Source organism: Pseudomonas sp. MF6776, assembly GCF_016613125.1.
Taxonomy (GTDB): domain Bacteria; phylum Pseudomonadota; class Gammaproteobacteria; order Pseudomonadales; family Pseudomonadaceae; genus Aquipseudomonas; species Aquipseudomonas iridis.
This window is the reverse complement of record NZ_JAENSQ010000008.1, coordinates 1-115,343: the sequence shown is the minus strand read 5'-3', so window position 1 is coordinate 115,343 and position 115,343 is coordinate 1. Positions and strand designations below refer to the sequence as shown.

Sequence of the window (115,343 nt, the reverse complement as noted above, 5' to 3'; positions counted from 1 at the left end):
CGCCGAGATGCAGGACCAGTTGCTGGAGCTGCAAAAGACCCTGCACAAGACCATCGTCTTCATCACCCACGACCTCGACGAGGCGGTGCGTATCGGCAATCGCATTGCGATCCTCAAGGACGGCAAGCTGATTCAGGTTGGTACGCCGCGCGAGATCCTGCATTCGCCGGCGGATGAATATGTTGACCGGTTCGTGCAGCGGCGGGCGGCGGTGGTTTAGCAGACTTTTGTTGGCTGGGCTGGCCTCTTCGCGAGCAGGCTCGCTCCCACATTGGAATGCAGTTCTCTGTGGGAGCGAGCCTGCTCGCGAAGGCGTCGGTGAAACTGCATCAAAATTACGGTTGAGGTTAAAGATGTCCGAGGCTGAAAAAATCGTGATCACCGGCGCCCAACTGCGCTGGCAAGACGTAGTCGCCGTCGCCCGTCACGGCGCGCCGCTCGAGCTGTCGAGCGACACGTGGGCGCGCATCGAAAACGCGCAAGGCATCGTCCAGCGCATTGTTGCCAGCGGCGAGCGTGCTTATGGCGTCAACACCGGCCTGGGCGGGCTCTCCAACGTCTCACTGAAAGACGAACAGCTCAGCCAGTTGTCACGCAACACTTTGCTCAGTCATGCCTGCGGCGTCGGCCCGGTACTCGCTGACGAACAAACCCGCGCGATCATCTGTGCCGCGATCCACAACTACAGCCACGGCAAATCCGGCATCCATCGCCGGGTGGTCGAAGCGCTGCTGGCGTTGCTCAATCGTGGCATCACGCCGCAGGTGCCGTCGCAAGGCTCGGTGGGTTATCTGACCCACATGGCGCACATCGGCATCGCGCTGCTAGGCGTCGGCAACGTCAGCTATCGCGGGCAAATCACCTCTGCTCAACAAGCGCTGGCCGAAGAGGGCCTGCAACCGGTGCAGCTCGGTGCGAAGGACGGTTTGTGTCTGGTCAACGGCACGCCGTGCATGACCGGCCTCAGCTGCCTGGCCATCGCCGATGCCACGCGTCTGCTGCAATGGGCCGACGTGATCGGCGCCATGAGTTTCGAAGCGCAGCGCGGGCAGATCGCCGCGTTCGATGCCGAGATCATCGCGTTGAAACCGCATCCGGGGATGCAGCAGGTTGGCGTCAATCTGCGTGCATTGCTCGACGGCAGTGAAGTGATCGCATCGAGCAAAGGCATTCGCACTCAGGACGCGCTGAGCATCCGTTCGATTCCGCAGGTGCACGGTGCCGCGCGCGATCAACTGGAGCATGCGATCAAACAGATCGAAAGCGAACTCAATGGCTGCACCGATAACCCGCTGCTGCTGGGCACACCGGACGAATTCCGCGTCATGTCGCAAGCCAACCCGCACGGTCAGTCGGTGGCAATGGCGGCAGATCTGCTGGCGATTGCCATGGCGGAAATCGGCTCGATTGCCGAGCGTCGTCTCGATCGCCTGGTGAATCCGCACGTCAGCGGTCTGCCGGCATTTCTGGTGGCCAATCCGGGGGTTAACTCCGGGATGATGATCGTGCAATACGTCGCCGCGTCGCTGTGTGCGGAAAACCGCCAATTGGCGCAACCGGCGGTGCTCGACAACTACATCACTTCAGGTTTGCAGGAAGACCACTTGAGCATGGGCACCAACGCCGCGCTCAAGCTGCATCGCGCCCTGGAAAACTGCACGCAGATCCTCGCCATCGAATATCTGCTGGCGGCGCAGGCGTTTGAATTCCTCAAGGAACAACGTTTCGGCGCGGGCACCGATGTTGCGTGGCGACTGCTGCGCGAAAAGGTCCCGGCTTATGATCAGGATCGCTGGCTGGCGCCGGATATCGCCGCCGCCGCGAGTGTTTTGAAAGACTCGAACTTGCTGCACCGCGTATTACCGAATCTGCACTGAAAATCTATCTACGCCAGCGTACCAAGGCGCGGCTCCCCAAAAGGGCAGACGCGACGGACAACGGACATCTCCGGAGCGTCTGGCGAGTTAACAATAAACTCTCAAAAGGAGCACAAAATGACTGCGCTGAACCTGATTCCCGGCCAACTGAGCCTGGCCCAACTGCGTGACGTGTATCAGAACCCGGTCAAGCTGACCCTCGACGACAGCGCCTCGCAACAGATTGAAGCCAGCGTCGCCTGCGTCGAGCAGATCCTCGCCGAAAATCGTACCGCCTACGGCATCAATACCGGTTTCGGCCTGCTGGCCTCGACCCGCATCGCCAGCGAAGATCTGGAAAACCTCCAGCGCTCGCTGGTGTTGTCCCACGCTGCCGGGGTCGGCGCGCCGATCAGCGATGCGCTGGTGCGGCTGGTGATGGTGCTAAAGGTCAACAGCCTCAGCCGTGGTTTTTCTGGCATCCGTCGCGTTGTGATCGATGCGCTCATTGCACTGATCAATGCCGAGGTCTATCCGCACATTCCGTTGAAAGGTTCGGTCGGTGCTTCCGGCGACCTGGCTCCATTGGCGCACATGTCGCTGGTGCTGCTTGGCGAAGGCAAGGCGCGATACAAGGGCGAGTGGATGGAAGCGACCGAAGCGCTGAAAGTCGCCGGCCTGACGCCGCTGACGCTGGCGGCGAAGGAAGGTCTGGCGCTGCTCAACGGTACTCAGGTTTCTACTGCTTTTGCGTTGCGTGGTCTGTTTGAAGGTGAGGATTTGTTTGCGGGCGCCATCGCGCTGGGCGGTCTGACGGTTGAAGCGGTGCTCGGTTCGCGCTCGCCGTTCGATGCGCGCATCCACGCGGCGCGCGGGCAGAAAGGCCAGATCGATGCGGCCGCTGCTTACCGCGATTTGCTGGGTGAGCGCAGCGAAGTTTCCGACTCGCACCAGAACTGCGACAAGGTCCAGGATCCGTACTCCCTGCGCTGCCAGCCGCAAGTCATGGGCGCCTGCCTGACCCAGTTCCGCCAGGCTGCTGAAGTGCTGGCGGTTGAAGCCAACGCCGTCTCCGATAATCCGCTGGTGTTTGCCGCTGAAGGCGATGTGATTTCCGGCGGTAACTTCCACGCCGAACCAGTGGCCATGGCCGCTGACAACATGGCGCTGGCGATCGCTGAAATCGGCTCGCTGAGCGAACGCCGCATCTCGCTGATGATGGACAAGCACATGTCGCAACTGCCGCCGTTTCTCGTGGCCAATGGCGGTGTGAACTCCGGTTTCATGATTGCTCAGGTGACGGCTGCCGCGCTGGCCAGTGAGAACAAGGCGTTGTCCCACCCGCATTCGGTGGACAGCCTGCCAACGTCAGCCAACCAGGAAGACCACGTTTCAATGGCTCCAGCGGCCGGCAAGCGTCTGTGGGAAATGGCCGAGAACACTCGCGGGATTCTCGCCGTGGAATGGTTGGCGGCGGTGCAGGGGCTGGATCTGCGCAATGGCCTGAAGACCTCGGCGAAGCTGGAACAGGCTCGGGCCATTCTGCGCAAGGAAGTGCCGTTCTATGAGAAGGACCGGTTCTTTGCACCGGACATCAATGCGGCGACTGAGCTGCTGGCTTCGCGGTGTTTGAACGAGCTGGTTCCGGCGAAATTGCTGCCTAGCCTTTGATGACCTCTTCGCGAGCAGGCTCGCTCCCACAGTCGGAATGCGTACCCCTGTGGGAGCGAGCCTGCTCGCGAAATCGATTTTGAATACTGTGGAGACTAAGGGATGAAAACCCTCTGGCAACACTGCCACGTCGCAACCATGGCGCAGGGCGTCTACTCGATCATCGAGGATGCCGCCATCGTGACGTCCGGTGCGCTCATCGAGTGGATCGGCCCGCGCAATCAATTGCCGTCCGGCGAATACCCGGCGGTCTGCGACCTGCACGGCGCGTGGGTCACCCCCGGCCTGATCGACTGCCACACCCACACGGTGTTCGGCGGCAATCGCAGCGGCGAATTCGAGAAACGTCTGCAAGGCGTCAGCTACGCGGAAATCGCCGCGGCCGGCGGCGGCATCGCCAGCACCGTGCGCGCGACTCGCGAAGCTACTGAAGATGAACTGTTCGCCAGCGCCGCCAAACGCCTGAAAAGCCTGATGCGCGACGGCGTGACCACGGTAGAGATGAAGTCCGGCTATGGTCTCGATCTGGCCAACGAACGCAAGATCCTGCGGGTCATCCGTCGTCTGGCAAAAGAGCTGCCGATCAGCGTGCGCAGCACCTGCCTGGCCGCTCACGCGTTGCCGCCGGAGTACAAGGATCGCGCCGACGATTACATCGATCACATCTGCACCGACATGCTGCCTGCGCTGGCCGCCGAAGGTCTGGTCGATGCGGTGGACGCGTTCTGCGAATACCTGGCGTTCTCGCCGGAGCAGGTCGAGCGCGTTTTCATCGCCGCGCAAACACTCGGTCTGCCGGTGAAGTTGCACGCCGAGCAACTGTCGTCGCTGCACGGTTCCAGCCTCGCCGCGCGTTATAAGGCGTTGTCCGCCGATCACCTGGAGTTCATGGACGAAGCCGATGCCATCGCCATGGCCGCGTCCGACACCGTCGCGGTGCTGCTGCCGGGCGCGTTCTACTTCCTGCGCGAAACCCAGTTGCCGCCGATGGACGACTTGCGCAAACACAAGGTGAAAATCGCCATCGCCAGCGACCTCAATCCGGGCACCTCGCCTGCGTTGTCGCTGCGTTTGATGTTGAACATGGCCTGCACCTGTTTCCGCATGACCCCGGAAGAGGCTTTGGCTGGCGCGACTATTCATGCCGCGCAAGCGCTGGGCATGGCCGCCACACATGGTTCGCTGGAAGTTGGCAAGGTCGCGGATTTCGTCGCCTGGCAGATCGATCGCCCGGCGGATCTGACGTATTGGCTCGGTGGCGATCTGGACAAACGCGTCGTGCGTCACGGCGTTGAATCAAGTCTGTAGGAGAGCGGTTGTGGATAAGGTTCTGAATTTCAAACAAGGTCGCGTGCCGCTGCTGATCAGCATGCCGCATGCCGGTTTACGTCTGACCCCGGTGGTCGAGGCCGGCCTGATCGGCGACGCGAAAAGCCTGCCGGACACTGACTGGCATATTCCGCAACTGTACGACTTTGCCGAAGCGCTGGGCGCCAGTACTCTGGCGGCCGAGTACTCGCGCTTCGTCATCGACCTGAACCGGCCGTCCGACGACAAACCGTTGTATGCCGGGGCGACCACCGGCCTGTATCCGGCAACGCTGTTTGATGGCATCCCGTTGTTCAAGGAAGGGCTGGAGCCGTCGAAAGAAGAGCGCGCGACGTATCTGGAGCAAATCTGGACGCCGTATCACCGCACTTTGCAGCAAGAGCTGGCACGGCTGAAGGCCGAGTTCGGCTATGCGCTGCTGTTTGATGCGCACTCGATTCGCTCGATCATCCCGCACCTGTTCGACGGGAAGCTGCCGGACTTCAACCTCGGTACCTTCAACGGCGCCAGTTGCGATCCGCAGTTGGCGACTCAACTGGAGGCGATCTGCGCGCGCCACAGCGACTACAGCCATGTGCTGAACGGGCGCTTCAAGGGCGGCCACATCACCCGTTATTACGGCAACCCGGCCGAGAATATTCACGCGGTGCAACTGGAACTGGGGCAGTGCACCTATATGGAAGAATTCGAACCGTTCCGCTATCGCGCCGATCTGGCCGAGCCGACGCAGGTGGTGCTCAAGGAATTGCTGCAGGGCTTGCTGAAGTGGGGCGAATCCCGCTACCGCACGTAATCACACAATTCGTTGTGGGAGCTAGCCTGCTCGCGAAGGCGTCCGGTCAGGCAACATCTATGTTGCATGACCCACCACTTTCGCGAGCAGGCTCGCTCCCACAGGTTTTATGTGCGGCTCAAAACCGCTTTGGTTTATGGCTGACAGACGGCGACAGCGCACAGGCATGCTCATTGACGTAAATCGGGTTTATGATGCCAAACGGCAGAATAATAGAAGTCCCCCCAGGGATGACCTCGACCCCTTACGGAGCGCGCAATGCAGACTTTGTTTCCGCAGATCAAACCTCACGCCCGGCACGATCTGGCTGTCGATGACACCCATACGCTTTACGTCGACGAAAGCGGCTCACCGGAAGGCTTGCCGGTCGTGTTCATCCATGGTGGCCCGGGCGCCGGTTGCGACGCCCAGAGCCGTCGCTATTTCGATCCGAATCTTTACCGCATTGTCACCTTCGACCAGCGTGGCTGCGGACGCTCGACCCCGCACGCCAGCCTCGAAAACAACACCACCTGGGATCTGGTCGCCGACCTTGAGCGCATCCGCAAGCACCTGGGCATCGACAAATGGGTGCTGTTCGGCGGTTCGTGGGGTTCGACCCTGGCGCTGGCCTACGCGCAAACCCATCCGGAGCGTGTTCACGGTCTGATCCTGCGTGGGATCTTTCTTTGCCGTCCGCAGGAAATCGAGTGGTTCTATCAGGCCGGCGCCAGCCGCCTGTTCCCCGATTACTGGCAGGACTACATCGCGCCTATCCCACTGGACGAGCGCGATGACTTGCTCAGTGCCTTCCACAAACGCCTGACCGGTAACGACCAGATCGCCCAGATGCATGCAGCCAAGGCCTGGTCGACCTGGGAAGGGCGCACCGCGACGCTGCGGCCGAATCCACTGGTAGTCGATCGCTTCTCCGAGCCGCAGCGTGCGCTGTCGATTGCGCGGATCGAATGCCATTACTTCACCAATAATGCTTTCCTTGAACCGAACCAGTTGATTCGTGACATGGGCAAGATCGCTCATCTGCCGGGCGTGATCATCCACGGTCGCTACGACGTGATCTGCCCGCTCGACAACGCCTGGGAATTGCACCAGGCCTGGCCAAACAGCGAATTGCAGGTGATCCGCGACGCCGGCCACGCAGCATCCGAACCGGGTATTACTGATGCACTGGTGCGCGCGGCGGGCAACATGGCGCGTCGCCTGCTCGATCTGCCGCCCGAAGAAGCATGAAGGGGCTTTTACAGCGCGTGCGGGGTGCGCGAGTGGAAGTGGCGGGCGAGGTGGTTGGCGCGGTCGATCAGGGTTTGCTGGTGCTGGTAGCGGTAGAACCCGACGACACGCGTGCCAGCGCCGACAAACTTCTGCATAAGCTGCTTAACTATCGGGTATTCAGCGACGACGAGGGCAAGATGAATTTGTCTCTCGCCGATATCGGCGGTGGGTTGCTGCTGGTCTCTCAGTTCACCCTGGCTGCCGATACCAAAAGCGGGTTGCGCCCGGGCTTCTCGACCGCGGCGCCTCCGGCGTTGGGCGAGGAATTATTCGACTATCTATTAGGCAAAGCGAAACAGGTGCATGGCACTGTGGCATCAGGTAGATTCGGCGCGGATATGCAGGTGCATTTGGTCAACGACGGCCCTGTTACCTTTTTGTTACAAACCTGACAACACTTGAAACGCCTTTTTAGGAGAATTCGACGTTTTTAGGGCGTTTTGGCGATAAATACTTTGTTACCCCTGATGCGTTGTCATGCGGGCTACTAGATAATCGCGCGCTACGGTGATCAGCGTTCGTTGGTCCATTTTCACTTAGGTAGAGACTTGTCTGGATCCGATTGGGGAATCATTTTGCCCCAGCGGAGTCGGAACAATGCTCGCCAACCTGGCATATAGATAGCTGGCCGTTGGTTTTTTGATCTGTTTTCGGCGAGGGTTGCTCGTGATTGTTAGTCCCTGTAATGCAGCAAAAATGTCTGCCAAACGCATGCGAAGTGCCCTGGTAGCGGGTTCGGCGCTCCTGTGCCTGCTCAGCGCCGGTCAGCTTTGGGCGTTCAATCTTGACGATGTGTCGGCCAAGGCCAAAGAGCTGGCCGGGCAGAAGTTCGAAGCCCCGCGCAGCAACCTGCCGAACGAATTCCGCGATATGAAGTTCGCGGACTATCAGAAAATCCGCTTCCTCACCGAAAAGGCTGAGTGGGCTGATAAGAAGACGCCGTTCAAGCTCTCCTTCTATCACCAGGGTATGCACTTCGATACACCGGTGAAAATCAACGAAATTACTGCCAACAGCGTCGATGAGATCAAATACGATCCGACTCGCTTCGATTTTGGCGACCTGAAGTTTGATCCAAAAGCCACCGAGCAACTGGGTTATGCCGGTTTCCGTGTGCTGTACCCGATCAACAAGGCCGATAAGCAAGACGAAATCATGACCATGCTCGGCGCGAGCTACTTCCGCGTCGTCGGCAAGGGTCACACCTATGGTCTGTCGGCCCGCGGCCTGGCGATCGATACCGCGTTGCCGTCGGGTGAAGAATTCCCGCGTTTTCGCGAGTTCTGGATTCAGCAGCCGAAACCGGGCGACAAGCATCTGGTGATCTTCGCCCTGCTTGATTCGCCGCGCGCTACCGGTGCCTACCGTCTGATCCTGCGCCCTGGCAGCGACACCATTGTCGACGTCAAAGCGCAGATGTTCCTGCGTGACAAGGTCGGCAAACTGGGCATCGCACCGCTGACCAGCATGTTCCTGTTCGGCGCCAACCAGCCGTCGAAAGTCCTCAACTACCGTCGTGAACTGCACGACTCCAGCGGTCTGTCGATCCATGCCGGCAACGGCGAGTGGATCTGGCGTCCGCTGAACAACCCGAAACACCTGGCCGTGAGCAACTTCAGCGTCGAAAACCTGCGTGGTTTTGGCTTGCTGCAACGTGGCCGTGACTTCAGCCATTACGAAGACCTCGACGACCGCTACGACAAGCGCCCAAGCGCCTGGATCGAGCCGAAGGGCGACTGGGGCAAAGGCACCGTCGATCTGGTCGAGATTCCAACCGCCGACGAAACCAACGACAACATCGTTGCGTTCTGGAGCCCGGAAAAACTGCCGGAGCCAGGTCAGCCACTCGACTTCGCCTATCGCATGCACTGGACCATGGACGAAGCGTCGATTCATGCGCCGGACAGCGCCTGGGTTGCGCAGACTCTGCGTTCCACCGGTGACGTCAAGCAATCGAACCTGATCCGTCAGCCGGATGGCAGCGTTGCCTATCTGGTCGACTTCGAAGGTCCATCGCTGGCGGCTCTGGCCCCGGATGCGGACGTTCGCAGCCAGGTCAGCGTTGGCGACAATGCCGAACTGGTCGAGAACAACGTGCGCTACAACCCTGAAACCAAGGGCTGGCGTTTGACCCTGCGCATGAAGATCAAGGACGCGAGCAAGGCGACCGAGATGCGTGCCGCTCTGGTGCAGCCAATCGTTACGGCGGATCTGGCCAAGTCTTCGGTACCGGCGTCCAACTCGTCCGTTGCCAAGGCCGACAAGGTTGCCGCCAAGCAACAAGAGAAACTAGACAAGGAAGCCAAGGCAGCCGAGGCCAAACTGGCTGACGCCAAGCCAGCCGCAGATGCCAAGGACAAGGCCAACAAAGACGCCAAGCAGCCAGTCGCTGCGGACGCGGCCACAGCCACACCGGAATCGGCACCGACTGAAGAAGTCCTGACCGAGACCTGGAGCTATCAGTTGCCTGCCGATGAGTAACTCTCAAGTACAGCCAGAGACTCTGTCGGAGTACCTGGCGCATCTGCCGATGACCGACGAGCAGCGCGCGGAACTCGCGGGCTGCCAGTCGTTCAGCGAGTTGCATGAACGCCTGTCGTCCTCGACGTTCGACGCCCCTGCCGAAGCCGCCCAGGCTTCGGTGGGCAAGCGCCTGACACTGAGCACCGCTGAAGAGCTTGAAGAAGCGGAAATGCTGGTGCTCGACGCCAGCGGTCGGGTCAGCCTCAAGGCAACGCCACCGATCCGGCGGACCAAAGTCGTGCCGGAGCCGTGGCGCACCAATATTCTGGTGCGCGGCTGGCGCCGCTTGACTGGCCGCACCAACCCGCCGCAACCGCCCAAGGACGAGAACGTCCTGCCGGCGGCGCGCTGGCGCACAGTCGGTTCGATCCGTCGCTACATCTTGCTGGTGCTGATGCTCGGTCAGACCATCGTCGCCGGCTGGTACATGAAAGGCATCATGCCGTACCAGGGCTGGTCGTTCGTTGATCTGGAAGAAGTCCTGCATCAGCCACTGCTGCAAACCGCCACGCAAGTGCTGCCGTATGCGCTGCAAACCAGCATCCTGATTCTGTTCGGGATTCTGTTCTGCTGGGTTTCGGCCGGTTTCTGGACCGCGCTGATGGGCTTCCTCGAGTTGCTCACCGGTCACGATAAATACCGCATCTCCGGTAAAAGTGCTGGCAACGAGCCGATTGCCAAAGAAGCGCGTACCGCACTGGTAATGCCGATCTGCAACGAAGACGTGCCGCGTGTATTCGCCGGTCTGCGTGCAACGTTCGAATCGGTCGCCGCTACCGGTGATCTGGATCGCTTCGACTTCTTCGTGCTCAGCGACAGTAACGACTCCGACATCTGCGTAGCCGAGCAACAGGCCTGGCTGGACGTCTGCCGCGAAGCCAAGGGCTTCGGCAAGATCTTCTACCGCCGTCGTCGTCGCCGTGTGAAACGCAAGAGCGGTAACCTTGACGACTTCTGCCGTCGTTGGGGTGGTGACTACAAGTACATGGTCGTCCTCGACGCCGACTCGGTCATGAGCGGCGAATGCCTGACCAGTCTGGTGCGCTTGATGGAAGCCACGCCGGACGCCGGGATCATCCAGACCGCGCCGCGTGCGTCGGGGATGGACACTCTGTATGCGCGCATGCAGCAGTTCGCGACCCGCGTGTACGGCCCGCTGTTTACTGCCGGTCTGCACTTCTGGCAGTTGGGTGAATCCCACTACTGGGGTCACAACGCGATCATCCGCATGAAGCCGTTTATCGACCACTGCGCCCTGGCGCCGTTGCCGGGTAAAGGGGCGTTCTCCGGTGCGATCCTGTCTCACGACTTTGTTGAAGCCGCACTGATGCGTCGTGCCGGTTGGGGCGTGTGGATTGCCTACGACCTGCCGGGCAGTTACGAAGAGTTGCCGCCCAACCTGCTCGACGAACTCAAGCGTGACCGTCGCTGGTGCCACGGCAACCTGATGAACTTCCGTCTGTTCCTGGTAAAAGGCATGCACCCGGTACACCGTGCGGTATTCCTGACGGGCGTGATGTCGTACCTGTCGGCGCCGTTGTGGTTCTTCTTCCTGGTGTTGTCGACTGCGCTACTGGCGGTGAACACCTTGATGGAGCCGCAGTATTTCCTTGAACCGCGTCAGCTCTATCCACTGTGGCCACAATGGCACCCGGAGAAGGCGATCGCGCTGTTCTCGACAACCATCGTGCTGCTGTTCCTGCCGAAACTGTTGAGCATCATCCTGATCTGGGCCAAGGGCGCGAAAGAGTTCGGTGGCAAGTTCAAGGTGACGCTGTCGATGCTGCTGGAGATGTTGTTCTCCATGCTGCTGGCGCCGGTGCGGATGATTTTCCACACCCGTTTCGTCCTGGCCGCGTTCCTCGGCTGGGCCGCCACCTGGAACTCGCCGCAGCGTGACGACGACTCCACTCCATGGAGCGAGGCGGTCAAACGCCACGGTCCGCAGACCCTGTTGGGCTTCTTCTGGGCCTTGCTGGTGATCTGGCTGAACCCGAGCTTCCTCTGGTGGCTGGTGCCGATCGTGGGTTCGTTGATGCTGTCGATTCCGGTGTCGGTGATTTCCAGCCGTGTCGGTCTGGGCCTCAAATCCCGTGACGAGAGCCTGTTCCTCATCCCTGAGGAATACAATCCGCCACAGGCGCTGCTGGCCACCGATCAGTACACCCACGAAAATCGCTGGCACGCACTGAACGACGGCTTCGTCCGCGCGGTGGTCGATCCGCAGCAGAACGCCTTGGCGTGCTCGCTGGCGACCTCCCGTCACGGTCAGGCCGAGCCGATTGAATGGCTGCGTCAGGAGCGTGTGCGTCACGCGATCAAGGTCGGTCCTGCCGGGCTGAACAACCATGATCGCCTGCAACTGTTGAGCGATCCGGTGGCCTTGGCTCGCCTGCACGAGCAGGTCTGGGCCGAAGGTCACGCCGAGTGGCTGGACGCATGGCGGGCCTCGGTGAAAGCCGATCCGCATGCGCCGTTGCTGCCGCTGCGACCGGTGGCATTGCAGGCTCAGCCGGCTTGATGAAGAAACCCCGCTAATGTAGCGGGGTTTTTTTTGACTGCTGAACAGTCCCTCACCCTAACTCTCTCCCGGGGTGAGGGTAGCCCTTGATTGTCAAACAAATCACCCATTAACCCTTGTGCAAAAGAACGAGTGCGTTAGCATCCGTCCCCGAATTGGCGCGCCCGGGCTTTTTTGCCCGTCACTGTTGGTTTTCGCGCCGCAAACGCAATGGTTTTGGGGACTTGAAGATGAAGAAGTATCTGTCGATGCTGCTGGTCGGCGTCACGGCACTGGTTGCAGTCAATGCGGCACACGCGGGCGCAATCGATGACGCGGTCAAGCGCGGCACCTTGAAAGTCGGCATGGATCCGACCTACATGCCGTTCGAGATGACCAACAAGCGCGGTGAAATCATCGGCTTCGAAGTCGATATCCTCAAAGCCATGACCAAGGCCATGGGCGTCAAACTGGAGCTGGTCTCCACCGGTTACGACGGCATCATCCCGGCGTTGATGACCGACAAGTTCGACATGATCGGCAGCGGCATGACCCTGACTCAGGAACGCAACCTGCGCCTGAACTTCAGCGACCCGTTCATCGTGGTTGGCCAGACCCTGCTGATCCGCAAGGAGCTGGAAGGCACCATCAAGTCCTATAAAGACCTGAACACCGCCGACTACCGCATCACCTCCAAGCTCGGCACCACCGGTGAGATGGTTGCCAAGAAGCTGATCTCCAAAGCCAAGTACCACGGCTACGACAACGAGCAGGAAGCCGTGCTCGACGTGGTCAACGGCAAGGCCGACGCCTTCATCTACGACGCGCCATACAACGTCGTGGCGGTGACCAAGGTCGGTGCAGGCAAACTGGTGTTCCTCGACAAGCCGTTCACCTACGAGCCGCTGGCCTTCGGCCTGAAGAAGGGCGACTACGACAGCCTTAACTTCATCAACAACTTCCTGCACCAGATCCACGAAGACGGCACCTACGATCGCATCCATGACAAGTGGTTCAAGAGCACCGAGTGGCTCAAGGACATGGAATAAGCCCGGTCAGATAGACCGCGTCGCTCCAATCGCGGGCAAGCCCGCTCCCACAGGGTTCGCGTTGAACACAAAATTTGTGCTCACCCTGGCTCATTGTGGGAGCGGGCTTGCCCGCGATGGCGGACTCTCAAGCGACACAGAAATCGGAACCTGCAAATCCAATGAAACATAAAAAAGCCCAATGGCCCTGGCACGTCTTGACCGTGCTGGTGCTGATCGGTCTGGCGGGCGCGTTGTATTACGCCACGTCGCTGATGTCCTACGAATGGCGTTGGAACCGTGTGCCGCAGTACTTCGCCTATCAGGCGGAAGAAACCCAGCGCGCCACGGACATTTCCACCGTCACTGAACTGGTGCGCAAAGGCAGCAGCGCTGAAGTCACCCTGCGCAACGATGCAGGCGACGAACAGCACCTGACCGTCGACGAGAACAGCCTGCAATTCGCTCAGGGCGACGATGTGGCTGAAGGCGACGTCGTGGGTGTTACTCGGCATTGGGCGGCAGGGCCGCTGTTATGGGGGCTGTGGACGACGCTTTGGCTGTCGGTGGTCTCCGGCGTTCTCGGTTTGCTGATCGGTCTGGTTACCGGGCTGTGCCGCTTGTCGAGCAACCCGACCCTGCGCGACCTGTCGAGCATCTACGTCGAACTGGTGCGCGGAACACCGCTGCTGGTACAGATTTTCATTTTCTACTTCTTCATCGGCACGGTGATGAACCTGTCCCGGGAGTTTGCCGGGATCGCCGCGTTGTCGCTGTTCACAGGCGCGTACGTGGCCGAGATCATCCGTTCCGGCGTGCAGTCGATTGCCCGGGGCCAGAACGAAGCCGCGCGTTCGCTCGGCCTGAGTTCCGGTCAGTCGATGCGCCACGTCGTGCTGCCGCAAGCGTTCAAACGAGTGCTGCCGCCGCTGGCCGGGCAGTTCATCAGTCTGGTCAAGGACACCTCGCTGGTGTCGGTGATCGCCATCACCGAGCTGCTCAAAAGCGGCCGTGAAGTCATCACCACGTCGTTTTCGCCGTTCGAGATTCTGTTCTGTGTTGCCGGTCTGTACCTGTTGATCAACCTGCCGCTGTCGAAAATCGCCAGTCGGCTTGAGCGGAGGCTCGCGCAAAGTGATTGAAGTCCGCGATCTGGTAAAAGTCTTCGACACCCGCGGGCAAGTGGTGCGCGCGGTGGATAACGTCAGCACCTCGGTCGCCAAAGGCGAAGTGCTGGTAGTGATCGGCCCGTCCGGTTCCGGCAAGTCGACCTTCCTGCGTTGTCTCAATGGCCTGGAAGAGTTCGATTCCGGCTCGGTGAGCATCGACGGTCTGCAACTGGCCGACCCGAAAACCGACGTCAACGCCTACCGCCGCGAAGTCGGCATGGTGTTCCAGCATTTCAATCTGTTCCCGCACATGACCGTGCTGGAAAACCTCTGTCTGGCACAGAAAGTCGTGCGCAAGCGCGGCAAGAAAGAGCGCGAAGCCAAGGCTATGGCATTGCTGGAAAAGGTCGGGATCGCGCAAAAGGCCAACGAGTTTCCGTCACGTCTGTCCGGCGGTCAGCAGCAACGCGTGGCGATTGCCCGGGCGTTGGCGATGGAACCGAAGGTGATGTTGTTCGATGAGCCGACATCGGCCCTCGACCCGGAAATGGTCGGCGAAGTGCTGGATGTGATGAAGAACCTGGCCGTGGAAGGCATGACCATGGTGTGCGTCACCCACGAAATGGGTTTCGCCCGGGAAGTGGCGGATCGGGTGCTGTTCTTCGATCACGGCAAGTTGCTGGAGGATGCCTCGCCAGCGGAGTTCTTTGATGCGCCGAAGGATCCGCGAGCTCAGGCTTTTCTACGCCAGGTCCTGTAACTTCGGCGTCCTCTCGGACGCCATCGCTGGCAAGCCAGCTTCCACTGTGAATCGGCTGAACACACAGCTTGTGATCGACTACAAACCTGTGGGAGCTGGCTTGCCAGCGATAGCATCACCTCGGTCCTCAGCGAACCGAGGCAACTGAATCACCTCAAACCTTGAAGCGTCCCACCAGCGTCTGCAAGTGCGTCCCCAACCGCGCCAACTCAACGCTGGACGCCGCTGTCTCCTCACTCGCCGCCGACGTTTGATCCGACACGTCCCGCACATTCAGCACGCTACGGTTGATCTCTTCCGCCACCGCGCTCTGCTGTTCAGCCGCCGCAGCAATCTGCTGGTTCATCGCCTGAATCGCCGACACCGTGCGCGTGATGCTTTCCAGCGAACCACCGGCCCGGCGGGTCAGCTCGACGCTACTGTCGGTGAGGGTGCGGCTGTTGTCCATGATCGTCGCCACTTGCTGGGTGCCGTTTTGCAGGCCGACGATCAGCTCTTCGATCTCTTCGGTGGACTTCTGAGTGCGCTGCGCGAGGCTGCGCACTTCATCGGCTACCACCGCGAAACCACGTCCGGCTTCACCGGCACGCGCCGCTTCAATTGCGGCGTTGAGTGCCAGCAGGTTGGTTTGCTGGGCCACGGATTTGATCACGTCGAGCACGCTGCCGATTTTGTCGCTTTCGCGCTTGAGCTCGCCCATGGCTGTGGTGGAGTTGCCGACTTCAACGGCCAGACGTTCGATCTGGACGATTGCTTCGCCAACCACCTTGTCGCCTTCGCGGGCCTGTTGGTCGGCGGCGACGGCGGCTTCTGAGGCCTCTTCGGCGTTACGCGCGACTTCTTGCACGGTGGCGGTCATTTCGTTCATGGCCGTGGCAACCTGATCGGTCTCGATCTTCTGATTGTTGACCCCGGCGCTGGTCTGCTCGGTCACCGCCGACAGTTCTTCAGCGGCGCTGGCGATCTGGGTCACGCCCTCGCTGATCCCGCCGATCAGCTCACGCAGGCCTTGGGTCATGCTCTGCATGGAGCGTTGCAGCTGGCCGAGTTCGTCGCGGCGCAGCAAGACCAGATTGTGGGTCAGATCGCCGGCAGCTACACGTTCCGCGACTTTCAGGGTCTGGTTCAGCGGAATGATGATCTGCCGGGTGATCGCCCAAGCGGCCAGCAAGCCGAAGGCCAAGGCCAGCAGGGTGGCGATCAACAGCATGTTTTTGGCGTGGGCGGCATCGGTGTCGCGCACGACAGTTTGCGAAGCCGTCAGCTTCTTGCTGAGGTCGATCAGAATGTCGCCCTGAGCAGACATGCGCGCCTGTGACGTGGCGCTGGTGACCTGCGAATCGCGGAACTGAGCGACCGCCGCGCGATAGGCCTTGATCGAGTCGGTGGCCTGTTGCAGGTTGGCGATGTGCTGTTCCGGCAGTTGCGAAGGCAGGCTTTCGAGCTTTTTCAGGGCATTGTCGATGGCATCCAAGGCCGGTTGCTCCGCCTCGGCCTTGCCGCTGTAGGTGTAGCCGCGCACTTGATAACGCGCCTGCTGGAGCAGTTTGCTCAGCTCGATCACGTTGTTGAACTGCGCAACACTGTCACCCTGCAGCATTGTTTTTTCGACTTCGGATACTTTGGCTACAGCGTTGTCAGCGTTGGCGCCCAGCTTGCTGCGGGCGTCTTCGCGGTGGACGGTGGCTTGGGTCATGTCGGCAAAGGCACGTTTGTATTCAGCGACGGCGGCCAGTTGCTTATCGACCATGGCGGCATCGGACGGTTGTTCGATCAGGCTGCGAGCGGTTTGCAGACCGCTGTCGAGTTTGCTCAGCAGTTCGTTGACCGTGCCCGGGCCTTGTTCGCCACGGCGCGCTTCATAGTCCAGCCGTGCCAGTCGAAGGTCCTTGGTCAGCTCGTTAAGGCTGGAGATGAACCCGAGCTTGTCGCCGCGGCTGATGATGCCGCTCATGCCGGTCCAGCCGGTAAAGGTGATCAATAACGTCAGCAACAGCACCAGGCCGAAACCGATTCCCAGTTTGCGCTTGACGCTGACGTTTCCAAGACTCTCGGCTAACCAACGGTACATGCGACGACTCCCCGACCCACTAATTGGACTTATGGGGAGGGTATCGGCCAAGTGATGGCAATCTGTAACACCACTTATCCGACGGCCCCGCACGGTGCAAATGTAGGAGCTGCCGAAGGCTGCGATCTTTTGATCTTGCTTCTAAAACAACATCAAAAGATCGCAGCCTTCGGCAGCTCCTACAGGGGATCGGTGTTGCGCTTAGAAGAGGCGGGCGAGGAGGGCGGTCACGGCGGTTTCGACGCGCAGGATACGGTCGCCGAGCTGCACCGGTTGCAGGCCGGATTTGGCCAGTAAATCGATTTCGTAGGGAATCCAGCCACCCTCCGGGCCAATGGCCAGGGTCACCGGTTCGCTCAAGGCGCGAGGGCACGGCGGATAGTTGCCGGGATGGCCAACCAGGCCGAGGGTACCTTCGGTGATCATCGGCAGTCGATCTTCGACAAAAGGCTTGAAGCGTTTCTCGACGACGATCTCTGGCAGTACGGTGTCGCGCGCTTGTTCAAGGCCCAGGATCAATTGCTCGCGAATCGCTGCAGGTTCAAGAAACGGCGTCTGCCAGAAGCTTTTCTCGACGCGGTAGCTGTTGACCAGAATCACCTTCGACACGCCCATGGTCGCCACGGTCTGAAACACGCGTCGCAACATCTTCGGGCGCGGCAGGGCCAGCACCAAAGTCAGCGGCAGCTTGGCCGGCGGCGGCTGATCGAGGGTGACGCGCAGTTCCGCTTCACCCGCCTCCAGCCGCAACAGCTCAGCCGAACCCATCAGCCCATTGATGCGCCCGACCCGCAGGCTGTCACCGACTTCCGAGCGATGGACTTCCTGCATGTGTGTCAGGCGTCGATCACGCAGCACTACACGGTCGGCCGCAATGAAGTCGGCCTCCTCGAGCAACAACAGGTTCATGCCTGGGTCGCTGGCGGCTGGTCGTTGTGATCGTCGGCCGGATGCTCGTCCGGGCGTTCGCGTTTGCTGATCAGGCCCCCGAACAGAATGCCGATCTCAAACAGCATCCACATCGGCACGGCCAGCAGGGTCTGCGAGAAGATGTCCGGCGGCGTCAGGATCATGCCGACCACAAAGCAGCCGATGATCACGTACGGGCGGATCTTCCTCAGGTAGGCGACGTCGACTACACCGATCCACACCAGCAGCACCACGGCCACGGGGATTTCGAATGCCACGCCGAACGCAAAGAACAGCGTCATGACGAAATCGAGATAGCTGGCGATGTCGGTCATCATTTCCACGCCGGCCGGGGTGGCTGCAGCGAAGAACTTGAAGATCAGCGGGAACACGAAGTAATAGGCGAACGCCATGCCGGTGTAGAACAGCATGATGCTCGACACCAGCAACGGCACCGCGATGCGCTTCTCATGCTTGTACAGGCCTGGCGCAATAAACCCCCAGATCTGATGCAGGATCACCGGGATCGCCAGGAACAGCGAGACCATCATCGTCAGCTTCAGTGGCGTCAGGAATGGCGACGACACGTCGGTGGCGATCATCGTCGCGCCGACCGGCAGGTACTGGCGCAGCGGCGTCGACACGAAGGTGTAGATCTGCTGGGTGAAGGCAAACAGCCCGGCGAAGATGATGAAAATCGCCGCCACACAACGCAGCAGGCGGGTGCGCAACTCGGTGAGGTGCGATACCAGCGGCATGTGCTGGTCGTTTTCGGGGAGATCGCTCATGGGGCTCGCGGCGGCAGAGTGGGGTCGTGAGGCGCAGGTGTGATCGGCGCGGCGGTTGGAGATACATGTTCAACCGAAGTTTCTGCAGTAGCGGGCACGGTTTCTGTCGGCGCTACAGCGGTGGCAGTTGCCGGTGTCGGAGCGGGTACAGGTGCAGTGGGCGCGGTTGGCGCATGAATCGTCTGTTGGCCCACGTGCTCAACCGGCGTCGGTTCTTGCTGAACCGGCTGGAAGATTTTCCGCGCCTCCTGCTCCAGCGACAGAATATGTTCGTTGTGCAGTTGCCGACGAATCTCGTCGGCACCGATTTCACGTTCAACTTCCTGTTTGATCGCGTTGAAGCTGCGCTTCAGCCGGCCGACCCACAGGCCCGCGGTGCGCGCAGCACCCGGCAGGCGCTCGGGGCCCAGCACCAGCAAGGCGATGAGGCCGACGAGCAGCAGTTCAGAGAAGCTGATACCAAACATTAGTCAGTGCTCACACGTCTTTGCGGATCGGCTCTTCGACTTTCTGCGCCTGCACATCGATGGTGTGCGGCGGGTTGGCCTGAGCGGTGGCTTGCGGCTGCACCGGTGGTACCGGTTGCGCAGGCGTCACGGTCGGATCGACGTTTGGCTTCTCGTCGTCGTTCATGGCTTTGCGAAAGCCCTTGATCGACTCACCGACGTCGGTGCCGAGGTTTTTCAGTTTCTTGGTGCCGAAGACCAGTACCACGACAACCAGAATGACGATCCAGTGTTTCCAGTCAAAAATGCCCATGTTGCTGTTCCTCTCTAAAAATTGTTCAGGCGGACGGACGCGAGGCTTTCTCGACGTGTCCGGACAGGCCGAAGCGGCGATCCAGTTCATCCAGTACAGCCTGCGGATGCTGCCCCAGTTGGGCGAGCATGACCATGCTGTGAAACCACAGGTCAGCCGTCTCGTAGATCACATCGCTGCAGTCGCCGCTGATGGCGGCGTCCTTGGCAGCAATAATGGTTTCGACCGACTCTTCGCCGACTTTCTCCAGAATCTTGTTCAGGCCCTTGTGATACAGGCTGGCCACATAGGAGCTGTCGGCCGCTGCGCCTTTGCGCTCTTCGAGTACCTGAGCGAGGCGCGTCAGAGTGTCACTCATGTTTGTGTCCTGCGGAATAGATAGCGTGCGGGTCTTTCAGCACCGGGTCGACCGTTTTCCAGTCACCGTTTTCGAAGACGCGGTAAAAGCAGCTTTGACGGCCGGTATGGCAAGCGATGTCGCCGATCTGTTCGACCATCAGGATGATCACGTCGGCGTCACAGTCCAGACGCATTTCATGCAAGGTCTGTACATGGCCGGACTCTTCGCCCTTGCGCCACAGCTTGCCACGGGAACGTGACCAGTAGATTGCACGGTTTTCCGCGGCGGTCAGCTCAAGCGCTTCGCGGTTCATCCACGCCATCATCAGCACGCGTCCGGTCTTGTGATCCTGGGCAATCGCCGGCACCAGGCCATCAGCGTCCCATTTGATCTCGTCCAGCCAGTTTTTCATCTTCAATTCCCGAAACGCAGGTAAAAGCTTTGAGCTTCAAGCTGCAAGTAAAAGCAGATTGCGGTGTTTCAGTATCGTCAGGCTTGCAGCTCGCAGCTTATAACTTGCAGCTGATTCGTGCTATCGGCGAACGACCAGATACAAACCGACAGCCACCATGATGCCCGCTGGCCAATGCGCCAATTCGAGCATCGGGCCACCGGCGGCGAGAATCGCACCGCCCGCCAGATGGGCACAACCGAGCAGTCGCAGGAACCAGTCGTCCTTGCGTTTGTGCCACGGCGGCGGTGGGTCGTAGGCGTGTGGCTGGGACATGCGCTCGAGCAGATCGCGGGCCATGTTGGCCAGGTGCGGCAGTTGTTCGAACTGGCTCTGGACGTTGCCGAGCAAGGTTTTCGGGCTGACGCGCTCGCGCATCCAGCGCTCAAGGAACGGCTGCGCAGTGTTCCACAGATCCAGATCGGGATAGAGCTGACGGCCGAGGCCTTCGATGTTCAGCAAGGTCTTTTGCAGCAAAACCAACTGCGGCTGCACTTCCATGTTGAAGCGCCGCGCCGTCTGGAACAGGCGCATAAGCACCTGGCCGAATGAAATATCTTTTAACGGTTTTTCGAAGATCGGTTCGCACACGGTACGGATCGCCGCTTCGAATTCGTTGAGCTTGGTTTCTGCCGGCACCCAGCCCGAATCGATGTGCAACTGCGCCACGCGGCGGTAGTCGCGCTTGAAGAACGCGAACAGGTTGCGTGCCAGATAATCCTGGTCTTCCGGGGTCAGGCTGCCGACGATGCCGCAGTCGATCGCGATGTACTGCGGGCTCCACGGGTTAACGGTGCTGACGAAGATGTTGCCCGGGTGCATGTCGGCGTGGAAGAAACTGTCGCGGAACACCTGGGTGAAGAAGATCTCCACGCCGCGTTCGGCGAGCATTTTCATGTCGGTGCGCTGATCGGCGAGGGTCGCCAGATCGGTCACCTGAATGCCGTAGATGCGCTCCATCACCAGCACTTTCGGCCGGCACCAGTCCCAATAGACTTGCGGCACGTAGAGCAGCGGCGAACCTTCGAAGTTGCGCTTCAACTGGCTGGCGTTGGCCGCCTCGCGCAGCAGGTCGAGTTCGTCGTAGATGGTTTTTTCGTAGTCCTGCACCACGTCCACCGGGTGCAACAGACGCGCGTCGGCTGACAGTTTTTCAGCCGCGCGGGCGAGGATGAACAGCCATGCGAGATCCTGCGCGATGATTGGCTTCAGACCCGGGCGGATCACCTTGACCACCACTTCTTCGCCGGTTTTCAGCTGCGCGGCATGCACCTGTGCCACCGAAGCCGAAGCCAGCGGCTGGACGTCGAAACGGCTGAACACTTCGCTGATCTTCTTGCCGAGCTGCTCTTCGATCAACTTGATCGACAGCTGCGAGTCGAACGGCGGCACGCGATCCTGTAGCAGCATCAGCTCATCGGCGATGTCTTCGGGCAAGAGGTCGCGGCGGGTCGAGAGAATCTGCCCGAACTTGATGAAAATCGGCCCCAGATCCTGCAACGCCAGACGCAATCGCGCGCCTCGGCTCAGCTCCAGCGTCTTGCGCGGGAACCAGCGCCACGGCAGCACGTAACGCAGCGCCAGGAGAAACCAGGGCAGCGGCAGATCGAACAGCAGGTCATCGAGGCGGTAGCGGATCACGACGGACTGGATGCGCAGCAGACGGCGGACGGCGAGCAGCTTCATGCGTTATCGCTTGGGTCGAGGGATCGGGAAAGGCGCTCGAAACGCGCCTCGAGACGTTCCAGATCAAGTTTGATCCGGTCCAGTTCGCTGAACCGCGCTTCGGCTTCGCGCTGCCCGACGAGGGTGCGCGATTCTTCGGCGAGGTATTCGGCGAGGTTCTGGTTGAGGCTGGCAAATCCTTGTTGATACCAGCGCGCGCGGCTGCGCAGATGACCGCCAACCAGTTGCGTGGCAACCGGCCCGAGCCAGCGCGAGAGTTCGTACTCCCAGTCCAGCTCAAGATCCTGCAACACGCCGGCCAGCTCCAGCAGCACGCCGCTGTCGCCATCGAGTTCGACTTCCGGGGCATGCAGCACCGCGGTCTTGTCTTTGCTCAGGGCCAGTTTCAGCAGGCTGGACGCCGGCGCACGCAGGGTGCAATCGACGCCGGTTTCCCAGTGCGAGGCCAGCATCAGGCCTTCATCGCTGGGTAAAATGAACAGCTGCAGCGCCGGACTGCGGCAATCGACGGCAATCACCTTGCCGGTCAAATGCGCCAGCCGCGGCAGCGCCGTGCTGTCGAGACGCAGCACCCGGTTCAGGCCGAGTTCAACGCTGGCGAGCAGCCCGGTGAGCAGCATCAGGGCTTGATGCCGCGGTGCAGGGCGACGATGCCTGCGGTCATGTTGTGATAGGTCACACGGTCGAAACCGGCATCAACCATCATCGACTTCAGGGTTTCCTGATTCGGGTGCATGCGGATCGATTCAGCCAGGTAACGATAGCTTTCCGAGTCGTTGGTGATCAGCTTGCCCATCAGCGGCATGAAAGCGAACGAGTAAGCGTCGTAGGCTTTGGACATCAGCGCGTTGGTCGGCTTGGAGAATTCCAGCACCAGCAGACGACCGCCGGGCTTGAGTACGCGCAGCATCGAACGCAGGGCGTCTTCCTTGTGCGTCACGTTGCGCAGGCCGAAAGCGATCGTGACGCAGTCGAAATGATTGTCCGGGAAAGGCAGTTTTTCTGCGTCGGCCTGGACGAATTCGACGTTGCCCGCCACACCCAGGTCCAGCAGGCGGTCACGGCCGACCTTGAGCATGGATTCGTTGATGTCGGCCAATACCACCTGGCCGGTCGGGCCAACGAGGTGCGAAAACTTTTTGGTCAGGTCACCGGTGCCGCCGGCGATGTCGAGCACGCGATTACCGCTGCGCACGCCCGACAGCTCAATCGCGAAACGCTTCCACAAACGGTGCATGCCGCCCGACAGAAGGTCGTTCATCAAGTCGTACTTGGCGGCTACGGAGTGGAACACCTCAGCGACTTTTTCCGCTTTCTGGCTTTCCGGAACGTTTTTGAAGCCGAAGTGAGTGGTGGGTTCGGCATCGCTGCCTTTGCGCTGATCAGTCATATCGCTGTCACCAAAAGAGAATGCGCGACATTCTAATCCCCAGGGCATGCTTTGTCTTGGAATGGCTAAAGGTAAGATGAGCAACCTTCGGGACGATTTGCCGCAGACGCGGTCAAGATTTACCGACAAGCATTCGTAGCTGTATTCAAAAAGAAGGAGCCACCCAATGGCCAAAATCAGTGTTGAGCGTGCCCACAGCCTGGGCAAGGAAGCCGCCCGCGAGAAGGCCGACAAGCTGGCCAAAAAGCTTAATGAACAATACGGCCTGGAGCCGCAATGGTCAGGCGACGTATTGAATCTCAAGCGCTCGGGTGTGAAAGGCGCGGTGCATGTTGGCGATGACTCGATCCGCGTCGACGTGGAACTGGGCCTGATGATGTCGGCCATGAGCGGCATGATCAAAGCCGAGATTGAGAAAGCCCTCGATAAAGCGCTGGTCTGATCGCGATTTTTCGATAAACCGAGATCTCCTGTGGGAGCGAGCCTGCTCGCGAAAGCGGTGTGTCAGTCGACTCAACTATTGACTGATACGTCGTATTCGCGAGCAGGTTCGCTCCCACATTTGTTTTGGGGTGCCCCTGCTGTTTATGTCAGTTGTTAGGGTGCCGTTTCTAATTTTTCTACTTACTTTGTGCCTGAGCCCGACACTTTCGCGGGCAGTTCCTCAAACCTTCTGCGCGTGAGGTGCACCATGGCCAAAGTAATTTTGAAGAAAAAAATCGACGCTTCGACTTCTGCTCTGAGCGACGTCAAATCCTATGCCCGCAAGATCTGGCTGGCAGGCCTGGGTGCCTACGCCAAGGTTGGCCAGGAGGGCGGCGAGTACTTTCAAGAGTTGATCAAGGCTGGTCAAACTGTTGAAAAGAAAGGCAAAAAGGTCGTCACCGAAAAACTCGAAGCGGCCAATGCCGAAATCGACGAAGCCCGGGATGAAGTCAGTTCTTTCAAAGGTCGCGTCGAAGTTCAGCTCGACAAGGTCGAGAAGGCATTCGACACCCGTGTAGCAAGCGCCTTGAATCGTATCGGCATTCCGTCTAAACATGACGTTGAGACACTCTCTGCTAAGCTCGATGAGCTGACGGCATTGCTCGAACGCGTCGCGCGTAAATCTTAAGGAGAACGGGATGGCTGGTAAAAAGAACACCGATAAAGAAGGCAGCTCGTGGATTGGGAAAGTCGAAGACTACTCCCGCAAAATCTGGCTGGCTGGTTTAGGCGTGTACTCGAAGATCGACACTGACGGCAGCAAGCTCTTCGATACATTGGTCAAAGACGGCGAGAAAGCCGAGAAGCTCACCAAGTCTGCAGTCGGCAAAAAAGTCGATGCCGCCAAGGATTCTGCTTCTTCTGCCAAGTCGCGCATCAGCGGCGTGAAAGATCGCGCGCTGGGCAAGTGGGACGAGCTCGAAGGGGCTTTCGACAAGCGCCTGAACAGCGCGATTTCGCGCCTGGGCGTACCGAGCCGCAATGAGGTCAAGGCCCTGCACAGCAAGGTTGAAACCTTGACCAAGCAGATCGAAAAACTCACCGGCGAGAAGGCACGTCCTGTGGCGGCGAAAACCGCTGCGGCAAAACCGGCAGCTAAAACTGCAGCGGCCAAGCCAGCAGCCAAAACCGCGGCCAAGCCATTGGCCAAAGCGGCTGCCAAACCTGTAGCGAAAGCCAAGGCTGCGGTTAAATCCGTAGCGAAAACGGCGGCCGCCAAACCTGCTGCAAAAGCCGCGGCCAAACCGGTCGCTGCTGCCAAGACCGCTGCCAAGTCGGTTGCCAAACCTGCAGCAAAAGCAGCCGCCAAGCCAGCCGCGAAAACCGCTGCTGCCAAGCCCGCAGCCAAACCGGCTGCAGCGAAGAAGCCGGCAGTGAAAAAACCGGCCGCGCCGAAAGCCGCTGCGCCAAAACCGGCCGCTCCAGCAGCCAAGCCTGCGACCCCGGCAACCCCGGCCAGCGCGTCGAACTCCGCCGCTGCACCGACCCCGGCCGCAACCCCGACTGCTGCATCGACCCCGTCGACGCCAACCAGTCAGTCCTGATTTTCCAGGGCAAAACAAAACGCCCGGCCTGTGAAGGTCGGGCGTTTTTGTTTGTGCGTTTTTAAAGCTTACCCTCATCCCGGCCCTCTCTCAGAGGGAGAGGGCTGGGGTGAGGGGCTTTTGATGTCAGTCATGATCTTCCAGATACTGAAGAGCCATCCGCTCAGTCGCCACCTTCACCGGCGGCAGCAAATGCGGCGCCACCAGCATCATGATCTGGTACACGACCAGGCGAACCTCGCCTTCGCGATCCAGAATCCGCTGATAATCCAGCGAAAACAGCAACGTCATGGTGATCTGCTCCACCAGTTGCCCCAGCGCCTGGGTATCACTGACCAACTGCCCCGAAGCCTTCAACCGCGCCAGCAACGACGCCAGCGTGCGCTTCAACGCATTGAGCAGATGACGAATGCCCTTCGCCAGTTTCGGCAATCGCCCCGCCAGGTTCGACAGGTCCTGAAACAGGAACCGGTACTGCGCCAGCCGCTCGACGATCAAATGCAAAAACAGCCAGTAATCCTCCGGCGCCAGTTCCACGTCCGGCGGTGGATCCAGCAGCGGTGCCAGTTCATTCTGGAAGCGATCGAACAGACCGAGTATCAACGGTTCCTTGCCGTGAAAGTGGTAGTAGAGGTTGCCAGGGCTGATCCCCATTTCGTTGGCAACTTCCATGGTGGAAACGTTCGGCTCGCCCTTTTCGTTGAACAATTGCAGAGCACATTCGAGAATCCGGTCGCGGGTTTTCATCCAGTCTTCTTAGAAAAGTTCGGTTAAGCGTCAGCGCACACGCACGTAAGTACCGGGTGCTGCCTCCATCGGTGGGTAGTTCGGGTTGCCGAGGGTCATCTGGGTTTCGTGCTGGGCGCCCGAGCGCTGCTGAATCCATTCCAGCCACTTCGGCCACCAACTGCCGTCGACGTGTTTGGCGTCGTAGTACCAGGCGCGTGGATCACTGCTCATCTTGCCGTTCTCGACATACGCGGCTTTCGGGTTGCTGGGCGGGTTGAGAATGCTCTGCACATGGCCGCTGTTGGACAGCACGAAACGGCGGTCGCCACCCAGTAACAGGGTCGAGCGATACACCGCATCCCATGGCGTGATGTGGTCGTTCATGCCGGCGACGCTGAAACTGTCGACCGTGACTTTCTGTAGGTCAATCGGCGTGCCGCACACTTCCAGCCCGCCCGGGTGGGTCAGCGGGTTGTGCTTGAAGAAATCCAGCAGGTCGCCGTGCAAGGCTGCCGGCAGACGGGTGTTGTCGTTGTTCCAGTAGAGAATGTCGAAGGCTGGCGGCTCCTTGCCCAACAGGTAATTGTTGACGAAGTAGCTCCAGATCAAATCATTCGGGCGCATCCAGGCGAACACCTTGGCCATGTCGCGACCATCCAGCACGCCTTTTTGATAGGAGCGACGCTTGGCGGCTTCGAGGGTCTGCTCATCGGCAAACAGCGTGGCCGGGGTTTCGATCTGGCTGTCGAGCAGGCTGACCAGGTAGGTGGCGCTGGAGATACGGCGCAATTGCCTCTTGGCCTGCAAATGACCTTGCAGTGCGGCGATGGTCAGGCCGCCGGCACAGGCACCCATCAGGTTGACCTCGCGGGCGCCGGTGATCGCCCGGCACACGTTCATCGCTTCTTCCACGGCCTCGACATAAGTCGACAAGCCCCACTCGCGGTGGCGCACATCCGGGTTGCGCCAGCTGATCATGAAAGTCTGCAGGCCGTTCTTCAGGGCGTACTGCACGAAGCTGTTCTGCGGGCTGAGGTCGAAAATGTAGTATTTGTTGATTTGCGGAGGTACCACCAGCAGCGGCTTGGCGTACTGTTTTTCGCTCATCGGCTTGTACTGGATAAGCTCGAGCATCTCGTTGCGAAACACCACCGAGCCTGGTGTGGTGGCAACCGTTTTACCGACTTCGAAAGCCTGACGGGTCACCTGCCGTGGCAGGCCATCGTTGTGCAGCAGATCATCGAACAAATGACTGAGGCCGCGCACCAGACTGTTGCCGCCGGAGTTGAACAGCTCCTTGATCGCCAGCGGGTTGAGCAGGGTATTGGACGGCGCCACGGCGTCGTTGAGCAGGGTGAAGGCGAAGTGGGCGCGGGCGCGGTCCTCCGGGTTCATGTTGCTGTCGTCGATCCAGCTCTTGACCTGCTTCTGCCAGGCCAGATACGCCTGCAGACTGCGTCGATAAAACGGATTGAGGCTCCACGCCGGATCGGCAAAACGGCTGTCATGCGGATTGGTGGGATGCAGGGTCTCGCCGAGCAGCACGCGACCGAGTTGGCCACCCAGTTTCAGGGCGTGCCTGGCGCTGTGGACCGGGTTGCGCAGACCATGGGCGGCGACGCTGCGCAGCGTCGAGATCAGATCCCGACCGCGCAAACCGGTGATCGCACTTTGTGCGTTGATGAACACGGCCGGGCTTGGCACTACGCCCGTCGCTGGTTTGTCGCGCATGACTCAACACTCCTTCGTCTTCAGGCCAAAAACAAACTCACCGAACCAGAACACCATAGACGCTGTTATGGATTGCTGCCTGCGCGGCGTCCTGCTGCGCACTCTGTGTAAAGCCCTGCATAAAGCCTGCCGCAGCGATCAGCCGCCCAACGGTGACGGGTGCGGGTGCATCACCGCTCGCTGACGTTCCTCCTGGAGGAATTTCATGATGATCGGTGCCACAGCTTCGGCACGGGTAATCAGGAACAGATGGCCGTCATCGATGATGTGCAACTGGGCGTTGGGAATTCGCCAGGCGAGCATGCGCATATTGACCAACGGGATCAGTGGATCGTCGTCGCCGGCCAGCACCAGCGTCGGTTGATTGATCTTGTGCAGCCAGTGAATGCTGGTCCAGCCAAGGCCGGCGAACAGTTGCCAGTAGTAACCGAGCTTGCCCGCCGAACGCACTTTCGCGGCATGGCTGGCAGCCAGCGTTGGGTCGCGGCGAAACGAGCCGCCGTAGATCATCGGCGCGATGCGGATCACATGCGACGGCTGGATGTAGCGCCTGGGGCTGGCCATCATCCACAGCACCTTCGGTTTGCCCGGCACCATCACGGCACCGGCAGCGGTCGCCGCGAGCACCAGCTTCTTGCAGCGCTCGGGGTAGTCGTAGGCGAATTGCTGCGCGAGCGCGCCGCCCCACGACACGCCGATCACATTGACCTGACCGTAGTCGAGGTAATCGAGCATCCGCGACGTCAGTTTGGCCAGGCCAGGAAAACGGTATGGCCGATTGGGCGTCGAGGAGCCGCCGACACCGGGCACGTCGAAGGCGATCACTTCCAGATCCGGGTCCAGCGCCGCGACAAATGGAAACACCAGCTCCAGGTTGGCGCCGATGCCGTTGAAAATCAGCAAGGGCGTCAAGTGAGGCTTGCCGGGGCGTACCGCCGTGCGGAGGGTCTGGCCATCCAGCTCGACGGTACGGAATATGAACGGTTGCGGCATGCGTCAGGCCCTTCGGGTTAGAGTGGAGCAGCTACAAGCCGCAAGCTTCAAGCAGAACTTGCTCAGCTTGCGGCTTGTAGCCTGTGGCTTGCCGCTATCTTTCATGTACGTAAGTGCCCGGCGATGCTTCGCCCGCCGGGTAAGCCTTGTTGCCCAGTTTGGTCGGGGCCTTTTTCAGGTTGCCCGCCCGCTCGGCCTGCCACGCCTGCCAATGCAGCCACCAGGAATCCGTGTGCTTGGTCGAGTTCTCTTGCCAGTCTTCGGCATTCGCGGCCATCTCTTCGCCGGTCATGTATCGGGACTTCGGGTTGCCCGGCGGGTTCAGAATGCTTTGGATATGGCCGCTGCTCGACAACACGAACTCCACTTTGCCACCAAACAATTGCGCCGACTTGTAGCAAGACTTCCACGGGGTGATGTGGTCATTGGTGCCGGCCAGCGAATAGATATCGGCGGTGACCTGCTTGAGGTCGATCGGTGTGCCGCACACTTCCAGTGCATTGGCACGAATCAGTGGATTGTTTTTGAACATCTCGATCAGGTCGCCGTGGAACGCTGCCGGCAACCGTGTGGTGTCGTTGTTCCAGAACAGGATGTCGAACACCGGCGGCTCGTTGCCGAGCAGGTAGTTATTGACCCAGTAGTTCCAGATCAGGTCGTTGGGGCGCATCCACGCGAAGACCTTGGCCATGTCTTTGCCCTCAAGCACACCGGCCTGATACGAATGGCGCTTGGCGGTCTCCAGGGTCTGTTCGTCGACGAACAGGGCGACGTCACTGTCCAGCGTGGTGTCGAGCACGCTGACCAGCAGGGTCAGGGCATTGACCTTGTTCTGGCCGAGCGCCGCATAGTGGCCGAGCAGGGCGGTGCAGGTGATGCCGCCGGAGCAGGCGCCGAGCATGTTGATGTCTTTGCTGCCGGTGATCGCGGTGACCACGTCGACCGCCTCTTTCAGCGCATCGATGTACGTCGACAGGCCCCACTCGCGCTGCGCCTTGGTCGGGTTACGCCAGCTGACAATGAAGGTCTGCACGTTGTTGCGCAGGCAGAAACGCGCCAGGCTCTTGTCCGGGCTCAGGTCGAATACGTAAAACTTGTTGATCTGTGGCGGCACCACCAACAGTGGGCGCTCGTGGACTTGCTCGGTGATCGGCCGGTACTGGATCAGCTCCAGCACGTCGTTGCGAAACACCACGGCGCCTTCAGTCACGCCCAGGCTTTTGCCGACCTCGAACGCGCCCATGTTGACCTGGCTCGGCATGCCGCCGTTGTGCACCAGATCCTTGGCCAGATGGGAGAGGCCGTCGAGCAGGCTTTTGCCACCGGTTTCGAAGAAGCGCTTGACCGCTGCGGGGTTGGCTGCGGTGTTGGTCGGGGCCATGGCCTCGGTCATCAGGTTGATGACGAAGTGGCCACGCGCGATGTCTTTGGGCGACAGGCTGCTGTCGTCGATCCAGGCATGGAGTTCCTTGCGCCACGCCAGATAGGTTTGCAGATAACGTTTGTAGAGCGGGTTCTGGCTCCACGCAGGATCAGCGAAGCGGCGGTCATCGCCTGCCGGTTGCAGTTCGGATTTACCAAACAGCACGTTTTTCAGTTCGAGGCCGAAATGGGTGACGTGCCTGACGCTATGGATCGGTTGTTTGATGGCCTGTTTGAGCACCATACGAGCAGAGGCCAGCAGATCCTTTCCGCGCAGCCCAACGACGGGATTAAGCCCCAAGGTGTTTTCCGAGGCTTGATACTTCAGGTCATCGTTATTCTTGTTACTCATCTACGACGCTCCATTGTCCTGAGACGAGTACCCGGCTATCTGCTGTGCAGTTCCACAGCGATTGCCAGGTACTACTGCTCGGGTGACCGTTAATTCTGCATAGCTGCTTTACAGTCGTAGAGCACTGCAGGGAACTTGCCAGCTCCATTGGTTACCCGAGTTTAATTTTTTTCGCAAGCGGGCCGATCCTCGACGCCACAGCGGAGCATTCAAACAGATGAAGTTAGAAAATGCCCTCTAAAGAGCAGGACCCTCGGACTAGAGCATCAGCTTGACGATTGACTCGTCCGGATCACGGGTTTTACCAGCGGCTTTGAGCTCGGCCAGATAATCGGCCCAGAGTGCGTCATGACGTCGCCCCAGCTCATAGAGATATTCCCAAGTGAACAAGCCACTGTCGTGGCCGTCATCGAAGGTCAGTTTCAGTGCGTAGTGACCGGCCGGTTCCAGCTTGCTCAGACCGACGTTGAGCTTGCCGAATTGCAGGATCGGTTTGCCGTGGCCCTGGACCTCGGCGGAGGGAGAGTGCACACGCAGAAATTCCGCGGGCAGGGTGAACTCCTCGCCGGACGCGTAGGTGAGCGTCAGGGTTTTCGAGGCTTTGTGAAGTTTGATGTCGCTAGGAATCATAGGAAAAGCCTTCAGATGCAAGCTACAAGCGGCAAGCTTAACTCAGCTTGCCGCTCGCGGCTTGCAGCTTGCAGCTTGCAGCTCTACAGAATGTAGCGGGACAGGTCTTCGTTCTGCGCCAATTCGCCGAGGTGGCTGTTGACGTATTCAGCGTCAATCAGGATCACCTTGTCATCGTGACTGCTGGCCAGATCGCCGGCACTGAACGACACCTCTTCCAGCAGGCGCTCGAGCAGCGTGTGCAGGCGACGAGCACCGATGTTCTCGGTCTTCTCGTTGACCTGCCAGGCGATCTCGGCGATGCGCTTGATGCCTTCGGGCTGGAACTCGATGTTCAGGCCTTCGGTTTTCAGCAGCGCGCAATATTGCTCGGTGAGCGAGGCATGCGGTTCGCTGAGGATGCGTTCGAAGTCTTCCGGGCTCAGGGCCTTGAGTTCGACGCGGATCGGCAGACGGCCTTGCAGCTCCGGTACCAGATCGCTCGGCTTGCTCAGGTGGAATGCGCCAGACGCGATGAACAGGATGTGGTCAGTCTTGACCATGCCCAGTTTGGTGTTGACGGTGCAGCCTTCAATCAGTGGCAGCAGGTCGCGCTGCACACCCTCGCGGGACACGTCGACGCCGCCGGAATTACCGCGCTTGGCCACTTTGTCGATCTCGTCGATGAACACGATACCGTGCTGCTCGACCGCTTCGAGGGCCTTGGCCTTCAACTCTTCTTCGTTGACCAGACGCCCGGCTTCTTCGTCGCGCACCAGTTTCAACGCTTCTTTGACCTTGAGCTTGCGCGACTTCTTCTTGCCCTTGCCCATGTTGGCAAACAGGCTTTGCAACTGGTTGGTCATCTCTTCCATGCCCGGGGGCGTGGCGATCTCGATGCCGGCCACTTCGGCGACTTCGATCTCGATTTCCTTGTCGTCCAGCTGACCTTCGCGCAGACGCTTGCGGAACAGCTGACGCGTGTTGGAATCCTGACTCGTCGACTCATCGCTGTTCAAGCCCATGCGGGCCGGCGGCAGCAGTGCGTCGAGGATGCGATCTTCGGCGGCGTCCTCGGCGCGATGGCGAACGCGGGACATTTCCTGTTCGCGCAGCATCTTGATCGCAGCATCGGCCAGATCACGGATGATCGACTCGACGTCACGGCCGACATAGCCGACTTCGGTGAACTTGGTCGCTTCGACCTTGATGAACGGCGCGTTGGCCAGCTTCGCCAGACGACGGGCGATCTCGGTTTTACCGACACCGGTCGGGCCGATCATCAGGATGTTCTTCGGGGTCACTTCAACGCGCAGCTCTTCAGGCAGCTGCATGCGGCGCCAGCGGTTGCGCAGGGCAATCGCGACGGCGCGCTTGGCATCGTCCTGGCCGATGATGTGGCGGTTGAGTTCGTGGACGATTTCGCGGGGAGTCATGGACATAATTTTTGGCGGTCCTCAAGCAGAAAAAAGCCGTGGCACGGGGCCGAGTCAGGCTTCTTCAGCGAGATCCTGCTCCTCAATGGTCTGAGTGTGGTTGGTGAATACACAGATGTCGGCGGCGATACCAAGTGCGGTTTCGACGATTTCGCGAGCCGACAGATCGGTCTTTTTCAGCAGCGCGCTGGCCGCAGCCTGGGCGTAACCGCCACCGGAGCCCATGGCGATCAGGCCGTTTTCCGGTTCGACCACGTCACCGTTGCCGGTGATGATCAGGGATGCATCCTTGTTGGCGACCGCGAGCATGGCTTCGAGGCGGCTGAGGGAACGGTCGGTGCGCCATTCTTTGGCGAGTTCGACAGCGGCGCGGATCAGGTGGCCCTGATGTTTCTCGAGCTGGCCTTCGAAGCGTTCAAACAAGGTGAAGGCGTCGGCGGTGGCACCGGCAAAGCCCGCAATGACCTGGCCGTGGTACAGGCGACGAACTTTCTTTGCGTTGCCTTTCATCACGGTGTTGCCGAGAGAAACCTGGCCGTCGCCGCCCATGACGACTTTGCCGTGGCGGCGGACTGAAACGATGGTGGTCAAGGGAAGAGTCTCCACGCAGCGGGGCGAAAATGCCTATGCCCATTCATATGGGGGTGGCGCGGAGGATTTCAACTGCGGGGCGGGAGAGGGGACGAGCGGTGGTGTGCCTGTTGCAGGCTTTAGTGTTTGTCGGTGCGCCTTCGCGAACAGGCTCGCTCCCACAGGATTTACCCTGGCCCTGTGGGAGCGAGCCTGCTCGCGAAGAACGATGACGCGGTGCTACTGGCGAAATCAGCGGCTCTGGCGTTGTTGTAACAACAGGTTGCTGAAGCCGCTGCCGGCCAGTTGTTTTTGCGCCGTGGTCAGCTGTTCACGGTTGCTGAACGGGCCGACCAGTACGCGATACCAGGTCTCATCTTTCACCGTACCCGACTCAACCGCCACCGCCTGGCCGAGCAAAATGATCTGCGCCCGAACCTTGTCCGCATCCGCCTCTTTGCGGAACGAACCGGCCTGGAGGAAGAATTTGGTCACCGGCGCTGCTTTCACCGGAGGTGCCGGCGGCGGGGTAATGCCTGCCAGTGCGGCCTGAGCCCGCGCAGTGTCGATTTTTGCTGCTTCCGCCGGGGTGACCGGTGTTGTCGGCACTTGCGGCGTCGGCAGGGTTTTCTCCGGTACGGCGTCCGCCGGCACGATCACTTCCGATTCCGGCAGCAGGGTGTAGAAGTCGTACTTCGGCTTCACCGGTTGCGTCGGGCTCGGCGGGGTCTTGTTGGCTTCGGCGATTTTCGCTTTCTGCTGTTGCTCGACCTTCTCGCGCTTGACCGTGTCGCTGCCTTTGCCAGGCTCCAGCTTCATCAGGAACACGATGAACGCACCGACCGTCAGGCCGATGGCCATCCACAGCCAACCCGGGATCGGCTGCTTCGCAGGCGCCTGGTAACGGCTGGCGCCACGTTTGGGGGCAGGTTTTTTCTTGGCAGCCAACTTACATACGCTCCAGAGTTTCCAGACCCAACAGCTCCAGGCCTTGCTTGAGGGTGCGACCGGTCAACGCGGCCAGACGCAGACGGCTCTGCATCTGGGCCGGGGTTTCGGCGGTGAGGATCGGGCAGTTCTCGTAGAAGCTCGAGAACAGGCCGGCGACGTCGTACAGGTAGGTGCAAAGAATGTGCGGCGTGCCTTTATCGGACACGTTGTTCAGCACTTCGCCGAACTGCGCCAGCTTGGCTGCGAGCTCATGTTCATGTGCCGCTTCGAGGACGATCTGGCCGTCGACTTCGCTGAAATCCTTGCCCAGTTTGCGGAATACACCGGCCACACGGGTGTAGGCGTACAGCAGATACGGCGCGGTGTTGCCTTCGAAGTTGAGCATCAAATCGAAGTTGAAGCTGTAGTCGCTGGTGCGGTGTTTGGACAGGTCGGCGTATTTCACCGCACCGATGCCGACGACCTTGGCGATGTTGCGCAGCTCGTCTTCGGCAAGCTCCGGGTTCTTCTCCTTCACCAGGTTGTAGGCGCGGTCCTGAGCTTCGGTCAGCAGATCGATCAGCTTCACGGTGCCGCCGTCACGGGTCTTGAACGGACGGCCATCGGCGCCGTTCATGGTGCCGAAGCCCATGTGCTCCATTTCCATCGGATGGGTCACGAAACCGGCCTTGCGTGCCACGGCAAACACTTGCTGGAAGTGCAGCGCCTGACGCTGATCGACGAAGTACAGCGCGCGGTCGGCTTTCAGTTTGCCGCTGCGATAGCGCACGGCTGCCAGGTCAGTGGTGGCGTACAGGTAGCCGCCGTCAGCCTTGACGATGATCACCGGCAGCGGGTCGCCGTCGGCGTTCTTGAACTCGTCGAGGAACACGCACTGGGCGCCGTTGCTCTCGACCAGAATGCCGGCCGCTTTCAGGTCGTTGACCACATTGATCAGGTCGTCGTTGTAGGCGCTTTCGCCCATCACGTCGGCCATGGTCAGTTTGACGTTGAGCAGTTCGTAGATCTTCTGGCAGTGCGACAGCGAGATGTCCTTGAACTTGGTCCACAGCGCCAGGCACTCGGCGTCGCCGGCCTGCAACTTGACCACCAGGCCACGGGCGCGGTCGGCGAATTCGGCGGACTCGTCGAAACGCTGCTTGGCGGCGCGGTAGAAGTTTTCCAGGTCCGACAGTTCGTCGCTGGTGATCGGGTTCTCTTGCAGATAGGCCATCAGCATGCCGAACTGGGTGCCCCAGTCGCCAACGTGGTTCTGACGGATCACTTCGTCGCCGAGGAATTCAAGTACGCGCGCCACGCCATCGCCAATGATGGTCGAGCGCAAGTGGCCGACGTGCATCTCTTTGGCCAGGTTCGGCGCAGACAGGTCGACCACGGTGCGCTGCGCAGGACCTGCCTTGCGCACGCCGACATGGGCGTCGGCCAGGGCAGCGTCGAGTCGCGAAGCCAGCGCCTGAGTGTTCTGGAAGAAGTTGATGAAGCCCGGACCGGCGATTTCGGCCTTGGTGACGTTCTCGTCAGCCGGCAACGCAGCGATGATTTTTTCCGCCAGATCGCGCGGCTTCATGCCTGCAGGCTTGGCCAGCATCATGGCGATGTTGCTGGCGAAGTCGCCGTGAGTCTTGTCACGCGCGTTCTCCACCTGAATCGCCGGCGTCAGGCCTTCAGGCAACACACCTTCGTTGACGAGTTGGGTGAGGGCTTGTTGGATCAGCTGGCGAATGGTGTCTTTCATGGTCTTCTCTTTCGACCGCAAGCGCGGCGGCGCATCGATGCGCGGGTGGAAAAACTGGGCATTATCCGTTGCGAAGACGGGCTTGCCAACCTTAGCAGGCAGCTTATGGATATGTGGTGACAAATAGACCGCTTTCGCGAGCAGGCTCGCTCCCACATTGGATCTGCGGCGTTTATACATTATGTGTCTGGCATCAATCCCTTGTAGGAGCGAGCCTGCTCGCGAAGGTGATCTTCAGGTCAATACAAATCGACCGGATCGACATCTAAAGACCAACGCACCGCCCGCCCGCTCGGCATCTGCTCCAGGACCAGCAACCAACTGGCCAGCAGCCGATGCAGCGGTGCCCGCGCTGTCGCCTGCAGCAGCAACTGCGCGCGATAACGCCCGGCACGCCGCTCCATCGGCGCCGGCACCGGCCCAAGCAGTTCAATCCCGTTCAGCCCCTGCTCGACCAGTAAACGCTCCGCCTCGCTGCACGCCTCATCGAGAAAACCTTCGGCCTGCCCCGGCTTGTGCGCTTCGGCACGCAGCAGCGCCAAATGCGCGAACGGCGGCAGGCCGGCGGCGCGGCGCTCGCTCAAGGCCTGTTCGGCAAAGGCGAAATAGCCCTGTTCGGTCAGTTGCACCAATAAAGGATGGTCGGCGAGGTGGGTCTGAATGATCACCTTGCCAGGCTCTTCGGCCCGGCCGGCCCGTCCGGCGACCTGCACGATCAGCTGCGCCATGCGCTCGCTGGCGCGGAAGTCGCCGGAGAACAAACCACCGTCGGCATCGAGAATCGACACCAGCGTCACCCGCGGGAAATGGTGCCCCTTGGCCAACATCTGCGTGCCGACCAGAATGCAGGGCTGGCCCTTCTGGATCGTCGCGAACAGCTGATTCATCGCGTCCTTGCGCGACGTGCTGTCGCGGTCGACCCGCAGCACCGGGTAATCCGGAAACAGAATCGCCAGGCGTTCCTCTGCGCGCTCGGTACCGGCGCCGACCGGGCGCAGATCGACCTTGTTGCACTTCGGGCATTGGCGCGGCGTGCGCTCGACGTAGCCGCAATGGTGGCAGCGCAATTCGCCGTGGCGCTGGTGCACCGTCATCCGCGCATCGCAGCGTGAACATTCGGACATCCAGCCGCAATCGTGACAAAGCAGCGTTGGTGCAAAACCGCGACGGTTGAGGAATACCAGCACCTGTTGCCCATTTGCCAGGGTCTGGCCAATGGCTTGCTGCATCGGCCCGGAAATCCCGCTGTCCAGTGGGCGGCTTTTCACATCCAGGCGCAGGAAGCGCGGTTGCTTGGCACCGCCGGCGCGTTCGTTCAGGCGTAGCAGGCCATAACGGCCGGTGTAGGCGTTGTGCAGGCTTTCCAGCGAAGGCGTGGCGGAGCCGAGGACAATCGGGATGTTTTCCTGCCGCGCGCGCACCAGCGCCAGATCACGGGCGTGGTAGCGCAAGCCTTCCTGCTGCTTATAGGAGCCGTCGTGCTCTTCGTCGATGATGATCAGCCCCGGATTCTTCATCGGGGTGAACAGCGCCGAGCGGGTGCCGATAATAATGTCGGCCTCGCCGTCGCGGGCGGCGAGCCAGGCTTCGAGGCGCTCGCGATCATTTACGGCCGAGTGGATCAGGGCGATCCGCGCGTTGAAACGTTGTTCGAAGCGCGCCAGCGTCTGCGGACCGAGGTTGATCTCCGGGATCAGCACCAGCGCCTGTTTGCCGGCCTCGAGGGTTTCGCGGATCAGCTGCAAATAGACTTCGGTCTTGCCGCTACCCGTGACGCCGGCCAACAGGAACGCGTGATAACTGTCGAAGCCTGCGCGAATCGCCTCATACGCGGCGCGCTGCTCGGGGTTGAGCGGCAGCTCCGGTTGCGCCAGCCAATGTTCATGGCGTGCGCCGGGTGCATGGCGGCGGATCTCGACTTGCACCAGATTTTTCGCCAGCAGCAGATCGAGGCTGTCCTTGCTCAGCATCAGTTTGCTCAGCAACTGATGGGCGACGCCGTGAGGGTGTTGGGCCAGCGTGGTCAAGGCTTCACGCTGACGCGGCGCCCGGGCGATGCGCGGATCATCGACGCTGGCGCCCGGCATTACCGACCAGAAGCGCTCCTGTCGGGCTTCGGCCAGTTCACCCTGACGCAATAGCACCGGCAGCGCCCAGCTCAAGGTGTCGCCGAGGCTGTGCTGATAATACTGGGATGTCCAAAGGCACAGCTTGAACAGCGCTGGCGGCAGTGGCGGGGTGGCGTCGAGCAGGGCCAGCGCCGGTTTGAGTTTCTCCACCGGCACTTCGCTGGTGTCGGTCACCTCCACCAGAATCCCGATCATCTCGCGTCGGCCAAACGGCACCCGCAGGCGCATGCCCGGCTGCAACTGCGCGCGCAGTACGCCGGCCGGCGCCCGATAGTCGAACAGGCGGCGCAAAGGCGAAGGCAGGGCGAGGCGCAGAATGGCGTCGGGCACGCGGGGGGATCTCGATCAGCAGACGATTAAAAGGACTGGGCACATAACCTGTGGAGCGAGCTTGCTCGCGAAAGCGGTGTGTCAGGCGGCGAAAATGCTGGCTGATAGATCGTCTTCGCGAGCAGGCTCGCTCCCACAGGGACAGCGCAATGGGTCGGGAGCCTAGCAGACGGTCGGTTCTGTGTCCTCCATCAGGAAAGCGTTCAATGCTGACGAGCGGTAACGCAGCATGATGTCAACGGCCGCCGTCAGCATTGAACAGCTTTTCTGATGGAGGGCACCCGGGACAGCTTGCGTGATTGCAAAGGTCTGGTAGAATCCGCGGCCTAATTACGTGCGGTATTCAACAATAGTGTTGGATGGCGGCACGCTAGCTGAGGAAGACACCATGAAAGCTGATATCCACCCGAATTACCCAGTCATCGCTGTTACCTGCAGCTGTGGCAACAAGTTTGAAACCCGTTCGACCTTCGGCAAAGCTCTGCCAATCGACGTGTGCAACGAATGCCACCCGTTCTACACCGGTAAGCAAAAGACTCTGGACACTGGCGGCCGCGTTCAGCGCTTCGCAGACCGTTTCGGTGCTTTCGGCAAGAAACCTGCTGCTGCAGAGTAAGGTTGAAGAGCCCGGTGGGCTTTTCCTCGCTGCTGAAAAAGGCGTCCCTCGCGGGCGCCTTTTTTATGCCTGCGATTTGGCTTTCCACCGCGCTTGCGTACTGCCCGACACCCTCCGGACTGACGCAAGTCGCCGTGCAGCGCGTGGTCGATGGCGACACCTTGCGCCTGAGCGACGGCCGCAGCGTACGGATGATCGGCCTCAATACGCCTGAACTCGGCAAGCAGGGTCGCAGCGACGAGCCATTCGCCATTGCTGCGCGTAAACGCCTGGAAGCGCTGGTGGCTGACAGCGGCGGGCGCGTCGGCGTGCTTCCCGGCAAAGAGTCAAAAGACCATTACGGCCGTACGCTGGCCCACCTCTACAGTGCCAGCGGCGCCAACCTCGAAGCGCAAATGCTCGCCGATGGCCTGGGTTTCCAGGTCGCGGTGGCGCCGAATGTCGATCTTGTTGCCTGTCAGCAAGCGGCTGAACGCGAAGCGCGACAGGCGGGTCGAGGCCTCTGGCGGCAATCACCTGTACTGAAAGCAGAGCAGATCCAGCGCTCGGGTTTCGCCGTGGTCAGTGGCCGTGTGAGCAAAGTGCAGCGCAATCGCGGTGGAATCTGGATCGAGTTGCAGGACTCGCTTGTATTGCGTGTTGCACCCAATCTGGTCAGACAATTCGACAATGCCCGCTTGCAGGCGCTGAAGGGCAAGCAAATCGAGGCGCGTGGCTGGGTGGTCAATCGTTCGCGGCGCGGTGGGTTGAAACCGGGTCAGCCGCGTTGGCTGCTGCCACTGACCGATCCTGCCATGCTGCAGAGCGCACGCTGAATAAAAATTGTAGACATTTTTTCTGTCGATTGTGAACAGTCAAGCCCTTGTGCGCCGTGGCTCTTGGCCCAAAGTCGTAGGGCAGGGCGCTTGACAGGGGTGACCGCTCAGTCTTGTGGGGACTTTGCGAGGCGCGTATCCTCGCTGACCAGTCTGTCCAACAGTAAAAAAGCGGAATGCCAAAATGTCTGATCTGAAAACTGCCGCTCTCGAATACCATGCTCATCCTCGTCCAGGGAAGCTGAGTGTCGAGCTCACCAAGGCCACTGCTACCGCCCGCGACCTGTCGCTGGCCTACAGCCCCGGCGTAGCTGAACCAGTGCGCGAGATCGCTCGCGATCCTGAACTGGCCTACAAGTACACCGGCAAGGGCAACCTGGTTGCAGTCATTTCCGATGGCACCGCGATTCTCGGCCTGGGTAACCTCGGCCCATTGGCATCCAAGCCCGTCATGGAAGGTAAAGGCGTGCTGTTCAAGCGCTTCGCCGGCATCGACGTTTTCGACATCGAAGTCGACTCCGAAAGCCCGCAAGCCTTCATCGACACCGTCAAGCGTATCTCCATCACCTTCGGTGGCATCAACCTGGAAGACATCAAGGCCCCTGAGTGCTTTGAGATCGAACGTGCTCTGATCGAGCAGTGCGACATTCCGGTATTCCACGATGACCAGCACGGCACCGCGATCGTGACCGCTGCGGGCATGATCAACGCCCTGGAAATTGCTGGCAAAACCCTGCCGGAAGCGAAGATCGTCTGCCTGGGCGCCGGCGCTGCCGCCATCTCCTGCATGAAGTTGCTGGTGAGCATGGGCGCAAGCATCGAAAACATCTTCATGGTTGACCGTACCGGCGTGATCCACTCCGGCCGTGACGACCTGAACCAGTACAAAGCCGTGTTCGCCCACGCTACTGACAAGCGCAGCCTGGCTGACGCGCTGCAAGGCGCTGACGTATTCGTCGGTCTGTCCGGCCCGAACCTGCTGAGCGCTGAAGGCCTGCTGTCGATGGCGGCAAATCCGATCGTGTTCGCGTGCTCGAACCCGGATCCGGAAATCTCCCCGGAACTGGCTCACGCTACCCGTAGCGACGTGATCATGGCGACCGGCCGTTCGGACTACCCGAACCAGGTCAACAACGTTCTGGGCTTCCCGTTCATCTTCCGTGGTGCCCTGGACGTTCGCGCCAAGCGCATCAACGAAGAAATGAAAGTGGCTGCCGCCAACGCCCTGCGCGAACTGGCCAAACTGCCAGTGCCTCAGGACGTGTGCGATGCCTACGGTGGTGCTCCGCTGGCATTCGGTCGTGAGTACATCATTCCGAAGCCAATGGACAAGCGCCTGATCACCCTGATCTCCGACGCTGTGGCCAAAGCCGCAATCGAGACCGGTGTGGCAACCCTGCCGTATCCGAAGAACTACCCGCTGAAAAGCGTGGATGACGTGTTCAACGGCTAAGCTGTTGTAGCGCTTCAAGCAAAAGCCCCGGTTCGTTATGAGTCGGGGCTTTTTTGTGGCTGGGGGGTTTGTGTTCCATATCTGGAGCAGCCCTCTCCCAGAGGTAGAGGGGACCGACCGTGGGATTTTTGAAAGCTACGCCGACCTGGAAGCACTGTGTTGAATCCATAATCGACTCGGTCGTTCAGGTCGATGTATGAAGCCAGACACCTCGGTCGGCTCCCTCTACCTCCGGGAGAGGGCTGGGGTGAGGGGGTGGATTTCTGTAGAGCCCCAATGTCCAGCCAGCAAGTATAAAAAAGCCCCGCACTTCTGACGAAGGCGGGGCTTTTCAATGTGCACCGGGATCAGAACAGATCGATCGGCGCCTGCTCATCCGCTGGCAGCGGACTGCCCGGTACTGAGCCATTCCCCAGCTCATTCACCGATGGCGGCGTGTCTTCTGCCTTGAACAGCTCGAAGTAAGCACCCGGCGTGCTCGGCGTCGCCGCGCGACCACTGGCCGGGTCCACCCGCAGGCTCAGCAGACCTTCCGGCTCAGGCTGCACGTGGGGCGGCTTGTCCTTGAGGGCGGCCGCCATATAGTTCATCCAGATCGGCAGTGACACAGTGCCGCCGAACTCGCGGCGACCGAGGCTTTCCGGCTGATCGAAACCGGTCCAGACCGTGGTCACGTAGTCGGCGTTGTAGCCGGAGAACCACGCATCTTTCGATTCGTTGGTCGTACCGGTTTTACCGGCGATGTCGCTGCGGCCCAAGGCTAGCGCACGACGCCCCGTGCCGCGCTTGATGACGTCCTGCAGCATGCTGTTGAGGATGTATGTCGTGCGAGCGTCGACGATACGCTCAGCGACTGCCGGCGTTTGCGGCACTGCAGCGCTGCCCGGTGCTTCGCCCGGCACCGGCGCGGCGTTGACGGTAAACGATTCAGTGGCCGGCGCCGCGAGGCCATCAGTGGTTGAGGTGCCCTGCGGAACGGTCGGCGGATTGGCGACGAACAGCGTGTCGCCATTGCGGCTTTCGATCTTGTCGATGATGAACGGCGTGATCTTGTAGCCGCCGTTGGCGAACGTGGCCCAACCGGTGGCGATCTCCATCGGCGTCAGCGTTGCGGTACCCAGCGCCAGCGACAGGTTCGGCGGCAGGTCCTGCTTGTTGAAGCCGAAGCGGGTGATGTAGTCGATGGTCTTGCCTACGCCCATTGCTTGCAGCAGGCGGATCGAAACCAGGTTACGCGACTTGTACAGCGCTTCACGCAAGCGGATCGGCCCGAGGAAGGTGTTGGTGTCGTTCTTCGGGCGCCAGACCTTGTCCAGGTACTCGTCGACGAACACGATGGGGGCGTCGTTGACCAGCGTGGCGGCGGTGTAACCGTTGTCCAGCGCAGCGCTGTAGACGAACGGCTTGAAGCTCGAGCCCGGCTGACGCTTGGCCTGCATGGCGCGGTTGTAATTGCTCTGCTCGAAAGCAAAACCGCCGACCAGCGAGCGGATCGCGCCGTTCTGTGGATCCAGCGACACCAGCGCGCCTTGCGCCTGGGGAAGCTGGCTGAACTTCAGCGAATTGTCTTTCTGGCGCTGCACACGAACCAGATCACCGATCTGTGCAACGTCCGACGGTTGGCGCGGGTTGGCGCCCATGCTGTTGGTATTAAGGAACGGCCGCGCCCATTTCATGGTGTCCCACGCGACATGTTCTTCGCCAGTGCGGGTCAGCACTTGCAGGCCATTCTTGTCGACCTGAGTGACGATGGCCGGCTCAAGGCTGCTGATGGTGCGTTGTTTGGTCAGCTCGGTGGCCCATGCTTCGCGGGTCTTGCCCGGCAGGCGCGATTCGGGGCCACGGTAGCCGTGACGCTGATCGTAGGTCATCAAGCCTTCATGCAGCGCGGTGTTGGCCATTTCCTGCAGGTTGCTCGGCACCGTGGTGGTGACCCGAAAACCCTCGGTATAGGCGTCGCTGCCATAGCGGCCGACCATTTCGGCACGGGCCATTTCGGCAATGTACGGTGCGTTCACTTCCGGGGTGGGCACGTGATAGCTGGCGTTCAGAGGCTCGTTGATCGCCGCTGTGTACTCAGGCTCGGTAATCTTGCCGAGCTTGTACATGCGCCCCAGGATCCAGTCGCGACGCTCTTTGCTGCGCGCCGGGTTGGCAAGCGGATTGAAGCGTGAAGGGGCTTTCGGCAGGCCGGCGATCATCGCCATCTGCGCCAGGCTGACGTCGCGGATCGACTTGCCGTAATACACCTGCGCCGCCGCCTCGATGCCGTAAGCGCGGTTGCCCAGATAGATCTTGTTCACGTACAGCTCAAGGATCTCGTCCTTGGTCAGTTGCCGTTCGATCTGCAAGGCCAGAAGAATTTCAGTGGCTTTGCGCGAGAAGCTGCGTTCGCTGGAGAGGAAGAAGTTCTTCGCCACCTGCATGGTGATGGTGCTGCCGCCGGACTGAATGTGACCGCTCTTGACCAGTTGGGTCGCGGCACGCATCAGGCTGCTCGGATCGACGCCGTAGTGGTTGGCGAAGTTGTCGTCTTCAGCACTTAGTAACGCATTAATGAAATTGGGGGGAATGTCGGCGAAACGGATCGGAGTACGGCGCATTTCGCCAAACTCTGCGATCAACTTGTCGTCGCTGCTGTAGACCCGCAGGGGAATCTGCAACTGAATGCTTCGCAGAGCCTCCACAGACGGCAAACCCGGACTAAGGTAAAGATAAGCGCCGCTGAGACCTAAAAGCAGTCCGCAGAAAACGGCGACGATGGACCAACCGAAAAATTTCAGCAGACGAATCAAGGCTTTTGGATATCCAGGGCAAAAAATGAATTTGGCGACGGGGTTCCGGCTACACACAGAACTGTCCGCGCAGGCAGTAAAAAGCGGAAAAAATCGCTGGGCATTATAAGCACTTTTCTGCTGGGGGCGTCATTTGCGCTTCTGTCAAGACGGGGTGAAGGAACGCAATGTGTATTACAGAGTCCGTAACTCACGGAAAGTCATAGGGAATTGGTAGTGCTGGGACTCTTCAATAAAAAGACCAATGCGTTACTGGGGATCGACATCAGCTCCACGTCCGTGAAGCTGCTGGAACTTAGTCGTCATGGTGATCGCTACCGGGTCGAGGCTTATGCGGTTGAGCCGCTGCCACCGAACGCCGTGGTCGAGAAAAACATCGCCGAACTCGAGGGTGTGGGCCAGGCCTTGACCCGGGTGCTGGGCAAGGCACGCACCGGGCTGAGAAGCGTGGCGGTGGCAGTGGCCGGTTCAGCGGTGATTACCAAGATCATCGAGATGGACGCCGGGCTTTCCGACGACGAACTGGAAAACCAGCTCAAGATTGAAGCCGACCAATACATTCCCTATCCGCTGGACGAAGTCGCCATCGACTTCGAGGTTCAGGGTGTGTCGCCGCGCAACCCCGAGCGGGTCAACGTGTTGCTGGCTGCCTGTCGCAAGGAAAACGTCGAAGTCCGTGAAGCGGCACTGGCGCTGGCCGGGTTGACCGCGCGCGTGGTGGACGTCGAAGCGTACGCGCTGGAGCGCTCGTTCGGCTTGCTCGCCACGCAGCTGGCGGCTTCTCAAGAGCGCTTGACCGTGGCTGTGGTCGACATCGGCGCCACCATGACCACCCTCAGCGTCCTGCACAACGGCAAGATCATCTACACCCGTGAGCAGTTGTTCGGCGGCCGGCAACTGACCGAGGAGATCCAGCGTCGCTATGGCCTGACCGTCGAGCAGGCGGGGCTGGCAAAGAAGCAGGGCGGTCTGCCCGACGATTACGTCAGCGAGGTGTTGCAGCCGTTTCGCGAGGCGCTGGTGCAGCAGGTATCGCGTTCGTTGCAGTTTTTCTTCGCTTCCGGCCAGTACAACGCGGTCGACCATATTCTGCTCGCTGGCGGCACGGCATCGGTGCCGGGGCTGGATCGGCTGATCGAACAGCGCCTGGATACTCCGACCCAAGTGGCCAATCCGTTTGCCAATATGGCCCTGAGCAGCAAGGTCAACGCCGGGGCGCTGGCCAGTGACGCGCCGGCCTTGATGATCGCCTGCGGGCTCGCGCTCAGGAGTTTCGACTGATGGCGCGGATCAACCTTTTACCCTGGCGCGAGGAGCGCCGCGAAGAGCGGCGCAAACGCTTCTTGCTGGCGCTGACCGGCGTGGTGGTCGGTTCGATCGGCGCGGTGTTCATTGCCGATCAGATCATCAGCGCGGCCATCGCCCGGCAAGCGGCGCGCAACGACTACATCGGCAAGCAGATTGCCGTGGTCGACGAACGCATCAAGCAGATCAGCGAACTCAAGGCCCATCGCCAGCAGCTGGTCGAGCGTATGCGCATCATTCAGGACTTGCAGGGCAACCGGCAGGTCAGCGGACGAATCTTCGATCAACTGGCGCGCACATTGCCCGACGGTGTGTATTTCACTGACGTGAAGATGGTCGGTAAAACCTTGTCGATCAGCGGTGCGGCGGAGTCGAACAACCGCGTCTCCGAGCTGATGCGCAATCTGGATGCGTCCGACTGGTTTGATGCGGCGAGCCTCACTGAAGTCAAAGCGACCAGTGCCGATCAGGTGGAGCAAACCAACGTCTTTCAGCTGACCGTTCGTCAGACCCAGCCGAAGATTGTGGAGGGCGAGCAATGAAGCCTTCCGAGTGGCTGGAGAGTCTGCGCAACATCGACTTCAACGATCTGGACACCAGCAACATCGGGTCGTGGCCGGGCGCGGTCAAAGCCATCGCCGGAGCGCTGTTGATGGTGCTGGTATTGGCGTTTGGCTATAACTTTTTCATCAGTGACACGCAAAACCAGCTGCAGCTCAAGCGCGAAGAAGAGGCCACGCTGAAGGAACAGTTCGCCAGCAAAGCGCGCATATCCGCCAACCTGGATCTGTACACCCAGCAGATGAAGGAGATGGAAAACTCCTTCGGCGTACTGCTGCGTCAGTTGCCCAGTGACACCGAAGTACCGGGCTTGCTGGAAGACATCACGCGAACGGGTTTGGGCAGTGGTCTTGAGTTCGAGGAAATCAAACTGCTGCCGGAGATTACCCAGCCGTTTTACATCGAGCTACCGATCCAGATTACCGTCACGGGTGCCTATCACGACCTCGCCACATTCGTCAGTGGTGTGGCCGGGTTGCCTCGCATCGTGACCCTGCATGACTTCGAACTGGCCCCTGCCAGCAAAGAAGGTGGGTCGAAGTTGCGCATGAGCATCCTCGCCAAGACCTACCGCTACAACGACAAGGGGCTGCAAAAATGACCCCGATACGTTGTTGCGCCGGGTTGATGGCACTGCTGGCATTGAGCGGTTGTGGTGCCAGCAATGACTTCAGCGACCTCGACGCCTACATGAATGAAGTGCGCTTGCGTCCGGCAGGCAAGATTGAACCAACACCCACATTCCGGTCTTACCCTGCATTCAGTTACAGCGCTGCCAACCTGCGCAGTCCGTTCTCGCGTCAGGTGCGCGTCGATCTGGCCGGGCAGAGGCGTGGTTCGCGCAACGTCAAGCCCGACCCTGGTCGGGTCAAGCAATACCTCGAAGGTTTCAACATCGAGCAGTTCGAGATGGTCGGCACGATTGCCAATGCTTCCGGTTCCTTCGCGCTATTGCGTGGCGCCGGCGGGGTGCATCGCCTGAAGGTCGGCGATTACCTGGGGCGCAACGATGGGCGCATCGTGGCCATCAATGCGACCCAGGTCGATGTGGTCGAAATTGTGCCCGACGGTGAAGGCGCCTGGCTGGAACGTCCGCGCACCATTCCTTTGAAAGAGCATTCATAGTGGAAGTCGAATAATGAACAGGATTTTCTCCACCCTCGGTTTTTCGCTATGGATAGCGCTGTTGTCACCGATGGTACAGGCGGCCAACTTGAAGGCGCTGGATGTGGCAGCGTTGCCCGGTGATCGCGTCGAACTGAAGCTGTCGTTCGACGGCCCGCCGCCGCAGCCCAAGGGTTACACCACTGAGTCACCGGCGCGAATTGCGCTGGACTTGCCCGGTGTGGCCAGTCAGTTGGCGAGCAAAAATCTCGATCTGGGCAGTGGCAATGCGCGCACGGCCACGGTGGTTGAAGCCAAGGACCGCACGCGGCTGATTGTCAGCCTCACGCAATTGGCGCCTTACGACACACGGGTTGAAGGCAACTATCTGTTCGTGGTGGTTGGTCAGGGCGCGCCGGCCAGGGCGCCGCGACCGGCAGTGGCGGCACCACGCGCGGCGACTACTGCTGCGCCCGCCAAGGCGTTCGTGGCGAAATCCCGGGTCATTCGTGGTGTGGATTTTCAGCGCGGCACTGCGGGCGAGGGCAATGTCGTCATCGACCTGTCCGACCCGACCATCGCCCCGGATATCCAGGAGCATGACGGCAAGATCATCCTCAGCTTCGCCCGTACGCAATTGCCGGAAAAGCTGCGGGTGCGTCTCGACGTGAAGGATTTCGCCACGCCAGTGCAATTCGTCAACGCCGGCGTAACCGGTGATCGCACGGTCATTACCGTCGAGCCCAGCGGCACCTTTGACTATTCCACGTTCCAGACCGATAACAAACTGACCGTCAGCATCCGTCCGATGACCGTCGACGACCTGCAAAAACGCAACGCCGATCGTCAGGCCTATGTCGGTGAAAAGCTCTCGCTGAATTTCCAGGACATTGACGTGCGCTCGGTGCTGCAACTGATCGCCGACTTCACCAACCTCAATCTGGTGGCGAGCGACACGGTGCAGGGCGGCATCACCTTGCGTTTGCAAAACGTGCCGTGGGATCAGGCGCTGGATCTGGTGCTGAAGACCAAAGGCCTGGATAAACGCAAAATCGGTAATGTGCTGCTGGTGGCCCCGGCTGATGAAATTGCCGCGCGCGAACGTCAGGAGCTGGAGTCGCAGAAGCAGATCGCCGAACTGGCGCCGCTGCGTCGTGAGCTGTTGCAGGTGAACTATGCCAAGGCTGCGGACATCGCCAAGTTGTTCCAGTCGGTGACCAGCGCCGAGGCCAAGATCGACGAGCGTGGATCAATCACTGTCGACGAACGGACCAACAACATCATTGCCTACCAGACTCAGGATCGTCTCGACGAGCTGCGGCGGATCGTGGCGCAACTGGATATTCCAGTGCGTCAGGTGATGATCGAGGCGCGCATCGTCGAGGCCAACGTCGATTACGACAAGAGTCTGGGGGTGCGCTGGGGCGGCTCGATCCAGAACAAGGGCAACTGGAATGCTTCCGGGGTCAACGGTTCATCGACCACCATCGGCACGCCGGGCAGCACCAGTACCAACTCGCCGTTCGTCGACATGGGGACTGTCGGCAATACTTCCGGGATCGGTATCGCGTTCATTACCGACAACGTTTTGCTCGATCTGGAGCTGACGGCCATGGAGAAGACCGGCAACGGTGAAATCGTTTCGCAGCCCAAAGTGGTCACCTCCGACAAAGAGACCGCGAAGATCCTCAAAGGCACCGAGATTCCTTACCAGGAAGCCAGCTCCAGTGGCGCCACGTCGGTGTCGTTCAAGGAGGCTTCGCTGTCGCTGGAAGTGACCCCGCAGATCACCCCGGATAACCGCATCATCATGGAGGTCAAGGTCACCAAGGACGAACCGGATTACCTGAACAAAGTGCAGGATGTACCGCCGATCAAAAAGAACGAGGTCAACGCCAAAGTGCTGGTCAATGATGGCGAAACCATCGTGATTGGCGGTGTTTTCTCAAATACTCAGAGCAAGGTCGTAGATAAGGTGCCATTTCTTGGCGATGTGCCGTATCTTGGCCGCCTTTTCCGGCGTGATGTGGTTTCGGAGAAAAAATCCGAGCTGCTGGTATTTCTCACTCCGCGTATCATGAATAACCAGGCGATTGCTGTGAGTCGTTGATTCTGTGCGAAATTTGATTCTTGTAGGTCCGATGGGTGCTGGCAAAAGCACCATCGGCCGATTACTGGCCAAAGAGCTGCGCCTGCCGTTCAAAGATTCCGACAAGGAAATTGAACTGCGCACGGGCGCCAATATCCCGTGGATCTTCGACAAGGAAGGCGAGCCGGGCTTTCGCGACCGTGAGCAGGCGATGATCGCCGAGCTGTGCGAGTTCGACGGCGTGGTGTTGGCGACCGGCGGTGGCGCGGTCATGCGCGATGCCAATCGCAAGGCCCTGCATGAGGGCGGGCGCGTGGTGTATCTGCACGCGTCCGTCGAACAGCAGGTCGGCCGCACTTCCCGCGATCGCAATCGACCGTTGCTGCGCACCGCCGATCCGGCGAAAACCCTGCGTGACTTGCTCGCCATCCGTGATCCGCTCTATCGGGAAATTGCCGATCTGGTGGTGGAAACCGACGAACGGCCGCCGCGTATGGTAGTGCTCGACATTCTCGACCGTCTGGCGCAGCTTCCTCCCCGTTAAAGCATCGCCCGAAATGCGCTATCCTCGGCGTCCTGTCACAGCCCGCCAAGGTTGTGGCGGATGGCGTGCCGGCGGCGTCATACCCGCTATAGGCCGCAGTAACCAATAATTCAGGGCAGGACGCCTGCTTCCATCTTCACTGTGGGGACACATGCAGACACTCAAGGTCGATCTAGGCGAGCGCAGCTACCCGATTCATATTGGCGAAGGTTTGTTGGATCAGCCCGAGTTGCTGGCTCCGCATATCCACGGGCGCCAGGTGGCAATCATCTCCAATGAGACCGTTGCGCCGCTCTATCTTGAACGTCTGACGCGCAGCCTGGCGCAGTTCTCGGTTATTTCCGTGGTGTTGCCGGACGGCGAAGCCTTCAAGAACTGGGAAACCCTGCAACTGATCTTCGACGGTCTGCTAACCGCCCGTCATGATCGCCGCACTACTGTTATCGCCCTCGGCGGCGGTGTGATCGGCGACATGGCCGGTTTTGCCGCTGCCTGCTATCAACGCGGCGTCGACTTCATCCAGATCCCCACCACGTTGCTGTCCCAGGTCGATTCGTCGGTGGGCGGCAAAACCGGGATCAACCATCCGCTGGGCAAGAACATGGTCGGCGCGTTCTATCAGCCGAATGTCGTGCTGATTGATACGGCGTCCCTGAAAACCCTGCCACCGCGCGAGCTGTCGGCGGGTCTGGCTGAGGTCATCAAGTACGGTCTGATCTGCGACGAGCCGTTTCTCGGCTGGCTCGAAGACAACGTCGACGCCTTGCGCGCGCTGGATCAAACAGCCCTGACTTACGCCATCGAGCGCTCCTGCGCAGCCAAGGCTGCGGTGGTCGGCGCCGATGAGAAGGAAACCGGCGTACGCGCCACGCTCAACCTCGGCCACACTTTCGGCCACGCCATCGAGACCCACATGGGCTATGGTGTCTGGTTGCATGGTGAGGCGGTGGCGGCTGGCACCGTGATGGCGCTGGAGATGTCAGCGCGTCTGGGCTGGATCAGCGAACAGGAGCGCGATCGCGGCATTCGTCTGTTTCAGCGGGCCGGCCTGCCGGTGATTCCGCCTTCTGAAATGAGCGAAGCCGATTTTCTTGAACACATGGCAATCGACAAAAAAGTGATCGACGGTCGTCTGCGCCTGGTGCTGCTGCGCCGGATGGGCGAAGCGGTAGTGACCGACGATTATCCGAAAGAGGTTCTACAGGCCACGCTGGGAGCGGATTACCGCGCCCTGGCTCAGCTTAAAGGTTAATAAGATTCCGATGACTAGTTTGCATGCCGACGAGGCGTTCCTCGGCCATTTCCAGTTAAGCCACGACCCCTTCGCGCCGCGCGTACCGGGCTTCAAATTCTTTCCGGCCCAGCGCAAACCGGTGCTCGGCCAACTGCATCACCTGGCGCGTTACAGCCAGTTGCTGCTGGTGGTCACTGGCCCGCAGGGCAGTGGCAAGACTTTGCTGCGCCAGGCGCTGGTCGCCAGCACCAACAAGCAATCTGTACAGAGCGTTGTGGTTTCCGCGCGGGGTGCCGGCGATGCCGCCGGCGTACTGCGTCAGGTGGCGCAGGCGCTGAACGTGGCTCAGGCCGAAGTCGGCGCGATTCTGGATCAGGTGGTGCAGTTGGCACTGACCGGCCAGGAAGTCTATTTGCTGGTGGATGACGCCGAGCAGCTCGACGAATCCGCCCTCGAAGCGCTGATGGCGCTGGGTGCCGGCGCGCCGGAAGGTCGCCCGCATGTGTTCCTGTTCGGTGAGTCGTCGCTGATCGCTCAGCTTGAGGCTTTGCACCTCGAAGAAGAGCGCTTCCACGTCATCGAATTGCAGCCTTACACCGAAGAAGAGACGCGCGAGTATCTCGACCAACGGCTCGAAGGTGCGGGCCGGGGTGTCGAACTTTTCACCGCGGATCAGATCTCTGATATTCACGAAAGCTCCGAGGGTTGGCCTGGCAACATCAACCAGGTCGCTCGCGATGCACTGATCGAAGTCATGATTGCCAGCCGCTCTGCGGTCAAGCGTCCAAGTATGGGGTTCAACATGCCGAAGAAACACGTATTGGCGATTTCCGCCGTCGTTGTGGTCGCGGTCGCCGCCGCCTGGCTGATGCCGGGTCGCAACAAGGCGCCAACCACCGGCGCACCCGCCAACGAACAGGCACAACTGCCATTGGGCCAGGGCGCAGCCAATGGCGGCGCGCCGAACGTCGAATTTGCCGGTAATACGCAGCCGATGCCGTTGCCGCTGGTTGGCAACTCGCAACCGGTCATGCGCGGCCCGCTGGCCGAAGCTGCTGGCGGTATCACCGAAGGCGACGACGGTGTGCCACTGGAAGGCTCCAGCGACACGCCGCCGACCGTGACCACTTCAGCGCCTCCTGCGGGCGTTCCGGCCGGTCCGGCACCCACCCCGGCTCCAGTGCCAGCTGCCAAACCGGCGCCTGCCCCGACACAAATCGCCACCGCCAAGCCTGCTCCGGTAGCGCCAGCGGCCAAACCTGCTCCAGCGCCAGCCAAACCAGTTGCCGCCGCCAAACCCGCCGAGAAGCCGGTTACCGTGGCCAAAGCCGCCGGTGGCAGCTGGTACGCCGGGCAGCCGACGAGCAACTACGTGGTGCAGATCCTCGGCACCAGCTCCGAGACGGCCGCGCAAAGCTTCGTCAAGGAGCAGGGCGGCGAGTACCGTTATTTCAAGAAAGTCCTCAACGGCAAGCCTCTTTACGTGATCACCTACGGCAACTTCGCCAATCGTGATGCGGCTGTTTCTGCCATCAAGGCCTTGCCAGCGAAGGTTCAGGCTGGTAAACCTTGGCCTCGCACTGTCGCCAGCGTCCAACAGGAACTGGCGACAACTCGCTGAAGATTCGGCGGCCTTACCCAGGCCGCCTCTCCAAGCACCTCAAAATTTCTACGAGTGCGCGCCGCCTTCAGAGGTCGCGTGCCTTGTGGTGTCTGCGTCACAGTAGTCTTTGAGTCGTTGCAGTCAAAATTAAAAAAGTTTTGACTAGCACAGCAGATCGCTTTAAACCTTTCACAAATGCGACATGAATTTGCGACAGTTCGTCGTCAAATTTGTGAGCCTCTGTGTCGCTGTGTACAATGACCACCCTTTTGCCCCCGCTAAGCCGGCGTACGTTCGGCGCGGATCGCAAGTGGTTGAATTGAAAAGAAATTTGCCTCGAAAAGAGGCAGCCTGGTGAGAAAGTGTCTATGAAAGCAGGTCTGTACCAACCAGATGAATTCAAGGATAACTGCGGTTTCGGCCTGATAGCCCATATGCAGGGCGAGCCCAGTCATACCCTTTTGCAAACGGCCATTGAGGCCCTGACCTGCATGACCCACCGCGGTGGGATTAATGCCGACGGCAAGACCGGTGACGGTTGCGGTCTGCTGATTCAAAAGCCCGACGCCTTTCTGCGCGCTATCGCTCAGGAAGCCTTCAGCGTTGAGTTGCCCAAGCAATATGCCGTGGGCATGGTCTTCTTCAACCAGGATTCGGCCAAGGCCGAAGCCGCTCGCGAGAACATGAACCGCGAGATCCTCGCCGAAGGCCTGCAACTGATCGGCTGGCGCAAAGTGCCAATCGACACCAGCGTCCTCGGCCGCCTGGCCCTTGAACGCCTGCCGCAAATCGAGCAGGTGTACATCGGCGGCGAAGGCCTGAGCGATCAGGACATGGCGGTCAAGCTGTTCAGCGCCCGTCGCCGTTCGTCGGTGACCAACGCTGTCGACAGCGACCACTACATCTGCAGTTTTTCGCACAAGACCATCATCTATAAAGGCTTGATGATGCCGGCCGATCTGGCCGCGTTTTATCCGGACCTGAGTGACGAGCGCCTGCAAACCGCGATCTGCGTGTTCCACCAGCGCTTCTCCACCAACACCCTGCCGAAATGGCCGCTGGCTCAGCCATTCCGCTTCCTCGCCCACAACGGCGAGATCAATACCATCACCGGTAACCGTAACTGGGCTCAGGCCCGTCGGACCAAGTTCACCAATGATCTGATGGATCTGGAAGAACTCGGCCCGCTGGTTAACCGCGTCGGTTCCGACTCCTCGAGCATGGACAACATGCTTGAACTGATGGTCACCGGCGGCATCGACCTGTTCCGTGGCGTGCGGATGATCATCCCGCCTGCGTGGCAGAACGTCGAAACCATGGACCCGGATCTGCGTGCGTTCTACGAGTACAACTCGATGCACATGGAGCCGTGGGACGGCCCGGCCGGCGTGGTCATGACCGATGGTCGCTACGCGGTCTGCCTGCTCGACCGTAACGGTCTGCGCCCGGCGCGCTGGGTTACCACCACCAACGGTTTCATCACCGTTGCTTCGGAAATCGGCGTCTGGAACTACCAGCCCGAAGACGTGATCGCCAAGGGCCGCGTAGGCCCGGGCCAGATCCTGGCCGTGGATACCGAAACCGGGCAGATCCTCGACACCGATGCGATCGACAACCGTCTCAAATCCCGTCATCCGTACAAGCAATGGCTGCGCAAGAATGCCCTGCGCATTCAGGCGACCATGGAAGACAACGACCACGGTTCGGCTTTCTACGACGTCGATCAGCTCAAGCAATACATGAAGATGTATCAGGTCACGTTCGAAGAGCGCGATCAGGTACTGCGTCCGCTTGGCGAGCAAGGCTACGAAGCCGTTGGTTCGATGGGCGACGACACGCCGATGGCCGTGCTGTCCCAGCGCGTGCGCACGCCGTACGACTATTTCCGCCAGCAGTTCGCGCAGGTCACCAACCCGCCGATCGACCCGCTGCGTGAAGCGATCGTGATGTCGCTGGAAATCTGCCTCGGTGCCGAGCGCAACATTTTCCAGGAGTCGCCGGAACACGCCTCGCGCGTGATCCTCAGCTCGCCGGTCATTTCCCCGGCCAAGTGGCGTTCGCTGATGAACCTCGATCGCCCGGGTTTCGAGCGGCAGGTCATCGACCTCAATTACGACGAAAGCGTCGGCCTCGAAGCGGCGATCCGCAACGTCGCCGATCAGGCTGAAGAAGCCGTGCGTGCCGGTCGTACCCAGATCGTTCTGAGCGACCGTCATATCGCCCCGGGCAAACTGCCGATCCACGCTTCGCTGGCGACCGGTGCGGTGCACCATCGCCTGACCGAAAAAGGCCTGCGTTGCGACTCCAACATCCTCGTTGAAACCGCTACCGCGCGTGATCCGCATCACTTTGCGGTGCTGATCGGTTTCGGTGCCTCGGCGGTTTATCCGTTCCTGGCTTACGAAGTGCTGGGCGACCTGATCCGTACCGGTGAAGTGCTGGGCGACCTCTACGAGGTGTTCAAGAACTACCGCAAAGGCATCACCAAAGGCCTGCTCAAGATTCTGTCGAAGATGGGCATCTCGACCATCGCTTCGTACCGTGGTGCGCAGTTGTTCGAGGCCATTGGCCTGTCCGAAGAAGTGTGCGACCTGAGCTTCCGTGGCGTGCCGAGCCGCATCAAGGGTGCGCGTTTCGTCGACATCGAAGCCGAGCAGAAAGCCCTCGCTGCCGAAGCCTGGAGCCCGCGCAAGCCGATCCAGCAGGGCGGTCTGCTGAAGTTCGTCCACGGTGGCGAATATCACGCGTACAACCCGGACGTGGTCAACACCCTGCAAGCCGCTGTGCAGCAGGGCGACTACGCCAAGTTCAAGGAATACACCTCGCTGGTGGACAACCGTCCGGTGTCGATGATTCGCGACCTGCTCAAGGTCAAGACCCTCGACACGCCGTTGGACATCAGTGAAATCGAACCGCTGGAATCGGTGCTCAAGCGCTTCGACTCTGCCGGTATCTCGCTGGGCGCTCTGTCGCCGGAAGCTCACGAAGCCCTGGCCGAAGCCATGAACCGCCTTGGTGCGCGTTCCAACTCCGGCGAAGGCGGCGAAGACCCGGCGCGTTACGGCACCATCAAGAGCTCGAAAATCAAGCAGGTCGCGACTGGCCGTTTCGGCGTGACGCCGGAATACCTGGTCAACGCCGAAGTGCTGCAGATCAAGGTCGCCCAGGGCGCCAAGCCGGGCGAGGGTGGCCAACTCCCGGGCGGCAAGGTCAACGGGCTGATCGCCAAGCTGCGTTATGCAGTGCCTGGCGTGACGCTGATTTCGCCACCGCCGCACCACGACATTTATTCCATCGAAGATTTGTCGCAACTGATTTTCGACCTCAAGCAGGTCAACCCGAAGGCGCTGGTCTCGGTGAAACTGGTCGCTGAAGCTGGCGTCGGCACCATCGCCGCCGGTGTGGCCAAGGCCTACGCGGACTTGATCACCATTTCCGGCTACGACGGTGGCACCGGTGCTTCGCCGCTGACCTCGATCAAGTACGCGGGCGCACCGTGGGAACTTGGCCTGGCCGAAACCCACCAGACTCTGCGCGGCAACGACCTGCGCGGCAAAGTCCGGGTGCAGACTGACGGCGGCCTGAAAACCGGTCTCGACGTGATCAAGGCAGCGATCCTTGGCGCCGAAAGCTTCGGCTTCGGCACCGCGCCAATGATCGCGCTGGGCTGCAAATACCTGCGCATCTGCCACCTGAACAACTGCGCCACCGGCGTTGCCACTCAGAACGAGAAGCTGCGCAAGGATCACTACATCGGCACCGTCGACATGGTGGTGAATTTCTTCACCTACGTCGCCGAAGAAACCCGTGAGTGGCTGGCCAAGCTTGGCGTGCGCTCCCTCGAAGAGCTGATCGGTCGCACCGATCTGCTGGACATCCTCGAAGGCCAGACCGCCAAGCAAAATCACCTGGATCTGACTCCGCTGCTGGGCAGCGATCACATCCCGGCGGACAAGCCGCAGTTCTGCCAGGTTGAGCGCAACCCGCCATTCGATCAGGGCCTGCTGGCCGAGAAAATGGTCGATCTGGCGACGTCGGCGATCAACGACCTCAGCGGCGCCGAGTTCGAACTGGACATCTGCAACTGCGACCGTTCGATCGGTGCGCGGATCTCCGGCGAAATCGCCCGCAAGCACGGCAACCAAGGCATGGCCAAGGCGCCGATCACCTTCCGCTTCAAAGGGACAGCCGGTCAGAGCTTCGGCGTGTGGAACGCCGGTGGTCTGAACATGTACCTGGAAGGCGACGCCAACGACTACGTCGGCAAAGGCATGACCGGGGGCAAGCTGACCATCGTGCCGCCCAAGGGCAGCGTTTATAAGACTCAGAACAGCGCCATCATCGGCAACACCTGCCTGTACGGCGCCACTGGCGGCAAGCTGTTCGCCGCTGGCACCGCAGGCGAGCGTTTCGCCGTGCGCAACTCCGGTGCCCACACGGTTGTAGAAGGCACTGGCGATCACTGCTGCGAGTACATGACCGGTGGTTTTGTCTGCGTGTTGGGCAAGACCGGTTACAACTTCGGCTCTGGCATGACCGGTGGTTTCGCCTACGTGCTCGACCAGGACAACAGCTTCGTTGACCGGGTCAACCACGAACTGGTGGAAATTCAGCGGATCAGTGGTGAGGCGATGGAATCCTATCGCAGCCACCTGCAAAACGTGCTGAACGAGTACGTCTCGGAAACCGACAGCGAGTGGGGTCGTGAGCTCGCCGAAAACCTCGATGACTACTTGCGCCGTTTCTGGCTGGTCAAACCGAAAGCGGCGAGCCTGAAATCTCTGCTCTCCAGTACTCGTGCGAGTCCGCAATAACGGCGCAGCTGCAAGCGGCAAGTTACAAGCCGCAAGTTAACAGCAGTGCGCGATGTGCCTGCAGAGTGATTTTCTTGCAGCTTGAAGCTAGTAGCTTGAAGCTGCTGTTATGAGGTTTTGAAGATGGCCGAACGTCTCAGTAACGACTTTCAATTCATCGATGTCGGGCGCAAAGATCCGAAGAAGAAACTGTTGCGTCAACGCAAGAAAGAGTTCGTCGAAATCTACGAACCTTTCAAACCCCAGCAGTCGGCCGATCAGGCCCACCGCTGCCTGGGTTGCGGCAACCCGTATTGCGAATGGAAGTGCCCGGTGCACAACTTCATTCCCAACTGGCTGAAGCTGGTGGCCGAGGGCAACATCCTTCAGGCCGCCGAGCTGTCGCACCAGACCAACACCCTGCCGGAAGTCTGCGGCCGGGTTTGCCCTCAGGATCGTCTGTGCGAGGGTGCCTGCACCCTTAACGACGGGTTCGGTGCAGTGACCATCGGTTCGGTCGAGAAGTACATCACCGACACCGCGTTCGCCATGGGCTGGCGCCCGGACATGTCCAAGGTCAAACCGACCGGCAAACGTGTCGCGATCATCGGTGCTGGCCCGGCGGGTCTGGGCTGTGCCGACGTGCTGGTGCGTGGCGGTGTGACCCCGGTGGTGTTCGACAAGAACCCGGAAATCGGTGGTCTGCTGACCTTCGGTATCCCCGAGTTCAAGCTGGAAAAGAGCGTGCTGAGCAATCGTCGCGAAGTCTTCACCGGCATGGGCATCGAGTTCCGGCTCAACACCGAAGTCGGCACTGACGTGACGATGGAACAACTGCTCGCCGAATACGATGCCGTGTTCATGGGCATGGGTACTTACACCTACATGAAGGGCGGTTTTGCCGGTGAGGACCTGCCGGGCGTTTATGACGCGCTGGACTTCCTGATCGCCAACGTCAACCGCAACCTGGGCTTTGAAAAGTCGCCGGAAGATTTCGTCGACATGAAAGGCAAGAAGGTTGTGGTGCTCGGTGGTGGCGACACGGCGATGGACTGCAACCGCACCTCGATCCGCCAGGGTGCCAAGTCGGTAACCTGCGCTTATCGTCGTGACGAAGCGAACATGCCCGGCTCGCGCAAAGAGGTGAAGAACGCCAAGGAAGAAGGCGTGAAATTCCTCTACAACCGCCAGCCGATCGCCATCGTCGGTGAAGACCGGGTCGAAGGCGTGAAAGTGGTCGAGACCCGTCTCGGCGAACCGGACGCCCGTGGCCGTCGCAGCCCCGAGCCGATCCCGGGCTCCGAAGAGATCATCCCGGCCGACGCCGTGGTCATCGCCTTCGGTTTCCGTCCGAGCCCGGCGCCTTGGTTCGGACAGTTCGAAATCCAGACTGACAGCCAGGGCCGTGTCGTTGCGCCTGAGCAAGGTCAGTACAAGCACCAGACCAGCAACCCGAAGATCTTTGCGGGTGGCGACATGGTGCGCGGTTCCGACCTGGTAGTGACGGCAATCTTCGAAGGCCGTAATGCCGCCGAAGGGATCCTTGATTACCTGGGCGTCTAAAACCGTTTTAAGCTGCACCGCAATACCTGTGGGAGCTGGCAAGCCAGCTCCCACAGTGTTTTGTGGCGTTACAAAGTCTGCATTCCAACGCAATAAATTGACCCGATAGACAAAAGGCTGACCTGCATCCGTGCCTTTTCCCTCGCGCTCTGAGAAAATGCCCGCACTTTTTTTCCGGATGCCGACATGACTGCCCTGAAGAACGACCGTTTCCTCCGCGCCCTGCTCAAGCAACCCGTAGACGTCACCCCCGTGTGGATGATGCGTCAGGCCGGCCGCTACCTGCCGGAATACCGCGCCAGCCGTGCCCACGCCGGTGACTTCATGAGCCTGTGCATGAATCCGGAGTTCGCTTGCGAAGTCACCATGCAACCGCTCGACCGCTATCCACAACTGGACGCGGCGATCCTGTTTTCCGACATCCTCACCATCCCCGATGCCATGGGCCAGGGCCTGTACTTCGAGACCGGTGAAGGCCCGCGCTTCAAGAAAGTCGTCAGCACCCTGGCCGACATTGAGGCCCTGCCGATCCCTGATCCGCACAAAGACCTTGGCTACGTGATGGACGCGGTGAGCACCATCCGTCGTGAGTTGAACGGCCGTGTGCCGCTGATCGGCTTTTCCGGCAGCCCTTGGACGCTGGCGACGTACATGGTTGAAGGCGGCTCGTCGAAAGACTTCCGCAAGACCAAAGCCATGCTCTACGACAACCCGCAAGCCATGCACCTGCTGCTGGACAAGTTGGCGCAGTCGGTGACCTCGTACCTCAATGGCCAGATCATGGCTGGCGCGCAAGCGGTGCAGATCTTCGATACCTGGGGCGGCAATCTGTCGGCGGCGGCGTATCAGGAATTCTCGCTGGCCTACATGAAGAAAATCGTCAGCGGTTTGATCCGCGAAAACGACGGTCGCAAGGTGCCGGTGATCCTGTTCACCAAGAACGGCGGCCTGTGGCTGGAAAGCATCGCCGAGGCCGGCGCCGACGCACTGGGCCTGGACTGGACCTGCGACATCGGCAACGCCCGCGCTCGTGTTGGCGACAAGGTTGCCCTGCAAGGCAACATGGACCCGACCGTGCTCTACGCCAAGCCGGAAGCAATCCGCACCGAAGTCGGGCGCATCCTCGCCAGCTACGGCAAGGGCAGCGGCCACGTGTTCAACCTCGGCCACGGCATCACCCCGGAAGTCGACCCGGAACACGCCGGTGCCTTCCTGCGCGCGGTGCATGAGTTGTCGGCTCAGTATCACGAGTGATCGATACGCAATAAAAAACGCCCGGCCAATGCCGGGCGTTTTTGTATGCGTAATCCACAGTCGGACGCTTAGCAAATGTGGGAGCGAGCCTGCTCGCGAATGCGCAGTTTGCGTCAATAAATTTGCTGACTGATCCACCGCTTTCGCGAGCAGGCTCGCTCCCACACTGGTTTTGGGTCAGGCCTTCACACCACCCAATGGCGGCAACTTCGCCAGCTTCAACGCTATCAACAGCGCCACCAGCAACAGCGCGCCGATAAACAGTCCAATCCCGTTCCACCCACCCAAATGCCAGAACACCCCGCCCGCTGTCCCGGCAATGCTTGACCCGGCGTAATAGCTGAACAGGTACAGCGACGACGCCTGGCCCTTGGCCTTGATCGCTCGACGGCCGATCCAGCTGCTCGCTACCGAATGCGCGGCGAAGAAGCCGAAGGTGAAAATCAACATGCCGACGATCACCAGCAGCAGCGGTGTAAACATGGTCAACGCGAGACCGGCGAACATCAGCGCGATAGTTGCCCACAACACTTTGCGCCGCCCCAGTTGGTCCGCCAGCGAACCGATTTTCGCCGAACTGTAGATCCCTGACAGGTACACCACCGAGAGCAAACCGACGAACACTTGATCGAGGTTGTACGGTGCGGCCAGCAAGCGATAGCCGATGTAGTTGAACAGCGTGACAAACGCGCCCATCAGTACGAACGCTTCAAGAAACAACAGCGGCAGACCGGCATCGCGAAAGTGCATGGTGAAACCGTCAAGCAAGCTGCGCGGATGCAGCGAGCGTGAGCGGAAGTTGCGCGACTCCGGCAGGATCTTCCAGAACACCGCCGCCGCAATCATCGCCAGACCGCCAATCACCAGCATCGCCGTGTGCCAACTGACGAAGTCGATCAACACCCCGGTAATCAGGCGTCCGCTCATCCCGCCAATTGCGTTGCCGCCGATGTACAAACCCATGGCAAGGCCGATGTGTTGCGGATGAATTTCTTCACTCAGATAGGTCATCGCCACCGCGGCCAGGCCGCTCAACGACAAGCCGATCAGCGCGCGCATGATCAGCACGCCGTGCCAGCTCGGCATCATTGCACTGGCCATGGTGCACAGCGCTGCCGCGAACAGCGCGGCAACCATGACCGGTTTACGCCCGACCCGGTCGGAAATCGGCCCGGTGATCAGTAAGCCGATGGCGAGCATGCCGGTGGCCACCGACAGAATCAGGCTGCTCTGCGCCGCGTTGATTCCGTATTCATGAGACAGCAACGGCATCATCGGCTGCACGCAATACAGCAGTGCAAACGTCGCAAACCCGCCGCTGAATAGCGCCAGCACCGTGCGCATGAACATCGGTGTGCCTTTTTCGATGTAGATCTCTTGCAGTTCGGCGACGACATCGTCCGCTGCAGGCGGAACCTCATGGGCAAGGGGGGCGGTGGCAGTTTTCACATCGGACCTCGGAGAGCGCAGCCGGGCAGGCAATGAAAAAATCATATAGCTGGCTAATGTTTCTATCCAATATATTATTCGACCTGTTTGATAGCTTTAACGACCTAATGGGGTTTTTATGGAATTGCGTCACCTGCGCTACTTCATCGCCGTCGCCGAAGAACTGCATTTCGGCCGCGCAGCACAGGTGCTGGGCATCTCCCAGCCACCGCTTAGCCAGCAGATTCAGGCGCTTGAGCAAGAGGTCGGTGCACGTCTGTTTGAACGGACCAATCGTCGGGTCGAGCTGAGTGAGGCCGGCAGATTGTTTTTGGAAGAGGCGCGGCTGGTGCTGGCGCAAGTCGACAAAGCGGCGGATGTCGCCCGTCGTGCGCAACTCGGCGAACTCGGTGAACTGAAGATCGGCTTCACCTCATCGGCGCCGTTCAACTCGACCATTCCGCAGGCGATCTTTTCATTTCGCCAGCGGTTTGCAGCGGTGCATCTGCATTTGCGTGAGATGAGTAGCACCCAGGTTGCCGAGGCGCTGGTCGACGAATCAATTGAAGTCGGCATCATGCGCCCGCTGGGTTTGCCGGATTCATTGAGCGTTGTGGAATTGATGCGCGAGCCGCTGGTCGCCGTGCTCAGTTCCAAGCATCCGTTGGCGCAGGGCAGCGAGGAGGGGTTGTTTCTCTCGGCGCTGGCGCTGGAGCCTTTCGTGTTCTTCCCGCGCAGTTATGGCAGCGGTCTCTACGCACAACTGCTCAGCCTGGCGCGCGACGCCGGTTTCAGCCCGCATTTCGCCCAAGAGGCCGGCGAAGCCATGACCATCATCGGCCTGGTGGCGGCGGGGTTGGGCGTGTCGGTGTTGCCGGCGTCCTACCAGCGGATGCGCATCGACGGCGTGGTCTACCGGCCGCTGCTCGACCCCGCAGCGGTGTCGGCCGTATGGCTTGTGCAGCGCAAGGATCAGAAATCGCCGATGGCCAAGGCGTTTGTCGACCTGCTTACAAGTAAGGTCGAGCCTCTGAAAACCTGAAGTCAAAAGATCGCAGCCTTCAAGGCAACCGCACCAAATCCCCCTTCAACGCCACCCGCGTGACAAAAATCCCCGCTCGACACTCGTAAGTATTCAAATCCTTGCGCACATGCTGGTCGTAATAACTGACGATATTGGTCACCGCATTCGCCCCGACCCGTTTGGCCTCGGCCTGCAACTTGATCAGGTTTGACTGCAGCACCCACTCGCACGAGAACTGATCACTCTTGTTGAACCCGTTGGTACTCAGATCACTGACCACGCCCCGCCTTAGCAACTGTTGAGTTCCCAGCGGCCCATTGCCAACCAGATAAAACTTCACACTGCCATCCAGCCGCCCGGCACGAAGCGCATCCGAGAGCACGGTCTCGAACGGCATGTACATCAGATTGGTGGCGTGGCTGGCGCTGGGGAGCAGGCAGAAGAGCGTTGCGGCGATCAGGGCTTTCACTTGCATGGTCATCTCCTTGACGGTGAAAGAGAGCAGCGAGTGTTTGATCGACTGGGGCTCGCCGTTCTGGCAGGTGTGGTGCGGTTGCCTGCTTGAACGAGTGTAGATGGGCAAAATAAAAAGGGCGCCGAAAGGCGCCCTTTGTCGTTTCTACAGTTCCATCAATCCACGTGCGCCAAATCCCCACGCAACGCCACACTCGACACGACCAGCCCGGCGCGGCACTGGAATTTTTCGGTGTCTTTGTAGAGGTCGCGCTGGTCGACACTGGCGATGTTGATCACGGCGTTGGCGTCGGCCTTTTTGGCGGCGTTCTGCAGGGTTGCGAGGGCTGATTGCAGGGCCCAGAAGCAGGCGTCTTCGTCGGACTTGTTCGAGCCGTTGGTCTTGCGGCTGCTGCTGACGGTGTCGAGTTTGCGTACCTGTTTTGGCAGGGTTTCGCCGGCCAGGTAGAACTTGACGCTGCCGTCGAGCAGGCCGGCGTCGGTGGCGCGTTTGACGCCTTCGCGGAAGCTGAGGTAGGTCGGCTCGTCGGCGCCTTGCTTGATGATGCCAAGGCTGTTGACGGCTTCGATGTCCGGGTTGATCGACAGCTCTTTGAGGACGTTGTCGCGCAGACGGTTGACCCAGCGGTTGTAGTTGCCGTGGATCTTGCCGTCCTTGGCATTCAGGCCGTAGCTGCTGCGGTAGTCGATTTCGAACGAAGTCGGGGTGAACGGGATGTCGACTTCGGCATGATGACGACCACGCACGGTGATCGCGGCTTTGATCATGCCCGGACGCACCGATTGCACGACCCATTGGCGATCATTGAGCGCAGTGACGATGGCGCGGCTCATCTGTGATTCGGTGAAGCCCAGGTTGCTGGAGAACTCTTCCTTGGCGTTGTACACCGGTTTGCTGGTGCAACCGCCGAGTACAAAAGCCAGGGCCAGCAGGGCGGCGATGCGGTGAAACTGAGTCATTCCCTTCACTCCAAACGTGTAGCGGTCAGTGCCAGCGGCGGAAAATCAACGAGGTGTTGACGCCACCAAAAGCGAAATTGTTGTTCATCACGTATTCGTTGTTCATCTGGCGGAATTCACCGCGCAGGTAGTCGAGCTTGCCGCAGTGCGGATCGACCTCATCGAGGTTGAACGTATGCACGTACAGGTCGCGGTTGAGCATTTCGATGCTGAACCACGACTCCAGCGCTCCGCAGGCCCCCAGCGTATGGCCGAGGAAACTCTTCTGCGAGCTGATCGGCATGCGTTCACCGAATAAGCTGCTGGTCGCCAGTGTTTCGGCAATATCGCCCTGTTCTGTAGCGGTGCCGTGGCCATTGACGTAACCGATCGCATCCGGTGTGAGCCCGGCGTCTTCGAGCGCCAGTTCCATCGCACGGCGCATGGTGGTTTGTTCCGGGCGTGTGGTGTGCTGGCCGTCGGCGTTGCTGCCGAAACCGACGATCTCGGCGTGGATATGTGCACCGCGAGCAAGGGCGTGTTCCAGCTCTTCGAGCACCAGCATGCCGCCACCTTCACCGATCACCAGACCATCGCGGCCCTTGTCGTACGGACGTGGGCTGGATTGCGGCTCGTCGTTTTTCAGGCTGGTGGCGTAGAGCGCGTCGAACACCATCGCTTCGGTCGGGCAGAGTTCTTCGGCGCCGCCGGCGAGCATCAGCGGCAGGCGTCCGAACTTGATTGCCTCGTAGGCATAACCGATGCCCTGACTGCCGCTGGTGCAGGCGCTGGACGTCGGAATCAGACGCCCGGTGAGGCCGAAGAAGATGCTGATATTCGCCGCTGTGGTGTGCGGCATCATGCGCACGTAGGAGTTGGCATTCAGACCCTCGGCCACCGAGTTGAGCAGCATGTTGCCGAACGCCTTGATCTCGTCGGTGCTGCCGGTGGACGACCCGCAGGCCACGCCCATGCGCCCGTCCTTGATCGATGCGTCGCCGAGCAGGCCGGCGTCGGCCAGGGCTTGTTCCGCTGCACCGACAGCCAGACGCGAAACCCGACCCATGCTGCGCAGTTGCTTGCGGGTCCAGTGCGCCGGGACGACGAAATCATCGATGGGGCCGGCGAGACGCGTGTTCAGTTCGCTGAAGCGATCCCACTCGTCCATCCGGCGGATGCCGCTGCGGTTGGCCGCGAAGTTGCCAGCGATGGTCTGCCAGTCGCTGCCCAGCGAGGTGATGCCGGCCATGCCGGTAACAACGACGCGCTTCATCAGCACAAGCCTCCGTTGACCGCCAGGACCTGGCGGGTGATGTACGAAGCTTCCGCCGACATCAGGAAATTCACCGCACTGGCCACCTCCTCAGGGGTGCCCATGCGTTGCGCGGGGATCATTTTCATCAATTCTTCCACCGGCACGTTTTCGTCGAGCATCGCTGTGTCGATCAGGCCTGGCGCGACGCAGTTAACGGTGATTTTGCGCTTGCCCAGTTCGATCGCCAACGCTTTTGCGGCGCCGATGACACCGGCCTTGGAGGCGCTGTAGTTGACCTGGCCACGGTTGCCGATCAATCCCGACACCGAAGTGATGCAAACGATGCGACCAGCGGCGCGGCGACGGATCATCGGCATCATCACCGGGTGCAGGACGTTGTAGAAACCGTCGAGGTTGGTGCGCAGCACCACGTCCCAATCGTCGTCGCTCAGGGCTGGGAAGGCACCGTCGCGGGTCAGCCCGGCATTGAGCACTACACCGTAATAGGCACCGTGGGTTTCAACGTCGGCTTCGAGAATGGTTTTGCAGGTTTCACGGTCGGCGACATCGAACTGCAGGATGCGCGCGTTGCGACCCAGCGCTTGAATTTCAGCCTGCACTGCCTGGGCTTCGGCGACGCCGCTGCGGCAATGCAGGACGATGTCGTGCCCGGCCTGCGCCAGACGCAAGGCAATGGCGCGGCCGATGCCCCGGCTGGAGCCGGTGACCAGTACGGATTCAGTCATCGTTCGACTCCTGTGTCTGTTGCAGATATTGGGACGGTTGCGGCGGGCGGAACACATTCAGTCGGGCGCTGGCCTGGATGCCGGGCGCAGTGATGTGGCATTCGAACACGCCCATGCCGTTGTCATCTTCCAGCGAGCGGATGCCGTGGACGGTCAACTCGCTGCCGGCCGGAAACGCTTCGACGTTGCACTCGAACTTGCGTGTGCCGAGCAGGAAACCCAGTTCCACCGGGTTGCCTTTGCGCCGTGCATGACAACCGGCGAACGCGGCGACGCTTTGTGCCATCAGCTCGACGCCGACCCACGCCGGCAGACTGCCGTCGGGCAGGCTGAACAGGCCGTCAGGCTTGACCGTGAGGCAGGTGTAAATCTGTTCTTCGTCGAAGCGGATGATCTTGTCGATCAGGATCATGTCGCCTGCGTGAGGCAGCAGTTCGGCGAGCGGCCAGTCAGTCATGGGGCGTCTCCGATAATCAGGCTGACGTTGTTGCCCCCGAAGGCAAACGAGTTGCTCATCAGGTAGCGGGGTGCAATGGACGTCAGGGGTTCACTTGCGGTCACCCACTTGAGCGCTGGCAGGTCGGGATCGGGTTGGCCGTCCCAGACGTGCGGCGGTAGCGCGTGGCCTGGGTTGTCAGCGCTCAGGCTCAGCCAGCAGAACGCCGCTTCCAGCGCGCCGGCAGCACCGAGCGTGTGACCGGTCATTGGTTTGGTCGACGAGCACGCCACGCCGTCGGGGAACAGCGTGGCAACCGCCAGGCTTTCCATAGCGTCGTTGTGTTGGGTTGCGGTGCCGTGCAGGTTCAGATAGTTGATTTGCCCGGGCTGCAATTGCGCGCGACTCAAGGCTTTTTGCATCGCTTGCAGCGCGCCGCGCCCGCTCGGTTCCGGCGCCGAGATATGGTGCGCATCGGAACTGGCGCCAGCGCCGAGCAGGGCGATGGCCGGACCCTTCCCGCGTTGCTTGCTCATCACGAACAGCACCGCGGCTTCGCCGATGTTGATGCCGTTGCGATTGGCCGAGAACGGATTGCAGCGCTCATCGGATACCGCTTCCAGCGATGAAAAACCGTTGAGGGTCAGTTTGCACAGGCTATCGACGCCGCCGCAGAGCACTGCATCGCACAGCCCGAGGTCGAGCAGGCGCTGCGCACTCATCAGGGCGCGTGCGCTGGAAGTGCACGCGGTGGAAATCACGTAGGCCGGACCGCTCAGTTGTAGCCAGTCGGCAAGAAAATTCGCCGGGGCGCCGAGTTCCTGTTGCCGATAGTCGTATCCGCTCGGGAACTGCTGTTCACGAAGGAAATGCGCCAGACCACGACTGGCTTCGTCAATGCCCGAGGTGCTGGTGCCGAGTACCACGCCGATGCGCTCGCGGCCATAAGTCTCAATGGCTCGGTCGATGTCGTTGCGGATCTGTAACGCGGCTTCCAGCAAAAGCTGATTGTTGCGGCTGCGCTGGTCGGCGAGTTCTGGCGCAATCGCTGCCAGCTCACCGTGCACGGCGGCCACCGGCAACTCACGCTCCGGCACCCAGCCGGATTCGCGTCGCATGCCGGAGCAGTCGCCAGCGAACAGGTTGTGCGCAACTTCATGCTTGTCGCGGCCCAGTGCGCAGATTACGCCGAGGGCATTCAAGTAGGCGGTCATGGCGTCGGTTCACCGAGGGGGGAGACGCGGTAGTGCGGGCCTTGAGGCAGTTTCAATTCGAAGCTCAACGGTTGTGAGTAGCGGATATTCCAGCGCGCAGGCAGGGAGCGTTGCTCGCCCTGTTGCTGCGCGGCGGGGTAGTTTCGCAGGAGTTCGCCGGACGGGGTCAGGGCGAACAGCAACGCGGCGAACAACTCCCGGGCTTCGGGATTGGGCGGCAGCAGGCCATCGGCCTGCCAGCGCCCGTCGATCAGTTGCTGACGTGCCTGGGGAATGCCCAGCGGGTCCATCATCGACCAGCGGATGCCGGAACCTTCACGCTGGATCACCAGCAGCCAGTCCTGGCGTTGCTCGGCGAGGTTGCGTTCGATGTGCAGTTGCAGGGGCAGCGGTAGAGTCGGATTGCCCGTTGGTAGTGGTGCGTGGCTAGCGCAACCACTCAACAGGGCAAATATCACCCATATCAGCCAAACCACAAACCCTGTGGGAGCGAGCCTGCTCGCGAATGCGTCGGCACATCCAGAATCGAGGCAAGCTGACCCACCGCTTTCGCGAGCAGGCTCGCTCCCACAGGTTATGTGGCGCATCAGATCTCACCTTCCAGCGGCTTGCGCGCAACCACGTTCACCAGCGTCTCTTCCCGCTGCCCGAACGGTTTGGGCTTGAGCAGTCCAAAACGCTCCAGCAAACCGAAATCCTTCGACCGGCTCCACCACAAATACGGGTACGAAACATTGCGCTCGCCAAACTCAAAACCCTGCTCGCGAATCATCCCCAGATACTGCGCGGCGCTTTTCTGCACGTGCATTGGATGGCGGAACAGCCAGCGAATCACCCAGGTATCGATGTAAGCCTCGGTCGATTCGGCAAACAGCAGATAACCGCCAGGCTTGAGCACCCGATAAAACTCGGCCAAGGCCTTTTCCTGCTCGACCAGATGATGAAAGGTCTGGTGGCAGAACAGCAGATCGACACTGGCGTCCGCCACGTTGAGCGTTGCGCAATCGCTGCCGATCAGCTCGACTTGCAATCCCTGACGCGCCGCTTCTTCGGCGCTCAATTCAAGGCTGTGCGGATCGGCATCGATGCCGATCAAACGTTGAGGTGCAAAGGTCTGGCGCAAATGGCCGAACGATTTGCCCTGACCGCAACCGGCATCGAGCAGCACCGGGTTTGCCGGCGGTGCTTCGCTGAACAGCCCACGCAGATCGTTGATTGCCACGCGCAATACGTGATGCTGCCAGGTGTGGCTGCGCAGGAACCAGAAACCGAAGCGGGTTTCCTCGACGTAGCTGTCGCTCAGGTAATTCATGGGGCGTCCTTTGCACAAAGTTCGGAAATCATCTTCAACCGGCGCCGAGCTTCGCTGACGAACGGGTTGCGTTCATCCCAGGCATAACCGGCGAGAATCGAGCAGATCATCCGGCGAATGTCGGCCTGGCTCTGTTCATAAAAAATCACATCCTGGAAGGTCCCGGCGTACCAGCCCTCGACATAGCAGCGGAAGGTGTCGACGCCGCGTTTGAGCGTCTCGGCAAACTCGCTTTGCCAATCCACCGTTTCGCCCTGCAACTGACGATGCAACACCGCCGCCGCCATGCTCGCCGAACGCATGGCGATGGTTACGCCGGAGGAGAACACCGGATCGAGAAATTCCGCCGCGTTGCCGAGTAACGCAAAGCCCGGGCCGTGCAGGGTTTTGACGTTGGCTGCGTAGCCGCCGAGGGTGCGCGCCGGGGTATCCCACACGGCGTTGTTGAGCACGCCGGCCAGACTTGGCGTTTCGGCGATGAAACCGCGCAGACAGGCGTCAAGATCGGTATCGCGACCTTCGAAGTGTTCGGCAGCGGCGACCACGCCGACCGAGCAGCGACCATTGCTGAACGGGATGGTCCAGAACCAGATATCGCGATGCTGCGGATGTGTGGTGACGAGGATTTTTTCGCGGTCGAACGCCGGGTTGTCGATGTGATCTTCGACGTGAGTGAACACCGCCTGGCGCACCGGGAAATTCGACGGGGCCTCCAGATCCAGCAAGCGTGAAAGCACGCGACCGTAACCGCTGGCATCCAGCACGAAATCCGCTTCGACGCGGTATTCGCTGCCGTCTTCGCGGCGCACATCCAACTGCGGTTTTGCCCGGTCGAAATCGACGCTGACGATGGCATCGCCATAGCGAATCTCGGCGCCTTGCAGCGCGGCTTGATCGGCCAGCAGTTTGTCGAAGTCGGCGCGCTGCACCTGGAACGTGGTCGGCTTGCCGTTGGTGAATGTGTCGCCAAAATCAAACGCGCTGTAGCGCTCGCCCCAGGCAAACGCAGCGCCGGTCTTGCGCTGGAACCCGGCGGCGTTGACGGCGTCGAGCATGCCGGCTTCTTCGACGAAGTCCAGGCAATGGCTGAGCAGGCTTTCGCCGATGGAAAACCTTGGGAAGTGCTGACGCTCGATCACCAGCACGTCGTGCCCTTTGCGCTTTAGCAGAGCGGCGGCGATGGCGCCCGAGGGGCCTGCGCCGATGATCACGACCTGACGCGATTCCATTTCAACGATTGGCACGTGAGCTCCGGGGCAGTGGATTGTTCAAATTCAATGGGGCGCGATGCAGGCCGATTAGGGCTGGCAGCAACGTCGCGATCAGGCCCATCAGCATCAGCGCTAAGTACAGCGCCGGGGTGATGAGCTGTTGTTGCAACAGCAAGTTGAGAAAGACGATTTCGCTCAGGCCGCGAATGTTCAGCAGCACGCTTTCCCGCCAGCGACTGGCACCCTCGAACGAGGCACCGGCCCAGCCGAGGCCAAGCCAGTTGCCAAGCAGTTTACTGGCAATCGGCACCAGCAGCAGTGCCGCCCATTGCAGCGCGCCAAGGCTGGCGAGGGCGGCGTGTACGTCGATCTGCACGATGCCGAACGTGAGGATCAACGGGATCGCGATCCACGTCTGCAAACGGCTCATCCAGCGCGCCGGCAACGGCAGCACCAGCGGTATTTTCAGCGTGGCCATACACAACAGGTAACCGATGCCGAAAATCAGCGCGTTGAGTTTGTAGTGCTCGGCCAGCACCAATAACGCGAAGAAGCCGAGGCTATAAGTCAGCGGTCGCTGCACACCGAACAGACGCAGCAGCAAGGGCACGCACGCCAGCCCCAGCGGCAGCAACAGACTGCTCAGGTGCAAACTGCCTTGGGCGAGGCCGAACAGGGTCCAGCAGGTCAGATCGATCAGGATCGCGGTTTGCACCAGCCGTCGTGTGGCGGCGGGCGGGTAGTCGATGTGGCGCAGATACAGATACAGCACCGGAATGGCCGTGATGGCGAACACCAGACCGATGGCCAACGAGTTGAGCCACGGTTGCGCCGGCAGCAGCCAATAGGCTGTCGCCAGGCCACAGGCGAACGGCACGGCGAAACTCGGTACGGCGATTTTCACGCTCTGGCGATCCAGACGCAGGTCGATCACATCGCTGAGGATGTGCCCGAGCAACAGGGCAAAACTCAGGCTGTAGAGGTCTTTCAGCCACGTCGGCGCAATCAGTTCGGCGCCGCTGAGCTGCCAGCCCGGTTCGATCCAGAAATACATCAGCAGCGGCAAACCGAAACTCGCCAACAGCAACTGGCTGACAATCGGAATCAGGCCGAAGTGGCGACCGACGCGGGTCGCGACAAAGAACAGCGCCAGGGCCAGCAGCCAGAATCCGACGACCATCATGCTGCCGGCTCCGCGACTGTTGCGGTGTGAGGGTGACGCCCGGCCCACGGTGCAAGCATGAAGCTGAAGGCCAGACCGAGGCTGACCGATAAACCGAAGTTGCTCACTGCTGGCGTGCTCGATACCGCCAGCAAACCGAATGACAGCCACGTCGTCACGGCCGCCAGCAACGTGCCGAGCAGACTCACCGCCGCGCCGCCGACTTGCTCACGCATGAGAATCGCGTAATCGACGCTTATCGCTGTCACCAGCAACAGGCCGAACAGGCTGAACAATGTCAGCGGCTGGCCGAGCCAACCGAGGCTGGCCAGGCTGCACAGCGCTGCCAGCAACGGCAGCGTAACGATGCGCAGGGCGCCGCCGAGACCAAACGGCAGGATCAACACCAGCACGATCAACACGCAGGAGGCGAGTTTCAGTTCTGCCGCGCTGATCTGCGTGGCGGCGAAAACACTGTTCAATTCCCCGAGGCGATCCACCAGCACCACCCCCGGTAAATCCAGCGCCTGCACCCGCAGCAGCGAAGAATTGTTCAGGCCTTGCAGACTGGTGATCGCCGCCACGCCCTCTTCGGTCGGGCCGAGCCACAGCGTGCGGTAGGGCTCGCCGAGCGGACCGACCAGCGCGGCGTCGATGTCCTCAAAGGACAATCTTTGCAACTGCTGCAACTCGTTTTGCAGGGCCGTTACCGGCACGCCGAGATCGAGCAGCGGCTGCCAGAACTGTGGAAGCTTGTTCAGCGCTTGGCGCACTTGCTCTTGTTGACTTGGCGGGCTGACCAGTTGATCGAGCGCCAGAAAACCTTGCAGTTTGTCGAGGTTGACCAGTTGCTCCAGACGTTCGCTCAGTGCCGCTTGTCGTGCGAGCAGTTCTTGCTGATTGGCCGCGCGCACCAGGAAGAATTGGCTGGTCGGCTGATACCCGGTGATGCGTGCGATGGTCTGCGCTTCGTCGGTCAGTTGCTGTGGCGCGCCGACCCATTGGCGGATGTCGTTTTTGCTTTGCAGTTGCACGAGACCGCCGACACAGAAGGCGATCAACAGCACCAGCAGTATTGGCGTGCAGATGCGCTCCAGCAGTTTTTCCCGCAGGTTTATTAGCCGTTTGGCCAGATGCAGCGGCCATTGCGCCGGGCGCAGTTCGACATTCTTCAACAGCGCCGGCAGCAGGCACACCGCCGACAGATAGGCGCCAAGCAAGCCGGCGGCGGAGAACACGGCGATTTGCGTCAGCGCCGGGAAGGGCGTCCACGCCAGTGCCAGATAACCGATGGCGCTGGTGATCAGGCTCAGCGTCAGCCCGGGCAGGGTCAGGCGCAAGGCGGGCCAACTGCGCCACGGTTTCAGGCTCCAGCTCTTCGACAGATAGTGCAGCGGGTAATCCACCGCCACGCCGATCAGGCTGGAACCGAGTACCAATGTCATCACGTGCATATGGCCGAACAGCGCCACACACGCCACGGCACCGAACAACATGCCCACCAGCACCGGCACAAATGCCAACAACACGCGCCAGCGACGGAACGCCAAAAGCAGCAACAGCAGAATCCCGACTGTGGCGCCGCCGCCCACCCAGGTCATCTCGCGAGTGGCCTGTTGCTGACCACTGGCCGCGTACAGCAGACCGCTCGCGGCCAGAAGCTGCACGTCGGATTGCGCGGCCTGATCACGACTGTGCTTAAGCAGATCGGCCACTTGCAGCGGCAGGTTCATGTCGAAAGCATTGCCGGTGGTGCGTGCGCGCAACAGCACCCAGCTCTTGCCGTCGGCATCGGCGACCAACGCACCGCTGCCGATGTCCAGCTGCACCGCGCCGTGTTGCGGCTGGCTGTTCTGGATGCGTGCAGTCAGGCCCAGCCAGTCGTCCTGACTCGGCACCAGACTGAAACCGCTGAACGGGTCGAACAGTGCCTGCACCCGTTGCTGAATGAAGGCGTCGGGATGTTCGATCAGGAGTTGCCGATCATTCGCCGAGAGCATCGCCAGCCGCCCTTGCAGCAATTGCGTGCGCAAGGCCGGGAGGTCTGCTTGCAGGTTCCACTGCACTTTTTCGAACAGTCCGCTGGCTTGCCATTGCTCGCCCAGCGTTTGCGCCATGGCCACTGCTTGCTGGCGATCGGCGTGACCGACCAGCACCAGCATTTCGCGGTTGAGAGGCTCCTGCATGCGTTGTTCGGCGCGCAGTTCGAGGGCGTCGGGGTCAGTGCCCGGCACCAGTTCCATCAGGTTGGCGGACAACGGCGCACCGTCACGCCACTGCCAACCGGCCAGCGCGACCACCGCCAGCAGCAGAATCAGGAACAGCCAGGGCAGCTTGCGTTCACTCGGCAAAGTCATGTTGCTCCGCGTCGCTCAACGGTTGGCCGGCGGTGCTGTCCTGCATGCGCAGCACGGTGCTGTCGCCTTGGGTTTCCAGCAGTTCGATGGTTTGCACCAGTTCGCCGCCGTCAATGTTGATCTGGCTGAACACTTGCTTGAGCAACAGCGAACGTGGGGTCAGGGTGAGTTTCCACCGTTGCGCGTCGCCACTGAGCGCCAGTTCGAAGTCGCGTTGCAGGCCGCTGCTGTCACCTTGCAGCACAGCGAGGAACAAGCGGTTCTGCTCGGCCCCGGCGCTCTTGTTCGGCAGCAGTTGCCAGCCGTTGCCGTCACGCCGGGCAATGCCTTTGGCGCTGATGCGGTAATCCTGTTGCAGCGGGGTTTTCAGCAGCCAGAGCAGGCCCTGGTTTTTTGCGAGGACGAAACTGCCCTTGCTGATCAGCGGCTGGGGCAGGGCGCGCAGGTGTTTTTCCTGGACGAACTGGCCGTGGATCACGTCCGGCTTGGCCAGTTGTGCGCTCAGTTGTTGCAGGTCAAAGGCGTGGGCCAGTGACGACACGGTCAGCAGCACCAGCGCGCCAAGACTTCTGAAAAACAGGTTCATCGCAGCATCCTTTCCACGGCATCAGTGAAGACTTTTGGTGAAGCCAGTTGCATCTCGCGGCTGCTCACTTCGACTGCCACTTGCACGGAGCTTGCGCGAGTCAGGCGTTCGCCGCTTTGCAGGTCGGTGATCAGATAGTTGATCTTCAGACGGTTTTCCCACTCGACCAGGCTGGCGCGCACGTTCAGCTTCTGACCGAACACCGCGCCACGCACGTAGCGCAGCTGCAGATCGATGATCGGCCAGGCGTAACCGGATTCGACCATGTGCGTGTAGTTGTGGCCAATCTTGTCGAGCAACGCACAGCGCGCTACTTCGAGGTATTTGACGTAATGGCCGTGCCAGACCACGTGCATGGTGTCGACGTCGAAGAACGGGACGAGGATTTCCGTATCGGCGTGCAGTACTCCGGCGCTACGCATGCAGCCTCCAGTGTTGCGCAGCGATGCGTTGCAGGCACAGGCGCAGTTCGCCTTCCAGTGCGCAGTCTTCGATGACCGGCGGGAAGTCCTTGGCAAGTTCTTCGTGCATGGCGGCCAGCGCAGGCGGCAGCGCTCGGGCGTCTTCGGCTTGCGCGCGCAGCCATACGCCTTGGTTCGCAGCGAGGAGCGTAGCGGCGGCGACCTGTTCGGTCAGCTCCAGCACGCGGATCGCATCACGGGCAGCGATGGTGCCCATGCTCACCTTGTCCTGGTTGTGGCACTCGGTGGAGCGCGAGAAGACGCTGGCCGGCATGGTGTTTTTCAACGCCTCGGCGGTCCAGGCGCTGGTGCCGATCTGCACAGCCTTGAAGCCGTGGTTGAGCATCGCCCGATCCGCCGTGGCGCCGGACAGATTGCTCGGCAAACCGTGGTTGTAACGTTCATCGACCAGCAGCGCGAATTGACGGTCGAGCAGGTCGGCGACGTTGGCCACGAGGTTTTTCAGGCTGTCCATGGCGAACGCGATGTGCCCGCCGTAGAAGTGCCCGCCGTGCAGCACACGCTCGGCTTCGGCGTCGATGATCGGGTTGTCGTTGGCGCTGTTGAGTTCGATCTCGATGAACGAGCGCAGCCAGTTCAGGCTGTCGGCCAACACGCCGAGGACATGCGGAGCACAGCGCAGCGAGTAGCGATCCTGCAAACGGTGCAGCGGCGCAGTCGGCGCGTCGATCGCCAGATCCTTGCGCAGCCACGCGGCCACTTGCATCTGCCCCGGATGCGGTTTGGCGGCGAACAGGCGTTCGTCGAAATGCTCCGGATTGCCTTGCAGCGCCACGACGTTCAGCGCGGTGATGCGGGTAGCCAGTTGCAACAGGTAATCGGCGCGGGCGTAGGCGAGACAGGCGAGGCCGGTCATCACGGCGGTGCCGTTCATCAGTGCCAACGCTTCTTTGGGGCGCAACACCAACGGCGTCCAGCCGAGTTCGCGATGGACGTCGGCCGCTTGACGGCGCTCGCCACGGAACATCACTTCACGCTCACCGGACAGGGTTGCCGCGACGTAGGACAGCGGCGTCAGATCGCCGCTGGCGCCAACCGAGCCTTCTTCGGGAATCAGCGGCAGGATGTCGTATTCGAGGAAGGCTTGCAGGCGCTCGAGCAGTTCAATGCGCACCCCGGAAACGCCGTGGCACAGCGACTGCAAACGCGCCGCCAGCACTGCGCGGGTGGCTTGGGCGTCGAGCAGTTTGCCCAACCCGCAACCGTGGAAAGTGTAGAGATGACGCGGCAGCGCCTCGACGTGATGCAGCGGCACCGCGACCACGCAGGAATCACCGTAACCGGTGGTCACGCCGTAGATCACGCCTTCCTTGTCCAGCAGCGAATCGAGGAACCGTGCGCCCTTGGCGATCCGCTCGCGGTAATCGGCGTCGCTCTGCAACTGTACGGGCGCCTGACGGTTGGCCAGGGCCAGCACGTCTTCGATGCGCAGAGGGCGTTCGCCGAAGGTTACCGGCTCATGGGTTGGCGTCGTCATCGGTCTTCCAGAAAGGGTAAAAGTTGAACCATTGCTGCGGAGCTTCAAGGCAATAGTGACTCAGGCGCTGCGCGTAGCGGGTGGCCCACTGATGAATGACCTGCTCGCGCTCGCTGCGCTTCCACACTACGGCGTCGGCGAAGGGTTCGAGGGTCAGGCGATAATGGCCGTCGGGTTGCTTGAGGCACATCAGCAGATTGACCGGGCATTTGAGGAGCCCGGCCAGCAGCCATGGGCCTTGCGGGAATGGTGCCGGATGGCCGAGGAAGTCCACGGTCACGCTACGGCCGCCGTGCAGCGGCACACGGTCGCCGGCAATCGCCAGCCACTCGCCGCGCTCCAGGCGTTCGTGCAGTTGCAGCATGATCACCGGGTCGAGTTCGCTGACCTGGATCAGGCGCAGATTGGTCGCCCCGGCTTCCCCCAGCAAGCGGTTGAACTGCTCGGCGTGCTTGGTGTGCACCAACACGTTCATCGTGACCTTTTCGCCGATCTCCGCCAGCGCCCGGCACACTTCGAGATTGCCCAGGTGTGCGCCGACCAGCAATTGCCCGCGACTGCCGCGCAACTGAGTGCGCAGCAGCGCCGGGTCGATGATTTCGATTTGCTCGATGCGCAGCTTGCCGTTCCACACGTCGAGCTTGTCGAGTAGCGAGTCGGCGAACGCCATGAACTGGCCGAACACCCGCCAATGGCTTGGGCGCAAGTCTTCGCGTTGGCTCCAGTCGGCCAGGTGCTGCTGGTATTGCCGGGCGCTGTGTCGGGCCGTGCGGCCGAACAGGAAAAAGTACAGGACGATGCCGTATAACAACGGGCTCAGCAGGCGGCGACCAAGCACCTTGGCGGCGAGCGCGGTGAATTTCATCAGCAGGAAACTGCCGCGTTCCTCGCGGTCGGCCCAGTGCTTCTTTTCGGTATCGACGGTCATGTCCGCCACCGTCGCCAGAGGATGAGCGGAAAGCGCAGCAACATGCCGAAGAACAGCCGCGTGTGCATGCTCGAAATCAGCACGTTGTCATGGAACAGCCGGAAGTGCGAGACGCCATCCAGCGGGTAATGCACGCTGGTTTCCAGCCAGCGCATCGGCTGATTGCGCCACGCCAGGCGCACCAGAATGTCCGAGTCGAAATCCATGCGTTTGCCGACCCTGGCCGAGTCGATCACCGCCAGCGTCGCTGCAACCGGATAGACGCGAAAGCCACACATCGAATCGCGGATCTGCAGCGACAGTGTGTTGATCCAGACCATCACGTGGGTCAGGTAGCGCGCGTACAAGCGGCCCTTGGGCACGCTTTCGTCGAACAGCGGATAGCCGCAGATCATCGCTTGCGGATGTGCGCGGGACTCCTCAACGAAGCGGGCAACGTCGTGCAGATCGTGCTGACCGTCAGCGTCGACCTGTAGCGCGTGGCTGAAACCCAGGCGCGAGGCTTCGCGCAGGCCGGTCATCACCGCGCCGCCCTTGCCCTGATTGATGGTTAGCCGCACCAGATGGACGTTGTCGCGCTCGGCCAGCACGTCCAGCACCCGCGCGCAGGACTGCTTGCTGGCGTCGTCCACCAGCAGGCACGGTAGACCTTGGGCGAGCAGGGCGTCGACAACGGTGGTGATTGCGGTTTCGTGGTTGTAGACCGGGATCACGGCGCAGGGGTTATGCATTGCCAGTCTCCAGAAGGATGCGGCCACTGGAGCAGGTCGCCATGTCATTGCGATAAGCGAAATACAATTTGCCGCGTTCGGGATCGAAGCGCAGGTGCAGCTGGATTTCATCGCCGGGACGCACCAGTTGCTGGAATTTCAGCACTTCCATGCCAGCGAAGGCACCGCTCAGGTTGAGCAGTTGCCGAGCGAGGTTCAGTGCCCATTCCACTTGCACCACGCCGGGTAACACGGGGGCTTTGGGGAAGTGGCCGCTGAAGTACGCCAGATCCGGCGGCACGCTCAGTTGCAGGCTCCATTCGCCGTCCGTTTCGGTTTGCTCCAGCACCTCGGGGGCTTTCGGTCGAGGGCCGAGCAGCAGCGCCTCGATATCCGCCTGCGGCAGTTTGCCCTGGCTGTTAAGCGGCATTTGCCGCAGCAATCGCCAGCGACGCGGCAGGGCCAAAGCTTCGCAGTGCTCTTTCAAGTGCTGGCGCAGGGCTTCGGTCAGGCTACGTCGACCGTGTTCGCGCAGAGCAAACAGGCCGGACTCGCTGAGCACCAGCAAGGCGCCGAGGGACGCACGATTTTCCTGAACAACGCCCAAGCGCGCTTCGGCAACCCAGTCGTGGGCGACCAGGGCTTGCTCAAGCATCGGCAAGGAAATGCGTTTTTCTTCGAGTTTGACGATTCGGTCCAGTCGACCCAGCAGTTCGAAACGGCCATCGGCGGCAATGCGTGCTGCATCGGCGGTGTGTTCGACATGCCCGGCAGGCAGGTACGGTGAGGCGATCAGCAGTGCACCGTCGTTGTCCTGACTCAATTCGACACCGGCGAACGGCTGCCATAGCTGCTCACCCTGGCGCCAGGCGATGCCGCCAGTTTCCGAGCTGCCGAGGATTTCAGTCGGCCACTGTTGCAAGCGTTGCTGCAGGCTTTGAGCCGCGTCTACAGGCAGTGCGCCACCCGAGGAAAACACCCGGCGCACAGCGCTCAGGGCCAGCCAGTCGAGGTTGTCGCCCATGCGCTTGAGCAGCGCCGGGCTGGCAACCCAGGCGAAGGCTGGATACTCGCGGCTGGCGCGTTGCAGGTCTTCGGGGAATGCCAGTTGTTTGCGCACGAACGTTCGCCCGGCGCACAGCGGCCACAGCACGCGAAACAGCAAACCGTAGATGTGCTGGGTGGCGACGCTGCCGATGATGCATGCCTCGGCGAGATCCGCGCCCCACAGCTGTTCCAGCGCCTCGACCTCATTGGCCAACTGGCGCAGGGTCTTGTCGATGCGCTTGGGCTCGCCGCTGGAGCCGGAAGTGCACAAGCTCAAGCGACACTGATCCAGATCCAGCTCGGCGCCGGGAAGTGGCGGCTGATGGAATTGAGCTAAACCACTGTCGCCGGTTTGATCGGTCAGCCACAGATCCACTTCGCCGGACCAGCGTTGGCGGGTTTGCGCTTGCAAGTCCGAGGGCAACAATACGCTGACGCCAGCGCGCCAGGCACCGAGCAGGGCGATGGCCAGGTCGGCGGCATCTTCCAGATGTACGGCCAAACGCTGCACGCCTTGGGCTTGCAGGCCGGCAGCCACGCTCAACGCCTGCTCGCACAGCTGTGCGTGATCCAATGCCGGGGCCTGGCTGATCGCCCGCGCCGGCAACGCCTTGAGCAACAGTTGCTCAAGTTTTATCCAGTTCATGTACGGCCTCTTACCCGTTGTCGTATCAGCCATTCAATGGCAAACATCAGGCCGATCAATCCGTAGGAGATCAGGCCGGTGTACAACATCCACCAACTCAGCGGCGCCCACAGGGTCAGGAGCGCGGCGCACAAACCGTTGCAGAAGAAAAACACGCTCCAGGCCACCGTGACCTTGCGCGTGTAGACAATTGCGTTGGCCGGCAACTGCGGTTCACGCAGCCGCGCCAGGCGTTCGACCATCGGCGGGCCGTATTTCAGGCTCAGGCTGAACAGCACCAGCATGAAACCGCTGATCAGCACCGGATACCAGCGCAGCAAAAGCGGGCTGTCGAACAGCGCCAGCAACAGGCAAAACATGATCGCCACGCAGGCCATCCACAGACTGCCGGGTTTGCGTTCGCCGACCAGTGCTCGCGCCAGCCACAGGCTGCCCAACAGCAGGCCGAACTGCCACGGGGCAAAGTGCTCCATGCCGAAATACACCGCAAAGGGATACAGCAGACCGGCCAGCAACAGGCCGAGGCCGATCAGTCGGCTCATGCGGCCGGGTGAACCAGACGGTAGACCGCCTCGACCACGTCACCGACAGTGCGCACTGATTTGAATTCTTCGGCGGCGATCTTCTTGCCGGTCTGGCGCTTGATGTGGTCGATCAGATCGACCGCGTCGATGCTGTCGATCTCCAGATCCTGATACAGGTTGGAATCCAGGCTTACACGGGAGGGATCCAGTTCGAACAGCTCGACCAGGGCATCACGCAGGGTGTTGAAAATATCGTCACGAGTTTGCATGGTCCGGTCTCAAGCTGCCTGTTTTGCCATGACGAAGGCCGCAAGGCTCGCCACGTTGGAGAAATGGTTGCGGGTGTCTTTGGCGTCGGCGTCGATCTTGATGCCGTACTTTTTCTGGATCGCCAGACCCAGTTCCAGTGCGTCGACAGAATCCAGGCCCAGGCCTTCGCCGAACAATGTTTGATCGTCGCCGATGTCGTCGACGCTGATGTCTTCGAGGCCGAGGGCGTCGATGATCAGCAATTTAATCTCACGGTGTAGATCGCTCATCTTCGGCGAGCTCCTTGATGAAGTAAGAATGCAAATAGTCGTTGAGCTTGCGCGAGGCCTGCGGTGCCGGGCCTTGTGCTGCGAATGCCTGTGGATCTATATCGGCCCCGACACGAAAACTGAAGTGCACGCGGCGGCTGGGGATCCGATACCAGGGCTCGGCTTTGGTCAGGGTGGTCGGGTTGACCTTGATAACCACCGGCGTAAGGATTTTCGCACCCCGCAGGGCAATCGCCGCAGCCCCCCGATGAAAGGCTGGTGCCTGGCCCGGTTGAGTACGGGTGCCTTCAGGGAAAATGATCAGGGTCTGGCCGTTTTGCAGGGACTCGGCCGCCGCATCGAGCATGTCCATGCTGCCGTCGTTGCTGATGTATTCGGTGCTGCGCAGCGGGCCACGGGTGAAGGGGTTTTCCCACAGGCTTTTCTTCACCACGCAGTTGGCCTGGCGCACCAGACCGATCAGGAACACCACATCGATCAACGACGGATGATTGGCGATGATCATCTGTCCTGGACGACCGAGACGCTCAGCGCCCTGAATGTCGTAGGTCAATACGCCGGTGCGAGCCATGAATCGGACAAAAAACCAGAACAGCCGACTGACTGTCTGCCGCGCACGCTGACGGTGCTTCAGGGCATCACCGGGCAGACAGCCGAGCACCGGGAAAACCAGCACGCGCAGGCACAGCCCGCCCAGCCCGAACAGCGCGAAACTCGCCGCGGTGGCCAGCAGACGCCAGTAGTAAGCGTCGCGGTTCTTCTCGGTCACGGGTTGCGTTGCCAGGTCCATACACGATTTTTCCAGGCATGTTGGCAAAGGGGCTGCTGGCCGAGCAGGGTGCGTAGCAAGTTGAGCGCGTGTGGCCAGTGCGCTTTGGACCGTGCTTCGGTGGTGCTGTTCAGGGTCAGCCGCCAGTCGGTACCGGGAGTGAGCAACAGACCCAGCGCGTAAGGAAACGGCACATCGTCGATCCACGCCGAATAGGCTGCGGGCGGCTGTTCTTCGGTAATCACCAGCAACACCGCCGGAGCGCCTTCATTGAGCAGGGCTGCGGCTTCGAGCATGCCGTGTTCGAGACCGTCGCCAGCGGCGGCGAGGGCGGTCATTTCGCTGGTTTCGCCGCGCATGATCGACCATAGGCCGATGATCGCGTTGTGCACCGAGAGGCTGAATTGCGTCGGCGACAGCGGTTCGTCTTTGGCAAGGTCGCTGAGGATCTCGTAAGTGCGCGGGGTCTCGCCGTGTCGCGAGACGAACACCAGCGGCAGGTTTTCCCGTCCGTCGGCCAGTGGCCAGCCGACACTGAAAGCCATTCTGGCCAGTCGGCTGAGGCGGCGGCGTTGCATGGCCGGCAAGAACGATACATCGGGCGCGGCATCACTGCTCTGGAGCACGACCGGTTGTCGGCTCCAGGCTTGCCATGCGTCCACGCTATCGAGCCCCGGGGCCCACGCGCGCCACTGGGCGATGTTGAAGTTGATCACGGACATTCATCCCGCCCCTGCGGGCTTTTTGTTGAGGCGTGAGTCGCCAAAGCCGCAGCAGGCTTGACGTGGCGCTTGGCGCCGGGTGGCGCGCATTATCCCGGTGACACGGGTGTGTAGCAAATGCTGGTTACATTTTGTGCAGTGAAATGTACCGAATGGTTCGCGGTAAAACTGTCACTTGGCCATTATCCAGATTGTCGGCGGCTTGTCTGTCGGCCATCTCGGCGATTGCTGGTGGTTTTTACTGGTCCTGCACGCGGAAAATTGCACCTGACCTGTAGTCCATGTCCGCGAAGGTAGCGAAGCGAGGCGGCGCGCATCTACACTCGGTCATTCTTTGATACACGGAGGTTTTGTCATGCGGCGCGTGGTGTTCAATCAGAAAGGTGGCGTAGGCAAATCCAGCATTGCCTGCAATCTGGCAGCGGTCAGCGCCAGTGAGGGTTATCGCACACTGTTGGTCGATCTGGATGCTCAGGCCAACTCCACTCAATATCTGACGGGGCTCACCGGCAACGATATCCCGATGGGCATTGCCGATTTCTTCAAACAAACGCTGTCTTCAGGGCCGTTCTCGAAGAAGAATCAGGCGGATATCTACGAAACCCCGTTCGACAACCTGCATATCATCACTGCTACCGCCGAGCTGGCCGATCTTCAGCCGAAGCTTGAGGCGAAGCACAAGATCAACAAGCTGCGCAAATTGCTCGATGAATTGTCCGAAGATTACGACCGGATTTATCTCGATACACCCCCAGCGCTGAATTTTTATGCGGTATCAGCGCTGATTGCGGCAGATCGCGTGCTGATTCCCTTCGATTGCGACAGCTTCTCGCGTCAGGCCTTGTACGGGTTGATGGCGGAAATTGCAGAATTGAAGGAAGACCACAACGAAGGGCTGGAAATCGAAGGCATCGTGGTCAACCAGTTCCAGGCGCGGGCCAGCCTGCCGCAGCAGATTCTCGATGAGCTGATTGCCGAAGGTTTGCCGGTATTGCCGGTGTATCTGACCAGTTCAGTGCGCATGCGTGAATCGCATCAGGCCAGCATGCCGCTGATCCACCTGGATCCGCGGCACAAGCTGACCCAGCAGTTTGTCGAGTTGCACAACCTGCTCGAAGACGCGTGACTTCTCGAAGCTCCCACAAAACCTGTGGGAGCGGGCTTGCCCGCGATGAGGCCGGCACGTTCAGCATCTGAAGTGCCTGATCCAGTGTCATCGCTGGCAAGCCTGCTCCCACAGAGTTTTCAGGGTGTGTCAGATGCCCTGACTACGCAGCCACGCCATCAACTGCGGTAACGGAAACGCCCCGCTCTGGCGCGCCACCTCCCGACCGTTCTTGAACAGAATCAGACTCGGAATCGAGCGAATCCCCAACTGCGCCGATAACTGCTGATTCGCCTCGCTATCAAGCTTGGCCAGCCGGCACTTGCCCGCCAACTGCGCAGCCGCCTGCTCGAATATCGGCGCAAACGACTTGCACGGCCCGCACCAGTCCGCCCACACGTCCACCAACAACGGCAGATCACCCTTGATCTGGCTGGCGTAATCGCCTTGCTTGAGTTCGAAGGGTTTGTTCAGCAGCACCGCGGATTTGCAGCGACCGCACTTCGGCTGGTCAGCGAGGCGCTCGGCGGGAATGCGGTTGAGGCCGTTGCAGGTGGGGCAGGGGATGAGCAGTGGGGTGGTCATGAGCAAAGTCCGATGAAGAGCTGATAAGCGTAAGTTGGAGACGTTTGCTCATATTTTCAATCGTGCAGGCTTCAAGGCTGCACCTAGGCTGGAGCACACCGAGCGGGTCCGTTGGTCTGCTCGGTAGTATCGCAACTTGCGATAATTTCGGTCTGTGATTAACTTTCTATAGCAGAATGCGATAAGGATGTTGCATGCATGTCATCACTGCAAAACGAATACGAGAAGCGAAGGCCAGATGGCCTAATGCAGCCACCGCACTGGATCACTGGCTTGAAGTGGCGAAAGGCAGCAAACCGTTAGATTTTGCCGCGATGAAGGCGCTGTTTCCGGCTATCGACAAGGTGGGTGAATTTCATGTTTTCGATATTGGCGGTAATAAGCTGAGGTTGATCGCCTATGTCAGATATCGGCCGCAAAAGTTGTACATCAAGCATGTGTTGGATCATCGCGAATACGATCGCGGTAAATGGAAGGAGGCATAGGCATGAGTGTTCTGATCAAAAAAGCCGCCGAGCACTGGGAGTTCGTCTCGCCATTGCTGCGCAAGCCGAAAAACGAAGGCGATTACGACAGACTGGTTCAAGCGCTCGACGAGTTACTCGAAATGACCGGCGATGATGAGTCCCATCCTTTGATGAGCCTGGTGGATATTATCGGGGACTGGATCGAAGAGTGGGATCACACGCATCATCCAATGCCCAAACCGCCCGGTTATGAAGTGCTGGGATATCTGATGCGCGAACATGGCTTGACCCAGAGCGACTTGCCCGGTGTTGGCCCTCAGTCAGTCATTTCGGAGATCCTGAGCGGCAAGCGCCAGCTCAACTTGCGCCAGGTCCGCTGGTTGGCTGATTACTTCAAGCTGCCGGTAGATGTATTTATCTGAAGGGCACGGCAAGACCATGCAACGCCATGACAGTCGCACTCTGCTAGCATGTCGCGCGGCTTTTTCAGCCGTAGCTGTCAACTAAAGGGAATTAACTGTCATGAGCCACACCCAAGAGGCCGCTGTGCCTACCGACTCCACGCCTTACAAGGACGCGAGCATGAGTTGCGGGCATTGCAACTACACGCTCAAACCGACGTATCACCAAGCGTTCGAACTGGTTCGGTTGCAACCCATCAACTGTTATCAGTGCAGCTCGGATCTATTGCTTGATGAAGCCGACCGTCAGGTGCTGGACAAAAAACTGCATACGGCCACCCGTATCGGTAAGTTGGCGTTGTTGATTCTGGGGCCGTATTTCTTGATCAGCCTGCTCGCGACGCTCTATTTCATGTTCTTTGCCAAACCGCCTTTCCCGGGATTCTCGGGGGTATTGTTTGGCGGCGGGCTAGTGATCGGGTTCCTGCTCAAGAGCGCCGCAACGGACAGCGAAGAGCGCGACTTCGTGCTATTCAAGCAAGGCAAGCGGCCTTCTGCGCAGACGCAAGCTGCGTAACTCAACGCTGGCGAGGCCCTGCGACCGCGATTGAGATTCGCGGCCGCACAGACCTGAACGCTCGCTCTGCCCGCACCAATTGGCAGCGCCGGCGCTCCAATTTGCGCCTGGCCAGTTTGATGCCATCACGACGAACAACTGATCTCCAGATGCTTGCCCCACTCGGGCGGGCGCTCGGCATAGCTTTCCATCCCCGGTTGTTCGTCGAATGGCTTGCTCAACACCGCATACAACCGGCGAACCTCTGAATAGTCCCCTTGTTCCGCCGCATCAATCGCTTTTTGCGCCAGATAATTACGCAGGATGTACAGCGGATTGACCGCGTGCATGCGCGTGCGGCGTTGCTCTTGATCGAGCGCGCCATCACGGGCAACCCGCGCCACATAGCGTTCGCCCCAGGCGTCGAAGCCTTGGATGTCGACGAAGTCGTCACGCAATTGAGCAACGGCCAGTTCTGCGGATTGATCACCGAGCCGGCGGAAGAATAGCGTGTAGTCGACGCCGCTGTTCTGCATCAGTTGCAGCAGGTTTTCCAGCAGCAATTGATCGTCATCCTCAGCAGTGGTGAACCCGAAACGACGGCGCATCAGGTCGAGGTAGTGCGCCTGGAACAATGGCAAATACAAGCCAAGTGTTTCGCGCAGGGCTTCAACGCTGATGAACGGCGTCAATGCCTGGGCCAGGGCACTGAGGTTCCATTGGCCGATAGGCACTTGATTGCTGAAGGAATACCGGCCCTGGTCGTCCGAGTGGTTGCAGATGAAGTTGGCGTCGAAGTCATCAAGAAAGGCGAACGGGCCAAAGTCGAAGGTGATGCCCAGGATCGACATGTTGTCGGTGTTCATTACGCCGTGGCAGAACCCGTAGGCCTGCCATTTGGCGATCAGTTCGGCGTTGCGTTCGACGACCTCGCGGAACATCGCCAGGTACGGTTCGGGTTGCTCCAGGCATTGCGGAAAATGCATCGCCAGCACATGCTCGCCGAGCAACTTCTGCTCCTCGGGACGCTTGGTGTAATAGAAATATTCGAAGTGGCCAAAGCGGATATGGCCTGGCGCCAGACGCAGCACCATCGCGGCGCGTTCCTGCTTTTCGCGCCAGACCGGGGTGTCGGAGCCGATCACGCAGGCTGCTCGCGAGGACGGAATGTTCAGCGCGTGCAGCGCTTCGGAAGCGAGGAATTCACGGATCGACGAACGCAGCACGGCGCGACCATCGCCCATGCGCGAAAACGGCGTCTGCCCGGCGCCCTTGAGGTGCAAGTCCCAGTGCTCGCCGGCCGCGTTGTAGACCTCGCCGAGCAATAAGCCGCGACCATCACCCAGTTGCGGCGTGTAGCCGCCGAACTGATGCCCGGAGTACACCATCGCTCGCGGTTCGGCATCGGCCCACAGCTTGTGGCCGCCGAACAGTTCGGCAAACTCTTGCGTTTCGGCGGTGGCCGGCTCTAGATCCAGCAGGGCGAGCGCTGCGGGACTTGCGACGACCAGACGAGGGTTGTCGATCGGCTCGGGCAGCACGTGGGCGGAGAATGCATCGCCAAGGCGGGCGAAACGATTGTCGAAGGTCAGTTCGTCGAGGGCTTTCAAGGGCCGGCTCCAGCAGAATGTCCGAGCATTCTGCTGGGATTAACCGGGTTAGTCGAGTTTGGTCGGTGGCGGCTCTTGCAAAGGCTCTTGTGGCGAATCTTGCAGCGGTTTTTGCTCGGCGCCAACCGGCACGATGGTTTTGGTCTCCGCTTCGATGGGCACCAACTTGTATTCCTGGCCATGCAGGTTCTTCAGGTAAACCTCCATCTGGCGGAACGAGATGTTGATGTGCTGCTTCTTGAACTCGCGGTTGATAAAGCGGTTGACCTCATCAAGCACGGGGTTGCGGTCACCCAGATCGCGTACGTGCATGCGCAGTTCGTGGTCGAGGGTGCTTTCGCCGAAGTTGAGGAAGTACACGAGCGGTTCCGGCTCCTTGAGCACGCGCGGGTTTTCCCGGGCGGCCTTGAGGAGCAGCTCTTTGACCAGATCGAGATCGGAACCGTAGTCGACACCGAGTTTGAGCGTGACTCGGGTGACGGTGTCGGTCAGCGACCAGTTGATCAGTTGCCCGGTGATGAACGTCTTGTTCGGGACAATGATGTCCTTGCGGTCGAAGTCGGTAATAGTCGTGGCGCGGATGCGGATCTTGCTCACCGTGCCCGACAGGTTGCCGATGGTGATGGTGTCGCCGATCCGCACCGGGCGTTCGAACAGAATCATGATGCCGGAGATGAAGTTGGCGAAGATCTCCTGCATACCGAAACCGAGGCCGACCGACAGCGCCGCCACCAGCCATTGCAACTTGTCCCAACTCACGCCGAGGGTCGACAGGGTCGTGACGAAGCCGATGCCAGCGATCACGTAGGACAGCAGTGTCGTGGTCGCGTAAGCACTGCCCTGCGCCAGATTGAGTTTTGACAGCACGAACACTTCGAGCAGGCCGGGCAAGTTGCGCGCCAGGGCAAAGGTGATGCCAATGATGATCAGCGCGCCAAGCATGTCGCCGATGCTGATCGGCACCATGCTCATGTTGGCGCCGGTGCCACTGGTGTATTCGTAAAGGGTGATGTTGTCGAGGTACGAGAACACCGAGATCAGGTCCGACCAGACCCAGTACAGCGCCGCGATGAAACCGCCGAGCAGGGCCAGACGGATCAGGCGCAGGGACTGTTCGTTGACCTTTTCGATGTCCAGCGTCGGCTCTTCAATGACGGCTTCGCCTTCGCCGGCCTCTTTCGCGGCCTGGCGCTTGGCCAGGGCACGCTGGTAAGCCAGACGCCGTGCGGCAACGCTGAGGCCGCGAACGAAGGTGGCTTCGATCACCAGCCAGAACATCAATAGATAGAGCGTGTTGATCAAGCGATCGCTGAGTTTCAGCGCGGTGTAGTAGTAACCAAAGCAAACGGCTACGAACAACGCGATTGGCAGCAGGGTAAACATCACGCCAAGAGCCTTGCGGAACAGCGAGGTGTTTTGGTGGGTAGGGCTGCTGATCAGCAGACGGCTGAGCAGCCATGCCATCAACGCGTAGCAGGTCAGCACCACCGGCATGCCGAGGACGTCGTCGGCCAGCGCCGCTGGCTGCAATTCCGCGACCGCGACCACTGCCACCAGTGCCATGACCACCAGGCCGAGTCGACGCACCCAGCCTTGCAGGAATTCGACCTGGGGTTTTTCCCAGCGGAAGTGCAATTCGGCCACGCCGCCCGGCGCCAGAATCCGGTAGGCGGTGTAGAACACCAGCCATGCCTGACCCATTTGCAGCAGCGCCGCGCCCATGTTGGCGTTCTGTCCGCGGGCGTCGATCTGCAAGGCCAGACCGCACAGGCCCAGTCCCAGCGCCACCGGCATCGCCAGCAGAATATTGATCAGGATCGCCTGCGGCGTGTGCCACTGGCTGTCGCGTTTGAAGTGGCCGATGTCCTGGTGAACCTTGTTCAGGCGCCCATACAGACTCTTGCGCCGCCACAGCAACGCGCCGATCAGCAGCGCCAGCGGCAGGAACAGCAACGGTCGCTGGGTCAGCCCGTCGGTCAACTCGCTCAGGCTGGAAGCCCACGGCAACGTATCGACCTGACGCTTGAGGCGATCCGGCACGCCGCGCATCCACTCCAGATCCAGCGGCTTGTTGCTGGGAATCCAGAACATCTGCTCGTCGAGGGTCGCGCGCAGGCTTTGCGCGGTGCTCAGCAGTTGCTTCTGGTTGAGTTGCAGGGTGATCGATTCGTTGAGCATCGCGCTCAATTCGCGGTTGAGCCGCTCCAGCAGGTCGGCGCGCGTGTTGGCCAGGTCAAGGAGGCTTTTGCGCAGCTGCGGCGTAATCTCTTCCGGCGGCTGGGTAGTCAGCAGGTTGTCCACATAGGACGCCGGATTGCTCAGCAGTTCACGCTGCTGGCTGACATCAAACTGATACAGGCGGATGTCGGCGATCTGATCCGCCAGATCACGGTCGACCTTCAGGCGAGGCAGAGCCTGTTTCTGTTTGTAGAGAATCTTCGACAGCAGCAGGCTGCCCTTGAGCACGGCAATCTGCTCGTCGAGGGCGGAGTCGCTCTGGGTCAGAGTGTCGAGTTGCTGTTTGGTTAGCAGGTTCTGCTGAGTGACTTCGTTGAGACGATCGGTACTCTTGAGCAGGTAGTCCGAGAGTTTGAGGTTGGCGGCGCTTTCAGTGGCGAGCAGGCTGCTGCTGCCGGCCTTCTGTGCCTCGATCGATTGCTGGGTGACGGTTTCCTGAGACTGCGCCAGACGCTTCTGGTTGATCAGGGTCTGCAGTTCCTGGATCTCGCGGTCGAGGCGGTCGGATTTTTCGGACAGCAGGTCATGTTGAGCGTTGCCCAGATCCTGCAACTGGTTATTGCCGGCCAGTTCCTGGCGGCGCAACGGTATCAGCGCGTTCAGCGCCGCCAGCTCGGCATTCAACTGGTCGCGCTGCTCGGCGCTGACGGTCTTGCCCGCTTCCTTGCCGGACTTGAGGATGTTGTTGATCTGCTGAATGCGCGTCTGGCTGGCGGAAATTTCTGCCTGAGCCCGCTCGGGACGAGTCTGCGCGGTGATGATCAGGCTGTTGGCCTCGGCCAGGGCTTTTTGCAGATCACTTTGCTGGGTCGAGCGATCCGTCAGGATTTGCTCCAGCTGCTGGATCGACTCCTTGGGGAAACGCTGGGTCACCGGCACCACCGCAGTGGCCTTGAGACGCGTCAGTTCGCGGGTGCTCTCGATGGTCTGCCGGGGCGCGGAGGCCAATTGCTGCTTGAGATCGATCAGCTTCTGTTCGTAATCACGCTGATTGTTCAGATGATTGAGGGTGTTCTGCAGGACAGTTTGCAGAGTCTTTTTATCGGCATCCGGCAGTTTACTGTCGGCGAGCTTGTCGAGGCTGGCCTGCACGGATTGGCTCGACGGTGGTTCGGCGGCGTACAGCGGGCCGACAGTAAGACTCAGGCCCAGAAGGGCCGCGACGAAAAAGGAGCGCAGGGTAGGCATAGAGACCGGTCAAGCAAGTGATAGTGGACGCAGTTTAGAGGAAGAGTCCGGGGCCCGGGCGACTTCCTTCGGGGAATCTGACGCCCACTTTAGCAATCTTGTTCCCGTCCATGACCGCCACCGTCCAATGGGTGTTGTTCCACTCCACCTGGTCACCCACGATCGGCGCGCCCCCAACCTTGTGGGCAATGAAGGTGCCCAGGGTCATGTCCGGATCGATACCTTCGGCCGGCAAGCCATAAAGCGCGGCAACCGCTTTAAGCTGGGCGTCTCCTTCGAGCACGAAGTCGCCGAAGAAACGCAGGTCGAGGCCACGTTGTGGCGCCTGGCTGAACAGTTTTCCGAGCGCCGGCAAGTTGTGTTCATGGCCGATAACACACAGCAAATCATCGACTTCCAGCACCGTACTACCCGACGGATGGAGCAGTTGCTGGCCACGAAACAGCGCGGCGATGCGTGTGCCTTCGGGCATTTTCAGCTCGCGCAGGGGCGAACCGATGCACCATTTCTCCGCGCCGAGCTTATAAACGAACAGCTCCCACTCGCTGGTGATGTGCACTTCCAGTGCGGATCGCGAAATCGGCGCAGGCTCCGGAGGTACGGTGACCTTCAGCAGTTTGGCGACCCACGGCAGGCTTGTGCCCTGCACCAGCAGTGACACCAACACGATGAAGAAGGCGAGGTTGAAGTACAGCTGCGCGTTCGGCAGCCCGGCCATCAGCGGGAACACCGCAAGAATGATCGGAACCGCGCCGCGCAGGCCAACCCAGGAAATAAAGACTTTCTCGCGGCCATGGAACGCCTTGAACGGCAGCAGGCCGACCATCACCGACAACGGCCGCGCAAACAGAATCATCCACAGCGCCAGGCCGAGGGCGGGCAGGGCGATGGGCAGCAAATCGTGCGGCGTGACCAGCAGCCCCAGCACCAGGAACATGCCGATCTGCGCCAGCCACGCCATGCCATCGAGCATGTGCAGGATGCCGTGACGGCTGCGCACCGGGCGGTTGCCGATCACCAGGCCACACAGGTACACCGCGAGGAAACCGCTGCCGTGCAAGGCGTTGGTCAGGGCAAACACCACCAGACCGCCAGCGATCACCAGAATCGGATACAGGCCGGCGGCGAGGTTGATCCGGTTGACCATTTGCAACATCAACCAGCCACCGCCGAGCCCGACCATGCCACCGATACCGAACTCGCGGATCAGGTGGGTCAACAGGCTCCAGTGCAAACCGGTCTGGCCGCTGGCGAGCATGTCGATCAGGGTCACGGTGAGGAACACCGCCATCGGGTCGTTGCTGCCGGATTCGATTTCCAGGCTGGCGCTCACCCGTTCGTTCAGGCCCTTGCCGCCGAGGAGCGAGAACACCGCCGCGGCGTCGGTGGAGCCGACGATGGCGCCGATCAGCAGGCCCTGGATCAGGTTCAGGTCGAACAACCAGGCCGCTGCCATGCCGGTCAGTCCGGTGGTGATCAAGACTCCGACCGTCGCCAACGACAGCGCCGGCCACAACGCCACGCGAAAACTTGATACCCGCGTGCGCAAGCCGCCGTCGAGCAGGATCACCGCCAGCGCGAGGTTGCCGACCAGATAAGCCGTGGGGTAATTGTCGAAAATGATCCCGCCGCCATCGACCCCGGCGGCCATGCCGACCGCGAGAATAATGACCAGAATCGGAATGCCGAGCCGGGAAGAGAGTGAGCTGACAAGAATGCTTGCGCCTACCAGCAACGCGCCGATCAAGAACAGGCTGTTGATGGTCGTCGCATTCAAAGGCAGTACTCCAGAAGCGTAAAGACGGGCGCAAACTGACCATGCAGTCTGCGTGCCAGCGATTCTAACCTGTTGAAATGTGGTGATGTCAAAAAGGTTTTTGGTAGATCAAAAGATCGCAGCCTGCGGCAGCTCCTACAGGGTGTACATCAATCCCATGTAGGAGCTGCCGAAGGCTGCGATCTTTGCTCTTGTCGATCAAAGGCTGAACCGCCCAACCATATTGTTCAGATCCAGCGCCAGCCGCGACAGCTCGTTACTCGCCGCACTGGTCTGATTCGCGCCGGTCGCCGATTGCACCGACAGATCGCGGATGTTCACCAGATTACGGTCGACTTCCCGCGCCACCTGCGCCTGTTCTTCAGCGGCGCTGGCGATCACCAGGTTGCGCTCGTTGATCTCGACGATGGCGGTGTTGATGGTGTCCAGCGACATCCCGGCACCACGGGCGATGTTCAGCGTCGACTCAGCACGCTCAGTACTGTTGCGCATCGAATCCACAGCGTGTTCGGTGCCGCTCTGAATGCTGCCGATCATGCGCTCGATTTCGCTGGTCGACTGCTGAGTGCGATGGGCCAAGGCACGCACTTCGTCCGCGACCACCGCAAAACCACGACCGGCCTCACCGGCACGCGCGGCTTCAATCGCGGCGTTCAGCGCCAGCAGGTTGGTCTGATCAGCCAGGCCACGAATCACGTCCAGCACCTTGCCGATGTCACGGGACTCATTGGCCAGATCACCGATCAGGCTCGCCGTGCTCTGCACGTCGGCGCTCATGCGTTCGATGGCGCTGACCGTTTCCTGCACCAGATCACGGCCGTCGCCTGCTGACGTGGTGGCGTTCTTCGAGGCTTCCGAGGTGCTTACCGCGTTGCGGGCGACTTCTTCGACCGCGCTGGTCATCTCGTTGACCGCCGTAGCCGCCTGTTCGATTTCGTTGTTCTGCTGAGTCAGGCCGCGCGCGCTTTCGTCGGTGACGCTGTTGAGTTCTTCTGCGGCCGAAGCAAGTTGCGTGGCCGAACCGGAAATCCGCTGCAGGGTGTCACGCAGCTTCGATTGCATCTTGGCCATCGCCGCCAGCAGGCGTCCGGCTTCGTCGCTGCCGTCGACGTGGATCGGCTGCGTCAGATTGCCTTCGGCGATGGTCTCTGCCGCTTCCAGTGCTTTGGAGATTGGCTTGGTGATGCTGTTGGTCAGCAACCAGGCGAACAGCACAGTCAGGCCGCTGGCAATGATCAGCAGAGTGACCACCAGGTTGAACGACATGGAGTACTGGTCAGACGCATCTTTATCAGTTTCGGCGATTTGCTGGGTGTTGATTTCCAGCAAGCGCGCCAACGCGGCATTCACCGCTTCCGAATTGCTCAGCAAGTCGCTATTGAGCATCTGCCGCAGTTCATCGATCTGGTTGTTGCGCGACAGGGTTTTCATCCTGTCTTCCAACTGGCGGTACTGCGCGAGCAATTGCACGTACTGGTCGTAAGCCGAGCGTTCCTGTGGGCCGTCGATCATTGGCTCATAGGCGCGTTGCGCGTCGGCGATCTGCTTGTTGCGCAGTTCGAAGAGCTCGAAGGTTTTTTGCTGGACGTCCGGTTCACGGTTGATCAGCAAGCGATACGACAGCACCCGAAGACGAAGCGTCAGTTGAGTGAATTCGTCCAGGGCCTTGATCGATGGCACGCTCTCGGTGGCGATGTCTTCGCCTGCCGCGCGGATTTTGTCCATCTGGTTCAGGGCGAACACACCGAGAATCAACATCAGGCCGCCGATCAGGGCGAAACCAGTGAACGCCCGGGGGGCGATATTCATATTGCGGAGGGACATGGGCGGATACCGAAAAGGGCCGCATCCATGCGGGCTGAGACTGCTAATGCATGGCTTATCGGTCAGGCAAATGAACTCTTTAGTTCATGTGCGTATTTGTCGCACCCCGCATTGAGCGACGAAGTGCAGGAACCAGATTGGCAGATCACAGTCTTTTAAACTCGCGAGAACGGTCGGCCGTCAGGAAAATCAAGGCTTTGCGCCGGTTTAAACCTAGCGTCCACGACGACTTTTCTTTATCGTACGCGCCCTTTGAAAAACGCTTGGAAGATCAAAATGTTGGAAGCATCCCTCAGCCAGTTGGAACAGCTCGTCAGCGACCTGGTGCAACAGAACCAGACCCTTTCGCAAACCAACCAGACCCTGTCCACGGAACTGGCCCAGGCCAAGGATGAAAACGAAAGCCTGCAACTGAACCTGATGGAACAGGAAGAAAAACACGGCGCCACCGCCGCGCGCATTCAAGCCCTGGTTGATCGCGTCAACGCAGGTCCTGTCAGCGCATGAGCCACCACACAGCAGGGGTAAAAGTTGTCTCCATTCTTGGGGAGGACTATTCGATCAAGGCGCCAGCCGGGGAAGAACAGACCCTGCTGGACGCCGCACTCATGCTCAAGGCCGCGTTGGCGGACACCAAAAGGAAATACCCGACGCTGATCGGCGACCGCCTGCTGGTGCTGGCGGCAATGAATCTGTGCTCGCAGCAGATCGAAATGAAGAAACAGCACCAGCAAGAACTCGACCGTTATCAAGAGCAAGTCAGCGCCACGGTCGACACCATCGCCAAGACCATCAATCAGGGTTGATGGGGTTGCGCACAACCAAAGAATAGATTGTCGATTGAGTTGTATACAATCGGCACGGCTGTTGCATTGTTTCGGCCACTTATTCTTTGGGGGTGCTCCATGCATTTGTGGCGACGCAGTATTCAATGGCAGCTGATTCTCAGTATGGGCACCGCCCTGCTGGTCAGCATCCTGATCGTGGTTGGCATTTATACCCTGGTGGTCAACCGCCTCGCCCAGAGCTATCTGGTCGAACAAGCGCTGCCGTCGAGCATTGAAGCGACGCGCAACGATATCGAACGCATCCTCATACAACCGCTGACCGCCGCGAAAGATATCGCTAGCAATTCGATGGTGCGCGACTGGCTGGCCGCCGGTGAAGACAGCAGCAAAACGGCCGGCTTCGCGCAGTATCTGGAAGGCATCCGCGCCGAACATAAAGCATTTACTGCTTTGATCATCGGCACTGAATCCAATCACTACATCAGCGAAAAAGGCCTGGATCGCACGCTCAGCCGTACCAAACCGGCCGACGCCTGGTTTTACTCCTTCCTCGACAGCGATCAGCCGCGCACCCTCAATATCGACAACGATGTGGCGACGGGAGAGCTGGCGCTGTTCATCGATTTGAAGGTCGAACAGGCTGGCAAAGTCGTCGGTGTGGCGGGCCTTGGGTTGAGCATGAAAGAGCTGTCGGAGCTGATCCATAATTTCAGCTTTGGTGAGCGCGGCAAGGTCTATCTCGTGCGTTCCGACGGTTTGATCCAGGTTCATCCTGAAGCGCAGTTCAGTGGTAAACGCACCTTGAACGAGCAGATCGGCGCCGAAGCGGCGCAAGCGGTCATGGGCCAGAAAGTGGCGACGAATCGCTCATTTCAGCGCGACGGCGAGGATTTCCTCGCTTTCAGCCTGCCGTTACGCGATCTCGGCTGGACGCTGGTGGCCGAAGTGCCGCAATCGCAGATCTACGCCGAAGCCCGCAAGGCGATGTGGATGAGCGGCGCAATCGGTCTGGCAGTGGCGCTGGTATGCCTGCTGCTGGTGGTGTGGCTGGCGCAGGGGCTGGTGCGGCCGATCCGTCAGGTAACAGCCGCGTTGGTGGCAATCGGTAGCGGTGGGGGGGATTTGACCCATCGGTTAGATTCCAGTCGTGCAGACGAGTTGGGTGACCTGGCGCGCGGCTTCAATCGCTTCCTCGACAGTCAGCGCGAAATGATTGGCGAAGTCCTGACCACCAGCGAGCGCCTGCGCACGGCGGTGGGGCAGGTGGCGAAAGTGGTGGAAAACACTGCCGAGCGTTCCGGTCGCCAGCAGGAAATGACCGACATGGTCGCCACGGCTGTCCACGAAATGGGCCTGACCGTGCAGGAAATCGCGCAAAACGCCGGCAACGCCGCACTCGCTTCGCAAAACGCGCGGGATGAAGCCATGCAAGCGCGGGAAGTGGTGGGCGGCTCGATTCGGCACATTGAAAGCATGTCCGATGAAATCGGCCTGGCGGCCGGTGCGGTGGGTGAACTGGCGCAGCAAGTGGCATCGATCGACTCGGTGCTGGCGGTGATTCGCGGCGTCTCTGAACAGACCAATTTGCTCGCCCTTAACGCGGCTATCGAGGCTGCCCGGGCGGGTGACATGGGGCGTGGTTTTGCTGTAGTAGCCGATGAGGTCCGCACGTTGGCGCGACGGACCCAAGCGTCCACCGACGAAATTCAACTGATGATCGGCAGCCTCAAGCAGGGCGCGGAAAATGCCGTGTCATCGATGCGCACCGGGCAAGCAGCGACGGGCACTGGGGTCGAGTCGAGCCAGCGTACCGGTGCGTCGCTGACGGCGATCACCGGGCAGGTCGAGCGCATCAGCGACATGAACCATCAGGTGGCGACCGCGACCGAAGAACAGTCAGCGGTGACTGAAGAGATCAACCGCAACGTACAGGGTATTTCCGATCTGGCCCGGGCGACGGCGGGGGAGGTTCGGGCGTGTCGCGAGGATTGTCAGATGTTGCAGCGTCTGGCGGATGATCTGGCGCGGCAGATGGGTGGGTTCAGGTTGAGCTGATGCCCTGTCAGTTCCGGCCCCATCGCGGGCAAGCCCGCTCCCACAGGTATTGCGGCGTGTTCACATGGTGCGTGAACACCACAGAACCCTGTGGGAGCGAGTTTGCCCGCGAAGACGGTATCAGCCGCACGCATAATCCAGATCAGAACCAAGCATCCTGCATCGCCAGGCACGTATCATCCCGCGCCTCCAGCAACGCCAACTCGTGGTGACAGCCCGGCACTTCCCACGTCAGGAAATACCGCGCCGCCTGCAACTTGCCCTTATAGAAGTCGGCGTCCGCGGCATTGCCCTTGGCCAAGCCTTCCTCGGCGCGAATAGCCTGCTCCAACCAGCGCCAGCCAATCACCGTGTGGCCAAACACTTTCAGATACAGCGCCGAATTCGCCAGGCTGCTGTTGACCTTGCCCTGGGCAAGATCGGTCAGCAAACCGATGGTCACCACTTGCAGGCGCGCCACCAGTTTTTCCAACGGCTCACGCAGTGCGGTTAACGATTCGTACGCAACAGCGCGTTCAGCGGTGTCGGCGATCAGCCGCACCAGTTGCTTCAAGCCTGCCCCACCGTTCTGCGCCAGTTTGCGCCCGAGCAAGTCCAGCGACTGAATGCCGTGGGTGCCTTCGTGAATCGGATTCAAACGGTTATCGCGGTAATACTGCTCAACCGGGTATTCGCGGGTGTAACCGTGGCCGCCGAGAATCTGGATCGCCAGTTCGTTGGCCTTGAGGCAGAACTCCGACGGCCAGGATTTGACGATGGGTGTCAGTAAATCCAGCAGTTCATGGGCGTGCTTGCGCTCGGCTTCGGTTTCCAGTGTTGTGGTGTCATCGAACAACCGCGCCGCATACAGCCCGAGGTCAAAGGCACCTTCGACGTAGGACTTTTGCGTCAGCAGCATGCGTCTGACGTCGGCGTGCTGAATGATCGCCACGGGCGCAGTGGTTGGATCCTTGCTGTCCGGCACCCGGCCTTGCGGACGTTCGCGAGCGTACTCCAGCGAATACAGGTAACCGGCGTAACCGAGCATCACCGCGCCCATGCCAACGCCGATCCGCGCCTCGTTCATCATCTGGAACATGTAGCTCAAACCGCGATGCGCTTCACCGACCAGATAGCCGACACATTCACCGTTATCGCCGAAGTTCAGCGCGGTAGACGTCGTGCCCCGCCAGCCCATCTTGTGGAACAGGCCCGCCAGCAGCACATCGTTGCGTTGGCCCAGGGTGCCGTCATCGTTGACCAGCAACTTCGGCACGATGAACAGCGAGATACCTTTTACCCCCGGCGGCGCGTCTGGCAGCTTGGCCAGCACCATGTGCACGATGTTTTCCGAGAGCGGATGATCACCGCCGGAAATAAAGATCTTGTTGCCCTTGAGGCGATAGGTGCCGTCGGCCGCAGGCTCGGCGCGGGTGCGAATATCCGACAGCGAAGAGCCCGCGTGCGGCTCGGTCAGGGCCATGGTGCCGAAAAAACGGCCATCGATCATCGGTTGCAGGAAGCGCTGCTTCTGTTCATCCGTGCCGAAGCTTTCGATCAGGTTGGCCGCGCCCATGGTCAGGAACGGGTACGAAGTCGAAGCAGCATTGGCCGACTGGAAATGCGCGAAGCAGGCTTGCGACAGCAGTGTAGGAAGTTGCATGCCGCCGGCGTCGAAACTTCTCGCAGCGTTGAGGAATCCGGCTTCGAGGAAAGCATCCACCGCCGGTTTCACCTCGGGAATCAGAATCGCCTGACCGTTCTCGTAGCGCGGTTCGTTCTCGTCACCCTTGCGGTTGTGCGGCGCGAAGTATTTCTCGGCAATGTTGCGGGCGGTGCCAATGGCGGCATCGAAGGTCTCGCGGTTGTGCTCGGCAAAGCGCTCACGCCGGGTCAGGCCTTCGGCATCAAGGACTTCATACAGCTCGAAAGCCAGATTGCGGGAACTGAGCAGCGTCTCGGACATGGCGGCCTACCTGAAATTGGGGTTGGGCCGAGTCTAGGCTTGCTGATAAACACTGAACAGGAAGATTGATAAGCGTGATGTTGGGCTAGAGCGCCGACTTAACGAACACCCCAAACAATTGTGGGAGCGAGCCTGCTCGCGAAAGCGGTGGGTCAGGTAACATTGATGTCGACTGACACTCCGTCTTCGCGAGCAGGCTCGCTCCCACAGGGGAATTGCATTCCAGGCGACCATTGCGGTCGCCTGGATTTGCAGCGGTTTAACCGATGGTCATCAAACTCGCATTACCACCCGCCGCAGCGGTGTTAACACTCAACGCGCGCTCAATCACCAGACGCTCCAGCGCAATGTTGGTCTCGCCCTGGGACAAGCCCTGAACCCCAACGATCGCGCCGGCACGCTTGGCAATCTGCTGGCAAACGCCGCGCAACTGGTCCGAATGGCCGTGGTGCAGAACGGCATCGAATACCACGTCGTCCTTGTTCCAGTCGGCTACCAGTTTGATCCGCGCCTGAATTTCCTTCGGCAGACGTGCGAACAATGCCTTGCTGATGTCGGACTCTGGCCATACCGCCGAACCGCCTACAGCCAGTACTGCGGCCAGTTGGGTCAGTAGATCGCCTTCAACGTCCGCCAGGCACAACACGTGTTCACGCGGCAGGATCGCGTAGCTGTTCTTCTCACCGGTCGGGCCGGCCAGCACGCGGGTAATGCCGCTTTGCGATTGCGCGGCGTACTGAACGCACAGGGTGCTCAGGTCAGCGAACTTGTTGCTGTCAGCCCAGGCTTTCAGGGCGGTCAATGGCTTGCTCATGGCGTCACGCAGGCGAACGTCCGGGGCTACGGCAGCATCACCGCGAGCGAAGGATTGTTCGATAGCATCGGTCGGACGCGTCGACAGCAAGCGATACAGGTACAGCGGGCCACCGGCTTTCGGGCCAGTCCCCGACAAACCTTCGCCGCCGAACGGCTGCACGCCGACCACAGCACCGACGATGTTGCGGTTGACGTAGACGTTACCGGCGTTGACGTTGTCGATCACCTTGGCGATGGTCTCGTCGATACGGGTGTGCACGCCGAGGGTCAGGCCATAACCGGAAGCGTTGATCTGGCCGATCAACTGGTCGATCTCTTTGCGCTTGTAGCGAACCACGTGCAGCACCGGGCCGAAGATCTCGCGTTGCAGCTCGTCGAAGCTTTCCAGCTCGATCAGGGTCGGCATGACGAAGGTGCCGCGTTTGACTTCTTCGGTGTCAGCGATAGCCACCTGGTACACGTTACGACCTTTGTCGCGCATGCCCTGGATGTGCTTGTCGATGCCGGCCTTGGCTTCGGCGTCGATCACCGGTCCAATGTCCACGGACAGACGCTCAGGGTTACCGAGACGGGATTCCGCCATGGCACCTTTAAGCATTTCGATGACGCGATCAGCAGAATCTTCCTGCAAGCACAGTACGCGCAGGGCAGAGCAACGCTGACCAGCGCTGTCGAACGCCGAGGACACTACGTCGATCACGACTTGTTCAGTCAGAGCAGACGAGTCGACGATCATCGCGTTCTGGCCACCGGTTTCGGCGATCAGCGGAATCGGACGACCCTGGTTGTCGAGGCGACCGGCGATGTTGCGTTGCAGCAGACGCGCGACTTCGGTGGAGCCTGTGAACATCACGCCTTTGACGCGATCATCACCGACCAGGCCTGCGCCGACGGTTTCACCGCGACCCGGCAGCAGTTGCAGCACGCCTTCCGGAATCCCGGCTTCGAGCATCAGGCGCACAGCCTGAGCCGCCACCAGCGGGGTTTGTTCGGCCGGTTTGGCCAGTACCGGGTTACCGGCAGCCAGAGCGGCGGCGACTTGACCGCTGAAGATCGCCAACGGGAAGTTCCACGGGCTGATACACACCACTGGGCCCAGTGGGCGGTGGGCGTCATTGCTGAAGTCGTTGCGTGCCTGCACCGCGTAATAACGCAGGAAGTCGACAGCTTCGCGGACTTCGGCGATGGCGTTGGCGAACGTCTTGCCGGCTTCGCGAGCCAACAGGCCCATCAGCGGCTGGATCTCGCCTTCCATCAAATCAGCGGCACGCTCCAGAATCGCGGCACGTTCAGCGGGCGGGGTGGCCTGCCAGATCGGCGCAGCGTTCAGGGCGCATTGAATAGCGTTGTCGACGTCTTCAACCGTAGCTTCCTGCACGTGGCCGACCACATCACGGTGATCCGCAGGGTTCAGCACTGGCGCAGGCGTTTCGGTGCTGGAAGCGCAACCGAGCATCGGCGCGGCTTTCCAGTCGTTGTGTGCGGTGGCGAGCAAAGCGCAGGACAACGACGCCAAACGGTGTTCGTTGGCCATGTCGATGCCGCTGGAGTTGGCGCGCTCGGCACCATAAAGGTCACGCGGCAGCGGGATGCGCGGATGCGGCAGGCCGAAGCCACCTTCCACGGTCGCCATCTGCTCGATCTGAGCAACCGGATCGGCCACCAGCTCCTGAATCGAAATCGACTGGTCAGCGATGCGGTTGACGAACGAGGTGTTCGCACCGTTTTCCAGCAGACGACGCACGAGGTACGCCAGCAGGGTTTCGTGAGTGCCAACCGGTGCGTACACGCGGCACGGACGGTTCAGTTTGCCTTCGGAAACTTTGCCTACAACCTGCTCGTAGAGCGGTTCGCCCATGCCGTGCAGGCACTGGAATTCGTACTGGCCGGGGTAATAGTTCTGACCGGCAATATGGTAAATGGCCGACAGGGTGTGGGCATTGTGCGTAGCGAACTGCGGGTAGATGACTTCCGGCACCGACAGCAGTTTGCGTGCGCAAGCGATGTAGGAAACGTCGGTGTACACCTTGCGGGTGTAGACCGGGTAGCCTTCCAGGCCTTCGACCTGGGCGCGCTTGATTTCGCTGTCCCAGTACGCGCCTTTCACCAGGCGGATCATCAGGCGATGACGGCTACGGCGAGCCAGGTCAATCACGTAGTCGATCACATACGGGCAGCGCTTCTGGTAAGCCTGGATGACGAAACCGATGCCGTTCCAGCCAGTCAATTGCGGTTCGAAGCACAGGCGCTCGAGCAGATCCAGCGACAGTTCGAGACGGTCAGCTTCTTCAGCGTCGATGTTCAGGCCGATGTCGTATTGCTTGGCCAGCAAGGTCAGCGACAGCAGGCGCGGATACAGCTCTTCCATCACGCGCTCGTACTGCGCACGGCTGTAACGCGGGTGCAGTGCCGACAGCTTGATCGAGATGCCCGGGCCTTCATAAATCCCACGACCGTGAGAGGCTTTGCCGATCGAGTGGATCGCTTGTTCGTACGACGCCAGGTACTTTTGCGCGTCGTGTTCGGTCAGCGCTGCTTCACCAAGCATGTCGTAGGAGTAGCGGAAGCCCTTGGTTTCGAACTTGCTCGCGTTGGCCAGTGCTTCGGCAATGGTCTCGCCGGTCACGAACTGCTCGCCCATCAGGCGCATGGCCATGTCGACGCCTTTGCGGATCATCGGTTCGCCGCTCTTGCCGATGATGCGGCTCAGCGACGAAGTCAGTCCGGCTTCGTTATGCGTCGACACCAGTTTGCCGGTCAGCAGCAGACCCCAGGTGGCGGCGTTGACGAACAGCGACGGGCTGTTGCCCAAGTGCGGGTGCCAGTTGCCGGTGCTGATCTTGTCGCGGATCAGTGCATCGCGAGTGCCCTTGTCCGGGATACGCAGCAGCGCTTCGGCCAGGCACATCAGCGCCACGCCTTCCTGGGACGACAGGGAAAATTCCTGCAACAGACCTTGAACAATGCCTGCACGACCGCCGGCACTTTTCTGGTTGCGCAGTTTTTCTGCGATGGACGCAGCGAGTTTGTTGGTGGCTTCGGCCATTGCGACCGGCAGGCGAGCCTGCTCGATCAGCATCGGTACCACTTCCGGCTCAGGGCGACGGTAAGCGGCAGTGATGGAGGCGCGCAGCACCGATTGCGGCAGAATGCTTTCAGCGAATTCAAGGAAGCACTGGTGGGCGTGATCGTTGTGGACTTCGCCCGAGTCGTCGGCGTCCTTGGCGGACAAGCCGTTCAGCTCGGTCAGGGTTGCACCACCCTCGAGTTTTTCCAGGTAATTGAAAATTGCCTGCTTGATCAGCCAGTGCGGCGTACGATCAATCGAGGTTGCGGCGGCCTTCAGGCGCTCGCGGGTCGGGTCATCGAGTTTGACCCCAAGGGTGGTGGTAGCCATATTTTTATCCTCATGGTTGCCACAGTTGCGTGGCATCAGCTGGCGGCAAGATTAGCCGTGCGCCGAATGAGGTGCAACCGGGTGCAACCCTTTTTTTGTCGGAAATATAGGCAGCTCGTCAGGAAATATTTTCTGGTACGAAAGTGCTGCTCTTGTTTGGTGCTTTTGCTTCTAGCAACAGGCCATAACTGTTACAAAAGGGAGCAAAAACGGGGTCGTCGTCGATAAATCCGACTAGGTGCAACTTATTCTCGCGAAACTGGTTGCACCTTATTTGATTTGTTGCATAGCATTCGCGCCCAAGGTGCAACCGGAATACCCGATGTACCCGGCTGATGGCTTTCCTGGGGAAACATCAGTCCTAAATGCGCGGGATCCGGATCGTCTGCCAAACGTCGTCGTTTGCGAGCGGTTCACCACCGCCGCTACATAAAAACAAAGCCAGGGCGTAACTCAATGAGCGTAAGTAATCCAACCCTGATCACATTCGTGATCTACATCGCAGTAATGGTGCTGATCGGTCTCATGGCCTATCGCTCCACCAACAACCTTTCTGACTACATTCTGGGCGGCCGTAGCCTGGGCAGCGTCGTGACCGCACTGTCTGCCGGTGCTTCCGACATGAGTGGCTGGTTGTTGATGGGCCTGCCGGGCGCCATCTATATGTCCGGTCTTTCCGAAAGCTGGATCGCCATCGGCCTGATCATCGGTGCCTACCTGAACTGGCTGTTCGTTGCCGGCCGTCTGCGCGTGCAGACCGAGCACAACGGCGACGCACTGACTCTGCCTGATTACTTCGCCAGCCGTTTCGAAGACAAAAGCGGCCTGCTGCGGATTATCTCGGCCGTTGTGATTCTGGTGTTCTTCACCATTTACTGCGCTTCGGGCATCGTCGCTGGCGCCCGTCTGTTCGAAAGCACTTTCGGCATGACCTACGAGACGGCGCTGTGGGCCGGTGCTGCGGCAACGATTGCCTACACCTTCGTCGGTGGTTTCCTCGCAGTGAGCTGGACTGACACCGTACAAGCCACGCTGATGATCTTCGCGCTGATCCTGACGCCGATTATCGTGCTGCTGGCCACTGGTGGCGTCGATACCACGTTCCTGGCGATCGAAGCACAGGATCCAAGCAACTTCGACATGCTCAAAGGTACGTCCTTCATTGGCATCATCTCGCTGCTGGGCTGGGGTCTGGGCTACTTCGGCCAGCCGCACATCCTTGCGCGTTTCATGGCCGCGGATTCGGTCAAGTCGATTGCCAAGGCGCGTCGCATCTCCATGGCCTGGATGATCCTGTGCCTGGGCGGTACCGTGGCCGTGGGCTTCTTCGGTATTGCTTACTTCTCGGCGCACCCGGAAGTAGCGGGTCCTGTGACCGAGAACAGCGAGCGCGTGTTCATCGAACTGGCCAAACTGCTGTTCAACCCATGGGTTGCCGGGGTTCTGCTGTCGGCCATCCTCGCGGCTGTCATGAGCACCCTGAGCTGCCAGTTGCTGGTGTGCTCGAGCGCCCTGACCGAAGACTTCTACAAAGCGTTCATTCGCAAGACTGCTTCGCAGAAAGAGCTGGTATGGGTCGGTCGCGCCATGGTGTTGCTGGTTGCTCTGGTCGCCATCGCACTGGCCGCTAACCCGAAAAACCAGGTTCTGGGTCTGGTCAGCTATGCCTGGGCCGGTTTCGGTGCAGCATTCGGTCCGGTTGTGTTGATCTCGGTAATCTGGAAAGGCATGACCCGTGACGGCGCACTGGCCGGTATTCTGGTCGGCGCGATCACCGTGGTCGCCTGGAAGCAGCTGGACGTGATGGGTCTGTACGAAATCATCCCGGGCTTCATCCTCGCCAGCCTGGTCATCTACATCGTCAGCAAGCTCGGTAAGCCGACGGCTGGCATGGTGCAGCGTTTCGAAGCGGCAGAAAAAGATTACAACCTGAACAAGTGATTGTTCTGAGCTGAGGCTCACTAAAAACGGCTCGTCTCCCATAAGGAGGCGGGCCGTTTTTTTGTGCCCGTGTTTTCTATAGATCACTGGAAAACCCTGTGGGAGCTGGCTTGCCAGCGATGGCGGCTTGTCAGTCACTGCATCTGTTGAATGTGCTGGCCACTTCGCTGGCAAGCCAGCTCCCACAGGGTTCAGTGCAGGGTTCGAGGAATCTGTCTGTAGTTGGATGCGGCAATTTGAGTAGGGCATTTAGACGGCCAAAGTAGGGCAAATCTGATTTTTCCGTCACCCACCCAGCCTCCCTTGCCTCTCATGCAGAATCGCCCGCCCTTCATTCTGCAGAGAGACATCGGATGTTCGCGCCTGCCAATCAACCGCGTTTCACGTTGACCCTCGAAGGCGCCCCGCACGACCTCAAAGTCCTTGAGTTCACGGGCACGGAAGCCATCAGCCAGCCCTTTCGCTTCGAGCTGGAGCTGGTCAGTGAGCGGCCGGACCTGGACCTCGAAAGCCTGCTGCACCGTCAGGCGTTTCTGAGCTTTGCTGCGGATGGTTCCGGTATTCACGGTCAGATCTATCAGGTCGGACAGGGCGACTCCGGGAAACGTCTTACTCGTTATCACCTGAGCCTTGTCCCGCGTCTGACGTACCTGGGGCACCGCATCAATCAGCGGATATTCCAGCACCAGAGCGTGCCGCAGATCGTTGCGCAGGTTCTCAAGGACCACGCGATCCTGCGTGATGCCTTCGAATTTCGCCTCGGCAGCGAATACCCGGTGCGCGAATATTGCGTGCAATACGCAGAGAGTGATCTCGCGTTTATCCAGCGCCTGTGCGCCGAAGTCGGCATTCACTACCATTTTCAGCACAGTCCCGAAGGCCACCTGTTGGTGTTCGGCGACGATCAAACGGTGTTCCCGCGCCTGGCCGAGCCGACCCTTTATTTGCCGGGCACTGGCATGGCAGGCGGGGCGCCGGCGATTCAGCGCTTCAATGTTCGCGTGCAAACCCGTACCAGTGTGGTCACCCGGCGCGACTACAACTTCGAGAAGCCGCGCTTGCAACTGCAGAGTCGCATCGACGGCGAACAGAACCCGGTGCTGGAGGATTACCGCTTTCCCGGCCAATTCAACGACCGTGAAACCGGCAAGCACCTCACCCAGCGTGCACTTGAGCGCCATATCGCCGATTACCGTCAAGCCGAAGGCATCAGCGATGAATCCGCACTGGCTTGTGGACATTTCCTGCAACTGACCGGGCATCCGCGTCAGATATGGAATGATCTGTGGCTGCTCACCGCCATCGAACACCGTGGTCGGCAGCCGCAAGTGCTGGAGGAATCGGTGACGAGTGATGGGGAAGAATTCCGTGGTTACCGTAATACCTTTCTCGCGACACCGTGGGACGTGTTCTTTCGTCCAGCCTTGGGGCCCGAAAAGCCAAGGATGCTCGGCTATCAACCGGCAATCGTCACCGGGCCGCAGGACAGCGAAATCCACTGCGATGAGTACGGTCGGGTCAAGGTGCAACTGGCCTGGGATCGCGACGGCGAGTTCAACGAGCACGCCAGTTGCTGGCTGCGAGTTGCCACTGGCTGGGCTCACGATCGTTACGGCAGCGTGTTGATTCCAAGGGTCGGCATGGAAGTGCTGGTCGGTTTCATCGATGCCGACGCGGATAAACCGCTGGTGATGGGGTGTCTGCCAAACGCAGCGACCCCGGTGCCACTGGACTTGCCAGCGGACAAGACCCGCAGCATCTTCCGCAGCCAGAGCAGCCCCGGTGGTGGCGGCTACAACGAACTGCGCATTGAAGACAAAAAAGGCGCCGAGGAAATTTACCTGCGCGCCCAGCGCAACTGGACTCAGCATGTGTTGAATGATCAACAAGTGCAGGTCGACAACCAGCGCAGCATCGTCGTCACCGGCATCGCCAGGCATGAGTTGAAGGCTGACGAACAACGCATCACCCACGGCCAGCGCCAGACCGAAGTGAGGCAGGACGATCATCTGACGGTTGTTGGCGATCGGCATATCCGCGTGAGCAATCAGGCGACTAGCGCCAGTGCGCAATTCCACGTCAGCGCCGGCCAGCAAGTGGTGATTGATGGCGGCGCCAGCGCAACGATTCAGGCGGGCGGGCAGTGGATCAACATTGGCCCCGGCGGAATTTTCAGCAGCGTGCCGATTGTGGTGGGTGGCGCGCCGATGGCGGCGATGAGCGCGGCGCCGAGTGTGCCGGGGCTGCCGGAAAATTTGGTGGCGGCCCCGGCAGCGATGCTGGCGGCCGCGCAGATCATGAGTCTCAAAGGTGACGCGCCATTCTGCGAAGAGTGTGAGCGCTGCAAGGAGGGTGTTTGTGCAGCCTGAATGTCTTGATCCGCACGCATGGCTGGCGCGTGAGCCGCTGAAACCGTCGGAGCAGTTGTTCGCGATTTTCAGTAATGCCAGCGCTGCCAAGCCGCCGTTGCAGTTGGCGCCGAGCCCGGTTTGGGCAGACACGATCTACGCCGAGTGGGATGCGGTGATGCCCTTCGTGGGAATTGTCGCGGCGGACAGTGAGTTTCTGGATTGGGTGGCGACTACCGAGTCCCGCGAATGGGGTTGGTTGGCGGTTTCTTCGGCGAGCCTTGAAGTGGTGATCGAGCATTTTCGCAGCCTGACGCAAGTCTTGATGCCGGACGGGAAGGCTGTGTTTTTCCGGTTTTGGGATGGGCGGTTTCTGTTGCCGATCCTGCAGTCTGAAGAAGTGGAATCGGCGCAGCTGTTGCCGGTGGTCGCGCGCGGACTCATCAATGGTCAGCCTGTTGATATCGGGGGCAGGGCACAGGTTTCGGGGCGGGTGTTTCCTTGGTGGACGGTGCCTGGTTCGGTGTTGGCCTTGAATGGTGATGAGGTTCAGGTCAGCAATGCTGTGCAGTGGCTGAGCGAGGAACATCCGGCGTTGTACGAGGCATTTCCCGAGGCTGTTATGCGCTGCAAGGTCAGGCAGTTTTTTCGGGTTGCAGTGTCGGAAGAATCGTCGCAATCGGCGTTATTGGAGTTTTTGCTGGCAGAGTCGGTGTGAGATTTCCGGGCGAAGGCATCGGACGTTTCCTTCGAGTTGCGGCGGTTTTCATGAACTGGTGGGCGTTGGGTTGCAGGGGTAGGCTTTTCGTTGTCACTGCGAGAGTGGTGACAGGGTGTAGGAACCCTCGCTTTCATGGAGTCACAGTCGGTTGGATTTTTGCGGCACTTGATTCAAGTCCGTAAGATCGTTCGCGGCGGCTGTGCGCGGGACACGCTTCGGCGTGACCGAGGTCCATGATTGCTCGGTTCCTACTCTTGCGCACAGCTGCCACCCAAACCTGTAGGAAGGTGCGTTGGCTGCTCACGTTCATCAATCATGGAGCTAACAAAATGACGACTTTGCATCCCGATCCACCCTACGAAAAAATCATCCCCCATCCTGACAACCGCTTCATGGCCCTGACCGGCAATTGCAGCGACATGCCCACCCTGTTCATCGACACCCACGTCCCCCTCGACATCCTCCTGGACGCCGCCAACCATCGCCTGCGCGCCGTGATCCAGGTCCTGGAAAACATGTGCATGCGCGGCTCGGTCGAATGCGACTCCGTCATCCTCAGCGACTTCGCCCAGCTCTGCGTGATTCCGCTGCGCGACGGCTGTGATGTGCTGGATGTCATCGGCAAGCGGTTGCGTGCAATGCCTTCCTGAATTTTCAGGAGCAAAATCAAAAGATCGCAGCCTTCGGCAGCTCCTACATGAAATCCCCTGTAGGAGCTGCCGAAGGCTGCGATCTTTTGACGTTGAGGGTACGGCAGTCAGTCTGCGATGTAGCGATCCTGTGTCTTGATAAAACTGTCGAAAGCCTCTGAGTTGTAGACCTCCAGGCACCCATAAAAAACGACATTGCTGTTCGAGTGTTTGCTGATCGATGGTGTCTGCTTGTAGGCCGCATACACATAGTTTCTGGTTTCTTTATATGGATCGTGCAGCACTTGCAGCGTGTCTTCATTCTGCAGGACGGAGTGCATGCCTTTGCCCATGAACGAGTAAGCACCAGCGGACAGACCGATGTCCTTTTCCAAGGCTGAATTTTCTTTGAATGGCTTCAGGATGCAGTGACTCAAGCCGTAGTTCTTGAGCATTTGGCGGGCCTGCGCAATGTGGTTTTCGCCCGAAACAGCGTGCATTGAGCAGATCAGGCACAGAGAGAAAAAGATCGGGTGACGCATGGGTTGGACTTCCTGTCGGCGGGTACCTGCCTGTTAAGCGAGATAAATGACCTGTGGCGATGGGGTTGGGTCAGATTCTTAACATGTAAGAGGCCGCTCGGCTACCAACCCCTGACTTGCCGCCCGGTAAAAGGTAAACTTCGCGGCCTTCGCAGGAGCAATCATGAATTATCGTCACGCCTTCCATGCCGGCAATCACGCCGATGTGTTCAAACACCTGACCTTGACCCGCCTCATCGCCCTGATGTCGCGCAAGGAGCAGCCGTTTGCCTATCTCGACAGCCACGCCGGCATTGGTCTGTATGACTTGCAGGGCGATCAGGCCAACCGTACCGGCGAGTACCTGGAAGGCATTGCGCGCTTGTGGGATCAGCCGGACCTGCCGGCGCTGACCGCTGACTACATGAAAGTGCTGCACGAGATGAACCCGGATGGCCAGTTGCGCTACTACCCGGGTTCGCCGGAGCTGGCGCGGCGTCTGACCCGGCCACAGGATCGGGTGATGCTCAACGAGAAGCACCCTGAAGACGGCGTGCTGCTCAAAGACAACATGGCCGGCGATCGTCGGGTGAAAGTGCATCTGGGCGAGGGCTGGCATGTTGCGCGGGCGATGTTGCCGGTGCAGGAGAAGCGCGCGGTGATGTTGATTGATCCGCCGTTCGAGCAGCTCGATGAAATGCAGCGTTGTGCGGCGTCGATGAAAGAAGCCATTGGCCGGATGCGTCAAACCGTGACGGCGATCTGGTACCCGGTGAAGGATCAGCGTGCCTTGCGCCGTTTCTACCAGGATCTGGCCGGCACTGGCGCGCCGAAATTGTTGCGCGTGGAGTTGCTGGTGCATCCATTGGATACGCCGAACAGCCTGAACGGCTCGGGGATGGCGATTGCCAATCCGCCGTGGGGGCTGGAGGAAGAATTGCGTGAGCTGCTGCCGTGGTTGTCCAAAAAATTGGGCCAGACCCAGGGCGGGTGGCAGATGGATTGGCTAATAGCGGAATAAAGCTGCGAGCTACAAGCTGAAGCGAACGCAACGCTTGCAGCTTGTAGCTCACGTCTTGCAGCTTTAGTTCGGCATGCACACACCAGTGCCGCCAATCCCGCAGTAGCCTTCCGGGTTTTTCGCCAGATACTGCTGGTGATACGTCTCGGCAAAGTACACGGTCGGTGCCTGTTCGATCTCGGTGCTGATTTCACCCAGGCCCGCTTTCGACAGTTCAGCCTGATAGGTCGCCTTGCTCGCCAGCGCGGCATCCAGTTGCTCTGGCGAGGTCGCGTAGATCACCGAGCGGTACTGCGTGCCGATGTCGTTGCCCTGACGCATGCCCTGAGTCGGGTTGTGCAATTCCCAGAACATCGCCAGCAGTTCTTCGTAGCTGACTTGCGCCTTGTCATACACCACCAGCACCACTTCGGCGTGGCCGGTCAGGCCTGAGCAGACTTCTTCGTAAGTCGGGTTCGGCGTGAAGCCACCGGCATAGCCAACCACCGTGCTGACCACGCCTTCGCGCTGCCAGAAGCGACGTTCGGCGCCCCAGAAGCAGCCCAGACCGAAGATTGCGAAATCGACGTCCTGGAAAAACGGGCCGAGCAGCGGGGTTTCTTCGAAGACGAAGTGCTTTTCAGGCAGGGTCATCGCGGTTTCGCGGCCGGGCAGAGCTTGTTCTTTAGTCGGGAGCACGTTTTTGTTCACCAGAATTTCCGAGCGCAGAACCATGATCGTTCCTCTCAGTCAGGATGGGATGTAAAAAAGTAGACCGCCAGTGTGCCCAAAGCTATCCGGATGCGCACTACCCAATGTAGGAGCTGCAGTGTTGGCGAGAAGGGTTTACAGGCAGAGCGGGCCGCGCGGGTAGCGTTTCAGGGCCTGGATCAGTTCGGCGCCGGGGATCGGCCGGTCGAACAGGTAGCCTTGACCCACATCGCAACGATGGCGACGCAGGAACGCCAGTTGCTCGGCGGTCTCGATGCCTTCGGCCACGACCTTGAGTTTCAGGTTGTGGGCCATGGCGATCACCGCAGAGGTGATTTCCATGTCGTCCTGGTTGTCGGGGATTTCGTGGATGAAGCTGCGATCGATCTTGATGACGTCGATCGGGAATTTTTTCAGGTAGCTGAGCGACGAGTAGCCGGTGCCGAAGTCATCCATGGCCAGGGTCAGGCCCAGGCGCTTGAGTTGATCAAGTTGCAAGTGCGTGTCTTCGGTGGCTTCCAGCAGCAGGCCTTCGGTCAGTTCCAGCTCCAGCAGATTGGCCGGCAGCGCTTCTTCCTTGAGGATGTTGGCGATGGATGCGACCAGATCCGGATCGGAGAACTGCTTGGGCGACAGATTGATCGCCACTTGCAGATTGCCCAGACCGGCAGCGGTCAGCGCTTTGCTCATGCGACAGGCCTGACGGGCGATCCATTTGCCGATCGGAATGATCAGGCCGGTTTCTTCGGCGACGCTGATGAACTGGTCCGGACGAATCATGCCGCGCTCCGGATGATTCCAGCGCAATAGCGCTTCCATCCCCAGCAAGCGACCACTGCGCAGGCAGAGCTTGGGCTGGTAGAACACGTCCAGCTCGTTCTGGGTCAGGGCGCGCCGCAGGTTGTTCTCGACGAACAGCTTGTAGCTGGCCTCGGCGTTCAGCGCTTCGGTGAAGACTTGCACCTGATGTTTACCATTGGCTTTGGCCTTGTGCAGGGCCAAACCGGCGTTACGCATCAGGGTTTGTGGGTCGCGGCCGTGCAGGGGCGCGCAGGCAAGGCCCACGGAACCGGTGACGCTGATCAACTGGTTGTCGACGAACATCGGTTTGTCGAGGGTCATCAGCAACTGGCTGGCGATCTGTTGGCCGACCTCAAGGTCGGTGTCGTCGAGCAGCACCGCAAATTCGTTACTGGCGAACCGGGCGAGGCTGCCGCTCGAGCTCAGGCTGTTGCGCAAACGCCGCGCCAGGCTGATCAGCAGTTTGTCGCCGGTCTGGTGGCCAAGGCTGTCGTTGATGCGCTTGAAGTTGTCGATGTCCACCAGCAGCAGGCTGATCGGAGTATCGGTATCGCGGGCGAAGCGTTCGTCGAGGTTGCGGATGAACGCCGGGCGGTTGCCGAGGTTGGTCAGGTTGTCGGTGTACGCCAGACGTTCGATGCGCTGCTGCGCCAGTTTGGTCTGGGTGATGTCTTCGTAGATGCCGATGTAATGGGTCAGCTCACGGTTGTCGCCGTAAACCTTGGAGATCGACAACTGCCCCCAGTAGGGTTCGAGGTTTTTCCGGCGGCTCTTGAATTCGCCCTGCCAGCTGTTGCTCTTGGCCAGCGCCGAGGGCGCGTCGAACAGCAGCTCGCTGAGGTTTTCCAGGGCCGGCAGTTCCGACAGGCGCTGGCCGTGGACTTCCTCGGTGGTGTACTGGGTGATCGCGGTGAAGCTCGGGTTGACGTACTCGACCACGCCGTCGCAATTGACCAGCAAAAAGGCATTGGCGCTTTGCTCGACCGCACGCTGGAACAGGTGCAGGGCGCTGGTGGCGGTGCGCCGGTTGTGGTTGTTGATGACTTGGGCGAACTGGTCGGCCAGTTCACCGGCGAAGGCGATTTCATCGGACTGCCAGGCACGGGTGACGCCGGTCTGCTCCAGACACAGCACGCCGACCACATGGCCGTCGACGCGGATGCTGGCGTCGAGCATGGCGTTGACGTCGCGCGGGCGAAGCGCTTCGGCCATCTCGCGGGTGCGCGGGTCACGCATGGCATTGTGTGCGTCGATGGCGCGGCTGCTGTGCAGGGCGTCCATGTAATCAGGGAAGCCGCTGATGTCGATTGCGTCCGGGATAATGTATTCCTGGGTGGCGCGGTGGTAAGCCGAGATCGGCAGCAGTTGCTGGCCTTCAAGATTCCACAGGCTGGCACAGTCGATTTCATAGATATCGCAGGCGCAGCGGGTGATCAGTTCGGCGGCTTCTTGCAGCGAGTTGTGCGTGCTGTAGCGCTGGCGGGCGAGCAGCAGAATCAGATCCTGCTGGGCACGCACCCGCTCCAGATGCTGCAGTTGTTCCTGCTGGGCACGCTGGTTGAGTTCGAGGGCGATTTGCAGGCGTGAATTCTGGGTTTCGAGATCAACTGAAGACAGCAGTGGCGTTTCGTCGAATACGTTATCGACCGCCAGCAAATAGCCGCGCAGCAAGTGCCGATTGTGCTGCTTGTAGGCTTCGCCGAGTTCCAGGATGGACAGCACGCCGGCAGGGGTGTGTAGCGTGTAACGCACCAGATAATGCGGGCTGGCACTGAGTTGCAGCTGGATCGTGTCGTGTAACTGATAGCGCGCTTCCGGCTCCATCAGGCTGGCGTAAGGCGAGCCGACCAGAGCACACAGCTCAACGGCCGGTTGACCGAATTGACGTTCGCAATTGGGATCAAGAAACAGCATTGCCCAGCTGGCTTCATTCAAGCGCTCGAAACGCAGCATGCCGAGCCGCGAGGGCACCGGCAATTGCGTCACTACCTCGGCCACCATACGGCTGGCGGCATCGGGTTGGCTCTTCATGGAGGGAAACTCGCTTGGAAATATGCTGAACGCGCTGGGCTCTCGCCCTCTTTACTGTTGCCTGCGGCAAGGTTGCATCATTGCGGCACTGACTGACAAGAGTGATGAAGGCCAAGTGCTATAAGAATGTGTCGGCCGCGCGGGGCATTTCTCCAGTGTCTGTCGGAAAAGAACGATTGATCGCAGCTTGCGACAGTTGCTACAGGGGCATTTGACCTTTGCAGGCGCTGCCCAAGGCTGCGATCTTTCAAGGCTTAACGCAGTTTTATGGCAATCGACTGTAGCTTCTTGCCATTCCGATCATGGTAATTGACCAGAATCTGATCGGCTTCGACCACCACATGGGCAAAGTTGTCTTCACTGACCACCGTGCTGGTCAGTTCATGCCGATAGTCCCCCGTCGCTGTGCGCACCAGCGGTTGATCGAGCATAAAAGTCGAGGCTTTGGCGTAGGGAAGCAATTTGCTGTTGCACAGTGGCGAGGAAACGACGGTGTGAACTTCAAAGTCCGGATCTTCGCTGTGGGTCAGACGCGCAGTCAGCGAGCCGTGCACGTCGCCCGAGACGAACACCACGTTTTTGATCCGCCGGGTGCGAATGGTTTCCAGAATGCGCAGGCGCTGTTCCGGGAAGGCTTCCCACGCATCGTCGCCAAGTCGTTTGCGATCCGGGTAGAACATCACGCTGGTCACTACGAATTTCACCCGCGCCGGACTGTTGATCAGCCACTCCAGCAGCGCGTGTTCTTGAGCCTCATCAAGGATGCGTCGATCATCGGGCGACAAGTTACGTCGAGTGCGGCTGTCGGTCACGAACCATTCGATGTCACCGTCGCTGAATTGATACCAATAATGCTCAAGTACAGAGCGATTAATCTGGCCGTTAGTTGTCAGTGGATGCACCGGGCTGTGACTGGCTTGATACAACTCGTAGGCCGCCATGGCATTGCGATATAACGCGCCGTCGGACTTGCTCGCATTGGCCGGCCAGTTATCTTCTATTTCATGGTCGTCGAGAATCATGTAAGTCGAAGTGCTGGACATCAATCGCTTTATATTGGGTTGCGAGAAGGCCGCGCGGTATTTACTGAGTATGTCCTTGTATTCGCGATCCGGTGCGAACAGGTTCATGTCGTCGACATAAATTTGATCGCCGGTCATTAGCGCGGCGCTGATCGGGGGTTGTGCGCCTTCGATCAATTGGTTGATGGATGCGAAAATCCGGTCGCCCAACTGGGGCAAGGAAGCAATGCCGGCGGTCATGCGCAAGTAGCGGCAGGAGCCGACAATGTAGGCTCTTGCGTGCATTGCTGTCGAGCGAGTGCGCAGACGGTAGATTTCCCGAGGCCACTGCAGGGGCAGCTCTGCCACCGAGTCTTGGGTATGAACCGGATTCATCGGGCTGAACCAGCCTGCTTGAAATTCGTATTCCGTATCGCTGCTCAAGTTGTTGAGTGCGAAAACTTCCGACATATCTCGCAGATCGCTCAGTTTGGCGAAAATACCGTTAGACCATTGTTGTGTGTCGGCGATGCGATAACGTATCCCGGCAAACACGGTAGCGTTGTCCTGGCGGTCGCCGCGGATAAATATGCGTGCATGATTAGTTGTTACATGGCCGATTATCGGGCCGATAGTTGGTTTTAGCATTTCGAATCCATTCGAATGAATTGCTGAATAAGTTTTAGTGTCAGGTTCGTTAAATAAACTTGCTGCGCCAAGGTTAGTTGTAAGTTGAATGAATAAGTCGGCGTAAAGTTGACTGGAGTCGTGGCCGATGTCAGCGCGACTTGTAGCCTGAATTCATAGAATAAGCGCAACGCTTGAAACGAGAGGCAGAGAGCCAGCCACCGGTAGAATCCAGGCTCTCACACCGAAGGATTCAAGCGCAGATGACTACGCATTACCGGCAGCTGACTC

General features: G+C 60.2%; 95 protein-coding genes and 5 pseudogenes (1 of these 100 running past the window's edge). 43 read left to right on the top strand and 57 right to left on the bottom strand.

Annotated elements, in window-relative coordinates; genetic code table 11:
• The 12 genes and pseudogenes from JJD74_RS11790 to JJD74_RS11735 all read left to right on the top strand — a co-directional run.
• Positions 1 to 220, top strand: partial view of a quaternary amine ABC transporter ATP-binding protein gene (locus tag JJD74_RS11790; RefSeq protein ID WP_042561938.1) — the 3' portion only. It extends 611 nt beyond the left edge of the window; the window shows 220 of its 831 coding nt (coding positions 612-831); its start codon lies beyond the left edge, outside the window; it ends in the stop codon at positions 218 to 220.
• Between the two features lie 133 nt (positions 221 to 353).
• Complete coding sequence (gene hutH, locus JJD74_RS11785) at positions 354 to 1,877, top strand: histidine ammonia-lyase (protein WP_200613957.1); 1,524 nt, start codon at positions 354 to 356, stop codon at positions 1,875 to 1,877.
• Between the two features lie 117 nt (positions 1,878 to 1,994).
• Entirely contained in the window at positions 1,995 to 3,527 is a 1,533-nt protein-coding gene (gene hutH, locus JJD74_RS11780; protein ID WP_042557232.1) for a histidine ammonia-lyase, read from the top strand.
• Positions 3,528 to 3,629: 102 nt separating this feature from the next.
• Positions 3,630 to 4,835 (top strand): imidazolonepropionase, encoded by a 1,206-nt coding sequence (hutI, locus tag JJD74_RS11775; RefSeq protein ID WP_200613956.1) that lies wholly within the window; start codon positions 3,630 to 3,632, stop codon positions 4,833 to 4,835.
• Between the two features lie 10 nt (positions 4,836 to 4,845).
• A complete protein-coding gene (gene hutG, locus JJD74_RS11770; RefSeq protein ID WP_200613953.1) occupies positions 4,846 to 5,649 on the top strand; it encodes an N-formylglutamate deformylase in 804 nt (267 codons plus the stop codon).
• 258 nt (positions 5,650 to 5,907) lie between these two features.
• On the top strand, positions 5,908 to 6,879 hold the full coding sequence (gene pip / locus JJD74_RS11765; RefSeq protein WP_008080611.1) for a prolyl aminopeptidase: 972 nt from the start codon (positions 5,908 to 5,910) through the stop codon (positions 6,877 to 6,879).
• Positions 6,876 to 7,313 (top strand): D-aminoacyl-tRNA deacylase, encoded by a 438-nt coding sequence (gene dtd / locus JJD74_RS11760; RefSeq protein WP_042557236.1) that lies wholly within the window; start codon positions 6,876 to 6,878, stop codon positions 7,311 to 7,313. The genes pip and dtd overlap by 4 nt, the downstream gene beginning before the upstream one ends.
• 304 nt (positions 7,314 to 7,617) lie before the next feature.
• Positions 7,618 to 9,402, top strand: a complete 1,785-nt coding sequence (locus JJD74_RS11755; protein WP_234451716.1) for a glucan biosynthesis protein G — start codon at positions 7,618 to 7,620, stop codon at positions 9,400 to 9,402.
• Positions 9,395 to 11,982, top strand: a pseudogene (gene mdoH / locus JJD74_RS11750) (glucans biosynthesis glucosyltransferase MdoH). Before JJD74_RS11755 ends, mdoH begins: the two are co-directional and overlap by 8 nt.
• A gap of 213 nt (positions 11,983 to 12,195) precedes the next feature.
• Positions 12,196 to 12,993 carry a transporter substrate-binding domain-containing protein gene (locus JJD74_RS11745; RefSeq protein WP_150603992.1) on the top strand — a complete coding sequence of 266 codons (798 nt, stop codon included), beginning with the start codon at positions 12,196 to 12,198 and terminating at the stop codon, positions 12,991 to 12,993.
• A 161-nt stretch (positions 12,994 to 13,154) separates the two neighbouring features.
• Positions 13,155 to 14,114, top strand: a complete 960-nt coding sequence (locus JJD74_RS11740) for an amino acid ABC transporter permease (RefSeq protein WP_047299383.1) — start codon at positions 13,155 to 13,157, stop codon at positions 14,112 to 14,114.
• A complete protein-coding gene (locus tag JJD74_RS11735) occupies positions 14,107 to 14,841 on the top strand; it encodes an amino acid ABC transporter ATP-binding protein (RefSeq protein WP_042557240.1) in 735 nt (244 codons plus the stop codon). The genes JJD74_RS11740 and JJD74_RS11735 overlap by 8 nt, the downstream gene beginning before the upstream one ends.
• A gap of 154 nt (positions 14,842 to 14,995) precedes the next feature.
• On the opposite strand, the gene JJD74_RS31430 is transcribed toward JJD74_RS11735, so the two are convergent.
• The 11 genes and pseudogenes from JJD74_RS31430 to ubiE all read right to left on the bottom strand — a co-directional run bounded on the left by JJD74_RS31430 (position 14,996) and on the right by ubiE (position 23,235).
• On the bottom strand, positions 14,996 to 15,709 hold the full coding sequence (locus JJD74_RS31430; RefSeq protein WP_442793283.1) for a methyl-accepting chemotaxis protein: 714 nt from the start codon (positions 15,707 to 15,709) through the stop codon (positions 14,996 to 14,998).
• A gap of 141 nt (positions 15,710 to 15,850) precedes the next feature.
• A pseudogene (locus JJD74_RS31425) lies at positions 15,851 to 16,795 on the bottom strand (methyl-accepting chemotaxis protein); the annotation flags it as partial.
• Positions 16,796 to 17,113: 318 nt separating this feature from the next.
• Positions 17,114 to 17,821, bottom strand: coding sequence for a 16S rRNA (uracil(1498)-N(3))-methyltransferase (locus tag JJD74_RS11725; RefSeq protein ID WP_200613941.1), 708 nt, complete (start codon positions 17,819 to 17,821; stop codon positions 17,114 to 17,116).
• Complete coding sequence (tatC, locus tag JJD74_RS11720; RefSeq protein WP_042557243.1) at positions 17,818 to 18,609, bottom strand: twin-arginine translocase subunit TatC; 792 nt, start codon at positions 18,607 to 18,609, stop codon at positions 17,818 to 17,820. The genes JJD74_RS11725 and tatC overlap by 4 nt, the downstream gene beginning before the upstream one ends.
• A complete protein-coding gene (tatB, locus tag JJD74_RS11715; RefSeq protein ID WP_200613938.1) occupies positions 18,606 to 19,076 on the bottom strand; it encodes a Sec-independent protein translocase protein TatB in 471 nt (156 codons plus the stop codon). Before tatB ends, tatC begins: the two co-directional genes overlap by 4 nt.
• A 10-nt stretch (positions 19,077 to 19,086) precedes the next feature.
• On the bottom strand, positions 19,087 to 19,368 hold the full coding sequence (locus JJD74_RS11710) for a twin-arginine translocase TatA/TatE family subunit (protein ID WP_042557245.1): 282 nt from the start codon (positions 19,366 to 19,368) through the stop codon (positions 19,087 to 19,089).
• Positions 19,369 to 19,393: 25 nt separating this feature from the next.
• Positions 19,394 to 19,726 carry a phosphoribosyl-ATP diphosphatase gene (locus JJD74_RS11705; protein ID WP_003220849.1) on the bottom strand — a complete coding sequence of 111 codons (333 nt, stop codon included), beginning with the start codon at positions 19,724 to 19,726 and terminating at the stop codon, positions 19,394 to 19,396.
• Positions 19,719 to 20,120 carry a phosphoribosyl-AMP cyclohydrolase gene (gene hisI / locus JJD74_RS11700; RefSeq protein WP_007909357.1) on the bottom strand — a complete coding sequence of 134 codons (402 nt, stop codon included), beginning with the start codon at positions 20,118 to 20,120 and terminating at the stop codon, positions 19,719 to 19,721. Before hisI ends, JJD74_RS11705 begins: the two co-directional genes overlap by 8 nt.
• 120 nt (positions 20,121 to 20,240) lie before the next feature.
• Positions 20,241 to 21,845 carry a ubiquinone biosynthesis regulatory protein kinase UbiB gene (gene ubiB / locus JJD74_RS11695; protein WP_042557246.1) on the bottom strand — a complete coding sequence of 535 codons (1,605 nt, stop codon included), beginning with the start codon at positions 21,843 to 21,845 and terminating at the stop codon, positions 20,241 to 20,243.
• A complete protein-coding gene (locus JJD74_RS11690) occupies positions 21,842 to 22,465 on the bottom strand; it encodes a ubiquinone biosynthesis accessory factor UbiJ (protein ID WP_042557247.1) in 624 nt (207 codons plus the stop codon). The genes ubiB and JJD74_RS11690 overlap by 4 nt, the downstream gene beginning before the upstream one ends.
• Entirely contained in the window at positions 22,465 to 23,235 is a 771-nt protein-coding gene (ubiE, locus tag JJD74_RS11685) for a bifunctional demethylmenaquinone methyltransferase/2-methoxy-6-polyprenyl-1,4-benzoquinol methylase UbiE (protein ID WP_008080626.1), read from the bottom strand. Before ubiE ends, JJD74_RS11690 begins: the two co-directional genes overlap by 1 nt.
• 166 nt (positions 23,236 to 23,401) lie before the next feature.
• Here ubiE and JJD74_RS11680 point away from each other — a divergent pair, with 166 nt between their 5' ends.
• From JJD74_RS11680 to JJD74_RS11670, 3 genes are all read left to right on the top strand, one after another.
• On the top strand, positions 23,402 to 23,677 hold the full coding sequence (locus JJD74_RS11680; RefSeq protein WP_042557248.1) for a polyhydroxyalkanoic acid system family protein: 276 nt from the start codon (positions 23,402 to 23,404) through the stop codon (positions 23,675 to 23,677).
• A 249-nt stretch (positions 23,678 to 23,926) separates the two neighbouring features.
• Positions 23,927 to 24,349, top strand: a complete 423-nt coding sequence (locus JJD74_RS11675) for a phasin family protein (protein WP_047299389.1) — start codon at positions 23,927 to 23,929, stop codon at positions 24,347 to 24,349.
• Positions 24,350 to 24,359: 10 nt separating this feature from the next.
• Positions 24,360 to 25,265 carry a phasin family protein gene (locus tag JJD74_RS11670; RefSeq protein WP_042557250.1) on the top strand — a complete coding sequence of 302 codons (906 nt, stop codon included), beginning with the start codon at positions 24,360 to 24,362 and terminating at the stop codon, positions 25,263 to 25,265.
• 126 nt (positions 25,266 to 25,391) lie between these two features.
• Here the strand turns inward: JJD74_RS11670 and JJD74_RS11665 are convergent, their stop codons facing one another.
• From JJD74_RS11665 to JJD74_RS11620, 10 genes are all read right to left on the bottom strand, one after another.
• Entirely contained in the window at positions 25,392 to 26,012 is a 621-nt protein-coding gene (locus JJD74_RS11665) for a TetR/AcrR family transcriptional regulator (protein WP_042557251.1), read from the bottom strand.
• 30 nt (positions 26,013 to 26,042) lie between these two features.
• Entirely contained in the window at positions 26,043 to 27,725 is a 1,683-nt protein-coding gene (gene phaC / locus JJD74_RS11660; protein WP_042557252.1) for a class II poly(R)-hydroxyalkanoic acid synthase, read from the bottom strand.
• Positions 27,726 to 27,863: 138 nt separating this feature from the next.
• A complete protein-coding gene (gene phaZ, locus JJD74_RS11655; RefSeq protein WP_042557253.1) occupies positions 27,864 to 28,718 on the bottom strand; it encodes a poly(3-hydroxyalkanoate) depolymerase in 855 nt (284 codons plus the stop codon).
• Between the two features lie 94 nt (positions 28,719 to 28,812).
• Positions 28,813 to 30,492, bottom strand: coding sequence for a class II poly(R)-hydroxyalkanoic acid synthase (gene phaC, locus JJD74_RS11650; protein WP_115145997.1), 1,680 nt, complete (start codon positions 30,490 to 30,492; stop codon positions 28,813 to 28,815).
• Positions 30,493 to 30,750: 258 nt separating this feature from the next.
• Entirely contained in the window at positions 30,751 to 31,122 is a 372-nt protein-coding gene (locus JJD74_RS11645; protein ID WP_042557255.1) for a gamma-butyrobetaine hydroxylase-like domain-containing protein, read from the bottom strand.
• Between the two features lie 83 nt (positions 31,123 to 31,205).
• Entirely contained in the window at positions 31,206 to 32,543 is a 1,338-nt protein-coding gene (hslU, locus tag JJD74_RS11640; RefSeq protein ID WP_200613929.1) for an ATP-dependent protease ATPase subunit HslU, read from the bottom strand.
• Positions 32,544 to 32,591: 48 nt separating this feature from the next.
• Positions 32,592 to 33,128, bottom strand: a complete 537-nt coding sequence (gene hslV / locus JJD74_RS11635; protein ID WP_003220875.1) for an ATP-dependent protease subunit HslV — start codon at positions 33,126 to 33,128, stop codon at positions 32,592 to 32,594.
• A 231-nt stretch (positions 33,129 to 33,359) separates the two neighbouring features.
• Positions 33,360 to 34,055 (bottom strand): SPOR domain-containing protein, encoded by a 696-nt coding sequence (locus JJD74_RS11630; RefSeq protein WP_150593934.1) that lies wholly within the window; start codon positions 34,053 to 34,055, stop codon positions 33,360 to 33,362.
• Position 34,056: 1 nt separating this feature from the next.
• The gene (argS, locus tag JJD74_RS11625; RefSeq protein ID WP_200613926.1) at positions 34,057 to 35,793 is read right to left on the bottom strand and encodes an arginine--tRNA ligase; all 1,737 of its coding nucleotides are present in this window, start codon (positions 35,791 to 35,793) and stop codon (positions 34,057 to 34,059) included.
• A 239-nt stretch (positions 35,794 to 36,032) separates the two neighbouring features.
• Positions 36,033 to 38,252 (bottom strand): primosomal protein N', encoded by a 2,220-nt coding sequence (locus JJD74_RS11620; protein WP_047299391.1) that lies wholly within the window; start codon positions 38,250 to 38,252, stop codon positions 36,033 to 36,035.
• Between the two features lie 388 nt (positions 38,253 to 38,640).
• Between JJD74_RS11620 and rpmE the strand changes: the two genes are divergently transcribed.
• The 3 genes from rpmE to JJD74_RS11605 all read left to right on the top strand — a co-directional run bounded on the left by rpmE (position 38,641) and on the right by JJD74_RS11605 (position 41,136).
• Positions 38,641 to 38,868, top strand: coding sequence for a 50S ribosomal protein L31 (gene rpmE / locus JJD74_RS11615; protein WP_016984589.1), 228 nt, complete (start codon positions 38,641 to 38,643; stop codon positions 38,866 to 38,868).
• Positions 38,869 to 38,933: 65 nt separating this feature from the next.
• The gene (locus JJD74_RS11610; RefSeq protein ID WP_234451715.1) at positions 38,934 to 39,683 is read left to right on the top strand and encodes a thermonuclease family protein; all 750 of its coding nucleotides are present in this window, start codon (positions 38,934 to 38,936) and stop codon (positions 39,681 to 39,683) included.
• Positions 39,684 to 39,867: 184 nt separating this feature from the next.
• Positions 39,868 to 41,136 carry a malic enzyme-like NAD(P)-binding protein gene (locus JJD74_RS11605; protein ID WP_042557260.1) on the top strand — a complete coding sequence of 423 codons (1,269 nt, stop codon included), beginning with the start codon at positions 39,868 to 39,870 and terminating at the stop codon, positions 41,134 to 41,136.
• Between the two features lie 347 nt (positions 41,137 to 41,483).
• Here the strand turns inward: JJD74_RS11605 and JJD74_RS11600 are convergent, their stop codons facing one another.
• A complete protein-coding gene (locus tag JJD74_RS11600) occupies positions 41,484 to 43,931 on the bottom strand; it encodes a penicillin-binding protein 1A (RefSeq protein ID WP_200613920.1) in 2,448 nt (815 codons plus the stop codon).
• A gap of 216 nt (positions 43,932 to 44,147) precedes the next feature.
• Here JJD74_RS11600 and JJD74_RS11595 point away from each other — a divergent pair, with 216 nt between their 5' ends.
• The 11 genes from JJD74_RS11595 to hemE all read left to right on the top strand — a co-directional run bounded on the left by JJD74_RS11595 (position 44,148) and on the right by hemE (position 59,981).
• Complete coding sequence (locus JJD74_RS11595) at positions 44,148 to 45,212, top strand: pilus assembly protein PilM (RefSeq protein WP_200613917.1); 1,065 nt, start codon at positions 44,148 to 44,150, stop codon at positions 45,210 to 45,212.
• Positions 45,212 to 45,778, top strand: coding sequence for a PilN domain-containing protein (locus JJD74_RS11590; protein ID WP_042557263.1), 567 nt, complete (start codon positions 45,212 to 45,214; stop codon positions 45,776 to 45,778). Before JJD74_RS11595 ends, JJD74_RS11590 begins: the two co-directional genes overlap by 1 nt.
• Entirely contained in the window at positions 45,775 to 46,398 is a 624-nt protein-coding gene (pilO, locus tag JJD74_RS11585) for a type 4a pilus biogenesis protein PilO (RefSeq protein ID WP_200613913.1), read from the top strand. The genes JJD74_RS11590 and pilO overlap by 4 nt, the downstream gene beginning before the upstream one ends.
• Positions 46,395 to 46,922, top strand: coding sequence for a pilus assembly protein PilP (locus tag JJD74_RS11580; RefSeq protein ID WP_200613905.1), 528 nt, complete (start codon positions 46,395 to 46,397; stop codon positions 46,920 to 46,922). The genes pilO and JJD74_RS11580 overlap by 4 nt, the downstream gene beginning before the upstream one ends.
• 13 nt (positions 46,923 to 46,935) lie before the next feature.
• Positions 46,936 to 49,011, top strand: a complete 2,076-nt coding sequence (pilQ, locus tag JJD74_RS11575) for a type IV pilus secretin PilQ (protein WP_200613902.1) — start codon at positions 46,936 to 46,938, stop codon at positions 49,009 to 49,011.
• A 4-nt stretch (positions 49,012 to 49,015) separates the two neighbouring features.
• On the top strand, positions 49,016 to 49,534 hold the full coding sequence (gene aroK / locus JJD74_RS11570; protein WP_042557267.1) for a shikimate kinase AroK: 519 nt from the start codon (positions 49,016 to 49,018) through the stop codon (positions 49,532 to 49,534).
• Between the two features lie 151 nt (positions 49,535 to 49,685).
• Positions 49,686 to 50,786 (top strand): 3-dehydroquinate synthase, encoded by a 1,101-nt coding sequence (gene aroB / locus JJD74_RS11565; RefSeq protein WP_150687609.1) that lies wholly within the window; start codon positions 49,686 to 49,688, stop codon positions 50,784 to 50,786.
• A 10-nt stretch (positions 50,787 to 50,796) separates the two neighbouring features.
• A complete protein-coding gene (locus tag JJD74_RS11560) occupies positions 50,797 to 52,389 on the top strand; it encodes an AAA family ATPase (protein WP_042557270.1) in 1,593 nt (530 codons plus the stop codon).
• Between the two features lie 350 nt (positions 52,390 to 52,739).
• Positions 52,740 to 57,185, top strand: coding sequence for a glutamate synthase large subunit (gltB, locus tag JJD74_RS11555; RefSeq protein ID WP_200614159.1), 4,446 nt, complete (start codon positions 52,740 to 52,742; stop codon positions 57,183 to 57,185).
• Positions 57,186 to 57,308: 123 nt separating this feature from the next.
• On the top strand, positions 57,309 to 58,727 hold the full coding sequence (locus JJD74_RS11550; protein WP_042557272.1) for an FAD-dependent oxidoreductase: 1,419 nt from the start codon (positions 57,309 to 57,311) through the stop codon (positions 58,725 to 58,727).
• A 186-nt stretch (positions 58,728 to 58,913) separates the two neighbouring features.
• Entirely contained in the window at positions 58,914 to 59,981 is a 1,068-nt protein-coding gene (gene hemE, locus JJD74_RS11545; RefSeq protein WP_007909440.1) for a uroporphyrinogen decarboxylase, read from the top strand.
• A 177-nt stretch (positions 59,982 to 60,158) separates the two neighbouring features.
• Here hemE and JJD74_RS11540 read toward each other — a convergent pair whose 3' ends face one another.
• Positions 60,159 to 61,430: an MFS transporter gene (locus tag JJD74_RS11540; protein ID WP_042557273.1), complete on the bottom strand. Its 1,272-nt coding sequence runs from the start codon at positions 61,428 to 61,430 to the stop codon at positions 60,159 to 60,161.
• Positions 61,431 to 61,548: 118 nt separating this feature from the next.
• Here JJD74_RS11540 and JJD74_RS11535 point away from each other — a divergent pair, with 118 nt between their 5' ends.
• Positions 61,549 to 62,451: a LysR family transcriptional regulator gene (locus JJD74_RS11535; protein ID WP_200613900.1), complete on the top strand. Its 903-nt coding sequence runs from the start codon at positions 61,549 to 61,551 to the stop codon at positions 62,449 to 62,451.
• Between the two features lie 19 nt (positions 62,452 to 62,470).
• Here JJD74_RS11535 and JJD74_RS11530 read toward each other — a convergent pair whose 3' ends face one another.
• The 22 genes from JJD74_RS11530 to JJD74_RS11425 all read right to left on the bottom strand — a co-directional run bounded on the left by JJD74_RS11530 (position 62,471) and on the right by JJD74_RS11425 (position 81,969).
• Positions 62,471 to 62,908, bottom strand: a complete 438-nt coding sequence (locus tag JJD74_RS11530; RefSeq protein WP_042557275.1) for a hypothetical protein — start codon at positions 62,906 to 62,908, stop codon at positions 62,471 to 62,473.
• A 155-nt stretch (positions 62,909 to 63,063) separates the two neighbouring features.
• The gene (locus tag JJD74_RS11525) at positions 63,064 to 63,867 is read right to left on the bottom strand and encodes a hypothetical protein (RefSeq protein WP_042557276.1); all 804 of its coding nucleotides are present in this window, start codon (positions 63,865 to 63,867) and stop codon (positions 63,064 to 63,066) included.
• 25 nt (positions 63,868 to 63,892) lie between these two features.
• Positions 63,893 to 65,119: a beta-ketoacyl-ACP synthase gene (locus JJD74_RS11520; protein ID WP_200613897.1), complete on the bottom strand. Its 1,227-nt coding sequence runs from the start codon at positions 65,117 to 65,119 to the stop codon at positions 63,893 to 63,895.
• A complete protein-coding gene (locus tag JJD74_RS11515; protein ID WP_047299408.1) occupies positions 65,119 to 65,847 on the bottom strand; it encodes a 3-ketoacyl-ACP reductase FabG2 in 729 nt (242 codons plus the stop codon). Before JJD74_RS11515 ends, JJD74_RS11520 begins: the two co-directional genes overlap by 1 nt.
• A complete protein-coding gene (locus JJD74_RS11510; RefSeq protein ID WP_042557279.1) occupies positions 65,840 to 66,304 on the bottom strand; it encodes a hotdog family protein in 465 nt (154 codons plus the stop codon). Before JJD74_RS11510 ends, JJD74_RS11515 begins: the two co-directional genes overlap by 8 nt.
• On the bottom strand, positions 66,301 to 67,497 hold the full coding sequence (locus JJD74_RS11505) for a beta-ketoacyl-[acyl-carrier-protein] synthase family protein (protein ID WP_200613895.1): 1,197 nt from the start codon (positions 67,495 to 67,497) through the stop codon (positions 66,301 to 66,303). The genes JJD74_RS11510 and JJD74_RS11505 overlap by 4 nt, the downstream gene beginning before the upstream one ends.
• Positions 67,494 to 68,084 (bottom strand): hypothetical protein, encoded by a 591-nt coding sequence (locus JJD74_RS11500; RefSeq protein ID WP_200613892.1) that lies wholly within the window; start codon positions 68,082 to 68,084, stop codon positions 67,494 to 67,496. Before JJD74_RS11500 ends, JJD74_RS11505 begins: the two co-directional genes overlap by 4 nt.
• The gene (locus JJD74_RS11495; RefSeq protein WP_042557282.1) at positions 68,084 to 68,809 is read right to left on the bottom strand and encodes a class I SAM-dependent methyltransferase; all 726 of its coding nucleotides are present in this window, start codon (positions 68,807 to 68,809) and stop codon (positions 68,084 to 68,086) included. The genes JJD74_RS11500 and JJD74_RS11495 overlap by 1 nt, the downstream gene beginning before the upstream one ends.
• Complete coding sequence (locus tag JJD74_RS11490) at positions 68,806 to 70,053, bottom strand: NAD(P)/FAD-dependent oxidoreductase (protein ID WP_200613889.1); 1,248 nt, start codon at positions 70,051 to 70,053, stop codon at positions 68,806 to 68,808. The genes JJD74_RS11495 and JJD74_RS11490 overlap by 4 nt, the downstream gene beginning before the upstream one ends.
• Positions 70,040 to 71,203, bottom strand: a complete 1,164-nt coding sequence (locus tag JJD74_RS11485) for a sodium:proton antiporter (RefSeq protein ID WP_200613886.1) — start codon at positions 71,201 to 71,203, stop codon at positions 70,040 to 70,042. Before JJD74_RS11485 ends, JJD74_RS11490 begins: the two co-directional genes overlap by 14 nt.
• Positions 71,200 to 73,539 carry an MMPL family transporter gene (locus JJD74_RS11480; protein WP_200613884.1) on the bottom strand — a complete coding sequence of 780 codons (2,340 nt, stop codon included), beginning with the start codon at positions 73,537 to 73,539 and terminating at the stop codon, positions 71,200 to 71,202. Before JJD74_RS11480 ends, JJD74_RS11485 begins: the two co-directional genes overlap by 4 nt.
• Entirely contained in the window at positions 73,523 to 74,125 is a 603-nt protein-coding gene (locus tag JJD74_RS11475) for an outer membrane lipoprotein carrier protein LolA (protein ID WP_200613881.1), read from the bottom strand. The genes JJD74_RS11480 and JJD74_RS11475 overlap by 17 nt, the downstream gene beginning before the upstream one ends.
• Positions 74,122 to 74,547 (bottom strand): acyl-CoA thioesterase, encoded by a 426-nt coding sequence (locus tag JJD74_RS11470; protein ID WP_095187415.1) that lies wholly within the window; start codon positions 74,545 to 74,547, stop codon positions 74,122 to 74,124. Before JJD74_RS11470 ends, JJD74_RS11475 begins: the two co-directional genes overlap by 4 nt.
• On the bottom strand, positions 74,540 to 76,084 hold the full coding sequence (locus JJD74_RS11465; protein ID WP_200613879.1) for an HAL/PAL/TAL family ammonia-lyase: 1,545 nt from the start codon (positions 76,082 to 76,084) through the stop codon (positions 74,540 to 74,542). The genes JJD74_RS11470 and JJD74_RS11465 overlap by 8 nt, the downstream gene beginning before the upstream one ends.
• Positions 76,065 to 77,012, bottom strand: coding sequence for an LpxL/LpxP family acyltransferase (locus tag JJD74_RS11460; RefSeq protein ID WP_042557289.1), 948 nt, complete (start codon positions 77,010 to 77,012; stop codon positions 76,065 to 76,067). Before JJD74_RS11460 ends, JJD74_RS11465 begins: the two co-directional genes overlap by 20 nt.
• A complete protein-coding gene (locus tag JJD74_RS11455) occupies positions 77,009 to 77,743 on the bottom strand; it encodes a glycosyltransferase family 2 protein (protein WP_200613877.1) in 735 nt (244 codons plus the stop codon). The genes JJD74_RS11460 and JJD74_RS11455 overlap by 4 nt, the downstream gene beginning before the upstream one ends.
• Positions 77,736 to 79,415: an acyl-CoA synthetase family protein gene (locus JJD74_RS11450; RefSeq protein WP_200613875.1), complete on the bottom strand. Its 1,680-nt coding sequence runs from the start codon at positions 79,413 to 79,415 to the stop codon at positions 77,736 to 77,738. Before JJD74_RS11450 ends, JJD74_RS11455 begins: the two co-directional genes overlap by 8 nt.
• Complete coding sequence (locus tag JJD74_RS11445) at positions 79,412 to 79,957, bottom strand: hypothetical protein (protein ID WP_200613873.1); 546 nt, start codon at positions 79,955 to 79,957, stop codon at positions 79,412 to 79,414. Before JJD74_RS11445 ends, JJD74_RS11450 begins: the two co-directional genes overlap by 4 nt.
• Positions 79,954 to 80,208: an acyl carrier protein gene (locus JJD74_RS11440; RefSeq protein WP_042557293.1), complete on the bottom strand. Its 255-nt coding sequence runs from the start codon at positions 80,206 to 80,208 to the stop codon at positions 79,954 to 79,956. Before JJD74_RS11440 ends, JJD74_RS11445 begins: the two co-directional genes overlap by 4 nt.
• A gap of 9 nt (positions 80,209 to 80,217) precedes the next feature.
• On the bottom strand, positions 80,218 to 80,478 hold the full coding sequence (locus tag JJD74_RS11435) for a phosphopantetheine-binding protein (RefSeq protein ID WP_047299425.1): 261 nt from the start codon (positions 80,476 to 80,478) through the stop codon (positions 80,218 to 80,220).
• Positions 80,459 to 81,268 (bottom strand): lysophospholipid acyltransferase family protein, encoded by an 810-nt coding sequence (locus JJD74_RS11430; RefSeq protein WP_042557295.1) that lies wholly within the window; start codon positions 81,266 to 81,268, stop codon positions 80,459 to 80,461. The genes JJD74_RS11435 and JJD74_RS11430 overlap by 20 nt, the downstream gene beginning before the upstream one ends.
• A complete protein-coding gene (locus tag JJD74_RS11425) occupies positions 81,244 to 81,969 on the bottom strand; it encodes a beta-ketoacyl synthase chain length factor (RefSeq protein ID WP_042557296.1) in 726 nt (241 codons plus the stop codon). The genes JJD74_RS11430 and JJD74_RS11425 overlap by 25 nt, the downstream gene beginning before the upstream one ends.
• A 355-nt stretch (positions 81,970 to 82,324) precedes the next feature.
• Here JJD74_RS11425 and JJD74_RS11420 point away from each other — a divergent pair, with 355 nt between their 5' ends.
• Complete coding sequence (locus JJD74_RS11420; RefSeq protein ID WP_042557297.1) at positions 82,325 to 83,095, top strand: ParA family protein; 771 nt, start codon at positions 82,325 to 82,327, stop codon at positions 83,093 to 83,095.
• Positions 83,096 to 83,224: 129 nt separating this feature from the next.
• On the opposite strand, the gene trxC is transcribed toward JJD74_RS11420, so the two are convergent.
• The gene (gene trxC / locus JJD74_RS11415) at positions 83,225 to 83,659 is read right to left on the bottom strand and encodes a thioredoxin TrxC (protein ID WP_200613870.1); all 435 of its coding nucleotides are present in this window, start codon (positions 83,657 to 83,659) and stop codon (positions 83,225 to 83,227) included.
• A 194-nt stretch (positions 83,660 to 83,853) separates the two neighbouring features.
• Between trxC and JJD74_RS11410 the strand changes: the two genes are divergently transcribed.
• The 3 genes from JJD74_RS11410 (at position 83,854) to JJD74_RS11400 (ending at position 85,104) form a co-directional block, all read left to right on the top strand.
• Entirely contained in the window at positions 83,854 to 84,144 is a 291-nt protein-coding gene (locus tag JJD74_RS11410) for a type II toxin-antitoxin system HigB family toxin (RefSeq protein ID WP_200613868.1), read from the top strand.
• Between the two features lie 2 nt (positions 84,145 to 84,146).
• The gene (locus JJD74_RS11405; protein ID WP_042557300.1) at positions 84,147 to 84,548 is read left to right on the top strand and encodes a helix-turn-helix domain-containing protein; all 402 of its coding nucleotides are present in this window, start codon (positions 84,147 to 84,149) and stop codon (positions 84,546 to 84,548) included.
• 100 nt (positions 84,549 to 84,648) lie between these two features.
• Positions 84,649 to 85,104 (top strand): hypothetical protein, encoded by a 456-nt coding sequence (locus tag JJD74_RS11400; protein ID WP_200613865.1) that lies wholly within the window; start codon positions 84,649 to 84,651, stop codon positions 85,102 to 85,104.
• Positions 85,105 to 85,229: 125 nt separating this feature from the next.
• Here the strand turns inward: JJD74_RS11400 and selO are convergent, their stop codons facing one another.
• The 5 genes and pseudogenes from selO to JJD74_RS31415 form a co-directional block, all read right to left on the bottom strand.
• A complete protein-coding gene (gene selO, locus JJD74_RS11395; RefSeq protein WP_200613862.1) occupies positions 85,230 to 86,693 on the bottom strand; it encodes a protein adenylyltransferase SelO in 1,464 nt (487 codons plus the stop codon).
• Positions 86,694 to 86,741: 48 nt separating this feature from the next.
• The gene (gene mscK / locus JJD74_RS11390) at positions 86,742 to 90,119 is read right to left on the bottom strand and encodes a mechanosensitive channel MscK (RefSeq protein WP_042557304.1); all 3,378 of its coding nucleotides are present in this window, start codon (positions 90,117 to 90,119) and stop codon (positions 86,742 to 86,744) included.
• A gap of 34 nt (positions 90,120 to 90,153) precedes the next feature.
• A complete protein-coding gene (locus tag JJD74_RS11385; RefSeq protein WP_042557305.1) occupies positions 90,154 to 91,896 on the bottom strand; it encodes a potassium/proton antiporter in 1,743 nt (580 codons plus the stop codon).
• Positions 91,897 to 92,094: 198 nt separating this feature from the next.
• Positions 92,095 to 92,694, bottom strand: a pseudogene (locus JJD74_RS31420) (methyl-accepting chemotaxis protein); the annotation flags it as partial.
• A gap of 303 nt (positions 92,695 to 92,997) precedes the next feature.
• Positions 92,998 to 93,654 (bottom strand): annotated as a pseudogene (locus JJD74_RS31415) (MCP four helix bundle domain-containing protein); the annotation flags it as partial.
• Between the two features lie 342 nt (positions 93,655 to 93,996).
• On the opposite strand from JJD74_RS31415, the gene JJD74_RS11375 reads away from it, so the two are divergent.
• The 4 genes and pseudogenes from JJD74_RS11375 (at position 93,997) to JJD74_RS31405 (ending at position 96,563) form a co-directional block, all read left to right on the top strand.
• Positions 93,997 to 94,227 (top strand): hypothetical protein, encoded by a 231-nt coding sequence (locus JJD74_RS11375; RefSeq protein WP_042557307.1) that lies wholly within the window; start codon positions 93,997 to 93,999, stop codon positions 94,225 to 94,227.
• Positions 94,224 to 94,526: a cell division protein ZapA gene (locus JJD74_RS11370; RefSeq protein ID WP_047299440.1), complete on the top strand. Its 303-nt coding sequence runs from the start codon at positions 94,224 to 94,226 to the stop codon at positions 94,524 to 94,526. The genes JJD74_RS11375 and JJD74_RS11370 overlap by 4 nt, the downstream gene beginning before the upstream one ends.
• Before the next feature lie 99 nt (positions 94,527 to 94,625).
• A pseudogene (locus tag JJD74_RS31410) lies at positions 94,626 to 95,699 on the top strand (HAMP domain-containing protein); the annotation flags it as partial.
• Positions 95,700 to 95,717: 18 nt separating this feature from the next.
• Positions 95,718 to 96,563 carry a methyl-accepting chemotaxis protein gene (locus JJD74_RS31405; protein ID WP_425312370.1) on the top strand — a complete coding sequence of 282 codons (846 nt, stop codon included), beginning with the start codon at positions 95,718 to 95,720 and terminating at the stop codon, positions 96,561 to 96,563.
• Between the two features lie 142 nt (positions 96,564 to 96,705).
• Here the strand turns inward: JJD74_RS31405 and JJD74_RS11360 are convergent, their stop codons facing one another.
• Both JJD74_RS11360 and putA read right to left on the bottom strand, forming a co-directional pair.
• The gene (locus JJD74_RS11360) at positions 96,706 to 98,508 is read right to left on the bottom strand and encodes an acyl-CoA dehydrogenase (RefSeq protein WP_200613858.1); all 1,803 of its coding nucleotides are present in this window, start codon (positions 98,506 to 98,508) and stop codon (positions 96,706 to 96,708) included.
• Positions 98,509 to 98,767: 259 nt separating this feature from the next.
• Positions 98,768 to 102,721 carry a trifunctional transcriptional regulator/proline dehydrogenase/L-glutamate gamma-semialdehyde dehydrogenase gene (gene putA, locus JJD74_RS11355; RefSeq protein WP_200613855.1) on the bottom strand — a complete coding sequence of 1,318 codons (3,954 nt, stop codon included), beginning with the start codon at positions 102,719 to 102,721 and terminating at the stop codon, positions 98,768 to 98,770.
• A gap of 456 nt (positions 102,722 to 103,177) precedes the next feature.
• Here putA and putP point away from each other — a divergent pair, with 456 nt between their 5' ends.
• The 4 genes from putP to JJD74_RS11335 all read left to right on the top strand — a co-directional run bounded on the left by putP (position 103,178) and on the right by JJD74_RS11335 (position 108,381).
• A complete protein-coding gene (putP, locus tag JJD74_RS11350) occupies positions 103,178 to 104,662 on the top strand; it encodes a sodium/proline symporter PutP (protein ID WP_200613845.1) in 1,485 nt (494 codons plus the stop codon).
• A 353-nt stretch (positions 104,663 to 105,015) separates the two neighbouring features.
• Positions 105,016 to 107,031, top strand: coding sequence for a type VI secretion system Vgr family protein (locus tag JJD74_RS11345; protein ID WP_200613843.1), 2,016 nt, complete (start codon positions 105,016 to 105,018; stop codon positions 107,029 to 107,031).
• Positions 107,021 to 107,728, top strand: coding sequence for a DUF4123 domain-containing protein (locus tag JJD74_RS11340; protein ID WP_200613841.1), 708 nt, complete (start codon positions 107,021 to 107,023; stop codon positions 107,726 to 107,728). Before JJD74_RS11345 ends, JJD74_RS11340 begins: the two co-directional genes overlap by 11 nt.
• Before the next feature lie 332 nt (positions 107,729 to 108,060).
• On the top strand, positions 108,061 to 108,381 hold the full coding sequence (locus tag JJD74_RS11335) for a hypothetical protein (RefSeq protein ID WP_200613839.1): 321 nt from the start codon (positions 108,061 to 108,063) through the stop codon (positions 108,379 to 108,381).
• A gap of 107 nt (positions 108,382 to 108,488) precedes the next feature.
• Here JJD74_RS11335 and JJD74_RS11330 read toward each other — a convergent pair whose 3' ends face one another.
• The gene (locus JJD74_RS11330; RefSeq protein ID WP_042557316.1) at positions 108,489 to 108,902 is read right to left on the bottom strand and encodes a hypothetical protein; all 414 of its coding nucleotides are present in this window, start codon (positions 108,900 to 108,902) and stop codon (positions 108,489 to 108,491) included.
• A 163-nt stretch (positions 108,903 to 109,065) separates the two neighbouring features.
• Here JJD74_RS11330 and JJD74_RS11325 point away from each other — a divergent pair, with 163 nt between their 5' ends.
• Entirely contained in the window at positions 109,066 to 109,902 is an 837-nt protein-coding gene (locus JJD74_RS11325) for a 23S rRNA (adenine(2030)-N(6))-methyltransferase RlmJ (RefSeq protein WP_042557317.1), read from the top strand.
• Positions 109,903 to 109,965: 63 nt separating this feature from the next.
• On the opposite strand, the gene msrA is transcribed toward JJD74_RS11325, so the two are convergent.
• The 3 genes from msrA to JJD74_RS11310 form a co-directional block, all read right to left on the bottom strand.
• On the bottom strand, positions 109,966 to 110,616 hold the full coding sequence (msrA, locus tag JJD74_RS11320) for a peptide-methionine (S)-S-oxide reductase MsrA (protein WP_042557318.1): 651 nt from the start codon (positions 110,614 to 110,616) through the stop codon (positions 109,966 to 109,968).
• A gap of 111 nt (positions 110,617 to 110,727) precedes the next feature.
• Positions 110,728 to 113,424: a putative bifunctional diguanylate cyclase/phosphodiesterase gene (locus JJD74_RS11315; RefSeq protein ID WP_200613837.1), complete on the bottom strand. Its 2,697-nt coding sequence runs from the start codon at positions 113,422 to 113,424 to the stop codon at positions 110,728 to 110,730.
• A 254-nt stretch (positions 113,425 to 113,678) separates the two neighbouring features.
• Positions 113,679 to 115,073, bottom strand: a complete 1,395-nt coding sequence (locus tag JJD74_RS11310) for an alkaline phosphatase D family protein (RefSeq protein ID WP_200613826.1) — start codon at positions 115,071 to 115,073, stop codon at positions 113,679 to 113,681.
• Positions 115,074 to 115,343 lie beyond the last annotated feature (270 nt).

Excerpts from the sequence above, each read along its gene's own strand:
- hutH (WP_200613957.1), top strand. The coding sequence starts at position 354 with ATGTCCGAGGCTGAAAAAATCGTGATCACCGGCGCCCAACTGCGCTGG.
- hutH (WP_042557232.1), top strand. The coding sequence starts at position 1,995 with ATGACTGCGCTGAACCTGATTCCCGGCCAACTGAGCCTGGCCCAACTG.
- hutI (WP_200613956.1), top strand. The coding sequence starts at position 3,630 with ATGAAAACCCTCTGGCAACACTGCCACGTCGCAACCATGGCGCAGGGC.
- pip (WP_008080611.1), top strand. The coding sequence starts at position 5,908 with ATGCAGACTTTGTTTCCGCAGATCAAACCTCACGCCCGGCACGATCTG.
- dtd (WP_042557236.1), top strand. The coding sequence starts at position 6,876 with ATGAAGGGGCTTTTACAGCGCGTGCGGGGTGCGCGAGTGGAAGTGGCG.
- JJD74_RS11755 (WP_234451716.1), top strand. The coding sequence starts at position 7,618 with ATGTCTGCCAAACGCATGCGAAGTGCCCTGGTAGCGGGTTCGGCGCTC.
- JJD74_RS11745 (WP_150603992.1), top strand. The coding sequence starts at position 12,196 with ATGAAGAAGTATCTGTCGATGCTGCTGGTCGGCGTCACGGCACTGGTT.
- JJD74_RS11740 (WP_047299383.1), top strand. The coding sequence starts at position 13,155 with ATGAAACATAAAAAAGCCCAATGGCCCTGGCACGTCTTGACCGTGCTG.
- JJD74_RS31430 (WP_442793283.1), bottom strand. The coding sequence starts at position 15,709 with ATGAACGAAATGACCGCCACCGTGCAAGAAGTCGCGCGTAACGCCGAA.
- JJD74_RS11725 (WP_200613941.1), bottom strand. The coding sequence starts at position 17,821 with ATGAACCTGTTGTTGCTCGAGGAGGCCGACTTCATTGCGGCCGACCGT.
- tatC (WP_042557243.1), bottom strand. The coding sequence starts at position 18,609 with ATGAGCGATCTCCCCGAAAACGACCAGCACATGCCGCTGGTATCGCAC.
- tatB (WP_200613938.1), bottom strand. The coding sequence starts at position 19,076 with ATGTTTGGTATCAGCTTCTCTGAACTGCTGCTCGTCGGCCTCATCGCC.
- JJD74_RS11710 (WP_042557245.1), bottom strand. The coding sequence starts at position 19,368 with ATGGGCATTTTTGACTGGAAACACTGGATCGTCATTCTGGTTGTCGTG.
- JJD74_RS11705 (WP_003220849.1), bottom strand. The coding sequence starts at position 19,726 with ATGAGTGACACTCTGACGCGCCTCGCTCAGGTACTCGAAGAGCGCAAA.
- hisI (WP_007909357.1), bottom strand. The coding sequence starts at position 20,120 with ATGAAAAACTGGCTGGACGAGATCAAATGGGACGCTGATGGCCTGGTG.
- ubiB (WP_042557246.1), bottom strand. The coding sequence starts at position 21,845 with ATGAAGCTGCTCGCCGTCCGCCGTCTGCTGCGCATCCAGTCCGTCGTG.
- JJD74_RS11690 (WP_042557247.1), bottom strand. The coding sequence starts at position 22,465 with ATGCTGCTCACCGGGCTGCTCGCCAGCGTTGAACTCGGCCTGAACCGG.
- ubiE (WP_008080626.1), bottom strand. The coding sequence starts at position 23,235 with ATGACTGATCAGCGCAAAGGCAGCGATGCCGAACCCACCACTCACTTC.
- JJD74_RS11680 (WP_042557248.1), top strand. The coding sequence starts at position 23,402 with ATGGCCAAAATCAGTGTTGAGCGTGCCCACAGCCTGGGCAAGGAAGCC.
- JJD74_RS11675 (WP_047299389.1), top strand. The coding sequence starts at position 23,927 with ATGGCCAAAGTAATTTTGAAGAAAAAAATCGACGCTTCGACTTCTGCT.
- JJD74_RS11670 (WP_042557250.1), top strand. The coding sequence starts at position 24,360 with ATGGCTGGTAAAAAGAACACCGATAAAGAAGGCAGCTCGTGGATTGGG.
- JJD74_RS11665 (WP_042557251.1), bottom strand. The coding sequence starts at position 26,012 with ATGAAAACCCGCGACCGGATTCTCGAATGTGCTCTGCAATTGTTCAAC.
- phaC (WP_042557252.1), bottom strand. The coding sequence starts at position 27,725 with ATGCGCGACAAACCAGCGACGGGCGTAGTGCCAAGCCCGGCCGTGTTC.
- phaZ (WP_042557253.1), bottom strand. The coding sequence starts at position 28,718 with ATGCCGCAACCGTTCATATTCCGTACCGTCGAGCTGGATGGCCAGACC.
- phaC (WP_115145997.1), bottom strand. The coding sequence starts at position 30,492 with ATGAGTAACAAGAATAACGATGACCTGAAGTATCAAGCCTCGGAAAAC.
- JJD74_RS11645 (WP_042557255.1), bottom strand. The coding sequence starts at position 31,122 with ATGATTCCTAGCGACATCAAACTTCACAAAGCCTCGAAAACCCTGACG.
- hslU (WP_200613929.1), bottom strand. The coding sequence starts at position 32,543 with ATGTCCATGACTCCCCGCGAAATCGTCCACGAACTCAACCGCCACATC.
- argS (WP_200613926.1), bottom strand. The coding sequence starts at position 35,793 with ATGAAAGACACCATTCGCCAGCTGATCCAACAAGCCCTCACCCAACTC.
- rpmE (WP_016984589.1), top strand. The coding sequence starts at position 38,641 with ATGAAAGCTGATATCCACCCGAATTACCCAGTCATCGCTGTTACCTGC.
- JJD74_RS11610 (WP_234451715.1), top strand. The coding sequence starts at position 38,934 with ATGCCTGCGATTTGGCTTTCCACCGCGCTTGCGTACTGCCCGACACCC.
- JJD74_RS11605 (WP_042557260.1), top strand. The coding sequence starts at position 39,868 with ATGTCTGATCTGAAAACTGCCGCTCTCGAATACCATGCTCATCCTCGT.
- JJD74_RS11590 (WP_042557263.1), top strand. The coding sequence starts at position 45,212 with ATGGCGCGGATCAACCTTTTACCCTGGCGCGAGGAGCGCCGCGAAGAG.
- pilO (WP_200613913.1), top strand. The coding sequence starts at position 45,775 with ATGAAGCCTTCCGAGTGGCTGGAGAGTCTGCGCAACATCGACTTCAAC.
- JJD74_RS11580 (WP_200613905.1), top strand. The coding sequence starts at position 46,395 with ATGACCCCGATACGTTGTTGCGCCGGGTTGATGGCACTGCTGGCATTG.
- pilQ (WP_200613902.1), top strand. The coding sequence starts at position 46,936 with ATGAACAGGATTTTCTCCACCCTCGGTTTTTCGCTATGGATAGCGCTG.
- aroB (WP_150687609.1), top strand. The coding sequence starts at position 49,686 with ATGCAGACACTCAAGGTCGATCTAGGCGAGCGCAGCTACCCGATTCAT.
- JJD74_RS11560 (WP_042557270.1), top strand. The coding sequence starts at position 50,797 with ATGACTAGTTTGCATGCCGACGAGGCGTTCCTCGGCCATTTCCAGTTA.
- gltB (WP_200614159.1), top strand. The coding sequence starts at position 52,740 with ATGAAAGCAGGTCTGTACCAACCAGATGAATTCAAGGATAACTGCGGT.
- JJD74_RS11550 (WP_042557272.1), top strand. The coding sequence starts at position 57,309 with ATGGCCGAACGTCTCAGTAACGACTTTCAATTCATCGATGTCGGGCGC.
- hemE (WP_007909440.1), top strand. The coding sequence starts at position 58,914 with ATGACTGCCCTGAAGAACGACCGTTTCCTCCGCGCCCTGCTCAAGCAA.
- JJD74_RS11535 (WP_200613900.1), top strand. The coding sequence starts at position 61,549 with ATGGAATTGCGTCACCTGCGCTACTTCATCGCCGTCGCCGAAGAACTG.
- JJD74_RS11530 (WP_042557275.1), bottom strand. The coding sequence starts at position 62,908 with ATGCAAGTGAAAGCCCTGATCGCCGCAACGCTCTTCTGCCTGCTCCCC.
- JJD74_RS11525 (WP_042557276.1), bottom strand. The coding sequence starts at position 63,867 with ATGACTCAGTTTCACCGCATCGCCGCCCTGCTGGCCCTGGCTTTTGTA.
- JJD74_RS11520 (WP_200613897.1), bottom strand. The coding sequence starts at position 65,119 with ATGAAGCGCGTCGTTGTTACCGGCATGGCCGGCATCACCTCGCTGGGC.
- JJD74_RS11515 (WP_047299408.1), bottom strand. The coding sequence starts at position 65,847 with ATGACTGAATCCGTACTGGTCACCGGCTCCAGCCGGGGCATCGGCCGC.
- JJD74_RS11510 (WP_042557279.1), bottom strand. The coding sequence starts at position 66,304 with ATGACTGACTGGCCGCTCGCCGAACTGCTGCCTCACGCAGGCGACATG.
- JJD74_RS11505 (WP_200613895.1), bottom strand. The coding sequence starts at position 67,497 with ATGACCGCCTACTTGAATGCCCTCGGCGTAATCTGCGCACTGGGCCGC.
- JJD74_RS11500 (WP_200613892.1), bottom strand. The coding sequence starts at position 68,084 with ATGCGCCACATAACCTGTGGGAGCGAGCCTGCTCGCGAAAGCGGTGGG.
- JJD74_RS11495 (WP_042557282.1), bottom strand. The coding sequence starts at position 68,809 with ATGAATTACCTGAGCGACAGCTACGTCGAGGAAACCCGCTTCGGTTTC.
- JJD74_RS11485 (WP_200613886.1), bottom strand. The coding sequence starts at position 71,203 with ATGATGGTCGTCGGATTCTGGCTGCTGGCCCTGGCGCTGTTCTTTGTC.
- JJD74_RS11480 (WP_200613884.1), bottom strand. The coding sequence starts at position 73,539 with ATGACTTTGCCGAGTGAACGCAAGCTGCCCTGGCTGTTCCTGATTCTG.
- JJD74_RS11475 (WP_200613881.1), bottom strand. The coding sequence starts at position 74,125 with ATGAACCTGTTTTTCAGAAGTCTTGGCGCGCTGGTGCTGCTGACCGTG.
- JJD74_RS11470 (WP_095187415.1), bottom strand. The coding sequence starts at position 74,547 with ATGCGTAGCGCCGGAGTACTGCACGCCGATACGGAAATCCTCGTCCCG.
- JJD74_RS11465 (WP_200613879.1), bottom strand. The coding sequence starts at position 76,084 with ATGACGACGCCAACCCATGAGCCGGTAACCTTCGGCGAACGCCCTCTG.
- JJD74_RS11460 (WP_042557289.1), bottom strand. The coding sequence starts at position 77,012 with ATGACCGTCGATACCGAAAAGAAGCACTGGGCCGACCGCGAGGAACGC.
- JJD74_RS11455 (WP_200613877.1), bottom strand. The coding sequence starts at position 77,743 with ATGCATAACCCCTGCGCCGTGATCCCGGTCTACAACCACGAAACCGCA.
- JJD74_RS11450 (WP_200613875.1), bottom strand. The coding sequence starts at position 79,415 with ATGAACTGGATAAAACTTGAGCAACTGTTGCTCAAGGCGTTGCCGGCG.
- JJD74_RS11445 (WP_200613873.1), bottom strand. The coding sequence starts at position 79,957 with ATGAGCCGACTGATCGGCCTCGGCCTGTTGCTGGCCGGTCTGCTGTAT.
- JJD74_RS11440 (WP_042557293.1), bottom strand. The coding sequence starts at position 80,208 with ATGCAAACTCGTGACGATATTTTCAACACCCTGCGTGATGCCCTGGTC.
- JJD74_RS11435 (WP_047299425.1), bottom strand. The coding sequence starts at position 80,478 with ATGAGCGATCTACACCGTGAGATTAAATTGCTGATCATCGACGCCCTC.
- JJD74_RS11430 (WP_042557295.1), bottom strand. The coding sequence starts at position 81,268 with ATGGACCTGGCAACGCAACCCGTGACCGAGAAGAACCGCGACGCTTAC.
- JJD74_RS11425 (WP_042557296.1), bottom strand. The coding sequence starts at position 81,969 with ATGTCCGTGATCAACTTCAACATCGCCCAGTGGCGCGCGTGGGCCCCG.
- JJD74_RS11420 (WP_042557297.1), top strand. The coding sequence starts at position 82,325 with ATGCGGCGCGTGGTGTTCAATCAGAAAGGTGGCGTAGGCAAATCCAGC.
- trxC (WP_200613870.1), bottom strand. The coding sequence starts at position 83,659 with ATGACCACCCCACTGCTCATCCCCTGCCCCACCTGCAACGGCCTCAAC.
- JJD74_RS11410 (WP_200613868.1), top strand. The coding sequence starts at position 83,854 with ATGCATGTCATCACTGCAAAACGAATACGAGAAGCGAAGGCCAGATGG.
- JJD74_RS11405 (WP_042557300.1), top strand. The coding sequence starts at position 84,147 with ATGAGTGTTCTGATCAAAAAAGCCGCCGAGCACTGGGAGTTCGTCTCG.
- JJD74_RS11400 (WP_200613865.1), top strand. The coding sequence starts at position 84,649 with ATGAGCCACACCCAAGAGGCCGCTGTGCCTACCGACTCCACGCCTTAC.
- mscK (WP_042557304.1), bottom strand. The coding sequence starts at position 90,119 with ATGCCTACCCTGCGCTCCTTTTTCGTCGCGGCCCTTCTGGGCCTGAGT.
- JJD74_RS11375 (WP_042557307.1), top strand. The coding sequence starts at position 93,997 with ATGTTGGAAGCATCCCTCAGCCAGTTGGAACAGCTCGTCAGCGACCTG.
- JJD74_RS11370 (WP_047299440.1), top strand. The coding sequence starts at position 94,224 with ATGAGCCACCACACAGCAGGGGTAAAAGTTGTCTCCATTCTTGGGGAG.
- JJD74_RS31405 (WP_425312370.1), top strand. The coding sequence starts at position 95,718 with ATGATTGGCGAAGTCCTGACCACCAGCGAGCGCCTGCGCACGGCGGTG.
- JJD74_RS11360 (WP_200613858.1), bottom strand. The coding sequence starts at position 98,508 with ATGTCCGAGACGCTGCTCAGTTCCCGCAATCTGGCTTTCGAGCTGTAT.
- putA (WP_200613855.1), bottom strand. The coding sequence starts at position 102,721 with ATGGCTACCACCACCCTTGGGGTCAAACTCGATGACCCGACCCGCGAG.
- putP (WP_200613845.1), top strand. The coding sequence starts at position 103,178 with ATGAGCGTAAGTAATCCAACCCTGATCACATTCGTGATCTACATCGCA.
- JJD74_RS11345 (WP_200613843.1), top strand. The coding sequence starts at position 105,016 with ATGTTCGCGCCTGCCAATCAACCGCGTTTCACGTTGACCCTCGAAGGC.
- JJD74_RS11335 (WP_200613839.1), top strand. The coding sequence starts at position 108,061 with ATGACGACTTTGCATCCCGATCCACCCTACGAAAAAATCATCCCCCAT.
- JJD74_RS11330 (WP_042557316.1), bottom strand. The coding sequence starts at position 108,902 with ATGCGTCACCCGATCTTTTTCTCTCTGTGCCTGATCTGCTCAATGCAC.
- JJD74_RS11325 (WP_042557317.1), top strand. The coding sequence starts at position 109,066 with ATGAATTATCGTCACGCCTTCCATGCCGGCAATCACGCCGATGTGTTC.
- msrA (WP_042557318.1), bottom strand. The coding sequence starts at position 110,616 with ATGGTTCTGCGCTCGGAAATTCTGGTGAACAAAAACGTGCTCCCGACT.
- JJD74_RS11315 (WP_200613837.1), bottom strand. The coding sequence starts at position 113,424 with ATGAAGAGCCAACCCGATGCCGCCAGCCGTATGGTGGCCGAGGTAGTG.
- JJD74_RS11310 (WP_200613826.1), bottom strand. The coding sequence starts at position 115,073 with ATGCTAAAACCAACTATCGGCCCGATAATCGGCCATGTAACAACTAAT.